Source organism: Pseudomonas sp. BB438 (assembly GCF_057180225.1).
The window spans coordinates 3,761,368-3,872,973 of record NZ_CM170001.1 but is presented as its reverse complement, the minus strand read 5'-3'; the positions used below and the strand labels follow the sequence as shown (position 1 = coordinate 3,872,973).

Annotated in this window: 99 protein-coding genes and 2 pseudogenes (2 of these 101 cut by a window edge); 48 read left to right on the top strand and 53 right to left on the bottom strand. The window is 65.7% G+C overall.

The features are described from left to right. The 6 genes from AC1ZV1_RS17705 to AC1ZV1_RS17680 all read right to left on the bottom strand — a co-directional run. Window positions 1–1,312, bottom strand: the 5' end (the start) of a protein-coding gene (locus AC1ZV1_RS17705; protein ID WP_484292863.1) for a response regulator. Its footprint begins 2,657 nt before the window's first position; the window shows 1,312 of its 3,969 coding nt (coding positions 1–1,312); it begins with the start codon at window positions 1,310–1,312; the stop codon falls past the left edge of the window. 44 nt (window positions 1,313–1,356) lie between these two features. Further along, window positions 1,357–2,499 carry an HD-GYP domain-containing protein gene (locus AC1ZV1_RS17700; RefSeq protein WP_484292862.1) on the bottom strand — a complete coding sequence of 381 codons (1,143 nt, stop codon included), beginning with the start codon at window positions 2,497–2,499 and terminating at the stop codon, window positions 1,357–1,359. A 116-nt stretch (window positions 2,500–2,615) separates the two neighbouring features. After that, entirely contained in the window at window positions 2,616–2,747 is a 132-nt protein-coding gene (locus tag AC1ZV1_RS17695) for a hypothetical protein (RefSeq protein ID WP_484292861.1), read from the bottom strand. 185 nt (window positions 2,748–2,932) lie between these two features. Continuing rightward, entirely contained in the window at window positions 2,933–3,697 is a 765-nt protein-coding gene (gene cobF / locus AC1ZV1_RS17690; protein ID WP_484292860.1) for a precorrin-6A synthase (deacetylating), read from the bottom strand. A 174-nt stretch (window positions 3,698–3,871) separates the two neighbouring features. Beyond that, a complete protein-coding gene (gene metE, locus AC1ZV1_RS17685) occupies window positions 3,872–6,169 on the bottom strand; it encodes a 5-methyltetrahydropteroyltriglutamate--homocysteine S-methyltransferase (RefSeq protein ID WP_484292859.1) in 2,298 nt (765 codons plus the stop codon). Between the two features lie 234 nt (window positions 6,170–6,403). Further along, the gene (locus AC1ZV1_RS17680) at window positions 6,404–7,201 is read right to left on the bottom strand and encodes an AraC family transcriptional regulator (protein ID WP_484292858.1); all 798 of its coding nucleotides are present in this window, start codon (window positions 7,199–7,201) and stop codon (window positions 6,404–6,406) included. Window positions 7,202–7,287: 86 nt separating this feature from the next. Here AC1ZV1_RS17680 and panB point away from each other — a divergent pair, with 86 nt between their 5' ends. After that, window positions 7,288–8,112, top strand: a complete 825-nt coding sequence (gene panB / locus AC1ZV1_RS17675; RefSeq protein WP_484292857.1) for a 3-methyl-2-oxobutanoate hydroxymethyltransferase — start codon at window positions 7,288–7,290, stop codon at window positions 8,110–8,112. 125 nt (window positions 8,113–8,237) lie between these two features. On the opposite strand, the gene AC1ZV1_RS17670 is transcribed toward panB, so the two are convergent. Then, on the bottom strand, window positions 8,238–8,906 hold the full coding sequence (locus tag AC1ZV1_RS17670; protein ID WP_484292856.1) for a TIGR04211 family SH3 domain-containing protein: 669 nt from the start codon (window positions 8,904–8,906) through the stop codon (window positions 8,238–8,240). Between the two features lie 317 nt (window positions 8,907–9,223). On the opposite strand from AC1ZV1_RS17670, the gene AC1ZV1_RS17665 reads away from it, so the two are divergent. Beyond that, the gene (locus AC1ZV1_RS17665; protein ID WP_484292855.1) at window positions 9,224–9,559 is read left to right on the top strand and encodes a DUF2790 domain-containing protein; all 336 of its coding nucleotides are present in this window, start codon (window positions 9,224–9,226) and stop codon (window positions 9,557–9,559) included. A gap of 1 nt (window position 9,560) precedes the next feature. On the opposite strand, the pseudogene AC1ZV1_RS17660 reads toward AC1ZV1_RS17665, so the two are convergent. Together AC1ZV1_RS17660 and AC1ZV1_RS17655 are read right to left on the bottom strand one after the other, a co-directional pair. Beyond that, window positions 9,561–10,950, bottom strand: a pseudogene (locus AC1ZV1_RS17660) (heavy metal sensor histidine kinase). Then, on the bottom strand, window positions 10,947–11,621 hold the full coding sequence (locus tag AC1ZV1_RS17655; protein ID WP_484292854.1) for a heavy metal response regulator transcription factor: 675 nt from the start codon (window positions 11,619–11,621) through the stop codon (window positions 10,947–10,949). Before AC1ZV1_RS17655 ends, AC1ZV1_RS17660 begins: the two are co-directional and overlap by 4 nt. A gap of 402 nt (window positions 11,622–12,023) precedes the next feature. Here AC1ZV1_RS17655 and AC1ZV1_RS17650 point away from each other — a divergent pair, with 402 nt between their 5' ends. The 3 genes from AC1ZV1_RS17650 to AC1ZV1_RS17640 all read left to right on the top strand — a co-directional run bounded on the left by AC1ZV1_RS17650 (window position 12,024) and on the right by AC1ZV1_RS17640 (window position 17,870). Next, complete coding sequence (locus AC1ZV1_RS17650; protein ID WP_484292853.1) at window positions 12,024–13,271, top strand: TolC family protein; 1,248 nt, start codon at window positions 12,024–12,026, stop codon at window positions 13,269–13,271. Window positions 13,272–13,442: 171 nt separating this feature from the next. Then, a complete protein-coding gene (locus AC1ZV1_RS17645; RefSeq protein WP_484292852.1) occupies window positions 13,443–14,693 on the top strand; it encodes an efflux RND transporter periplasmic adaptor subunit in 1,251 nt (416 codons plus the stop codon). A gap of 12 nt (window positions 14,694–14,705) precedes the next feature. Beyond that, window positions 14,706–17,870 (top strand): CusA/CzcA family heavy metal efflux RND transporter, encoded by a 3,165-nt coding sequence (locus AC1ZV1_RS17640; protein ID WP_484292851.1) that lies wholly within the window; start codon window positions 14,706–14,708, stop codon window positions 17,868–17,870. A gap of 69 nt (window positions 17,871–17,939) precedes the next feature. Here the strand turns inward: AC1ZV1_RS17640 and AC1ZV1_RS17635 are convergent, their stop codons facing one another. From AC1ZV1_RS17635 to AC1ZV1_RS17620, 4 genes are all read right to left on the bottom strand, one after another. Further along, window positions 17,940–20,366, bottom strand: a complete 2,427-nt coding sequence (locus tag AC1ZV1_RS17635) for a TonB-dependent siderophore receptor (protein ID WP_484292850.1) — start codon at window positions 20,364–20,366, stop codon at window positions 17,940–17,942. Between the two features lie 76 nt (window positions 20,367–20,442). Then, window positions 20,443–21,402, bottom strand: coding sequence for a FecR family protein (locus AC1ZV1_RS17630; protein ID WP_484292849.1), 960 nt, complete (start codon window positions 21,400–21,402; stop codon window positions 20,443–20,445). A 5-nt stretch (window positions 21,403–21,407) separates the two neighbouring features. Further along, a complete protein-coding gene (locus tag AC1ZV1_RS17625) occupies window positions 21,408–21,941 on the bottom strand; it encodes a sigma-70 family RNA polymerase sigma factor (protein ID WP_484292848.1) in 534 nt (177 codons plus the stop codon). Window positions 21,942–22,259: 318 nt separating this feature from the next. Continuing rightward, window positions 22,260–23,597 carry an OprD family porin gene (locus AC1ZV1_RS17620; protein WP_484292847.1) on the bottom strand — a complete coding sequence of 446 codons (1,338 nt, stop codon included), beginning with the start codon at window positions 23,595–23,597 and terminating at the stop codon, window positions 22,260–22,262. A 252-nt stretch (window positions 23,598–23,849) separates the two neighbouring features. On the opposite strand from AC1ZV1_RS17620, the pseudogene AC1ZV1_RS17615 reads away from it, so the two are divergent. Then, a pseudogene (locus tag AC1ZV1_RS17615) lies at window positions 23,850–24,194 on the top strand (cupin domain-containing protein). A gap of 54 nt (window positions 24,195–24,248) precedes the next feature. Here AC1ZV1_RS17615 and AC1ZV1_RS17610 read toward each other — a convergent pair. After that, window positions 24,249–24,941 (bottom strand): MgtC/SapB family protein, encoded by a 693-nt coding sequence (locus tag AC1ZV1_RS17610; protein WP_484292846.1) that lies wholly within the window; start codon window positions 24,939–24,941, stop codon window positions 24,249–24,251. Between the two features lie 294 nt (window positions 24,942–25,235). Between AC1ZV1_RS17610 and AC1ZV1_RS17605 the strand changes: the two genes are divergently transcribed. Beyond that, the gene (locus AC1ZV1_RS17605; protein WP_484292845.1) at window positions 25,236–25,544 is read left to right on the top strand and encodes an NIPSNAP family protein; all 309 of its coding nucleotides are present in this window, start codon (window positions 25,236–25,238) and stop codon (window positions 25,542–25,544) included. A gap of 143 nt (window positions 25,545–25,687) precedes the next feature. Here AC1ZV1_RS17605 and AC1ZV1_RS17600 read toward each other — a convergent pair whose 3' ends face one another. Genes AC1ZV1_RS17600 through AC1ZV1_RS17590 form a run of 3 tightly spaced genes read right to left on the bottom strand, consistent with a single transcriptional unit; the run spans window position 25,688 to window position 31,422 of the window. After that, window positions 25,688–27,106 (bottom strand): efflux transporter outer membrane subunit, encoded by a 1,419-nt coding sequence (locus AC1ZV1_RS17600; protein ID WP_484297583.1) that lies wholly within the window; start codon window positions 27,104–27,106, stop codon window positions 25,688–25,690. A 5-nt stretch (window positions 27,107–27,111) separates the two neighbouring features. After that, the gene (locus tag AC1ZV1_RS17595) at window positions 27,112–30,243 is read right to left on the bottom strand and encodes a multidrug efflux RND transporter permease subunit (RefSeq protein ID WP_484292844.1); all 3,132 of its coding nucleotides are present in this window, start codon (window positions 30,241–30,243) and stop codon (window positions 27,112–27,114) included. Between the two features lie 27 nt (window positions 30,244–30,270). Next, the gene (locus AC1ZV1_RS17590; RefSeq protein ID WP_484292843.1) at window positions 30,271–31,422 is read right to left on the bottom strand and encodes a MexC family multidrug efflux RND transporter periplasmic adaptor subunit; all 1,152 of its coding nucleotides are present in this window, start codon (window positions 31,420–31,422) and stop codon (window positions 30,271–30,273) included. 170 nt (window positions 31,423–31,592) lie between these two features. Between AC1ZV1_RS17590 and AC1ZV1_RS17585 the strand changes: the two genes are divergently transcribed. Both AC1ZV1_RS17585 and AC1ZV1_RS17580 read left to right on the top strand, forming a co-directional pair. Beyond that, window positions 31,593–32,153 carry a TetR/AcrR family transcriptional regulator gene (locus AC1ZV1_RS17585; protein WP_484292842.1) on the top strand — a complete coding sequence of 187 codons (561 nt, stop codon included), beginning with the start codon at window positions 31,593–31,595 and terminating at the stop codon, window positions 32,151–32,153. A 91-nt stretch (window positions 32,154–32,244) separates the two neighbouring features. Beyond that, window positions 32,245–33,690, top strand: coding sequence for a SulP family inorganic anion transporter (locus tag AC1ZV1_RS17580; protein WP_484292841.1), 1,446 nt, complete (start codon window positions 32,245–32,247; stop codon window positions 33,688–33,690). Between the two features lie 77 nt (window positions 33,691–33,767). Here AC1ZV1_RS17580 and AC1ZV1_RS17575 read toward each other — a convergent pair whose 3' ends face one another. From AC1ZV1_RS17575 to AC1ZV1_RS17540, 8 genes are all read right to left on the bottom strand, one after another. Beyond that, on the bottom strand, window positions 33,768–33,974 hold the full coding sequence (locus AC1ZV1_RS17575) for a hypothetical protein (RefSeq protein WP_484292840.1): 207 nt from the start codon (window positions 33,972–33,974) through the stop codon (window positions 33,768–33,770). A gap of 53 nt (window positions 33,975–34,027) precedes the next feature. Then, window positions 34,028–35,776, bottom strand: a complete 1,749-nt coding sequence (locus AC1ZV1_RS17570; RefSeq protein WP_484292839.1) for a ShlB/FhaC/HecB family hemolysin secretion/activation protein — start codon at window positions 35,774–35,776, stop codon at window positions 34,028–34,030. 2 nt (window positions 35,777–35,778) lie between these two features. Beyond that, window positions 35,779–41,640, bottom strand: a complete 5,862-nt coding sequence (locus AC1ZV1_RS17565; RefSeq protein WP_484292838.1) for an MBG domain-containing protein — start codon at window positions 41,638–41,640, stop codon at window positions 35,779–35,781. Between the two features lie 92 nt (window positions 41,641–41,732). Next, window positions 41,733–43,430 (bottom strand): response regulator, encoded by a 1,698-nt coding sequence (locus tag AC1ZV1_RS17560; RefSeq protein ID WP_484292837.1) that lies wholly within the window; start codon window positions 43,428–43,430, stop codon window positions 41,733–41,735. A gap of 42 nt (window positions 43,431–43,472) precedes the next feature. After that, entirely contained in the window at window positions 43,473–43,973 is a 501-nt protein-coding gene (locus AC1ZV1_RS17555) for a DUF2938 domain-containing protein (RefSeq protein ID WP_484292836.1), read from the bottom strand. Between the two features lie 58 nt (window positions 43,974–44,031). Then, the gene (locus AC1ZV1_RS17550) at window positions 44,032–45,228 is read right to left on the bottom strand and encodes an MFS transporter (protein WP_484292835.1); all 1,197 of its coding nucleotides are present in this window, start codon (window positions 45,226–45,228) and stop codon (window positions 44,032–44,034) included. A 108-nt stretch (window positions 45,229–45,336) separates the two neighbouring features. Next, window positions 45,337–45,552 carry a tautomerase family protein gene (locus tag AC1ZV1_RS17545; RefSeq protein WP_484292834.1) on the bottom strand — a complete coding sequence of 72 codons (216 nt, stop codon included), beginning with the start codon at window positions 45,550–45,552 and terminating at the stop codon, window positions 45,337–45,339. Between the two features lie 32 nt (window positions 45,553–45,584). Further along, window positions 45,585–46,319, bottom strand: coding sequence for an SDR family NAD(P)-dependent oxidoreductase (locus AC1ZV1_RS17540; protein WP_484292833.1), 735 nt, complete (start codon window positions 46,317–46,319; stop codon window positions 45,585–45,587). A 132-nt stretch (window positions 46,320–46,451) separates the two neighbouring features. Here AC1ZV1_RS17540 and AC1ZV1_RS17535 point away from each other — a divergent pair, with 132 nt between their 5' ends. Next, the gene (locus tag AC1ZV1_RS17535; RefSeq protein WP_484292832.1) at window positions 46,452–47,366 is read left to right on the top strand and encodes a LysR family transcriptional regulator; all 915 of its coding nucleotides are present in this window, start codon (window positions 46,452–46,454) and stop codon (window positions 47,364–47,366) included. 68 nt (window positions 47,367–47,434) lie between these two features. On the opposite strand, the gene AC1ZV1_RS17530 is transcribed toward AC1ZV1_RS17535, so the two are convergent. The 3 genes from AC1ZV1_RS17530 to AC1ZV1_RS17520 all read right to left on the bottom strand — a co-directional run bounded on the left by AC1ZV1_RS17530 (window position 47,435) and on the right by AC1ZV1_RS17520 (window position 49,060). Further along, window positions 47,435–47,947: a thioredoxin family protein gene (locus AC1ZV1_RS17530; protein WP_484292831.1), complete on the bottom strand. Its 513-nt coding sequence runs from the start codon at window positions 47,945–47,947 to the stop codon at window positions 47,435–47,437. A 57-nt stretch (window positions 47,948–48,004) separates the two neighbouring features. Then, on the bottom strand, window positions 48,005–48,448 hold the full coding sequence (locus AC1ZV1_RS17525) for a nuclear transport factor 2 family protein (RefSeq protein WP_484292830.1): 444 nt from the start codon (window positions 48,446–48,448) through the stop codon (window positions 48,005–48,007). Between the two features lie 108 nt (window positions 48,449–48,556). Then, entirely contained in the window at window positions 48,557–49,060 is a 504-nt protein-coding gene (locus AC1ZV1_RS17520; protein WP_484292829.1) for a GNAT family N-acetyltransferase, read from the bottom strand. 142 nt (window positions 49,061–49,202) lie between these two features. On the opposite strand from AC1ZV1_RS17520, the gene AC1ZV1_RS17515 reads away from it, so the two are divergent. The 4 genes from AC1ZV1_RS17515 (at window position 49,203) to AC1ZV1_RS17500 (ending at window position 51,379) form a co-directional block, all read left to right on the top strand. Further along, window positions 49,203–49,634, top strand: a complete 432-nt coding sequence (locus AC1ZV1_RS17515) for an Rrf2 family transcriptional regulator (RefSeq protein ID WP_484292828.1) — start codon at window positions 49,203–49,205, stop codon at window positions 49,632–49,634. 108 nt (window positions 49,635–49,742) lie between these two features. Further along, window positions 49,743–50,129 (top strand): DUF1360 domain-containing protein, encoded by a 387-nt coding sequence (locus AC1ZV1_RS17510; protein ID WP_484292827.1) that lies wholly within the window; start codon window positions 49,743–49,745, stop codon window positions 50,127–50,129. Window positions 50,130–50,146: 17 nt separating this feature from the next. After that, window positions 50,147–50,836, top strand: a complete 690-nt coding sequence (locus AC1ZV1_RS17505; protein ID WP_484292826.1) for a class I SAM-dependent methyltransferase — start codon at window positions 50,147–50,149, stop codon at window positions 50,834–50,836. 60 nt (window positions 50,837–50,896) lie between these two features. Next, complete coding sequence (locus AC1ZV1_RS17500; RefSeq protein ID WP_484292825.1) at window positions 50,897–51,379, top strand: HIT family protein; 483 nt, start codon at window positions 50,897–50,899, stop codon at window positions 51,377–51,379. Here AC1ZV1_RS17500 and AC1ZV1_RS17495 read toward each other — a convergent pair. After that, window positions 51,359–52,303: a LysR substrate-binding domain-containing protein gene (locus AC1ZV1_RS17495; RefSeq protein WP_484292824.1), complete on the bottom strand. Its 945-nt coding sequence runs from the start codon at window positions 52,301–52,303 to the stop codon at window positions 51,359–51,361. The two genes, AC1ZV1_RS17500 and AC1ZV1_RS17495, sit on opposite strands and share 21 nt — an antisense overlap. A gap of 108 nt (window positions 52,304–52,411) precedes the next feature. Here AC1ZV1_RS17495 and AC1ZV1_RS17490 point away from each other — a divergent pair, with 108 nt between their 5' ends. Next, window positions 52,412–53,362, top strand: a complete 951-nt coding sequence (locus AC1ZV1_RS17490) for a DMT family transporter (RefSeq protein WP_484292823.1) — start codon at window positions 52,412–52,414, stop codon at window positions 53,360–53,362. A 1-nt stretch (window position 53,363) separates the two neighbouring features. Here AC1ZV1_RS17490 and AC1ZV1_RS17485 read toward each other — a convergent pair whose 3' ends face one another. Next, window positions 53,364–54,062: an MOSC domain-containing protein gene (locus tag AC1ZV1_RS17485; RefSeq protein WP_484292822.1), complete on the bottom strand. Its 699-nt coding sequence runs from the start codon at window positions 54,060–54,062 to the stop codon at window positions 53,364–53,366. A 133-nt stretch (window positions 54,063–54,195) separates the two neighbouring features. On the opposite strand from AC1ZV1_RS17485, the gene AC1ZV1_RS17480 reads away from it, so the two are divergent. Further along, window positions 54,196–54,435 carry a cytoplasmic protein gene (locus tag AC1ZV1_RS17480; protein ID WP_484292821.1) on the top strand — a complete coding sequence of 80 codons (240 nt, stop codon included), beginning with the start codon at window positions 54,196–54,198 and terminating at the stop codon, window positions 54,433–54,435. Window positions 54,436–54,447: 12 nt separating this feature from the next. Here the strand turns inward: AC1ZV1_RS17480 and AC1ZV1_RS17475 are convergent, their stop codons facing one another. Further along, window positions 54,448–55,392, bottom strand: a complete 945-nt coding sequence (locus AC1ZV1_RS17475) for an IS110 family transposase (protein ID WP_484292820.1) — start codon at window positions 55,390–55,392, stop codon at window positions 54,448–54,450. 368 nt (window positions 55,393–55,760) lie between these two features. After that, window positions 55,761–56,687 (bottom strand): LysR substrate-binding domain-containing protein, encoded by a 927-nt coding sequence (locus tag AC1ZV1_RS17470; RefSeq protein ID WP_484292819.1) that lies wholly within the window; start codon window positions 56,685–56,687, stop codon window positions 55,761–55,763. Window positions 56,688–56,767: 80 nt separating this feature from the next. Here AC1ZV1_RS17470 and AC1ZV1_RS17465 point away from each other — a divergent pair, with 80 nt between their 5' ends. Next, complete coding sequence (locus AC1ZV1_RS17465; protein ID WP_484292818.1) at window positions 56,768–58,090, top strand: MFS transporter; 1,323 nt, start codon at window positions 56,768–56,770, stop codon at window positions 58,088–58,090. Window positions 58,091–58,117: 27 nt separating this feature from the next. Further along, entirely contained in the window at window positions 58,118–59,047 is a 930-nt protein-coding gene (locus AC1ZV1_RS17460) for a carbon-nitrogen hydrolase family protein (protein ID WP_484292817.1), read from the top strand. A gap of 42 nt (window positions 59,048–59,089) precedes the next feature. Here the strand turns inward: AC1ZV1_RS17460 and AC1ZV1_RS17455 are convergent, their stop codons facing one another. After that, window positions 59,090–60,073 carry an aldo/keto reductase gene (locus AC1ZV1_RS17455; RefSeq protein ID WP_484292816.1) on the bottom strand — a complete coding sequence of 328 codons (984 nt, stop codon included), beginning with the start codon at window positions 60,071–60,073 and terminating at the stop codon, window positions 59,090–59,092. 242 nt (window positions 60,074–60,315) lie between these two features. On the opposite strand from AC1ZV1_RS17455, the gene AC1ZV1_RS17450 reads away from it, so the two are divergent. From AC1ZV1_RS17450 to AC1ZV1_RS17440, 3 genes are read left to right on the top strand one after another with little or no spacing between them, the layout of a single operon-like run. Continuing rightward, window positions 60,316–60,645, top strand: a complete 330-nt coding sequence (locus AC1ZV1_RS17450; protein WP_484292815.1) for a carboxymuconolactone decarboxylase family protein — start codon at window positions 60,316–60,318, stop codon at window positions 60,643–60,645. 10 nt (window positions 60,646–60,655) lie between these two features. Further along, window positions 60,656–61,663, top strand: a complete 1,008-nt coding sequence (locus AC1ZV1_RS17445; protein ID WP_484292814.1) for an aldo/keto reductase — start codon at window positions 60,656–60,658, stop codon at window positions 61,661–61,663. A 34-nt stretch (window positions 61,664–61,697) separates the two neighbouring features. Then, window positions 61,698–62,741, top strand: a complete 1,044-nt coding sequence (locus tag AC1ZV1_RS17440) for an NAD(P)-dependent alcohol dehydrogenase (RefSeq protein WP_484292813.1) — start codon at window positions 61,698–61,700, stop codon at window positions 62,739–62,741. A 41-nt stretch (window positions 62,742–62,782) separates the two neighbouring features. Here AC1ZV1_RS17440 and AC1ZV1_RS17435 read toward each other — a convergent pair whose 3' ends face one another. Beyond that, the gene (locus AC1ZV1_RS17435) at window positions 62,783–63,676 is read right to left on the bottom strand and encodes a LysR family transcriptional regulator (protein ID WP_484292812.1); all 894 of its coding nucleotides are present in this window, start codon (window positions 63,674–63,676) and stop codon (window positions 62,783–62,785) included. 58 nt (window positions 63,677–63,734) lie between these two features. After that, the gene (locus tag AC1ZV1_RS17430; RefSeq protein WP_484292811.1) at window positions 63,735–64,736 is read right to left on the bottom strand and encodes a zinc-dependent alcohol dehydrogenase family protein; all 1,002 of its coding nucleotides are present in this window, start codon (window positions 64,734–64,736) and stop codon (window positions 63,735–63,737) included. Between the two features lie 105 nt (window positions 64,737–64,841). Here AC1ZV1_RS17430 and AC1ZV1_RS17425 point away from each other — a divergent pair, with 105 nt between their 5' ends. Beyond that, complete coding sequence (locus tag AC1ZV1_RS17425) at window positions 64,842–65,753, top strand: LysR family transcriptional regulator (RefSeq protein WP_484292810.1); 912 nt, start codon at window positions 64,842–64,844, stop codon at window positions 65,751–65,753. Between the two features lie 27 nt (window positions 65,754–65,780). Here AC1ZV1_RS17425 and AC1ZV1_RS17420 read toward each other — a convergent pair whose 3' ends face one another. Both AC1ZV1_RS17420 and AC1ZV1_RS17415 read right to left on the bottom strand, forming a co-directional pair. Continuing rightward, window positions 65,781–66,650, bottom strand: coding sequence for an SMP-30/gluconolactonase/LRE family protein (locus AC1ZV1_RS17420; protein ID WP_484292809.1), 870 nt, complete (start codon window positions 66,648–66,650; stop codon window positions 65,781–65,783). 399 nt (window positions 66,651–67,049) lie between these two features. Continuing rightward, the gene (locus tag AC1ZV1_RS17415; RefSeq protein WP_484292808.1) at window positions 67,050–68,276 is read right to left on the bottom strand and encodes an EAL domain-containing response regulator; all 1,227 of its coding nucleotides are present in this window, start codon (window positions 68,274–68,276) and stop codon (window positions 67,050–67,052) included. A 296-nt stretch (window positions 68,277–68,572) separates the two neighbouring features. On the opposite strand from AC1ZV1_RS17415, the gene AC1ZV1_RS17410 reads away from it, so the two are divergent. The 4 genes from AC1ZV1_RS17410 (at window position 68,573) to otsA (ending at window position 74,278) form a co-directional block, all read left to right on the top strand. Continuing rightward, on the top strand, window positions 68,573–70,024 hold the full coding sequence (locus AC1ZV1_RS17410; protein WP_484292807.1) for an amino acid permease: 1,452 nt from the start codon (window positions 68,573–68,575) through the stop codon (window positions 70,022–70,024). Between the two features lie 251 nt (window positions 70,025–70,275). Continuing rightward, window positions 70,276–71,088 (top strand): trehalose-phosphatase, encoded by an 813-nt coding sequence (gene otsB / locus AC1ZV1_RS17405; protein WP_484292806.1) that lies wholly within the window; start codon window positions 70,276–70,278, stop codon window positions 71,086–71,088. Further along, the gene (locus tag AC1ZV1_RS17400; RefSeq protein WP_484292805.1) at window positions 71,088–72,887 is read left to right on the top strand and encodes a glycoside hydrolase family 15 protein; all 1,800 of its coding nucleotides are present in this window, start codon (window positions 71,088–71,090) and stop codon (window positions 72,885–72,887) included. The genes otsB and AC1ZV1_RS17400 overlap by 1 nt, the downstream gene beginning before the upstream one ends. After that, on the top strand, window positions 72,869–74,278 hold the full coding sequence (gene otsA / locus AC1ZV1_RS17395; protein ID WP_484292804.1) for an alpha,alpha-trehalose-phosphate synthase (UDP-forming): 1,410 nt from the start codon (window positions 72,869–72,871) through the stop codon (window positions 74,276–74,278). The genes AC1ZV1_RS17400 and otsA overlap by 19 nt, the downstream gene beginning before the upstream one ends. A 46-nt stretch (window positions 74,279–74,324) precedes the next feature. Here otsA and AC1ZV1_RS17390 read toward each other — a convergent pair whose 3' ends face one another. After that, window positions 74,325–74,492 carry a hypothetical protein gene (locus AC1ZV1_RS17390; RefSeq protein ID WP_484292803.1) on the bottom strand — a complete coding sequence of 56 codons (168 nt, stop codon included), beginning with the start codon at window positions 74,490–74,492 and terminating at the stop codon, window positions 74,325–74,327. 290 nt (window positions 74,493–74,782) lie between these two features. On the opposite strand from AC1ZV1_RS17390, the gene AC1ZV1_RS17385 reads away from it, so the two are divergent. After that, a complete protein-coding gene (locus tag AC1ZV1_RS17385) occupies window positions 74,783–74,992 on the top strand; it encodes a cold-shock protein (protein ID WP_017518411.1) in 210 nt (69 codons plus the stop codon). Window positions 74,993–75,135: 143 nt separating this feature from the next. Here the strand turns inward: AC1ZV1_RS17385 and AC1ZV1_RS17380 are convergent, their stop codons facing one another. The 3 genes from AC1ZV1_RS17380 to AC1ZV1_RS17370 form a co-directional block, all read right to left on the bottom strand. Beyond that, window positions 75,136–76,413: an MFS transporter gene (locus AC1ZV1_RS17380; RefSeq protein WP_484292802.1), complete on the bottom strand. Its 1,278-nt coding sequence runs from the start codon at window positions 76,411–76,413 to the stop codon at window positions 75,136–75,138. Between the two features lie 116 nt (window positions 76,414–76,529). Next, window positions 76,530–77,684, bottom strand: coding sequence for an acyl-CoA dehydrogenase family protein (locus tag AC1ZV1_RS17375; protein ID WP_484292801.1), 1,155 nt, complete (start codon window positions 77,682–77,684; stop codon window positions 76,530–76,532). A gap of 58 nt (window positions 77,685–77,742) precedes the next feature. Further along, the gene (locus tag AC1ZV1_RS17370) at window positions 77,743–78,609 is read right to left on the bottom strand and encodes an IclR family transcriptional regulator (RefSeq protein ID WP_484292800.1); all 867 of its coding nucleotides are present in this window, start codon (window positions 78,607–78,609) and stop codon (window positions 77,743–77,745) included. 243 nt (window positions 78,610–78,852) lie between these two features. Here AC1ZV1_RS17370 and AC1ZV1_RS17365 point away from each other — a divergent pair, with 243 nt between their 5' ends. The 8 genes from AC1ZV1_RS17365 to AC1ZV1_RS17330 all read left to right on the top strand — a co-directional run bounded on the left by AC1ZV1_RS17365 (window position 78,853) and on the right by AC1ZV1_RS17330 (window position 87,521). After that, window positions 78,853–79,629: an enoyl-CoA hydratase gene (locus tag AC1ZV1_RS17365; RefSeq protein WP_484292799.1), complete on the top strand. Its 777-nt coding sequence runs from the start codon at window positions 78,853–78,855 to the stop codon at window positions 79,627–79,629. Next, window positions 79,626–81,176 carry a 3-hydroxyacyl-CoA dehydrogenase gene (locus AC1ZV1_RS17360; protein WP_484292798.1) on the top strand — a complete coding sequence of 517 codons (1,551 nt, stop codon included), beginning with the start codon at window positions 79,626–79,628 and terminating at the stop codon, window positions 81,174–81,176. Before AC1ZV1_RS17365 ends, AC1ZV1_RS17360 begins: the two co-directional genes overlap by 4 nt. A gap of 33 nt (window positions 81,177–81,209) precedes the next feature. Then, window positions 81,210–82,412, top strand: a complete 1,203-nt coding sequence (locus AC1ZV1_RS17355) for a 3-oxoadipyl-CoA thiolase (protein ID WP_484292797.1) — start codon at window positions 81,210–81,212, stop codon at window positions 82,410–82,412. A 22-nt stretch (window positions 82,413–82,434) separates the two neighbouring features. Next, window positions 82,435–83,673: a CaiB/BaiF CoA transferase family protein gene (locus tag AC1ZV1_RS17350; protein WP_484292796.1), complete on the top strand. Its 1,239-nt coding sequence runs from the start codon at window positions 82,435–82,437 to the stop codon at window positions 83,671–83,673. A 129-nt stretch (window positions 83,674–83,802) separates the two neighbouring features. Then, window positions 83,803–84,567, top strand: coding sequence for an electron transfer flavoprotein subunit beta/FixA family protein (locus AC1ZV1_RS17345; RefSeq protein WP_484292795.1), 765 nt, complete (start codon window positions 83,803–83,805; stop codon window positions 84,565–84,567). Then, window positions 84,567–85,496 carry an electron transfer flavoprotein subunit alpha/FixB family protein gene (locus AC1ZV1_RS17340; RefSeq protein WP_484292794.1) on the top strand — a complete coding sequence of 310 codons (930 nt, stop codon included), beginning with the start codon at window positions 84,567–84,569 and terminating at the stop codon, window positions 85,494–85,496. The genes AC1ZV1_RS17345 and AC1ZV1_RS17340 overlap by 1 nt, the downstream gene beginning before the upstream one ends. A 78-nt stretch (window positions 85,497–85,574) precedes the next feature. Further along, window positions 85,575–86,825, top strand: a complete 1,251-nt coding sequence (locus tag AC1ZV1_RS17335) for an OprD family porin (RefSeq protein WP_484292793.1) — start codon at window positions 85,575–85,577, stop codon at window positions 86,823–86,825. 276 nt (window positions 86,826–87,101) lie between these two features. Then, window positions 87,102–87,521 (top strand): hypothetical protein, encoded by a 420-nt coding sequence (locus tag AC1ZV1_RS17330; protein ID WP_484292792.1) that lies wholly within the window; start codon window positions 87,102–87,104, stop codon window positions 87,519–87,521. A gap of 124 nt (window positions 87,522–87,645) precedes the next feature. On the opposite strand, the gene AC1ZV1_RS17325 is transcribed toward AC1ZV1_RS17330, so the two are convergent. Together AC1ZV1_RS17325 and AC1ZV1_RS17320 are read right to left on the bottom strand one after the other, a co-directional pair. Then, entirely contained in the window at window positions 87,646–87,870 is a 225-nt protein-coding gene (locus AC1ZV1_RS17325; RefSeq protein WP_484292791.1) for a DUF2798 domain-containing protein, read from the bottom strand. Beyond that, window positions 87,867–88,457, bottom strand: coding sequence for a flavodoxin family protein (locus AC1ZV1_RS17320; RefSeq protein WP_484292790.1), 591 nt, complete (start codon window positions 88,455–88,457; stop codon window positions 87,867–87,869). The genes AC1ZV1_RS17325 and AC1ZV1_RS17320 overlap by 4 nt, the downstream gene beginning before the upstream one ends. Window positions 88,458–88,565: 108 nt before the next feature. Between AC1ZV1_RS17320 and AC1ZV1_RS17315 the strand changes: the two genes are divergently transcribed. Next, on the top strand, window positions 88,566–88,997 hold the full coding sequence (locus tag AC1ZV1_RS17315) for a helix-turn-helix domain-containing protein (protein ID WP_484292789.1): 432 nt from the start codon (window positions 88,566–88,568) through the stop codon (window positions 88,995–88,997). A gap of 124 nt (window positions 88,998–89,121) precedes the next feature. On the opposite strand, the gene AC1ZV1_RS17310 is transcribed toward AC1ZV1_RS17315, so the two are convergent. Further along, window positions 89,122–89,985: a LysR substrate-binding domain-containing protein gene (locus AC1ZV1_RS17310; protein WP_484292788.1), complete on the bottom strand. Its 864-nt coding sequence runs from the start codon at window positions 89,983–89,985 to the stop codon at window positions 89,122–89,124. A 133-nt stretch (window positions 89,986–90,118) separates the two neighbouring features. On the opposite strand from AC1ZV1_RS17310, the gene AC1ZV1_RS17305 reads away from it, so the two are divergent. From AC1ZV1_RS17305 to AC1ZV1_RS17290, 4 genes are read left to right on the top strand one after another with little or no spacing between them, the layout of a single operon-like run. Next, entirely contained in the window at window positions 90,119–91,174 is a 1,056-nt protein-coding gene (locus tag AC1ZV1_RS17305; protein WP_484292787.1) for an agmatine deiminase family protein, read from the top strand. Beyond that, on the top strand, window positions 91,174–92,076 hold the full coding sequence (gene aguB, locus AC1ZV1_RS17300; RefSeq protein ID WP_484292786.1) for an N-carbamoylputrescine amidase: 903 nt from the start codon (window positions 91,174–91,176) through the stop codon (window positions 92,074–92,076). Before AC1ZV1_RS17305 ends, aguB begins: the two co-directional genes overlap by 1 nt. A 2-nt stretch (window positions 92,077–92,078) precedes the next feature. Continuing rightward, complete coding sequence (locus tag AC1ZV1_RS17295) at window positions 92,079–93,176, top strand: extracellular solute-binding protein (protein ID WP_484292785.1); 1,098 nt, start codon at window positions 92,079–92,081, stop codon at window positions 93,174–93,176. A 10-nt stretch (window positions 93,177–93,186) separates the two neighbouring features. After that, window positions 93,187–94,290: an agmatine deiminase family protein gene (locus AC1ZV1_RS17290; RefSeq protein WP_484292784.1), complete on the top strand. Its 1,104-nt coding sequence runs from the start codon at window positions 93,187–93,189 to the stop codon at window positions 94,288–94,290. Window positions 94,291–94,452: 162 nt separating this feature from the next. Here the strand turns inward: AC1ZV1_RS17290 and AC1ZV1_RS17285 are convergent, their stop codons facing one another. The 3 genes from AC1ZV1_RS17285 to AC1ZV1_RS17275 all read right to left on the bottom strand — a co-directional run bounded on the left by AC1ZV1_RS17285 (window position 94,453) and on the right by AC1ZV1_RS17275 (window position 97,952). Continuing rightward, a complete protein-coding gene (locus AC1ZV1_RS17285) occupies window positions 94,453–95,217 on the bottom strand; it encodes an SIR2 family NAD-dependent protein deacylase (protein WP_484292783.1) in 765 nt (254 codons plus the stop codon). Next, window positions 95,214–96,737, bottom strand: a complete 1,524-nt coding sequence (locus AC1ZV1_RS17280; protein WP_484292782.1) for a sensor domain-containing diguanylate cyclase — start codon at window positions 96,735–96,737, stop codon at window positions 95,214–95,216. Before AC1ZV1_RS17280 ends, AC1ZV1_RS17285 begins: the two co-directional genes overlap by 4 nt. A gap of 108 nt (window positions 96,738–96,845) precedes the next feature. After that, window positions 96,846–97,952, bottom strand: a complete 1,107-nt coding sequence (locus AC1ZV1_RS17275; RefSeq protein WP_484292781.1) for a GGDEF domain-containing protein — start codon at window positions 97,950–97,952, stop codon at window positions 96,846–96,848. 305 nt (window positions 97,953–98,257) lie between these two features. Here AC1ZV1_RS17275 and AC1ZV1_RS17270 point away from each other — a divergent pair, with 305 nt between their 5' ends. After that, the gene (locus AC1ZV1_RS17270) at window positions 98,258–98,887 is read left to right on the top strand and encodes an FMN-binding negative transcriptional regulator (protein WP_484292780.1); all 630 of its coding nucleotides are present in this window, start codon (window positions 98,258–98,260) and stop codon (window positions 98,885–98,887) included. Between the two features lie 19 nt (window positions 98,888–98,906). On the opposite strand, the gene AC1ZV1_RS17265 is transcribed toward AC1ZV1_RS17270, so the two are convergent. Beyond that, window positions 98,907–99,308 (bottom strand): hypothetical protein, encoded by a 402-nt coding sequence (locus AC1ZV1_RS17265; RefSeq protein ID WP_484292779.1) that lies wholly within the window; start codon window positions 99,306–99,308, stop codon window positions 98,907–98,909. Between the two features lie 218 nt (window positions 99,309–99,526). Further along, entirely contained in the window at window positions 99,527–101,530 is a 2,004-nt protein-coding gene (locus tag AC1ZV1_RS17260) for a peptidase U32 family protein (protein ID WP_484292778.1), read from the bottom strand. A 925-nt stretch (window positions 101,531–102,455) separates the two neighbouring features. Between AC1ZV1_RS17260 and AC1ZV1_RS17255 the strand changes: the two genes are divergently transcribed. The 3 genes from AC1ZV1_RS17255 to AC1ZV1_RS17245 all read left to right on the top strand — a co-directional run bounded on the left by AC1ZV1_RS17255 (window position 102,456) and on the right by AC1ZV1_RS17245 (window position 105,957). Further along, window positions 102,456–103,472, top strand: a complete 1,017-nt coding sequence (locus AC1ZV1_RS17255) for an alpha/beta hydrolase (RefSeq protein ID WP_484292777.1) — start codon at window positions 102,456–102,458, stop codon at window positions 103,470–103,472. Between the two features lie 72 nt (window positions 103,473–103,544). Then, window positions 103,545–104,099, top strand: a complete 555-nt coding sequence (locus AC1ZV1_RS17250) for an antibiotic biosynthesis monooxygenase (RefSeq protein ID WP_484292776.1) — start codon at window positions 103,545–103,547, stop codon at window positions 104,097–104,099. Window positions 104,100–104,118: 19 nt separating this feature from the next. Then, window positions 104,119–105,957 carry an amidohydrolase gene (locus tag AC1ZV1_RS17245; RefSeq protein WP_484292775.1) on the top strand — a complete coding sequence of 613 codons (1,839 nt, stop codon included), beginning with the start codon at window positions 104,119–104,121 and terminating at the stop codon, window positions 105,955–105,957. 64 nt (window positions 105,958–106,021) lie between these two features. Here AC1ZV1_RS17245 and AC1ZV1_RS17240 read toward each other — a convergent pair whose 3' ends face one another. Next, the gene (locus AC1ZV1_RS17240; RefSeq protein WP_484292774.1) at window positions 106,022–106,780 is read right to left on the bottom strand and encodes an anti-sigma factor family protein; all 759 of its coding nucleotides are present in this window, start codon (window positions 106,778–106,780) and stop codon (window positions 106,022–106,024) included. Next, a complete protein-coding gene (locus tag AC1ZV1_RS17235) occupies window positions 106,777–107,286 on the bottom strand; it encodes a sigma-70 family RNA polymerase sigma factor (RefSeq protein ID WP_484292773.1) in 510 nt (169 codons plus the stop codon). The genes AC1ZV1_RS17240 and AC1ZV1_RS17235 overlap by 4 nt, the downstream gene beginning before the upstream one ends. Window positions 107,287–107,448: 162 nt before the next feature. Between AC1ZV1_RS17235 and AC1ZV1_RS17230 the strand changes: the two genes are divergently transcribed. From AC1ZV1_RS17230 to AC1ZV1_RS17215, 4 genes are all read left to right on the top strand, one after another. Then, the gene (locus AC1ZV1_RS17230) at window positions 107,449–108,486 is read left to right on the top strand and encodes a catalase family peroxidase (RefSeq protein WP_484292772.1); all 1,038 of its coding nucleotides are present in this window, start codon (window positions 107,449–107,451) and stop codon (window positions 108,484–108,486) included. After that, on the top strand, window positions 108,486–109,046 hold the full coding sequence (locus tag AC1ZV1_RS17225) for a cytochrome b (RefSeq protein ID WP_484292771.1): 561 nt from the start codon (window positions 108,486–108,488) through the stop codon (window positions 109,044–109,046). Before AC1ZV1_RS17230 ends, AC1ZV1_RS17225 begins: the two co-directional genes overlap by 1 nt. Continuing rightward, complete coding sequence (locus tag AC1ZV1_RS17220; protein WP_484292770.1) at window positions 109,043–109,285, top strand: DUF2790 domain-containing protein; 243 nt, start codon at window positions 109,043–109,045, stop codon at window positions 109,283–109,285. Before AC1ZV1_RS17225 ends, AC1ZV1_RS17220 begins: the two co-directional genes overlap by 4 nt. 109 nt (window positions 109,286–109,394) lie before the next feature. After that, complete coding sequence (locus tag AC1ZV1_RS17215) at window positions 109,395–110,324, top strand: ADP-ribosylglycohydrolase family protein (RefSeq protein WP_484292769.1); 930 nt, start codon at window positions 109,395–109,397, stop codon at window positions 110,322–110,324. A gap of 140 nt (window positions 110,325–110,464) precedes the next feature. On the opposite strand, the gene AC1ZV1_RS17210 is transcribed toward AC1ZV1_RS17215, so the two are convergent. Further along, window positions 110,465–110,836, bottom strand: coding sequence for a hypothetical protein (locus AC1ZV1_RS17210; RefSeq protein ID WP_484292768.1), 372 nt, complete (start codon window positions 110,834–110,836; stop codon window positions 110,465–110,467). 40 nt (window positions 110,837–110,876) lie between these two features. After that, a protein-coding gene (locus AC1ZV1_RS17205) for a sterol desaturase family protein (protein WP_484292767.1) crosses the window boundary here: on the bottom strand, window positions 110,877–111,606 show its 3' portion. The gene runs 305 nt beyond the window's last position; only the last 730 of its 1,035 coding nucleotides appear in the window; the start codon falls outside the window, past its right edge; its stop codon occupies window positions 110,877–110,879.

Sequence of the window (111,606 nt, the reverse complement as noted above, 5' to 3'; positions counted from 1 at the left end):
TCAGCAATTGCTCGGTGCGCGAGGTGCGTTCGAGGATTTCCAGGTTCATCGCCAGCAGCGGCGTGAATTCCTCCAGCAACGCTCGCTGGCTGGGGCTGGGCGGTTGCATCATCTCCAGTGCCATCACGCCGACCAGACGTTCACCGTGGATCAGGGGCAGCACTTCGAGGTACAGCGGGAGGGCATACTCGCCTTCCACGCTGCGTTCGGGCAGGGACAGGCGAATCGGCTCCCGCTGCCGGGCGCATTGGCCGATCAGCCCCTGGCCAATGGGGACGCGGTGGGGCAGGTCCGGTGGTGGGGCGTAGCTGCCCAGCAGGCGCAGCACGGTGCTTTGCTCCTCGTATACATGCAGTGACGCACGGCGCAGGGCCATGGGGACCGCCAGCGAGGACAGGGCGACATCGCCCAGCTGCACGGAGCCGGCGACGGCCTGCATCTGCCCGCTGAGCGCCGCCACCTGGGTCTTGATCCAGCGCTGGTCCGCCATCTGGCGGGCTTCGGACTGCAGGGCGGTAATTGCCCGCGCCATCTCGCCTATCTCGTTGGGGTACTCCTGGAACGGTACCTGCACATCCAGTTCGCCCTTGCTCAGGGCATCCACCGAGAACCGCAGCTGGTCGGCTGGCCGGCGAATCGACTGGCTGATCAGGATGCCGAACAACATGCCGCCGCCAAGGCCCAGCACCAGCAACCAGATGGTCAGCTGGACACTCCGGTAAAAGCGCTCCGTGGCCAGGTTCACTTCCAGATCGGCGCCCTGACGCTTGACCTGAGCCACTTCGGCCAGCGCCTGGTTGGCAACCTCGCCCGGCCGTTGCAGCGCGGTCGAGGAGAGCAGGGCAATGGCGCCCAGGTCGGTGGCCTGGCCGTGGCGGATCGGTTGATCGTTGAGCTCCAGTACGTGCTTGATCTGGTCCTGGTACTCCTCGTAGGCGGCTTCGAAGCGCACCAGCCCTTGCTGGGCGGAGGTCCGGTAGATGAGCGGACGCGCCAGTTCGATTTCCTCGCGGAGATTGCTGCGGACTTCGTTGAACTGCTTGACCGCCTGCGCCCGACCGTTCTCGTCGCCCGCCAGGACGAACTGACGGATGCTGCGCCCCATGCCCGCGAGGGCGACGCGGGCCGCTTCGATGTGCGAGAGACCGAGCATCTCCTTCTCGTAGATCACGTTGATCTGTTCGATCTGCTGGCGCTGTACGTGCAGACCGTACAGGCCAAGGAACAGGGCGAGCAGCAGAATACCGCCGAACCCCAGCACCAGCCGGGTGCGCAACCTGAGGCGCTGGAGAAAACCGAGCGGAGTCAACATCGGGCTGCCTCCTGGCAGGGTTGGTGCGCGTGGGGGGACGGACCTTATGGCTGTCGCGGCAGGTGTGCGGGCCCGGCTGGGGTGTCGTCACTGTCGTTGAAGCGCTCTGCGATGCGACGGAACTCGTCCTGCAGCGTGACGAAGGCATCGACGATGTCCGGATCGAAGTGCAGGCCGCGCTGGGACTGGATGTACTCTGCCGCCACTGCATGGGACATCGCGGGCTTGTAGATCCGTTTGCTGATCAGTGCATCGTAGACATCGGCCACCGCCATCAGCCGGGCTGATAGCGGGATCGCATCACCGGCCAGGCCTTGGGGATAGCCGGAACCGTCCCACTTCTCGTGGTGGCCGTAGGCGATCTGCTTGGCCAGGCGAAGGAAGGGTACGTCCATGCCCAGGCGCTCCTCGGCCTTCTCGAGGGCGTCGAGCCCCAGGGTGGTGTGCGTTTTCATCAGCTCGAACTCCTCGACGGTGAGCTTGCCGGGCTTGAGCAGGATGTGGTCGGGGATGCCGACCTTGCCGATATCGTGCAGAGGGGCAGATTTCAGCAGCAGTTGCCGGGTCTCCTCGTCCAGTTCGCCGACAAAGCGCGGGTGCTCCTTCAGGTGTTCGGCCAGGGCGCTGACGTAATGCTGGGTACGGCGGATGTGGTTGCCGGTCTCGTTGTCGCGGGTCTCGGCGAGGGAGGCCATGGCGATGATGGTGACGTCCTGAATGGCCGCCAGCTCACGGGTACGCCGCTGCACTTCCCGTTCAAGATACTCGTTCTGGTCGCGCAGGAAGTCGGCCGCAGCCTTGATCCGCAGCTGGTTGTCCACCCGCATCAGCACGGTGGGCGGGTTGATCGGCTTGGTCAAATAGTCCACCGCACCGAGTTCCAGGCCGCGAATCTCGTCCTCCGCCGCGCCCTGTGCGGTGATGAAGATCACCGGGATGCGCTGCGTACGGGCGTCTTCGCGCAGGCGCCGACAGACCTCGAAGCCATTCATGCCGGGCATCATCACGTCCAGCAGGATGAGGTCCGGCGGATCGTCGGACTGGGCGATCTGCAGGGCCTTCTCGCCGGTGCGCGCGGCCTTGACGCGGTACAGCAGCTTGAGCAGCTCCGAGAGGAGTGTGAGGTTCTCGGGAGCATCGTCCACGATCAGGATCGTCGGACGTACAACGGGACCAGGTGCATTCATTGACCATCCTCCGCCGAAAGGGGCGCGCCAGAGCAATTCCTTCTGCGCGCCGGATGAGTATAGACCGCGCCAGACGGGCCTCACGGACTGTCCGGAAGGCCTGCCCGGCGGGTACGTCAACCGTTGTGTTCCACCTCGACGAAATGCCGCGTGCCGGCCTCGACGTCATACAGGTGGTCGTTGTTCATTGCGCGCGTAGTGGAACGGTCGCTCTGAGTAGTGGCGCGCTTGGAGGACGTTACCGGCATGTGCCAGCAGCTCCATCATGAAGGGCGCCAGCGAGGCCACGCACCGGCAGGGTTCGGATTCCTGCCGGCTCAACTGGGTGGCGTGTTCGATGAAGCGGGCAACGGTGGCGTTGGACATGAGCGGTGCGCTCCGGCGAGCGTTGGCGACACGACGACCTCACTCTAGCCGCTTTTGCCGGCGCTGCTCAGCTGTCCTCTGACGTGCGCCGTAGCAGGTAGGTGTCCATGATCCAGCCGTTGGCCTCGCGGGCTGCCTGGCGGGTGCGCTGGATCTCCTCGCCGACCTCGACGAGTCGTCCGCTGTGCAGGATTTCGTCCGGTGTACCGACATAGGCGCCCCAGTAGATGTCCAGTGTCGGGTCGTCCAGCTGGCGGTAGGTGTCTTCGGCGTCGAGCATCACCACGACGCTCTCGGCATTGCTCGGGAAGCCCTCCGCCAGGCGTCGGCCGGTGGTGATCTGCACCGATTGGCCGATCGCGTTCAGCGGCACCTTGTGGCGCGCCGCCAGCGCCTGGACGCTGGTGATGCCGGGGATCACCTGGTGCTCGAAGCCTATCCGCCCCTCGCGCAGGATGGCGTTGAGGATGCGCAAGGTGCTGTCGTACAGCGACGGGTCGCCCCAGACGAGGAAGGCGCCGCACTGGCCGTCCTGCAGTTCCGATTCGATCAGACGCTCGAAAACCTGCTGCTTGGCCTGGTTGAGGCCGCGCACTTGTCCGGCGTATTCGCCGTCGCGCACGCGCTCGGGACTGTCGGCTTCGACAATCCGGTAGCCGGTGCGGGAGACGTAGCGTTCGAGGATGTCCCGGCGCAGCTGGATCAGCTTGTCCTTGCTCGCGCCCTTGTCCAGGAGGAAGAACACGTCCGCGCGGTTCATCGCGTTGATGGCCTGGACGGTGAGGTACTCGGGGTCGCCCGCGCCGATGCCGATGATGAGCAGCTGCTTCATGTCTGGTCCTGCGTGCCTGGGTTGGAAGGGCTCCAAGATTACGCCGGTCGGGCGCCATGCTCATCTGCCGGATCGACGCGGTATCTGGACCGTTCCCGGCTCGGCCCGGCGCTCCTACACGGGGGTACGCGGATGCCTGCGAGCTGATGAACACCCCCGTAGGATGGCGTCCTCTCAGCCCAGCAGCGCCACATCCTTGCGCAGCTCACGGGCGGCCGCGACCATGTTCACCAGCGCCGCTTCGGTCTCGGGCCAGCTTCGCGTCTTCAAGCCGCAGTCCGGGTTGACCCACAGGCGCTCGGCGGGAATGCGCTGTGCCGCCTTGCGCAGCAGCTTGACCATCTCCTCCTTGCCCGGCACGCGCGGCGAGTGGATGTCGTAGACGCCCGGGCCGATCTCGTTGGGGTACTCGAACTTCTCGAAAGCCTCCAGCAGCTCCATGTCCGACCGCGACGTCTCGATGGTGATCACGTCGGCATCCATGGCCGCGATGGATTCGATCACGTCGTTGAACTCGCTGTAGCACATGTGGGTGTGGATCTGGGTTTCGTCACGCACACCCGATGCGCACAGGCGGAAGGCTTCGGTCGCCCAGTCCAGGTAGCGAGCCCAGTCGCCGCGGCGCAGTGGCAGGCCCTCGCGGAAGGCGGCTTCGTCGATCTGCACGATCCGGATGCCCGCGTGCTCCAGGTCGACGACCTCGTCGCGGATGGCCAGGGCGAGCTGGCGCGCCTGCACCTCGCGGGAGACGTCCTCGCGCGGGAAGGACCACATCAGCATGGTCACCGGGCCGGTCAGCATGCCCTTCATGACCTTGCAGGTAAGGCTCTGGGCGTAGGTGATCCACTCCACGGTCATGGCTTTCGGACGGCTCAGGTCGCCGTAGATCACCGCCGGTTTCACGCAGCGCGAGCCGTAGCTCTGCACCCAGCCGAAACGGGTAAAGAGGTAGCCGTCGAGCTGCTCGGCGAAGTACTCGACCATGTCGTTGCGCTCGGCTTCGCCGTGCACCAGCACGTCCAGCCCCAGCTGTTCCTGGATCTCCACGGCATGGCGGATTTCGCTGTGCATGGCCTCGGTGTAGTCGGCGGCGCTGAGCTTGCCCTGCCTGAAGGCCTGGCGCGCGAGACGGATGGCCGAGGTCTGCGGGAAGGAGCCGATGGTCGTGGTGGGGAAGTCCGGCAGGTCCAGGCCGGCACGCTGCTGGAGGATGCGCTCGGCGAAGGGCGAACGGCGCTGGCTGTCGGTGGCTTTCACCGCGGCCAGACGCGCTTTCACCGTCGGCTTGTGGATGCGCGGCGACGCGGCGCGGCTGGCCTGTACGGCGCGGCTCTGCTGCAGTGCGGCCGTCACTTCCGGGGCGTCGGGCGCGTTGATGGCACGGGCGAGTACGGCCACCTCGGCACACTTCTGCACGGCGAACGCCAGCCAGCTCTTCAGCTCGGCATCCAGCTTGTCCTCGCGCTCCAGGTCCACCGGGCTGTGCAGCAGCGAGCAGGACGGTGCGACCCACAGGCGGTCGCCGACGCGGTCATGGGCGTGGCGCAGGACGTCCAGGGCCTTCTCGAGGTCGCAGCGCCAGACGTTGCGACCATTGACCACGCCGAGCGAGAGCACCTTGTAGGCCGGCAGGCGGTCGAGGATGGTCGGGAACTGCTCGGGGGCGCGGACCAGATCCAGGTGCAGGCCGTCCACCGGCAGGCCGGCGGCCAGTCCCAGGTTGTCATCCAGGCCGCCGAAGTAGGTGGCGACGAGCTTCTTCAGCGGCTCGCTCTGCAGCAGGTTGTAGGTGCGCTCGAAGGCATTCTTCCAGTCCTGCGGCAGGTCGAGGGCGAGGATCGGTTCGTCGATCTGCACCCACTCCACGCCCTGTGCGGCGAGGCGACGGAAGATCTGGCCGTAGAGTGGCAGCAGGCGCTCAACCAGGTCGAGCTTGTCGAAGTCGTCGCCCTTGGTCTTGCCCAGCCAGAGGTAGGTCAGCGGGCCGATCACCACCGGTTTGACGGTGTAACCGAGTGCTTTCGCCTCATCGACCTCTTCGAAGAGCTGTTCCCAGCTCAGCTCGAACTGCTGGTCGGCGCTGAACTCGGGGACGAGGTAGTGGTAGTTGGTGTCGAACCACTTGGTCATCTCCTGAGCGTGAGCCCCACAGCAGCCGGCACTGACGCCCCGTGCCATGGCGAACAGGGTCTGCAGGGTCGGCTTCGCGTCACCGTGAGCGCGGAAGCGCTCCGGGATCACGCCGAAGGTCAGCGAGTGGGTCAGCACCTGGTCGTACCAGGCGAAGTCGCCTACCGGCAGCAGCTCGATACCGGCGTTCTTCTGCACTTGCCAGTGGGCGGCGCGCAGTTCGCGGCCGACGGCGCGCAGGCCGGCTTCGTCCAGTTCGCCCTTCCAGAACGCTTCCTGGGCTTTCTTCAGCTCGCGGTCGCGGCCGATGCGGGGGAAGCCGAGGTTGTGTGCCAGCGCCATGTGAATCTCTCCAGTGAATCAACGATGGCGAAATTCTCCGGGTGTAGGCTTTATGAAACAAACTCAATGTTTTCGTGATGAACACAAGAAATTCTCATGTTGATCGAGCTCAGCAATGCAGGCGCGGGCCATGCCCGCGATCGCGGATAGGGTCCGCGCCAACCGCCACGCGCTCTGTCGCAGGCCTGGCCAGTTCCTGCAGGTGAGCTTCGGCGTCTTCCGGCGCGGGCGTGGCTAGCCGCCACCCGCCCGCATCTGCCGCGCCAACGCTCCAGGCGAGGTGTGGAGCTGGCGCTGGAACAGCTCGATGAAGGCCGAGGTGGATTCATAGCCCAGCTCGCCGGCGATCAGCGTCACCGATTCGCCGCGCTCCAGCCTCGGCAGCGCCGCGAGCAGGCGGACGCGTTCCCGCCATTCGCGGAAGGACAGCCCGGTCTCGTCGCGGAACAGCCGCGCCAGGGTACGTCGCGAGGCCCCGACGCGCTGCGCCCAGTCCTCTATTCCCAGGCGCTCGCCGGGGCACGCCTGCAGGTGATCGGTGACGCGCCGCAGCCGGGCGTCGCGTGGCAGCGGCAGGGCCAGGCCCGAGTCCGGGGCGTTGTGCAGTTCATCCACCAGCACCTGCAGGAGCCGGGCTTCCGGACCTTCATCGGGGTAGTCGCGGGGAAACTCGCTGGCGCGCTGGATGAGGCTGTCCAGCAGCGGCGAGATTTCCAGTACGCGACATCGGCCAAGGCCAACCGCCAGCGCCGGCGCCAGGTAGACGCTGCGGTGTACCACCAGCGTGCGCGCGCGGGCGCTGTGGCGAACGCCGGCGGGCAGCCACATGGCGCGGCGGGGCGGAATCACGCAGGCGTGCTCGTCGGTCGTTGCTTCGAGCACGCCGCCAGCGGCATACATCAGCTGGCCCCAGGGGTGGCAATGCGGCTCCACTTCATGGCCGGCGGGCATGTCGAAGGCCCGCAGCCACACGGGCCGGGGCAGGGAAGTAAAGCCAGGAAGCGCCAGTGCATCCTGTCCCGCAGGCGGCATAGCTTGTCTCACTGTCGGAAGTGGGTCATGGAGGGCCGATGGTAGCGTTTTCCCCGGCCAAATCCAGCCCGACGCAGGAGAGTCCGATGAGCATTCACCGCCCCCAACAACGCCTGTCCACCCTGGACATCCGCCGGCGCCGCGAGCCCGGCAGCCTGGTTGTGCTGACCGCCTATTCGGCGCCCATGGCACGACTGCTCGACCCGCACGTCGACGTGCTGCTGGTGGGGGATTCACTGGGCATGGTCCTCTACGGCATGCCCCACACGCTGGCGGTCAGCCTGGACACCATGATCGCCCACGGCGCCGCGGTGGTCCGCGGCTCGCAACGGGCGTGCGTGGTGGTGGACATGCCGTTCGGCAGTTACCAGGCCTCGCCGCAGCAGGCCTTCCTTGCCGCCTCACGGGTACTTGCCGAAAGCGGCGCGCAGGCGGTGAAGCTCGAAGGCGGGGCGGAGATGGCCGAGACCATCGCCTTCCTCGTCGAGCGCGGCATCCCGGTGCTCGCGCATGTCGGCCTGATGCCGCAGAAGGTCAACGCCCTGGGTGGCTTCAAGGTACAAGGCAAGGAAGAGGCCGGCGCCGCCCTGGTGCTGCGCGATGCCGAGGCTGTGGCTGCGGCTGGCGCCTTCAGCGTGGTGCTCGAGGGCGTGCTGGAGGCTGTGGCGCAGCAGGTGTGTGAGCGCCTGGATATCCCGGTGATCGGCATCGGCGCCTCACCGGCCTGTGCCGGGCAGGTACTGGTGACCGAGGACATGCTGGGGTTGTCAGGCGAGCAGATTCCTCGCTTTGCGCAGCAATACGTGCGGGTGGACGAGCTGATCGGCGCGGCGGCCGAGCGGTTCGCCAGCGAGGTGCGCGAGCGCCGGTTTCCGCAGGCGCGGCATTGTTTCGGGATGGCGAAGGCCTGAGGTCGGTGCGTGGGGCCTGATGCCGGCCCTGGCGACGGATCGCGGGCGAGGCCCCCGTGCAGGTCACCGCTGGAGACGCCCATGGGCGCCCCTGCAGGTTTCCGGAGTGATGCGGCGCGGTGGCGTCAGACCCACTCGGTGCTGCGTTTGCGGCGCACGCGCAGCATGGTTGGCAGGATCAGGCCGGCCAGCAGGCCGGCGCCGGCGATGCTGCCGCCGTAGGCCATGTAGCGCATCAGCACCTGCTTGTTCTCGTCGCCGAGTTGCGCCTGGGCGTCGCGCAGTTGGGAGCGTGCCTGGTTCAGCTCGGCGTCCAGTGCGCTGCGGGCTTCCTGCAGTTCATCGATGAGCTTCTTGCGTGCGTCGAGGGTTTCCTGCATGCCCTGAACGCGGTTTTTCCAGGAATCGTCGATGGTCTGCAACTGGGTGGTCAACTCGGTGACCTTCTGCTCCAACGCCGGCAGGCGCTCGGCCTGGCCGGGCTTTTCCTGCAGGTCCTTGCTGGCGATCCATACGGTGCTGCCGCTGTCGCTGCGCACCTGGCTGTAGTCACCGGAGGTGCTGACCAGTTGGACCTTCTGCCCGGAGGTCAGCGTGCCGACGATACGGTAACCATCGGTGGGGCCGCTGCGTACATAAGTGCTCAGGCTGTCGTTCACCCAGCGCGCGTTGCCAGCGGGCTCCTCGGCCTGGGCCGAGGTACCGGCTGCCAGCACGGCGGCAAACAGGCAGGCACCCAGGGCGCGAGTCTTGAGGGGAGAAACTTGAGCGGGGAAGCGACGCAATAGGGACATGGGCACTCTTCACATGACTTGGAACGAAACCCGCCTTGCGGGAGCGAATACGTCGGCCGGGCGAATTATTCAGAACTGGCAGGTTCAGGACTGTCCGGGTGGCCAGTGGCCAGAGGCGCCACCCGGGGGGCCGACAGCACACAGACAGTTGTGGGACGCCGAGAGTTCACCAGTGTGAATTTGTACGGATGAGTGGTGGAAAATCGCCGAATTGGGGAAGGCTCCGGATTACCGAATCGTCATCCATTTCTCAGCTTCCCGTTAGCGGCAGACTTTTAAGGTGGAGTCACTTCCAATCTGTCCCTGAGGTGACTGCGATGAAACGCTCCCGCATCTTCCTGTTTTCTGCCCTGCTGGGCATGTCCTCCCTGTCGCTGGCCGACGGCGGCGGCGACATCACCTTTGCTCGCATGGAGCAGGCACGTCAGCAAGCCATGCAGGCCCGGCAAAGCGACCCCACGCCAACGCAGCTGGCGGAGGTGAAGCAATACACCTATGGGATGAACCTGGATATCGCCGAAGTCGTCGCGGTGACACCGATGAGCACGGGCTGCGGCGTGGTACCGGTGCAACTGCGTTACAGGGACTCCTTCGGCGAGGAGCAGGCCATCGAGTATCGCGCCGAGCGCGTGGCCTGTCGCGCCACCCGCTGATTCAGTCGGGTGAGGAGGGAAATGTCAGGAGGAAGCGCGTCGGCCCTTCCTCCGAGCTCTGCACGCTGGCCGCGCCCAGGTGCAGCTCCATGATCGAGCGGACGATCGCCAACCCCAGGCCGGTCCCGCCCTGGGCCCGCGAGCGGCTCTTGTCTACCCGGTAGAAGCGCTCGAACAGATGCGGCAGGTGCTCGGCAGCGATACCTGCTCCCGGGTTCTGCACCTGCAGTGTCACGGCGTCGCCATCGTCCAGTACCTGCACGTCGATGCGACCACCTTCGGGTGTATGGCGAATGGCATTGGACAGCAGGTTGGAGATCGCACGCTGGATCATCAGGCGGTCGCCTGTTACTTGCCCGTGCCCTTCGACGCTGATGCACAGCGACTTCTCTTCGGCGCTGAAATCGAACAGTTCGGCGACCTTCGTCGCCTCCTTTTCCAGTTGCACCGGCTCCTGCGGCAACAGTGCACGCGGGTGGCTGACCTGGGCGAGGAACAGCATGTCGCTGACGATCCGCCCGACCCGCTCCAGCTCCTCGGTGCTTGCGACCAGCACCGCTTCGTACTCGTCCTTTGTCCTTGATCGCGTCAGCGTTACCTGGGCCTTGCCCAGCAGGTTGCCGATAGGCGAGCGCAGCTCGTGGGCGATGTCATCCGAGAACTGCGTCAGCTGCTGCACGCCGTTATCCAGCCTGTGCAGCATCAGATTCAGCGCCCGCGCGGCCTTGCCCAGTTCCCGCGGCAGATCCTGCAACGGTATGCGGTGGCTGAGGTCCTGGGTGGTGACCAGCGACGCCACCTGGCCGAATTGCCGCAACGGCAATAGGCCTCGCTTGGCCACCAGCCGCGCACCGAGGGCGATCAGGAGCAGCAATGGCGGTATGGCCAGCCACGCCGAGCGCAGGAAGGCACCGAGCAGGGCGTCGTCGTCGCGCCGGTCCAGTGTCAGGAAGATCCGCAGGCAGGGTATTGCCGTCGCGCAGGCGTACCAGACTGCGTTCGGTGAGCAGGCGGCGTCCGTCCGACGAGGTCCAGCCGAAGGCTCGGCCGTCACCGGCGATCCTGTCGAGAACTGCCAGGTCGCGGATCGGCCCGCTATTGAACTGCGCCGGCCGGCCAGGGCGCTCATCGAGTAGCGTGGCGCTCAGGTTATCGTGGCCCATCAACTGGTCCTGCAGGGAATGGCCGCGCAGAGGCAGGGCGGCCAGGCCGGGGTCGGCGTCGAGGGTGTGGCGCAGTTGCCCCAGCTTGTCGTTCAGTTCGCGGTGGGCGCGCAGGTCCAGTTGGTGGTCGAGCGCGAGGTAGGCGAGCGTGATCAGCAGGAACATCAGCACCGAACCCAGAATGCCGACCCATCGGCCGATGCGCAGCGACAGACTGGCCGGCTTCATGCGCGGGACTCCAGCACGTAGCCGACCCCGCGCAGGGTATGGATCAGCTTGTCGGCGAACGGGTCATCGATCTTGGCGCGCAGGCGGCGGATGGTGACTTCCACCACGTTGGTGTCACAGTCGAAGTTCATGTCCCATACCAGCGAGATGATCTGCGTCCGCGACAGCACTTCGCCGCTGCGGCTCATCAGCAGGTGCAGCAGCGCAAACTCCTTGCTGGTCAGGTCGATCCGTTTGCTGTCCCGGTAGGCGCGATGGCGCCCAGGGTCCAGCTCCAGCCCGCCGATCTCCAGCACCTGGGGCTGATCGATACGCTCGCTGCGGCGCAGCAGCGAACGTACCCGGGCCAGCAGTTCAGGGAATTCGAAAGGCTTGAGCAGGTAGTCGTCGGCGCCCAGGTCGAACCCTTTCACGCGCTCGGTGAGACGGCTTCGGGCGGTGAGCATCATCACGCGGATATCGCTGTGCTGGCGCAGGCTGGCGAGCACATCCCAGCCGTCCATCTGCGGCAGGTTCACATCGAGGATGATCAGGTCGTAGGTGCATTGCCGGGCCAGATGCAGCCCGTCGACGCCATTGTCGGCGCGGTCGACGACATAGCCGCTTTCGCTCAGCCCCTGTTGCAGGTAATCGGCCGTCTTGTGGTCGTCCTCGATGAGCAGGATTTTCATGGATAGTTACTCGGTAATGACGTGAATAACGGTGCAGCAGAGGCAGGAAACTTCATGCCCGCTGCAAAAGGCGGGCGCAGTCTAGAAGCTGTAGCAACTTCAGGGTCAATCGTGATGAGTTCACATTCCTGGTTCTGAAATGGATTCTGAAAGTGGTGCAGGTGTCTGATCTGTAAGGAATTGTGTGTAGAAGCGATTTGAGCTGGAGTGTTGTTGATTGTTTCCTGAAATGACCTTGAACAGGCGCTGGGCCTTTTTAAATACATACAACGGGAAGTCGGCCACTGGCCAATTACATGTTTGTAATTATCCAGTCACCTTGTCGCTAGAGAGGCACTTCTAGATTCGCCGGTGGAAATGACGGGAAACCGTCGAAGTTGACTCCACCGTGCGAGGTTCGCCGTGTTTTCAAAACGTTCTGGATTCGCTGCGCCGGCAACATTGCTCGCGCTGCTGCTTTGGCAGCTCCCGGCCTGGGCGCTGGCCCGAGAGATCGGTATCGACGATGCCCTGCAGGCCGCCGCCGGCAGCAACCCCGAGCTCGCTGCAAGCGCCCGGGACATCGGCATCGCCCAGGGGTTGCGTGAACAGGCAGGCCTTCTGCGCAACCCGACTCTGTCGTGGGGGCAGGAGGGCACCGAGTCGCGCAATCGCACCACCACCATCGCCATCAGTCAGCCGCTGGGACTGGGAGGCCAGCGCCGTGCGCGCGTGGCGCTGGCCGAGCGAGGTCAGGAGGCCGCGATACTGAGCGCGCAGGCCCGTCACAACCAGTTGCGCGGTGAGGTCATCAGCGCGTTCTACGCGGCCTTGCGTGCGCAGGAGCGGGAGCGCCTGGCGCTGCAGTCTGTCGAACTGGCGCAACGCGGTGTAGCGGCAGCGGAAGGTCGCGTGCGGGCCGGCAAGGCACCGCCGCTGGAGGCCAAGCGTGCGCAGGTGCAACTGGCCGAGGTGCGCCTGGAGCAGGATCGCGCCCGCAGGGAGCGAGCCGATGCCAATCAGGCGCTGGCGACGTTGATGGGGCGGGCTTCGCCTGACTTCACGGGGGTACGCGACGACAGCGGCCGCTCCCTGCCTGCAGTGCCCAATCCCGATGAGCTGATGCGCCGGTTGGGCGACAGCGCGGAGATGCGCCTGGCACAAACCCGCATCGACGAAGGTGAGGCTGCGGTACGTCTGGCGAAGACCCAGCGCATTCCCGATCTCGATGTCAGTCTCGGCACCCAGGAAGCCATCGACGCCGGCAACCGTGACCGTATCGCGGTCATCGGTCTGAGCCTGCCATTGCCGCTGTTCGACCGCAACCAGGGCAACATCCTCGCCGAGTCGCGCCGCGCCGACCAGGCCCGCGACCTGCGCAATGCCACCGAGTTGCGCCTGCGCCAGGAAACCCAGCAGGCGCTGCAGCAGTGGGGCACTGCCCAGAGCGAGGTGGATGCCTTCCGCCAGACCATCCTGCCGAACGCCCAGACCGCCGTGGAAAGCGCTACGCGTGGCTTCGAGATGGGCAAGTTCGGCTTTCTCGACGTGCTCGACGCCCAGCGCACACTGATCACCGCGCGTGACCAGTATCTGCGTGCGCTGGCCCAGGTCAGCGACGCCTGGGGGCGCATCGAGCGGGTTTACGGCGATGTCGACGCGGCGCTCTAAGGTGTGTCGCGCCTGGCTTGGTTTATTGCTCGCGACCCTGACGCCATCCGCCGCCGCGCCGACCGAGAGCCACCCCGTGCATTGGTGCGTCCACGACCTTTTCAGCACCCTTCATTACCTTGCAGTGCCCGCTTTACGGCGTGGCGCCGCCGGATTCTTCCCGGAGCTTCCATGATCAAGAAAACCCCTCTCGCCGCCGCCATGCTGCTGGCCACCGCGCTGGGCGTCAGCGCTTACGCCTGGATGGGCGGCGAACAGGCTGGTGGTGGCCACCTCGACGATGCGACCCACGCTGACGGCGAGCACCACAACAGCACCGCGGCAGTCCGTCATGCCGAAGCGGCAGGTCATGCCGACGGCGAGCACCATGCCGCGCAGGAGACCGAAGCCGAAGCGGAGGGCCTGCACGTGGGCCCAGAACAGATCAAGGCTGCCGGTATCCGGATGGCGACGGCCGGCCCGATGGCGCTGGACGAAGCGTTCAGCTTGCCGGGCGAAATCGGCTTCGACCAGGACCGCACCGCCCACGTCGTGCCGCGCACGCCAGGCGTGGTGGAGTCGGTGGCGGTGGAGCTTGGGCAGAGCGTAAAGAAAGGCGAGCTGCTGGCGGTGATCGCCAGTCAGCAGGTCTCCGAGCTGCGCAGCGAACTGGCCGCCGCGCAGCGCCGGGTGAGCCTGGCGAGCAAGACCTTCGAGCGCGAGCGGGAGCTGTGGCAGGAGAAGATCTCCGCCGAGCAGGATTACCTGCAGGCGCGCCAGGACCTGGAAGAAGCGCGCATCGCTCTGGTCAACGCACAACAGAAGACCAACGCGCTGAGCGGTGTGTCGGCCAGCGTCGGTGGCAATCGCTATGAACTGCGCGCGCCCTTCGACGGTGTGGTGGTGGAGAAGCACCTGGTGCCCGGCGAGGTGGTCAGCGAGACCACGGCCGCCTTCACGCTGTCCGACCTGTCGCGGGTCTGGGCCAGCTTCAGCGTGGCCCCGCAGGACCTCGCGCGGGTGCAGGTGGGCAAGTCGGCGCGGGTGGAGGCGGCGGACCTGGGTATGCAGGTCGAGGGGCGCGTGAGCTACGTCGGCAATCTGCTCGGCGAGCAGACCCGCAGCGCGGTCGCCCGGGTCACCCTGGCCAATCCCGATGGCGCGTGGCGCCCCGGCCTGTTCGTCAATGTGCGGGTGAGCAGCATTGCGCGTCGGGCCGACGTTGTGGTGCCCGAGCAGGCGATCCAGGAGGTCGAGGGCAAGACCAGCGTCTTCGTACGCAGCGCCGAAGGCTTCGATCCGCGCCCGGTCGATCTGGGCGTGCGCAGTGCCGGCCAGGTTGAAGTACTGGCCGGCCTGGCTGCCGGCGACCAGGTGGCGGCCGAAGGCAGCTTCATTCTCAAATCGGAGCTGGGCAAGAGCTCGGCGTCCCACGCGCACTGACGGGGCGAGAGCATGTTCGAACGCATCATTCGTTTCGCCATCGAGCAACGCTATCTCGTGCTGCTCGCCGTGCTGGGTGTGGCGGGCCTTGGCATCGCCAGCTACCAGAAACTGCCCATCGACGCGGTCCCCGACATCACCAATGTGCAGGTGCAGGTCAACACCTCGGCGCCGGGCTTTACCCCGCTGGAGACCGAGCAGCGCGTCACCTACCCGGTGGAGACCGCCATGGCGGGCCTGCCGGGATTGCAGCAGACGCGCTCGATCTCGCGCTCGGGCCTGTCCCAGGTGACGGTGATCTTCAGGGACGGTACGGACCTGTTCTTCGCCCGCCAGTTGGTCAATGAACGTCTGCAACAAGCGCGCGAGCAGTTGCCGGAGGGCGTCGAGTCGGCCATGGGGCCGATTTCCACGGGACTGGGAGAAATCTTCCTGTGGACCATCGAGACCCAGCCGGGCGCGCGCAAGGAGGACGGCAGCGCGTACACGCCGACCGACCTGCGGGTGATCCAGGACTGGGTCATCAAGCCGCAGTTGCGCAACGTGCCCGGTGTCGCCGAGGTGAACACCATCGGCGGCTTCGCCAAGCAATTCCAGGTCGCCCCCGATACCCGCCGGCTGGCGGCCTACGGGTTGACCCTGGCGGACGTGATCGCTGCGCTGGAGCGCAACAACGCCAACGTTGGCGCTGGCTACATCGAGCGCAATGGCGAGCAGTGGCTGGTGCGCGCGCCGGGTCAGGTGGGCAACCTCGACGACATCGCCAATATCGTCGTGGCCAACGTCGATGGCACGCCGATCCGCCTGCGCAACGTCGCCGAGGTCGATCTCGGCCGCGAGCTGCGCACCGGCGCCGCCACCGAGGATGGCCGCGAAGTGGTGCTCGGCACGGTGTTCATGCTGATCGGCGAGAACAGCCGCACGGTCGCCAAGGCCGCCGCCGCCAAGCTGGAAGAGATCAACCGCACGCTGCCGGCCGGGGTGAAGGCGGTGACCGTCTACGACCGCACGCAGCTGGTGGACAAGGCCATCGCCACGGTCAAGCGCAACCTCACCGAGGGCGCGATCCTGGTGATCGCGGTGCTCTTCCTGTTCCTGGGCAACATCCGCGCGGCGCTGATCACCGCCATGGTGATCCCGTTGGCGATGCTGTTCACCTTCACCGGCATGTTCAGCAACCGCATCAGCGCCAACCTGATGAGCCTCGGCGCGCTGGACTTCGGCATCATCGTCGACGGCGCCGTGGTCATCGTCGAGAACGCCATCCGCCGCCTGGCCCACGCGCAACAGCACCATGGCCGCATGCTGACCCGCAGCGAGCGCCTGCACGAAGTCTTCGCCGCGTCGAAGGAGGCGCGCCGCGCGCTGATCTACGGCCAGCTGATCATCATGGTGGTGTACCTGCCGATCTTCGCCCTCACCGGCGTCGAGGGGAAAATGTTCCACCCCATGGCCTTCACCGTGGTGCTGGCGTTGCTGGGCGCGATGATCCTCTCGGTGACCTTCGTCCCGGCGGCCATCGCGCTGTTCATCACCGGCAAGGTCAAGGAAGAGGAAAACCTGCTCATGCGCGGTGCGCGCCGCGCCTACGAGCCCGTGCTGGACTGGGTCATGGCGCGCCGCGCGCTGGTGTTCGCCGGCGCCGCCGTGCTGGTGGTGCTCTCGGGTCTGCTGGCCAGGGGCATGGGCAGCGAGTTCGTGCCCAGCCTGGGCGAGGGCGACTTCGCCCTGCAATCGCTGCGCACGCCGGGCACCAGCCTGTCGCAGTCGGTGGTCATGCAGGAAAAGCTCGAGCGCCAGGTGCTCGACAAGGTCCCCGAGGTGCAGCGCATGTTCAGCCGTACCGGCACTGCGGAAATCGCCTCCGACCCGATGCCGCCGAACATCTCCGACGCCTACGTGATGCTCAAGCCCAAGGACCAGTGGCCCGACCCGAAGAAGAGCCGCGCGCAGCTGGAGGCGGAAATCCAGGAGGCCGCCAATGGCGTGCCGGGCAGTGCCTACGAGCTGTCCCAGCCGATCCAGCTGCGTTTCAACGAGCTGATTTCCGGGGTGCGCAGCGACGTGGCGGTGAAGGTCTTCGGTGATGACATGGACGTCCTGAACCAGACCGCCGAACAGATCGCCGGCGTGCTGCGTCAGGTGCAGGGATCGTCCGAGGTGAAGGTCGAGCAGACCAGCGGCCTGCCGGTGCTCACCGTCAACATCGACCGCCAGCGCGCGGCGCGCTACGGGCTGAATGTCGGCGACATCCAGGACAACGTCGCCGTGGCCATCGGCGGCCGCGAGGCGGGTACGCTGTTCGACGGCGACCGCCGCTTCGACCTGATCGTGCGCCTGCCGGAAAACCTGCGCAGCGACATCGACGCCCTGTCGCGCATGCTCATCCCGGTGCCGGCCCCGGCCAACGCCACGGACTCGCGCATCGGCTTCATCACCCTGGGCGAGGTGGCCCGGCTGGAGCTGGTGCAGGGCCCCAACCAGGTCAGCCGCGAGAACGGCAAGCGCCTGGTGGTGGTCAGCGCCAACGTACGGGGACGCGATATCGGCTCCTTCGTCTCCGAGGCCAGTCGCAATATCGAACAGCAGGTGAAGCTGCAGGCCGGCTATTGGACGACCTGGGGCGGCCAGTTCGAACAGTTGCAGTCGGCGGCGCAACGCCTGCAGGTCGTGGTGCCGGTGGCGCTGCTGCTGGTGTTCACCTTGCTGCTGATGATGTTCAACAACGTCCGTGACGGCCTGGTGGTGTTCACCGGGATTCCCTTTGCTCTTACCGGCGGCGTGGTGGCGTTGTGGCTGCGGGACATCCCGCTGTCGATTTCCGCCGGCGTCGGCTTCATCGCACTGTCAGGTGTGGCCGTACTCAACGGTCTGGTGATGATCTCCTTCATCCGCAGTCTGCGCGAGGAAGGGCGAGGTCTGGACCAAGCGATCCGTGAGGGCGCGCTGACCCGCTTGCGCCCGGTGCTGATGACCGCGCTGGTGGCTTCGCTGGGCTTCGTGCCGATGGCCCTGGCGACCGGTACGGGCGCCGAGGTCCAGCGGCCGCTGGCGACCGTGGTGATTGGCGGCATCCTGTCCTCGACCACCCTGACGCTGCTGGTGCTGCCGGCGTTGTATCGGTGGATCCACCGGCGGGAGGAGGGTGCAGAGGAGGATGCGAACGGTCGTCGGTAAGTAACGCGAGAAGCCCGGGGCGGGGGATGGACATCACCCGCCTCGACTCTGGTTGTGCGTGTTGCTCTTTTACCAGTCGTAGGTCATTTCCAGCGAAGCCACGCGCTCCTGGCCGTAGTAGCAGCCGAAGGCGTAGTTGCAGTCGGAGACATAGTCGCGGTCGAAGAGGTTCTGCACGTTCAGGCGCGCCTGCAGCCCGTCCATGCTCGGCGCAAGCCGGCTGAAGTCGTAGCTGACGGTGGTGTCGTAGACGACGTAGGCGGGGGTGTGGAAGCTGTTTGCCGTATCACCCGGCTTGCGGCCGGTGTAACGCGCGCCGACTCCCCAGGTCAGCCCATCAACGGTCGCCTGGCTGAAGTGGTAGTCCACCCACGCCGTGGCCGAGACCGGCGCCTGGGCCTCGCTGCGGTTGTCCTGGTTGCCGTAGGTCTCCTTGGTATAGAACGAGTCGATGTAGGTCGCCGCGGCCAGTACGTCGAACTGCTCGATGCTTGACTTGAGCTCCAGTTCGACGCCGCGCGAACGTACCTCGCCGGACTGGCTCTCGTACTGCGGATAGTCGACGTCGCCGGTGAGCACGTTCTTCTGCTTGATCTGGAACACCGCCGCGGTCAGCAGGGTCTTGTCGAATGGCTGGTACTTCACACCCACTTCGTACTGCTCACCCTCGGTGGGCTTGAAGGCATCGCCGCCGCGTTCCGGCGCGGCAGTGCCCACCGTCGGCAGGAAGGACTCGGAGTAGCTGATGTAGGGCGCCAGGCCGAAGTCGGTGACGTAGGTCAGGCCGATGCGGCCGGTGAACTTGTTGTCGCGCTGCTCGGTGATGGTGCGCGCGAGCAGGTCCTTGTTCTCGACTTCGGCCCAGTCCTGGCGACCGCCGATGGTGAGGATCCATTGGTCCAGCTTGATCTGGTCCTGCAGGTAGAGGCCGGTCTGGCGAAGGGTGTTATCCCACTGGGTGGTCAGCTCCGGGCGCACGCCGCTGGTGTCGCCGTTGTTCTTCCCATAGAGATTCACCGGCTCGGCGTTGTAGGCGTTGTAGCCGTCGTACTTGCGATTGAAGTGCCGGTAGTCGACGCCCGCCAGCGTGGTGTGCTGCAAGGCGCCGGTCTGGAAGCGGTATTCCAGGTTGTTGTCGAGGGTGTAGGCGCTGTTGTGCTGGCGCCAGTCCACCTTGGTCCGGTTGGCGCGGGTGTAGTCGGTGACGCCGTTGGCGTCGGTGACGAAACTGCGCAGGTAGAAGCCCCGGTAACGGTCGTCCACGTCGGTGTAGCGCGCGGTGGAACGGTACTGCAGGTCTTCGTTGAAGCGGTGGCTGACGTCGTAGCCGAGGATGTACTGGTCGCGCTTGTAGTCGTTGTAGCGCGAGTCACCGGAGAAGAAATCGCGGTCGATGCGCTGGCCGGTCGGCCCGCGCACCAGGCTGCCGATGCGCGGCAGCGACTGGTAGTCCTCGGCCCCATCGTCACGCTGGACCTGGGCGAGCAGGGTCAGGGCGGTGTCTTCGGTTGGCGCCCAGGTCAGGCTGGGCGCCAGCAGCGTGCGCTCGCTGTGGGTGTGGTCGACCTGTTCGTTGCCTTTCTTGGCGACGCCCACGACACGGTAGGACAGGGTCTTCTGCTCATCCAGCGGGCCGCTGGTATCGATCGCGCCGTTGACCCGGTGGTAGCTGCCCAGGCCGAACCTGACCTGGCTGCGCTGCTCGGTGGTGGGGCGCTTGGAGACCATGTTGACCAGCCCGCCCGGCTGGTTCTGGCCGTACAGCACCGAAGATGGCCCCTTGAGCACCTCGACGCGCTCCAGCGTGTAGGGATCGATCTGCGGCGCACCGCCCAGGCTGCCGGCGTAGGGCAAATACGCGCCGTCCAGGTACAGCGGCGTCGGAGCAAAGCCACGGCTGGTGATTTCGTCGGCGATGGAATTGCGGTCGGTGTAGCCGTTGACGCCCAGGCCGGGGGTGTAGCGCAGCGCCTGGGTCAGGTTCTGCGCGCCCTGGGCCTGGATCTGGTCGGCGGTGATCACGTTGATGGTCTGCGGGACTTCGAGGATCGGCGTGTCGGTCTTGGTGGCGGTGCCGGTGCGGCTCGCCACATAGCCCTTGACCGGGCCCCAGGCCGACTCCGGGTTGGCGCCATTGATCGTGGTGGGCGACATCTCCAGCGCCTCATCGGCCGGAGCCAGCACGTATCCATCGGCGACTGCCTGGGCTTGCAGGCCGCTGCCGCGCAGCAGGCGAGCGAAGCCGTCCTCCAGCGCGTAACTGCCCTGCAGCGCTGGCGCCTGAAGGCCGCGAACCTGGCCGGCGTCGAAGGACAGCGCCACGCCCGCCTGGCTGGCGTAGCGATTCAGGGCGTTGCCCAGGGGGCCGGCGGGAATGTCGAAGCGGTGGCCATCGGCCTGGGCTGTCGGCGAGAGCGCGGGCAGGCCCAGGGAGGTGGCCAGGCCCAGCTGCAGGGCCAGTGCCAGCGGAGAGAGACGACGCGAAGAACGGTTCATGTGGGTTCCTGTCAGGTTGGCGTATGTCATTCAGGACGGGCCACTCAGCCAAACTGGAACCGACGATGAAAAATAATTACTCGCGACGATTTGCCCGGCTCACCTGCAGAAGCCACGGGCCATAGGACGTGACCTGCAGCGGGAAGCTGCGCGCCAGCAAACGCAGCGCGCGTTGCGGATCGTCCATCGGCAACACCGCGGAAACCCTGAGGTCTGCCAGCGTGCTGGCGTCGTATGCCAGGTGCCCGTTGAAATTGCGGTCCAGCTCCTTGAGCACGTCGTGCAGGGGGCGGTCCCACACCACCCACTGATGGTTGCGCCAGGATTGCTCGAAGGTGCTGCTGTCCACCCGCTCCGGCTTGCCGAGTCCCTGGTCGTCCAGGCGCAGGCGCTGGCCGGCTGCTACTTCCACCGTGGCGCCGGAGATACTGCGCACCTCGACGCGGGATTCGAGCATGGTCAGCCAGGTAGCGTCGTCACGGCGCTCGACGATGAAGCGCGTGCCCAGGGCGCGGATGCTGCCGTGGGTGGTCTCGACGATGAAGGGGCGAGTGCTGTCGTGGGCCACGTCCACCAGGATGTCGCCCTGGATCAGGCGGAGGGTGCGGCGCCGGGCGTTGAAGTCGAGGTCTGCCGCCGAGCGTCCGTCGAGGATGACCCGGCTGCCGTCGCCGAGACGGGTTTCCTGCCATTGGTTGTTACCGGTACGAAGATCGGCGAGCAGATAGGCCGGCGGATTGGCGCGCAGGAACATTCCCAGCGGCAGCAGCGCTGCCAGCGCCACGGCCAGCGCTACACGCCCCGCGCGACGATTGCGCCGCTGCTCATCGAGACCCTGCGCAGCCTCCAGCGCCGCATGGGCAGGTACTGCGCTGAGTCCCTTGAAGCGCTGCAGCATGCCGGTCAGGCTGCGCGCCGCTGCTGCATGACGCGGGTCACTGGCGCACCAGGCGTCGAATTCCGCCTGTCGCTGCGGCTCGTCGTCCAGGCGAACCAGCCATTCGGCCGCTTCGTTCAGCAGCGCTTCGTCACGCATGGCGGTCAAACCCCACCCAACTGACGGTGGCAATGCAGCAGCCCCTGGACCAGGTATTTCTGCACCATGCGGGTTGAGACGCCGAGCCGCTCCGCGATCCGCTCGTGAGGCAGGCCGTCAATATGACGTAGCAGGAACGCCATGCGCGCCTTGGTCGTGAGCCCGAGCAGCGCCTGGGCAATCTGTTCCAGAGCATCGATGGCGTCGGCAACCTGCTCGGCGGAAGGATAACCGCCGCCGTCGTCCGCCATGCGGGCCAGTTCGTCCAGGTAGGCCTGCTCGATGGCCTGGCGGCGGGCGCGATCGATAAGCAAACGCCGGGCGATGGTGCTGATGAAGGCGCGCGGCTCCTGCAGGCCCAGCAGGTCGCGGGACGCCAGTATGCGCACGAAGGTGTCATGCGCCAGGTCGGCGGCGTTCTGCGGACAACCCAGGCGCTTGCGCAACCAGCCCTTGAGCCAGCCGTTGTGCTCTCGATAAAGCTGGTCGACGGTGTCATGGGCAAGGAGTGACGGAGAGGGCGGTGGTGCGCTATTCATGATTATGATTGGCAATTGCGAACAGTTCGCAATATAGGCGCCGCTTCATGTCACGGCAAGCCCTGTTGGGCGTCGCGGACACGTTTGCGCCCTGCCGCCTGGCCAGTCCTGAAACAAAAAAAGGCGCCCGTACGGGCGCCGAGGGTTCCTCTTCCTCCAAAGGGGCACGTGGAGCGCCAGGAAGCGGAGCAGTCTTGCGGGGAAATCATCACCGTTTGCCTTGGGGGGCGGTGATGCCTTCCGTTATACGCAGGAGCGTCTAACGGGAGGCTGAGGCGAAGCTGACAATTCCGTCATCCGCTCACCAGGCGCTGACCATCAGAGAATCGCCAGCGGGTATTCGACGATCAGCCGAACCTCATCCAGGTCCGATTCGAAGGCGGTGGCGCGGGTCGTTGCCTGGCGCACGCGCAGGGACAGGTCCTTGAGCTGGCCCTCCTGGAACACGTACCTGGCCTCGATATCGCGCTCCCAGCGCTTCTGGTCCGTGAGTGGATCGCCGTTGCCATCCGTGCGCATGTAGACGGCGTTGGCGTTGGAGTAGTCGGCGTCGGTACCGCGGGCGTACCGGGTCATGAAAGTCAGTCCCGGAACGCCATAGGTCGCCAGGTCGAGGTCGTAGCGGACCATCCAGGAGCGCTCCTTCGGTGAGTTGAAGTCGCTGTACTGGATGGAGTTGTCCAGGTAGATCGAGTCGGCCTGGCGCAGGTAGTCGAAGTCGTTGTTGCCGTTGTTGCGCTGGTGGCTGACAGCGATGCGGTGGGCGCCGACGTGCACGCCGGCGCTGGCGCTCCAGATGTTGGTGTTGAACTCGCCGAGCAACTCGCGTCCCTCGTCCTGCGACTTGTAGTAGTTGAAGCCACCGAACAGTTCCACGGCTTCGGTGATCGGGACGTTCAATGCGGTGCCGACGTAGTACTGGTTCCACGCGTCCTTCAGGCGGCTGCTGTAGAGGCTGACGCTGGCGTTGTCGTTGATGGCGTAGTCACCGCCGCCATAGGCCAGCCAGGACGAGTCCACCGGGCCTGCGTAGAAGGTGGCGAAGCCGTCGTCCATCTGCCGCGACTGCGGCTGGCTCATGGCGTGCAAGCGTCCGCCTTGCAGTGTCAGGCCTTCGAGACTGGTGTTCTGCAGGGTGAAGCCACGGAAGGATTCGGGCAGCAGGCGCGAGTCGCCGTAATGCACCACGGGGGTTTCCGGGAAGACGTCGCCGGCTTTCAGCACGGTGTCCCACAGGCGCACCTTGGCCGCGCCGCCGGCCTTGGTGTAGTCGCTCTCGGCGCGGCCGTCGTTGTCGGTGGGCAGCACGTCCACCGAGCTGCCGGCGCCGTTGCGACCGTCGCCGGTGTCGAGCTGGAGTCCGACCATGGCAAAGGCGTCAACACCTGCGCCGACCGTGCCCTGGGTGAAGCCGGATTCGAACTTGCCGATGATTCCGTGAGCCCAGATTTCCGAGTAGCCGTTGCCGCGCGGCGGCACGGACTGGCCGTGGCGGGCGTCGCGGTTGAAGTAGAGGTTGCGGTTGAGGATTTCCAGGCTGGCGCCTTCGAGGAAGCCTTCGGCCGTCTCTTCGGGTTTCGCCTCGGCCTGGACGGTCGGCGAAGCGACCCCCAGCGCCAGCAGCGATGCCGCCAGCGGGAACTTGTGTCGGTACATGATGTGCTCCTAAGGGCAGGATGGTCGGTTACCGCCTGCTGTTGTTGTTTTCGCCCAGGCGTGGCGAGGGCCTCGGGCATCGTGTGGGAGCGCGGATAACGGCGGCGTGAGCGGGGGATGACAAATCTGTCAGGAGACGGGTGAGAGGTGGCCTGCAGCGCTGGCAGACATAGCGATGTCGAATCCAGGCAACTTGCTGCAGCGACTCGTGGCTATGGTGGCGGACCTTTACTGCAACGACCTGGAGCTGTCATGTCCGATTTCATCACCGTGCTGCGCGACACCTGCCCGACGCCCGTGCTGGACTCCACCAAGTGGAAGCGCATCGGCGGCGATCCGCACACCGTCAACCTCAATGCCTACCTGTCGGCGGACGGCAGCAAGATCATGGGCACCTGAATCTGCACTCCCGGCACGTTCGAGGTGAACTACGAGAAGTGGGAGTACTGCCATTTCCTCGACGGCTACTGCGTCATCACCCCGGAAGGTGAGCCGCCGGTCCACCTGCGCGCCGGCGATGTGTTCGTCATCGAGCCGGGCATGAAGGGCACCTGGGAAGTGGTCGAGACGGTGCGCAAGTACTTCGTCTTCGCCTGACCCCAGGCCGATGAAAAAGGGAGCCTCCAGGCTCCCTTTTTCACGCCGCAATGCCTACTGCGGCCCGTCGCTGACGGACCAGCTGGCCGCCGATACGTAAGGCGCCAGGGCCAGTTCGCCGACCAGGGACTCCAGCAGGCTGTCCTTGTCGCTGGGGGCCAGCACCAGGGCGGCCACTTCCACCTCGCCGCCGGTCTTGCGCGCGTGGCTTTCCAGACTCTGCAGGGCGAGGCCGTTGGCGCTGAGTCGGCGCAACAGGGTGGAGCGCACCAGGGCTTCCTGGTGGGCGTCGGTGACGGCCTCGACGGTGTAGTAGCGCTCGACGCTTGGCTCGATGGGCGCATGGCGCTGGATCCAGCGGGTCACCGAAGGCAGGGTGAGGTTGCACAGCACGATCAGCAGGGTGGCGACCAGCGCCGCGGCGAGGAAGCCGCTGCCCGCCAGGACGCCCACCGCGCCGGTACACCAGACCGTGGCGGCGGTGCTCAGGCCGCGCACGCTGAGGCCGTCGCGCATGATCACGCCGGCACCGAGGAAGCCGATGCCGGTGACCACCTGGGCGGACATCCGCACCACCTGGTCCTCTGCGCCCATGAGGAACGGCAGGGTGGCGAAGGTGGCCGCACCGAGCGCGACCAGGCCGTGGGTGGCGACGCCGGTGAAGCGCTGGCGCCACTGCCGCTCCATGCCGATCAATGCGCCAAAGCAGAGCGCTGCGAAGAGGTCGAGGACGATATCGAAGTACATGCCTTTGTGCTCCGCGCCGGTCTTGCGCCGGCGCTTGTGAAAAGGGGCTTCATGCCCCGTGGGGATGAGCGTGATGCGGCCAGTCTACCGGGCTGGCGGCCGATGCGGCTGATATACGGCAGAACGCTGTGTCCGCGCCGTTGCTCCAGCGCTGCCTGTAGAAGCGGGCCATGCTCAGAACTGCGCAGATGGCGCGCGCCTGCACGAGCGTCCGCACCAGGTCGAATCCCTGTACCGATGACCGGCTTTGCCCGGTACAGTGTTGGCCCCTTTCACCGGAAGAGAGATGGCGAGATGGTCACCTGTTACCTGCGCTACGTGCTGGACCCCTACAAGCTCAAGGAATTCGAACACTACGGTCGGTTGTGGATCCCGCTGGTGGAGCGCTTCGGCGGTCAGCACCATGGCTACTTCCTGCCTTCGGAAGGCGCCAGCAATATTGCCCTGGCGATGTTCACCTTTCCCAGCCTGGCCGACTACGAACGCTACCGGCAGCAGTCCATGGACGATCCCGAGTGCCAGGCTGCGTTCCGCTATGCCGAAGAAACCCGCTGCATCATCAGCTACGAGCGCAGCTTCTTCCGGCCGGTGTTTGGCGGCTGATCAGCCGCTGCAGCGAAGCTGTCCGTCACGCCGCGGCACTCCTGCAGGCGCGCGCCATGCGCGCGATCGCGGGTACGGGGTCAATCGGCAGGGCGTAGAGCGGATAACGCCTCTGGCGTTATCCGCCGTTGCAGAGTTTCGGATCAGCGACGCGCCGTGACGTCGCTGCTCCAGCCGCCGCCGAGGGCGCGGAACAGGTCCACCAGGGCGATCTGCCGCTGGGTGCTGGTCTCGATATAGGCCGACTCGTTGACGAAGTTGCTGCGCTGCGCGTCGAGGTAGCGCAGGTGGCTGTCCACGCCGCCCTCGTAGCGTGCCTTGGCCAGCTTCAGGGTTTCGTTGGTGGTGTTGGCCAGGGCCCGGCGAGCAGCTTCCTCACGGCGCAGGGTGTCGGTCGCTGCGAGCGCGTCGGCCACTTCCCGGAACGCCGTCTGGATGGTGCCTTCATAGGCGGCCACCGCCGAGTCCTTGCGCACCTTGGCCAGGTCCAGGTTGGCGCTGTTGCGGCCGGCATCGAAGATCGGCAGCGACAGCGTCGGCACGAAGCTCCACGAGCGTGAGCCGCCGTCGAACAGGCCGGACATTTCCGCGCTGGACGTGCCGAAGCTGCCGGTCAGGCTGATGCGCGGGAAGAACGCGGCGCGGGCCGCGCCGATGTCGGCGTTGCGCGCCTTGAGCAGGTGCTCGGCGGCGAGGATGTCCGGGCGCCGCTCGATCAGCTCGGACGGGGTGCCTGGCGCGATGTCCTGGATCAGCATGGGCTTGTCCTGCGGCACCTGCGGGATGCGCTTGGCCGCGTCGGCGGTGCCGAGCAGCAGCACCAGGGCGTTGAGTGCCTGCTGCTTCTGCCGGGCATTGCTTTCCAGTTCCGCGCGGGACTGTTCGACCAGCCCCAGGGCTTCCTGGTAGTCCAGCGCGGTAGCCGCGCCGGCGCTACGCCGCTGGCTGATCAGCCCCAGCGAATCCTCGCGGCTCGCCAGGGTCTGCTCGGTGAGCAGCAGGCGGCGCTGGGCGCCGTCGTAGGTGAGATAGGCCTGGCTGACCTCGGCGATCAGCGCGATGCGTGCGCTGCGGCCGGCTTCCTCGGTGGAGAGGTACTGCTCCAGCGCAGCGTCGGTCAGGCTCTTCACCCGGCCGAACAGGTCCAGCTCGTACTCGGGCAGCGCCAGGCCGACCTGGTAACTGCTGCTCACCGCCGAACGGCCGCTGCTGGACAGGTCCGCCGGCAGCCGCTGGCGATTGCCGTTGGCGCTGCCGCTCAGGCCGGGCACGCGGTCGGCGCGCTGGATGCGGTACTGCGCGCGAGCCTGTTCGATGTCCAGCAGGGTCTGGCGCAGCGAGCGGTTGTTGTCCAGCGCGACGTTCACCAGGTCGCGCAGTTCGCTGTCGACAATGAAGGTCTGCCAGTCCAGGTTGCTGGCCGCGGTATCGGGCTGGGCGGCGGGGCCGCTCCAGCTCTGCGCCACTGGCGCCTCGGGGCGCTCGTAGGTGGGGGCCATGGAGCATCCGGCCAGGACCATCGCCAGCAGCAGGCTGCTGACGGTAAAGGCGGGTGTGCGCAGGGTGGTCATTGCGCGGCCTCCGAGGGTTGATGCGCAGGTTTGGGCTGGCGACGCAGCAGCGACAGCAGCCAGACAAAGCAGATGGGCACGAAGATCACCCCGAGCAGCGTGGCGCTGAGCATCCCGCCGATCACTCCGGTGCCGATGGCGCGCTGGCTGGCGGCGCCGGCTCCGCTGGCGACCACCAGCGGCACCACGCCGAGGATGAAGGCCATGGAGGTCATGATGATCGGCCGGAAGCGCAGGCGCGCGGCCTGGATTGCAGCGTCACGCAGGCTGTGTCCCTGCTCCCAGAGCTCCTTGGCGAACTCGACGATGAGGATCGCGTTCTTCGCCGCCAGGCCGATGATGGTGATCAGGCCGACCTTGAAGTAGACGTCGTTGGGCAGCCCGGTGACCGTCACCGCCAGCACCGCGCCCAGCGCGCCGATGGGCACGATGAGCATCACCGACAGCGGGATCGCCCAGCTCTCGTAGAGCGCCACGAGCAGCAGGAACACCACCAGGATCGCCAGGGCGAACAACTGGGTGGCCTGGCCGCTGGCGACCTTTTCCTGGTAGGAGAGCCCGGTCCACTCGTAGCCGATGCCGGCCGGTAGCTCGCCTACCAGGCGCTGCATCTCGGCCATGGCTTCGCCGGTGCTGATGCCGGGGGCGGCGTCGCCGGAGATGCGGATCGACGGGTAGCCGTTGTAGCGAGCCAGCTGCACCGGGCCTTCTTCCCAGCGGGTGCTGACGAAGGCGGACAGTGGTACCAGTTCGCCGGCGCTGTTGGGCACATAGAGCTTGAGCACGGCTTCCGGCGTCATCCGGTCGCCCTGTTCGGCCTGCACCACCACGCGTTGCTGGCGACCGGCGTTGGCGAAGTCGTTGATCACCGAGGAGCCGAACGCGGTGGACAGCGCGCTGCTGATGGACTCGAAACCGACGCCCAGGGTGCGCGCCTTCTCGCGGTCGATCTCCAGGCGCAGCTGGGGTGCCTCGGCGAGGCCTTCCATCATGGCGTAGAGGATCTTCGGGTTGCCGTTGGCCTGGCCGAGCAACTGGTCGCGGGCCGCTAGCAGTGCCTTGCGGCCGAGTCCGGCGCGGTCCTGCAGGCGCAGCGAGAAGCCACCGGAGTTACCCAGGCCATCGATCGGCGGCGGGGTGACGGCCATGATCGCGCCGTCGCTGACGCCGGCGAAGCGTTCGTTGATCGCGGCGGTTTCCGCCTCGGCGGACTGCGATTTGTCGCGCACGGACCAGTCCTTCAGGGTTGGGAAGGCCAGCGCGGCGTTCTCGCCCATGCCGGAGAAGCTGAAGCCCATCACCAGGAAGGAGGAGGCCACCGCCTCGCGGGACTTCAGGAACTGCTCCAGCTCCTGGCCAGTGACGTCGGCGCGCGCACGGGTGGCGCCCGGTGGAAGCTGGATGTCGACGATCATGTAGCCCTGGTCTTCCACCGGCACGAAGGATTCCGGCAGGCGCAGGTAGCTGTAGCCGAGCAGGGCGACGATGCCGGCGTAGATCAGCATGTAGCGCCCGGCGCGTTTCACCAGCGCCGTGTTGAGCAGGGTGTAGCGCTCGGTCAGGCGGTTGAAGCCGCGGTTGAAGGCGCCGAAGAAACCGCGCTTCTCGTGGTGACCTTCCGGGATCGGCTTGAGCAGGGTTGCACACAGCGCCGGGGTGAAGGTCAGGGCGAGGAAGCCGGAGAATAGGATCGACACCGCCAGCGACAGGGAGAACTGCTGGTAGATCACACCCACGGAGCCGGCCATGAACGCCAGCGGCATGAACACCGCCGACAGCACCAGGGTGATGCCGATGATGGCGCCGGAGACCTGGCCCATCGCCTTGACCGTGGCCGCGGCGGGGGAGAGGCCTTCCTCGGCCATGATCCGTTCGACGTTCTCCACCACCACGATGGCATCGTCCACCAGGATGCCGATGGCGAGCACCATGCCGAACATGGTCATCATGTTCACCGAGAAGCCCAGCAGGTACATCATCGTCAGCGTGCCCAGCAGGCACACCGGCACCACGATGGCCGGGATCAGGGTGTAGCGCACGTTCTGCAGGAACAGGAACATCACCAGGAACACCAGCACCATGGCTTCGATCAGGGTGTGGATCACTTTCTCGATGGCCACGTCGACGAAGCGCGAGGTGTCGTACGGCACCGAGTACTCGACGTCGTCGGGGAAGTTCACCGACAGCTCCGCCAGGCGCTCTTTCACCAGCGCTGCGGTCTGCAGGGCGTTGGCGCCGGGGGAGAGCTGGATGGCGCCGGCCACGGTGGGCTTGCCGTCCAGGCGGGCGGTGAAGTTGTAGCTTTCGCTGCCCACTTCCAGGTGCGCGACGTCGGCCAGCTTGACGGTGGAACCGTCCGGGTTGGCGCGCAGGACGATACGGCCGAACTCCGCCGGGTCGTCCAGGGTGCCTTTCACGGCGAGGGTGGCGGTCAGCTCCTGCTCGGTGCTGCCGGGGGAGGCGCCGAAGCTGCCGGCCGGCACCTGCACGTTCTGCCCGCGAATGGCGTTGCCCACGTCATCGATGGACAGGCCGTAGCCGACCAGCTTCTGCGGGTCGATCCACACGCGCATGGCGGCTTCGGAGGAGAAGAACTGCAGCTTGCCGACGCCCTGTACGCGGCGCAGCTCGTTGTTGATGTTGCGCGCGGCGTAGTCGCCCAGGGCCGTGGTGTCGGTGCGCGCGGAGCCTTCCTTGTAGTTGAGCGCGTAGATCAGCAGGAAGCCGGCGCTGGTCTGCTCGACCTCCAGGCCCTGCGTCAGCACGGCCTGGGGCATGCGCGCCTCGGCCTTTTTCAGGCGGTTCTGCACGTCGACCTGGGCCAGCTCCGGGTTGGTGCCGGGCTGGAAGGTGACCACCACTTCGGCCATGCCGTTGGAGTTGCTGGTGGATTCGAAGTAGAGCAGGCCCTTGGCGCCATTGAGCTCCTCCTCGATCACGCTGGTGACCGAGTCCACCAGCACCTGCGCCGAGGCGCCGGGGTAGGTGGCGGTGACGGTGATCTGCGGCGGCGCCACGCTGGGGTACTGGGCCACCGGCAGCAGCGGGATGGCCAGCAGGCCAGCCAGGGAAATGAACAGCGCCACCACCCACGCGAAGTTGGGGCGCTTGATGAAGAACAGTGACATAAGAAATTCCTCGCGGCGATCCAAGCCTTACTGGCGCGATGCCTGCTGCTGCTCCTGGGCATGACGGGCTTCGACCTTGGCGCCCGGCTGCAGGCCGGTGAGGCCGCCGACGATGACCTGGTCACCGCTGGCCAGGCCCTGGCTGATCTGCCAGCGCGAACCCTGCATGGCGCCGGTCTGCACCTGGCGGGTTTCGACACGGCTGTCGGCGCCGATCACCAGCACGTGGGCGGTGCCGTCGGTGGCCCGTTGCACGGCGCGTTGCGGCACGAGGATGGCCTTGGCGTCGGTGCCTTGGGGGGCAGTGACGCGCACGTACATGCCCGGCAGCAGCAGGCCGTCGGCGTTGTCGAACTTGCCGCGCAGCGAGACCTGGCCGGTACCGCGATCCACCGAGATATCGGTGAACAGCAGCTCGCCCTGGCGCTCGTACTGGGTGCCTTCGACGCGCAGGCTCAGGGACTGGCTCTGGCCGGCTGGGAGGTTGCCGCTCTTGAGGGCTTCACGCAGGCGCAGGGCATCGGCCACGGGCTGGGTGAAGTCGGCATAGATCGGGTCGAGCTGCTGAATGCGCGCCATCAGCGTGGCGTCGCCCTGGCCGACCAGCGCGCCTTCGGTGACCAGCGCGCGACCGATACGGCCGGAAATCGGCGCCTTGACCGAGGCATAGCCCAGGTTCAATCGTGCGGTTTCCAGGTCCGCCTGGGCCGAGCGCACCGACGCCTGGGCGCTGCGCAGGTCGGCGGTGGCGGTGTCGAAGTCCTGCTGGCTGACCGCTTCGATCTTCACCAGCGGCTCGTAGCGCTTCACCCGTGCCTGGGCTTCCTGTTGCGCCGCCTGGGCACGAGCCAGTTCGCCTTCGGCACGCGACACGGCGGCCTTGAGCGGCGCTGGATCGATCTGGAACAGCAGGTCGCCGGCCTTCACGTCGGCGCCTTCCTCGAAGCGCTTCTGCACCACGATGCCCGCCACTCGCGCACGGACTTCGGCGACGCGCATCGGTTCGATGCGCCCCGGCAATTCCGAGGTCAGGGTGAGGGGTTCGGTCGCGACCGCCACCACGTCCACCGGGCGCGCCATTTCGGCGGCCGCCTGCGGCTCGCCGGATTGTCCGCAACCCGCCAGTGCCAGCGCTGTCACCAGCGCACTGATTATCCCTACTGCACGCAACCTGCCCATGTTCCACCCGGGTTTGACTATCTGGAAAGGTGCGTATGATCCTTTCAAATTCAAAATGAGTCAATAATGTCTCATTTGCTTCCTGAGGGTATAAAATGTGTCATGACCTTTCAAAAGAAAGGCCTTTTTCTGCACAATGAGACGATCCGCCACCTGACAAGAGGCCCCCAATGACACTTTCTGCCCATGATGAACGACTCCTCAAGGCGCTTGCCGCCGCCATCGTCGACCGCCCGCGGGCGACGCTGAAGGAGCTCGCAGAGTCGGCAGGGGTGAGCAAGGCGACGCTGCACCGCTTCTGCGGCACGCGCGACAACCTGGTGGAAATGCTCATGGGATACGGCGAGCGGGTGCTCAACCAGGTCGTCAGCAATTGCGAGCTGGAAACTGCCGAGCCGCTGACGGCACTGCGCAAGCTGATCCAGGAGCACCTGACGCACCGCGAAGTACTGGTCTTCCTGATGTTCCAGTACAGTCCCGACAGCCTCGATCCGTGCATGGACGGCCGCTGGCAGTCCTACAGCGACGCGCTGGATGCCTTCTTCCTCCGCGGCCAGCAATCCGGGGTGCTGCGCATCGACGTCACCGCGGCGGTGTTCACCGAACTCTTCCTCTCGATGATCTACGGCATGGTCGATGCGGAGCGGCGCGGACGTGCGGCCAGTTCCAGTTCGGCGACCGTGCTGGAGCAGCTGTTCCTCAACGGCGCCGCGGCGCCTGCCAAGGCCTGACGCGCTTCCATGCGGGATTAGCGGGTGGTGGCTGGGGGTGGTTTTCCGTACCATTGCCGGCCCTTCGTGTTCCCCGCTTCCGAGTAGAAAAATGAAACCCGCCCGCCTGCGTGCCGATGTCCTGGCCGGACTCACCACGTCCTTTGCGCTGGTGCCCGAGTGCATCGCCTTCGCCCTGGTCGCCCACCTCAACCCGCTGATGGGCCTGTATGGCGCCTTCATCCTCTGCACCCTGACCGCGCTGTTCGGCGGCCGCCCCGGCATGGTTTCCGGCGCCGCCGGGTCGATGGCGGTGGTGATCGTCGCGCTGGTGGTGCAGCACGGTGTGCAGTATCTGCTGGCCACGGTGCTGCTGGGTGGGGTGGTGATGGTCCTGTTCGGCCTGCTGCGCCTGGGCAAGCTGGTGCGCATGGTGCCGCACCCGGTGATGCTGGGCTTCGTCAACGGGCTGGCCATCGTCATCGCCATGGCCCAGCTGGAGCACTTCAAGGACGGCGAGCACTGGCTCAGCGGCAACCCGCTCTACGTGATGCTGGGGTTGGTCGCCGCAACCATGGCGGTGGTCTACCTGTTGCCGAAGCTGACCCGCGCGGTGCCGCCGGCGCTGGTGGCGATCCTCGGTGTCGGGCTGGCGGTCTACCTGCTCGGCCTGCCGACCCGCACCCTGGGCGACATGGCGCACATCGCCGGCGGCCTGCCGCAGTTCGCCTTGCCGGAGATCCCGTGGAACCTGGAAACCCTGCGGATCATCGCGCCCTATGCCTTCCTCATGGCCATGGTCGGCATCCTGGAAACCCTGCTGACGCTGAACCTGACCGACGAGATCACCGAGTCCCGCGGCTTTCCGGACCGCGAGTGCGTGGCGCTGGGCGCGGCCAACATGGTGTCCGGTGCCTTCGGTGGCATGGGTGGCTGCGCGATGATCGGGCAGACCGTGATCAACCTCAGCTCCGGCGGTCGTGGTCGGCTTTCCGGCGTAGTCGCCGGGGTGATGATCCTGCTCTTCGTGCTGTTCCTTTCGCCGCTCATCGAGCGCATCCCGCTGGCGGCGCTGGTGGGCGTGATGTTCGTGGTGTCGCAGCAGACCTTCGCCTGGGCATCGCTGCGGGTGCTGAACAAGGTGCCGCTCAGCGACGTGCTGGTGATCATCGCGGTGACGGCCATTACCGTCGCCACGGACCTGGCCACCGCGGTGTTCTGCGGCATCATCCTGGCGGCGCTGGATTTTGCCTGGAAGCACGCCCGCGAGCTGTATGCGGACATCCATGACGAGGCCGATGGCAGCAAGCTGTATCGCGTCCACGGCACGCTGTTCTTCGCCTCCACCACGCCCTTCCTCAATCAGTTCGACCCGGCGGGCGATCCGCAGCAGGTGACCCTGGACTGCGCGCACCTGAGCTTCGTCGACTACTCGGCCATCGCCGCGCTGATGACCCTGCGCGAGCGCTACAGCAAGGCCGGCAAGCAGCTGCGGGTGGTACACCTGTCCGAACGCTGCAAGCAGTTGCTCAAGCGGGCAGGCGCACAGCACGCCTGAGCGCAGAGCGTGTGAATCCAGAAAGCCCCGCAGAAGCGGGGCTTTTCAATCCGACAGGGGAACTGGGCGGGTTGGGCTCAATGCTGCGGCGAAGCCATCTGCTGGTAGGCATTCTCCAGTGCATCGGCGTCGCGCAGCAGCTGGCGGGTGGCGCAGCGCAGGCGGCGGTTGAGCTCGGCATTGGCGATGAAGGGCGCCAGTTCCCGCAACAGGTCTGCGGTCAGTTCGTTGTTGTAGGCGGTCGAGCGCACGCTGCGCAGCGCCAGGATATCCGGGTCTTGCATGGCGATAGCCTCCGGTTGGCGGCGGCCGGCGATGCCGGCCGCCCGGTTGCAGCTCAGAAGAGCTTGAGGAAGTTGAGGTAGAAGCGCGGCGCCTTGCCGTTGTCGTCGTCCAGTTCCTTGGCCGAGACCGAACGGGTCAGCGGGAAGGCGACTTCCGGCGAGACGTAGGTGTCCTTGAACACCTGCAGGTGGGCACCGAAACCGGTCGAGGACAGGCTCTCGCTGCTGATCCAGTTCGGGTCCTCGCTCCAGACCTTGCCGACGTCCCAGAACGCGTAGTACTGCGTCGGTACGGCATGGTCGCGGAAGGTGTGGATGCGGTTGTACTGCAGCTCGGTTTTCATCGCGAAGCCCTTGTCGCCGGTGATTTCCGACGGGTCGTAGCCACGGCCGAACTCGCTGCCGCCGACGCCGAACTGCTCGGGCGAGAGCAGCGCCTGGCCGAACGAGGTCTGCGCGGTGCCGGCAATGTACAGGTTCATGCCGTCGATGATCTTCGAAAGGTCCTGCAGCCGCTGGGCGTCCACCTGCAGCTTGGTGAAGTCCGTGCGGCCGCCCTCGCGGGACGGGTTGGCGCGGTCTTCCTGGCTGGCGCCCATGATCTTCAGGCCCTTGCTCAGCTCGGCCTTGACCAGGTTCTTGCCGCCGAAATCGTCGAAGAAGTCGTAGCTGGCGCCCAGGCGGACGGCACGGATACGGTCATCGCTGGACGGCGGGTTGTGTGGATCGTCCAGGTACTCGGACTTGCCGTTGTACCAGGTGAAGGCGGCCGAAGTCTTGAAGGTCTCGTCGCGCTGGCGGATCCACGGGCGGGTGATGCGCACCGCGAAGGTGTCGCCGGAGCTGTTCGCGTCGAGGAAGGAGTAGGTGTCGGCATGGCCGTCGTTGTGCTGGGCGAGGAAGCTCACCACATCGCCCTGGCCGCCCACCGGCAGGTCGTACTGTCCCTCGAAGAAGGTCATCTTGTTACCTTCCACTGACCGCCCGGCGCGGATGCCCAGGTGGTCGCCGTGGCCGGTGAGGTCGTTGACGCCGACCCCGCCATAGACCTGCCAGGGCCCGAAATAACGGCTGTCGCGGTTATCGAAACCGAAGAAGCCTTCGTACTTGCGGATCTGGTTGTCGACGATCAGGTCAGTGCCCTGTTCCATCGGCGAGGCGGCGAGGGTGGCGCGACTCTGCTGGCCGGACAGGTCGTTCATCAGCAACAGGTTGCGCTCGATGGTGGCGCTTTTCGGCGGCACTTCCTGGCGGATGTTGTTGGCATAACGCTTCACGGCCTTGTTGCTGTCGCCTTGCAGTTTCACTTCGTTGACCCGGCCCTCGAAGACCTGGATCAGCAGTTCGCCGTTTTCCAGGCGCTGCTCGGGCAGGTAGGCGCGGGCCAGCAGGAAGCCAGCCTGGCGGTAGCGCTGGGTGATCTGCGCGACCACTGCATTGACCTCGCCGAGGGTGACGCGGCGGCCTTCGATCTTCGCGGTCAGCGGCGCGAAGGCCTCGGGCGCGTAGAGCGTGGTGCCGCGGATGATCACCTTGTCGACCTGGAAGCGCGTGGTGTCGTTGGGGTTCACCACCATTTCGGCGGGCGGTTCCTCTTCGCCGGGGACCACGACGGTGTCCGGCAGTTGCAGGGTCGACGGCATCTGCGTCGAGTTTTCACGGCTGCCGTCGGGACGGGGAACTTCCACCCGACCGGGGTCGAGCTGAGCACGGGGCCCGGCGAAGGCCGGGGCCTGGGCCAGCAACAGGGCGGAGCACACGGCTGCCGCGAGGATATGCAGTTTCGAAGGAAAGGCTCTCATGGCTATTTCCCTCCATGGTTAACGGGTTTGAGATCGTGAGGAATCACGCTGCGGTTGGCCTCGGGGACGATGAAGTGACCGTCCTTGAACAGGCTATTGGCGTAGGTCAGGACGTCAGCGAGGTCGGGCGTGGTGCTGCTCTTGCCGTCATACGAACGCGGCTTGCACACCAGTTGCACGGCGTAGCTGCGCACCACGGCGGGGGAGACCGAGTAGTTGGCCGAGGCGGCCGACGGCGATTCCAGCGCGGTGCAGCGGGCGTTGCCGGGGGACTGCGCGGTCATCGGCAGCGGTGGCAGGCCGGGTTGCTCCGGCGGTACCGGGGCGAGCGGACCGGTGATGGTCAGCGCGCCGTCCCTGAAGGTGACGCTGTAGTTGTTGCCGGCGCTGAAGGCTTGGTTCTGACTGATCGCGTAGGCGCCCGCGTCTTCGCCAGGCGCGCGTTGCAGAGAGCCCTGGGCGATGGCGGCCTGGTCATTGCCCTTGAGGCCGCTGACGCTCCAGCTCAGGGCCGGATCGGCGGCGCCCTGCACCTTGCTCTGGTTGTCGGCGCTGACTACCAACGGGGCGGGCGTGACCTGCAGGTTGCCGTCCTTGAACACCATGCGGTAGTTGCCGCTGGTGAGGGTCACGTTGCCCTGGGTGATGGCGTAGCCCTCGGGCGTGACGTTCTCTCCGGAGATGCGTGCCAGGCTGCCACTGGTGACCGAGGCCTGCGTGTCGCCGTTCTTCAGGCCGCTGACGCTATAGGTGAGCGTCGGGTCGAGATCGCCGTAGACCTTGGTCTTGTGGTCGGCGGTGACGGTCAGCTCGGCCGGGGTGATCGCCAGCTTGCCTTCGTTGAAGGTCAGGATGTAGTTGCCGTTGGCGCCCAGCGAGCCTTGGCCAATGCCGTAACTACCCACGTTCTCGCCGGCTGCACGGCCTGCACTTCCGCTGATCACGGAAGCCGCACTGTCGCCATTCTTCAGCCCGCTCACGCGGTAGGTCAGGGACGGATCGATTTCGCCGTAGACCTTGGAGCGGTCGTCGAAATCGATCTGCAGGGTGGCGGGCGTGATGGTGAAGGTGCCGTCCACATACTGCAGCAGGTAGTTCTGGCTCGTGCTCCTCAGGTCGCCCTGGCCGATGGCGTAGCCGCCGGCCTTCACATCCTCGCCGGCCTGGCGGGCGATGTTCCCGCTGAGCACCGAGGACTGCTGGTCGCCACCCTTCAGCCCGCTGACCTGATAGCTGAGCGCAGGATCGATCTCGCCATAGACCTTGGTCTTGTCGTCCGCGCGCACCATGATGGTGGCGGGGGTAATGGTGAAGGTGCCGCCCTGGTAGGTGAGGATGTAGTTCTGTGAAGCGTTGCCAGTCAGCCCCAGATTTCCCTGGTTGATGGCATAGCCTCCATCTTTCACATCCTCACCGGCCTGGCGTGCCAGTTGGCCTGCCAGTGCCTGGGTTGCTGTGTCCGCTCCTTTAAGGCCACTGACCTGATAGCTCAACGATGGGTCGAGGTCGCCATAGACCTTGCCCGTGTTGTCCGCTGTTACCGTGAGGCTGGCGGGGGTGATGGTCAGCTTGCCGTCCTCGAACTCCAGAACGTAGTTCTTGCCCTGGGTATTGTTCAGGCCAAGCTCGCCCTGGTGGATGGTGTAGCCACCCGCACGGACGTCCTCGCCGGCTTCCCGACCGAGCGCGCCTTTCAGCACGTCGGCTGCTGTATCGCCGTTTTTCAGCCCTGTGACGATCTGAGTCAGCGCAGGGTCGGCATCGCCATAGACCTTGGATTTGTCCTCAGCCTTGACCTTCAAGGTGGCCGGGGTGATAGCGAGTTTTCCGTCAACGAAGGTCAGCACATAGTTGCTGTTTTCACTGAGCCCCAACTCTCCCTGGCGAATGGCGTAGTCACCCACGTTCTGGCCGAGGTCGCGGGTGAGCCCCTTGCCATTGAGCACGTCGCTCTGTTGGTCGCCATTCTTCAGGCCCGAGACCTTATAGCTCAGTTCAGGATCGAGTTCGCCATACACCTTGGTCTTGTCATCGGCGGACACTGTCAGTGTCGCGGGCGTGATTTTGAAATCGTTGCCCGTGAAGCTCAGGACATAGTTCTGGCCTTTTCCTGACGACAGATCGAGATCACCCTGGCGGATGCCATAGGTGCCGACGTTCTGACCCGGGTCGCGCACCAACCCGCCGCCGAGAACGTCGGCCTGGGTATCCCCATTCTTCAGACCGCTGACGATGTAGGTGAGGGCTGGGTCGAGATCGCCGTACACCTTGGTCTTTCCATCGGCCTGGACGGTCAGCGTGGCGGGGGTGATGTAGAAATCTCCATCCACGTAGCGCAGCACATAGTTCTGGCCGGCTGCTGCGTTCAGATCCAGCGTGCCTTGATGAATGCCGTAACGACCGACGTCAGTGCCGGCATCCCTTTGCAGGCCGCCGCCGTTAAGCACATTCGACTGGGTGTCGTCGCGCTTGAGCCCGGACACCTCGAAGGTGAGGGTCGGGTCAGAATCACCGTAGACCTTGGACTGGTTGTTGGCCGTGACGGTCAGCTCGGCGGGCGTGATGCTGAATATCCCGTCGTGGAATTGCAGGATGTAGTTGCTGCTGAGTAGTGCCAGGTCACCTTGGGTGATGCCGTAGGTACTCACGTTCTCGCCGGCATCGCGTTTGAGTCCACCACCGCCGACAACGTCAGTCTGTTTATCCCCGTTCTTCAGACCATTGACCTGGTAGGTGAGCGACGGATCGGCATCGCCATATACCTTGCTCTGGTTATCTGCCTGGACGTCCAGCGTCGCGGGGGTGATCTGCAGCTGCCCGTCGACGAACCGCAGCCTGTAGTTGCCGCCCAGGCCATTGTTCAGATCCAGCTGACCTTGGTCGATGCCGTAGCGGCCAACATTCTCGCCAGCCTGGCGGGAAAGGGCACCGCCGTTGAGCAGGTCGTCCGAGGTATGGCCGAGCTTGGCGCCGGAGAGTTCATAGTCCAGTTTCGGATCGGCATCGCCGTAGGTCTTGCTCTTGTCCTTGGCGGTCACAGTGAGTTCAGCAGGGGTCACCGTGATGGTGCCGGCGCTGATGGCTGCTTGGTGCCTGTCGGCCATGATGCCTTGGGGATTCAGCTTTCCGTCGACCGTATATGTACCGACGTTCGAATGCTCAGTTGCAGAGGTAGAAGGGGTTACCGAGAATCGATCTTGGCCCAGCTGATGATCGACGAATTGGTCTACTGCAAAGGCCTCAGAATTACCCGTCGGGCTAATTGCCGCGCTGAACTCGGGGTTCTTTTCGCCATACTCGCGTTGCGTGTCCTGAACCTTGCCCTGGATTGCGCTCGACTGTGTGCCTAACTGCACGCCACCGTTGTTGGTTGTGTCATTGCCGGCGAGGAAGCTGATTTTCCCGGCCTGGTAGTTGTTCCCTATGTTCCTGAACTCAGTCAGGTTGGCATCGACAGAGGACGTCGAGCTGCCAAGGTCAACGACCAGTTGATCGCTTTTGCCCGTAGTCCCGTTCAGGTTGATTGAGTTCGAGGCATTGGGGTTGTTCTGGTCTCCCGACCCACCTGTAACGCCGATGCCATTCTGCGAAGTACTCACGGATCCCTGGTTGGTGCCAAAACTGAATCCAGGGGGCAGGTCCGTCGTGACGACGCCGTTGCGAGTGACCACTATCTGGCCGTTCGAATTGTTCGTTCCAATCTTCCAGACGTCACCGGTACTGGGGTTTCTGAAGGTGAGGTCACTGACCCAGTAATCGTTGCTTCTGGTATCTCCAGGAATCGGTTGGTAATTCTTGTGATCGACATAGCCCAGCGCTTCGAATACCAGGTACTGGAACTGCGTGCTGTCATCGATTGTCAGGTGGTGGGTAACCCGGCCGTTACGCTCCCAGATCCATTTCTCGCCAACTTTGGAAAGCGTCTCTGAGGACACCCCGTCCATACTCTGGGTCACGCCGTCCTGGGTGATCTGCACCTTGCCGGTATTCACCGGGCCATTGGAGGTCTGGTTGTAAATGAATTTGCCGTTCGAGGCCTTGCCAGCAAGTGTGCCGGCGTAGTTGAGGTAGCTGTCCAGCAGCACACTGGAGCCCTGGACGGCCACGTCCTTACCAATCAGTGCAGTTCCTTCCTGCTGGATCACCGACGCGCTATTGGAAGTCTTGATCCAGATCGTTCCATCGCTGACATCGATGATTGCACGTCCCATGTAGCCGGCTTCGCCGGATACGCCGGGGGTGGTGTTGTTGAGCATCACATCGCCGGTAGCGAGGATGAACAGGTGACCATCCTTGAGCAGGATCGGTGCGTTGATATAGATCGAGCCGCTATCGTTGCGCTTGGCAGCGTTGAAGGGGCTCTGGGAATCGTCATAGACACTGATCGGTTCAGCAGTGCCGTTGGTCATGAGCTTGAGTACGTGATAGCCAGCGTCCTGGGCCACGATGGCTTCGTTCACATTGATGCGGTTGGTCGCGCTGACCTCAACGTCGTTGTTCTTCAGGGCAGACACGATTGTGGAAGCTGATACGGTGTCGGGGTTGCCGGTACTGTCGACGGTCACTGTTTCTGGGTCGAGCAGCCATTTGCCAGATTGCTGACCGCCCGCCGCATTGACCTGCGCATCCGCAGTAACGGTCAGTTGTTTGCCGGAGGTTTCAACCTCACCGCCTTTCTGCCCCCCTTGTGCGCTGATGTTGCCGGCGAAGTGGGTCTTGCCATCGCTCCAGACGACCACCTGGCCGCCATCGGTTCTCCCGTCCGCTTTGAGCTGAGCGCCTTTGGCAACGGTTGTGTTCCTGGCCGCTTGCTCGGGCCCTTTGCCCTGGAAGCTTCCGCCTACCAGCACCTTGCCGCCTGCGCCCTGGGTGCCGCTGGCATCGATCTTCGCGCTGCCGGCGACGTTCACTTCGTCACCCAGCACCTTGATCTGCCCGCCGTTGACCCCGGTGGCGCTGATATTGCCGGTGACGTTGGTCTTCGCCGAATTGCCCAGAACCACGGTTCCGCCATCGGTGGTGACGGAGTCGGCCATGACCTTGCCGCCGAGGTTGATCACCGAGTCCAGGTGTTTGGCGGCGCGGTCCGCGCTCATGGCGACAGTCCCGTTGCCGACGTCGATCTCGCCGCTGTTGTGCACGCCACCGGTTACATCCGCGTTGACGCTGTCTTTCTCGCCGGGCTCACCGCTCACGGCGATGTTGAGCAGGCCGTCACCGTGGAAGTCCAGGGTGGCCTGCGGCCCGGTCGCCAGCTGCACCAGGCCTTTGCGTGCTTGGATAACCCCTGCGTTATTCACCTGGGCTCCCAACAGGGCGACCATGCCGTTGTCGTGCACGGTGATGCGGCCCTGGTTGGTCACGTTGCCGGTCAGCCGGATGTCCAGCTTGCCGGTCTCGGCGAACTGTCTGGCCTGCTCTTCGGTGAGGAAACCGGCGCTGGCGACCAGGGCGCTGGAGCTGATGTGCGCTTTCGGGCCGATCCACACGCCGTTGGGGTTCACCAGGATCAGTTGGCCGTTGGAAGTCACCGCGCCATAGATCTTCGAGGGATCACTGCCGATGACGCGGTTCAGGGTGACCGACTTGCCGTCGGGCTGGTTGAAGGTGATCTTGTTGTCGGCGCCGACGTTGAAGCGCTGCCAGTTGATGGCGGTGCGCGGCGTGGTGGTATTGACCGTCATTTCCGGGCCGCTCTGGCTGATGCTGCCGCTGCCGGAAACCACCGATCCGCCTTGCGGCAGGTTGCTGTCGGCGCTGGCATAGAGTGGCAAGCCGCTGCTCGCCAACGTAATGGCAATGCAAAGGACGTGGAGGGAACTGGGGCAGGTGTGGCGCGAAGGCGCCGGCTCGGGATGCTTCATGATGCTTCTCCATAGCGTGGCTATGGCGCAAGCATCGATTCAGGGACGCGCAGGCCCCATCGTGGGAGCCCGAAACTGCTGTAGTGGGCGCACTAGAAACGCGGGCTTCCCTTGGGAAGCTTGAGATGGATCAATGCGGCGACCTCGGGGTGAGCCGGGCTGCCCACCTCCAGGCTGCCGCCCAGCAACCGGCACAGGCGCTGGGCGAGCTGGAGCCGCGCCTGACTGCCCAGGCCACCCAGTTGCGCCTGGATATCCGCGGCGCCACTGGCGCGAAACGTCAGTTGCCAGTCCACCTCGCCATGCAGCAGGGGCGCCGTCGCCGCCGACAGCTCCAGGTCGCCGATGCCGGCCTTGTCGAAGCAACGCAACAGAACATCGATCAGGCGCTGGTAGCGGTTGGGATCGATCCAGCCCCAGCAGTCCTCTGCGCTGGGCAGGTAGCCCTGCGGCGGGTAGTTCGCCTCGATGGCGCGACGGGTCAGGCGATTGAGCTCTTCGGACTGCGGGATCGCCAACACCGTGCCGCGTTCCAGCTCGGTCAGCTCCCGCAGGACTTCGATCTTGTCGCGCAGCCTGGCCAGGAGCGGATCGGCCCCGGCCAGTGCCTGGACTTCCGGATGTCGGGCCTGCGCATCGGCCAGCAGCTCGCCCAGTCGCGCGATCTCAACCAGCAGGTCCTGCCCGGAGCTGAGGAGGATTTCGCTACGACTGGCGAACAGCGAGTCCAGGTAAGCCTTGGATTCCTGCAGCCGTTCGACGTAACGTTCGTGCTCGGTGATGTCGACATAGGACGTCAGCACGCCGATCGCTTCGCCGTTCGCCTCTTTCAGTGGTACGCCGATGACGCGGATAATTCGCCGATCTCCGAGGCCGTGGGCGCCGAGAATCATCGAGAAAGGCCGGTCGCCGGTCGCGCAGCGGAGGTATTCCTGCTGCGCCGGGAGCACATATCCGGGGTCCGCCTTGCCCAGCTCGAAGATGCGCGCTCCCAGCAGTTGCCCGGGTTCGCTTGCATAGACGTCGGCGAAAGCCTGATTGCAGGCCAGCAGCAGGCCATCGGTACTCCACAGGCTCACCGGGTTGGGGAGGATTTCCAGCAGTTGCTTCAGGTCCTCGGTCTTGTTCTGACTCGCCGCGGGCGGCAGGGCCAGGCGGCTGATCACGCTGTCGCTGATGAGGCCACGCACCTTGGCGGCGTCCACCAGGTCGATCAGCGAGTCGGTCTGGGTCTTCTCCAGCAGGCGGGTCTTGTAGGTGCTGACCGTGCGATCGCTGATGGCCAGCTCTTCGGCGATATCCTTCACCCGGTAGCCCTGGGCCAGGTACTGCAGCACGGTGAGTTCGCGGGGGGTGATGTGCTCGCCCAGGTTGCCCCGTTCCGGCGTATCACCCAACCCTTGCGGGGGACGCGCGGGAAACACCGTGCGACCGCTGAGCACCAGTTTCACCGCCGCGTCGAGTTCCTCGGGCCGGTCGCCCTTGTGCACGAAGCCCCTGGCGCCGGCGCGCAGGGCAAGCTCCTGGTAGTGCGCTCCGGACAACTGGGTGAAGGCCAGGGCCTTCTGCCTGGGCAGTTCCTGGTGCAGCCGTTGGAGCACTTCCAGGCCGCCCATGCGGGGCAGGTCGAGGTCGAGTATCAGCAGGTCGGGATGCAGGCGGCGCACCAGTTCCAGGGCACGGCGGCCGTCTTCGGCCGTGCCGCTGACCTCGTGTCCGGCCGCTTCCAGGTGCTGGCGCAGCGCGGCGAGCATGAAGGGTTGCGGGTCGGCAATGACGATGCGGCTCATCCTGGGGCTTCCTGCGCTCGGGTGTGCAGCAAGGTTAGCCCATCACCTCGCGCCTATCAGCGGGGCAAGCGTGGTCGCACCGAGGTACAGCCCGAGGCCGAAGATCCCGTGGGTGAGCAGGCTGTGCAGGCGGGCCTTGGCCGGGTTCGCGGTCCTGCGCGCGGCGATGCCCAGGCCCAGTGCCGGCTGCATCAGCAGAAAGGGCATCGCCACGGTGACCACGCCGAACAGCAGGGCGGGCGGCAAGGTCGGCCGGCACAGCCAGTCGGCGCCGGTCAGTGCGACGAGGGCAAGGGCGAAGCCGATGCCGGTAAGGTAGTGGATCGCCCAGCCCAGCGGGCGTTCGCCGGCCACTGGCGGGGCCTTGCCAATGGCCACGTGGCGGAAGCGGCCACGTGGCATGTGACCGACCCAGCGGCCGACCAGGGCATAGTCCAGCGAGGGCACGCCAAGCAGGCGCCGGCGCAGGACGGTCCAGCCATCCATCAGCAGGGTGGCGCCAACGCCGATGGCGAGTGTGGAGAGCAGGGAAGAGAGCGACATGGCAGGTTCCTTCGAATGAGCCGATGGAACCAGCATCCCGGTTCAAGTGGACTTGAGGTCAAGCCTCGCTGGCGATGCGTCGACTCAGGTTGGAACCCAGCACATAGAACACCCCGCCACCGACGATGAAGGCGGCGAGCATGACGAATACCCAATGCGGTGCGAACAGCGTGAGGAAGTAGCCCACCAGGATCGGCCCGAAGGCGCCGCCGAGGTTGGCCAGGTTCTGCGTGCCGTAGTACACGCCGCGCAGGTGCAGCGGGGCGATGCGGTCGATGAACATGTACTCGGCAGGGATCACGATGATCTCGCCAAGGGTGAACACCACCATCGCCAGGCCCCAGTGCACGAGACTGTGGGAGAGGCCGAAACCGAGGATGCCCAGCACGAACATCGCCAGGCCGACGATCAGCCAGCGTTGCAGGTGCTCGTTGCCGATGCGCTTGCCCAGCAGGTACTGCAGGGCGATCACCGTCACCGCGTTGACGCCCAGCAGTGTCTGGATCACCTGGTAGGCGTACTCCGCCGTGCCGGTGGCCACCAGGTACTGGGAGAGATAGGCGGAGAACTGGCCAAACACCACGGCGGTGAGCACGCCGCCAATGGTGAAGTACATCAGCCGGTGGTCCCTGGCCAGGACGCCCATCACCGCGATGAACGACGGCGGCGCCACGCCTTCGGCCGGGCGCATGCCACGGTCGCCGTAGCGCGCGAAGGCCAGCAGAAAGAGCGCGCCGAGGCTCGCCGAGAGCACGAAGGGCAAGTGCTGGCTCCAGTGCGCCAGGGCGGCGCCAATGAAGGGGCCGATGGCGTACGCCAGGTTGATCAGGGTGTAGCGGATGGAGAAGGCGCGGCCCTGCTCACCGGCGGGCAGGAGGCGGCCGAAGATGGTCTTCACCACCACGTCGGTGACCGAGTAGGCGAAGTTGAAGCCCAGCAGGAACAGGAAGAACAGCCACAGCTGGGTGCTCAGCAACATCCCGGCGAAGGCGGCGACGAAGCAGGTGCCGAAGCCGAGGATCAGGCGGAAGCCCGGCAGGCGGTCGATCAGGAAGCCTCCGTAAAGGCTGAGCAGCGAACCACCGAACAGGGCGCCGCCCATGATCAGGCCGATGCGGTTGACCGGCAGGCCGAACTGGGTCGAGAGGTAGATGACCAGGTAGGGCAGGGTGATGGCGCGCCCCAGGGTAAGGAGGAAAGTGCCACTGAGCAGCAGGTTGACCTGTAGCGGATAACGCTTGAGCGCGGCGAGCATTCCATGCCTCGGCTGTCGAAGGAGCGAGTGGGCACCTGATCCTAGCAGCACCAGCTTGGTGCAGGGCAAGCGCCGGAGGCTCTGGGGAGCCCCGGCGTGCCCGCGCGGTCAGCTGCTGCCGTGCCTGCCCTTCGCCTTCAGCTCGGCGACGGTCTTGCCGCCCACGCCCCAGGCGTCGGTGGCGATTTCCTGGATCACCACGTAGGTGGTGGATGGCGGCTTGCGCAGCACGCGCTCCAGCAGTTCGGTGACGCCTTCGATGAGCTGGCGGCGCTCGTCGGCGGTCACACCTTCGTCGGTGACCTGGATGTTCACGTAGGGCATGGCGGTTCTCCGTTGTTGGTCGAAAGGTTCGCTTACCAGACGCCAGTGGTGGAACCACCGTCGACGTTGAGGATGGTTCCGCTGACAAAGGTCGAGTCGGTCAGGTAGAGCACCGCGTCGACGATATCCTGCGGGCTGCCGATCTTGCCACTGGGCGAGAGGCTACGGAGGAAGGCGCGGGTACCTTCGTCGTCGGCGTGCAGCGGGGTTTCGATGATCCCGGGCGCCACCGCGTTGACCTGCACGTGGGAGGCCGCCAGCTCCAGGGCGAGGCCGCGCACCGCGCTGTTCAGGCCGCCCTTGATCAGCACCGGCAGCAGTGCCGGGACTTTCGTGTTGGGCTGCATGGCGATGGAAGCGGTGATACTGACGATGTGCCCCGAGCCGTTGCCGGCCATGTGCTTTGCCGCGGCCTGGGACGGGTAGAAGAAGCCCTTGAGGTTGGTGTCGACGATGGCCTCGAGTTCTTCCACGGTGTAATCACCCACCGGCTTGGCGATGAAGATGCCGGCGTTATTGATCAGGATGTCTACCTGGCCGAAGGCTTCGATGGCCTGGGCGAACAGGCGCTTTGCCGTGTCGGGCCTGGCGATGTCGCCGGCCACGGCGAGAAAGTTGTGCGGGTTGCCCAGCCTGGCCGCGGCTTCTTCAAGGCGGGCCTGGGTGCGGGCATTGCCGACCACGTTGTAGCCGCGTGCCAGGTAGGCGTGGGCGATGGCGAAACCGAGGCCGCTGGAGGCGCCGGTGACGATGACGGTCTTGCTCATGGTGTTGTCTCCGAGAGTGAGGCGGGGCGGTGTGCTCGCGTCGTGGAAGCCACTCTAGGGGGCTGCCGCCACTTGAAAAATGAGGCGGATGGCATTTGAATTGATACTCCATGTAATCAATCGAGCCACGTCATGCCCCGCCATTTCGACGACCTGCAACTGGGCAGCATCGAGCTGTTCTGCCTGGCGGCGGAAACCGGCAGCTTCACCGCCGCCGCCAACGAGGCCGGGATCACGCCGGCGGCGGTGAGCCGCACGGTGGCGCGCCTGGAGGAACGCCTGGGCGTGCGCCTGTTCGTCCGCACGACGCGACAGATGCGCCTGACCGAGGACGGTCGCGCTTACTTCGAGCAATGCCGGCAGGCGCTGACCCAACTGGTGGATGCCGAGCGTGCGGTCACCGGCGGGCAGAGCATCGTCTCCGGGCGCCTGCGGATCAGCGTGCCGACGCCCTATGCGCATTACCGGCTGTTCCCGCGGCTGCCGGAGTTTCGCCGGCGCTATCCGCAGGTGCAGGTGGAGGTGCACGTCAGCAACCGCAACATCGACTTCGCCAATGAAGGGTATGACCTGGCGATCCGTGGCCGCGACCCGGCGGACTCCAGCCTGGTGGCGCGTCGCCTGGAGAACGCGGAGAACGTGGTGGTCGCCACGCCCGAGTACCTGGCGCGTGCCGGCGTGCCGCAGACGCCGGACGATCTCGTCGGGCACGAGTGCATCCAGTTCGAGCTGCCCAGCACCGGCCGGCGCGTTCCCTGGTCCTTCCGGGTCAATGGCAAGCCGGTGGAAATCGAGACGGCCGGCAGCCTCACGGTGCTGGAGGATTACCTGGCTACCGCGACCCTGGCCAAGTGCGGCGGCGGGTTGATGCAGGCGTATCGCTTTACCGTGCAGGAGGAGCTGGAGCGGGGCGAGCTGGTGGAAGTGCTGAAGGACTACGGGCAGACCAGCCGGCCGTTCCTGCTGATCTACCCACACGCACGCCATGTACCGTCGCGCGTGCGGGCGTTCATCGAGTTCATGCTGGAGCTGCAGTCAGGACCGTAGGGCGCAAGACGCGCCCTGCGGTCCTACAAATGACGGACCATACCCGCGAACGCGCCGGCCGGGCGCAATTACGCCCGGCCTTCAGCCGTCTCGAACAATTCCAGCAGGTCCGTCAGTGTGCTCTCCAGGTACTCGCCCGCACGGTACGCTGGCTTGAGCGCGTCACCACCGGCCACCACGTCCTGCGGCCGCTCGATGAAGCGGCCGACCGGCTGGAAGTCGCCATCGAGCACCAGCACTACCGGAATCAGGATGCGCTCCAGTGCCATGCGCTCGCGCAGGTCATCCTCGGCGCGGCCCTTGGTGATCACCGCCAGCTCTACGCGGGGTTGCAGGCGCTGCAGGTGGTCCATCACGGTGACGTTGATCTGGCAGTCCGGGCACCACATCTCGCCGGCGATCAGCAGGCGATAGCGGCCTTCGATGGCCTGGATGCGGCGCAGGGTCTCGGTACCGATCGTGCCGGGCTCGGCCAGTTGCCGCTGGACCTTGCGCACGCCGGCGATCTCGTCGGGCAGGCCGTGGGCGACGAAGGCGTCGAAGCCTTCGCCGATGGAGAAGAGTTCCTCGAAGGAGGCCATGGGGATTTCCTTGAACGGGTAATGGCCCATACCAGCAGAAATCCCCCGGGCGAGCAATCAGCTCTTGGCGGTCTGTGCCTTGGCGGCGGCCAGGTAGGGGGCCAGGCGCCGACCCATTTCCTCGCCCAGCGCCTGCAGGCCGCTCAGTGGGCGAACCATTACCTCGAACTCGACGATCTTGCCGCTCTCGTCGAAGCGGATCATGTCGATGCCCTTGAGGTCCTTGCCGTTCACCGTCGCACTGAACTCCAGCACCACGTTCAGGCCGTCACCGGTGGCCAGCTCGCGGTGGTAGGTGAAGTTCTCGAAGACTTGCAGGACGGTGTTGAGGATGGTCGAGACCACCGGCGCGCCAGGGTAGGGACTGTGGGCCATGGGCGAGCGGAACACCGCATTGGGCGCCAGCAGCTGCGGCAGGTTGGACAGGTTCTTGGCGGCCACCATCTGGTGCCAGCTGGCCAGGGAAGCGGCGGCGTGGGGTTGCAGGTTGAGTGCGGTCACGGGGATACCTCCAGAGCGTTCTTGTTGTTCGCTCAGGACGATACGGCCGGGCCGGCGGGTCGCTCAATGATCGGAAATGACAGAAGACTGATCCTGAAGAACAGGGGGTCAGTGAGCGACCGGGCTGACCAGGTAGCTCACCAACTGCGGATCGTCGCCCGGCTCGATGGCCTGTACCGAGCGTGGCAGCTCGGCGAACACGGCTTTCCAGAAGGCCGCCGCCACGTCGTCCTGGGCATAGAAACGCACCAGCCAGGGGCCGGGATTGCCCAGCAGCACCTGGTTCGCCAGGGCGCGGCCGATGCCGAGTCGGCGGTACTTCTTCAGCACGAAGAGGTCGGATAGCTCCAGCGCGTCGATGCCCGGCAGCTCGCTGCCTTCCACCAGCAGGAAGCCGGCGATGAAGCCATCGGCGAGGATCAGGTTGGCGCTCCATTCCGGCTCGCTCCAGTAGCGCGCCAGGTGCTCTTCGTGGATGTAAAACCGGCCGTCGACCTCCACGTCCTCGTCTTCCCAGTCCGACGACTCGTAGGCGTAGTACTGGTAGAGGTTGCGGATCAGTTCCTGGTGCTCAGGGCCGGCCTGCACCAACTGGATGGAAAGGTCGTTCATGGTCGGGACTCGCGGAGAGGCGGAAGTGGGCGCGTGACCGCCATTGTCGCCCATTCCCGTGGCAATGCCAGTGGCAGACGGGTTTGAACGGCGCGGTGGCGGGGTGCGATGATGCAGGCGCATTTCCTTTCGAGACCCCGCCGTGCGAACCGACAGCCGCCTCTCGCGCATGCTCCATGTGCTGCTGCATATGGCCCGCGACGACCAGCCCGTGACCTCCGAGCGCATCGCCCAGATGCTCGGCACCAACCCGGCCGTGGTGCGGCGAACCATGGGCGGCCTGCGCGAAGCTGGCTACGTGCGTTCGGAAAAGGGCCACGGCGGTGGCTGGACACTGGATTGCGACCTGGCCCGGGTGACGTTGCTCGACGTCTACCGAGCGGTTGGCAGCGAGCGCCTGTTCGCCATGGGGTTCGACCACGTGCACCCGGACTGCCTGGTGGAAAAGGTGGTCAACGCGGCACTGCAGGACGCCATGGAACAGGCCACCGCCATCCTCCTCGAGCGCCTGGGCGCCGTATCCCTGGCCGATCTTGCCGAGCGCTTCACTGCGCTGTACCCGAAAGACCGCTGATTGCCGTTTGCGCTGAATGCCGCTCGATGACCGGCGTTGACCCTGCGTGCTCAGTCAAGTTACTTTAAAAGTAACGAAAGATTCGACACCCACCAGGAAGCCCCTCCCATGATCGATCTCTTGAACTCGCCGCTGGCCGGCGCGCTGTGGACCTGCATCGCCCTCGCCATCGCGGCTTCTGCGCTGTCCATGACGGTCACCCAGACCGAACTCTTCGCCCCCTTGCGCAAGCTGGCCTGGAAGGTCCACCCCCAGGTCGGCCATCTGTTCCAATGCTTCTACTGCTTCAGCCACTGGGTGGTGATCGCCGGCACCCTGGTCTACCGTCCGGTAGTGATCGCCAGCGGCTGGGCGCCAGTCGACTGGCTGGTGGCGACCTTCTTCACCGTCGCCCTGACGGCCCTGTTCTGCGGCCTGCTGTTCAAGGTATTCCTCACCGCCATGGCCAAGGCCGTCAGCGAGCGGGAACTGAAGAAGCTGTTCGCCAGCGAGTGACTCTGAAAGGACTCGGCATGAACCACTCCGAACTGATGGCCCCGTTCCACGATCCCGATGCCGCCGCGCGCTACGCGGAAAACCCGCCACGTTTCGTTCCCGGCCTGTTCGACCTGCACCACATGGCGGCCATCCTTCTGGCCGAGCAGGCGCCGCAGGACGGACACCTGCTGGTGCTTGGGGCGGGTGGCGGCATGGAGCTGCGGGCCTTCGCCCATGCCCAGCCGCAATGGCGCTTCACCGGCGTCGACCCGTCTGCCGAAATGCTTGCGGTCGCCGCGCAGATGCTGGGGCCGGATGCCCAGCGTGCCGACCTGCTGCAGGGCTATATCGACGATGCGCCAGCGGGGCCGTTCGATGGCGGTGCCTGCCTGCTGACCCTGCACTTTCTGCCCGAGCCCGAGCGGCTTCGCGTGCTGCGGGAGCTCCACGCGCGCCTGAAGCCGGGCGCTGCCTTCGTCATGGCGCACCTCTGCGTGCCGCAAGGCGCAGGCGAGCGGGCGCGCTGGCTGTCGCGCTATGCGGACTTCGCCGTTAGCGCGGGAATGGAGCCGGCCAATGCGCAACAAGCCCGCACAGCGGTGGATGCGCACCTGAACATCCTCACGCCCGAGCAGGACGAGGCGCTGCTCTGGGAGGCTGGTTTCAGTCGCATCGAAGCCTTTTACGTCGGCTTCGCCTTCCGCGGTTGGGTCGCGCTCGCCTGAGCGCTTTTCGAGGACTCTGTCTGCTAGGCTGGCGTGCCGTTTTGCGCTGGACGCCCGTCGATGCAGATACCGTCCACCCACGTCATCCACCAGACGGAGCACTGGCTGCTCAACCACCACCTGGCGTCCGCCTTGCCGGGCTACCTGATGCTCGGTTCGAAACAGCCGGTGGAGTCCCTGGCCGACCTGCCGGATGCCGCGCTGGCAGAACTGGGTGTGCTGATGGCGAAGGTGCAGCGCATCCTCGAAGCGACGCTGCAACCCAAGTGGCTGTATATGGGCCGCTTCGGCCACTCGCCGGGCTTGCCGATCCACTTCCATTTCATCCCGGTATACGCCTGGGTGGAGGAGGCGTTCTGGGCCGACGCGCGTTATCGCTCGCTGGGCCAGTTCGCCCATGTCGAGGATGCCGCGACCCAGACCGACGGCGCCGAGCTGACCCTGTTCGTCTGGCGCGAGTTCGGCGACGCGCCGGTGCCGCCCGCGGTGCTGGGGCCGTCGATCGAACAGGTGATCGAGTCCTTACGCGCGCGCTTCGACTGAACCGACCGAGTCCAGCAGCCAGTCATGGAAGAGCTGCGCAGCCGGCGACAGCTGGCGGTGGCGCAGGGACACCAGGTACTCGCCGCGCTCAGTGACCATGGCGAGGTCGGTCACCCGTTGCATCTCGCCGCTGGCCACCGCGTCGTCCGCCATGAAGCCCCACGCCAGGCCGATGCCCATGCCTTGCTGTACGGCACGGTAGGCGAGGGTGAGCTGGTTGAACACCGGGTCGCTTTCCGCCGGCTGGTAGTCCTTGCCGAAGTGGCCGAACCAGTCGTGCCAGTCCAGGCAGCTCCAGGCCGAGGTATCCAGCTGCACCAGGGGCGCGGCGGCGAGCTGTTCGAGGGTGGTGATGCTCGCGGCGTCGAAGTCCGGCCGGGCCACGGGGTAGACCACCTCCGGCAGCACGAAGCGGCTGTTCAGCGTGGTCCAGTCGCCGGCGCCATAGAGAATGCCCAGGTCGAAATCCACCAGGCTGGCTTCGTCGATCTCGTTGATCGCGTGCACGTGCACGGCGATGCCGGGATGGGCCTTGTTGAATTCGATCAGCTTGGGGAACAGCCAGAACTGCGCCAGCGCATGGGTTGCCAGCACCGACACGGCGTTGCTCTGGTGCACGTTGCGGATGCGCCGCACGCTGTGTTGCAGGCGATCCAGCAGCATGTCCACGGTGGTCAGCAACTCCGCGCCGGCGGCAGTGAGTGTGACGCCGCGCGGTTTGCGCTCGAACAAGGGCACCTTGAGGCTCTCTTCCAGCGCGCGCATCTGCTTGCTCACTGCGCTCTGGGTAAGGAACAGCTCGGTGGCGGCCTGGGTGAAACTGCCGTAGCGGCCCACGGCCTCGAAGGTGATGAGGGTTTCCAGGGGCGGCAGGGTACGCAGGTAGCGGCTGATGGCAGTTCTCCGGTGAATACCTTCAGACATTCCTCGCGGGAATGTCTCGGTGCGGATTTATCCTTGGTCAGAAACTACCACAACGGCTACCGTGGCGGCTCTTTATGGGCATTCACTGAAGTATCGAGGGTGTTGGAGATGAAACGCGGGGTGGTCTATGCAGGCATGGCAGGCGCAATCTGGGGTGGGGTGATCCTCGCGCCGTCGCTGGTGCCGGAATTCAACCCGCTGCTGATCAGTTCCGTGCGCTTCGCGCTGTATGGTGCCATCTCGCTGCTGATCGCCTTGCCGGTGGCCCTCGGCCTGCTTCGGCGGGTCAGCCGCGAAGACCTGTCGATGCTGATTCGGCTGTCCCTGGCCGGCAACCTGCTGTACTTCGCGCTGCTCTCGGCGGCGGTGCAGTTCGCCGGGGTGGCGGCGGCCTCGCTGATCAACGGCATCATGCCGCTGGCGATCAGCTACCGCAGCCGTTCGGAAGCGGATTCGCTGCCGTTGTCGCGGATGAAGCTGCCACTGGCACTGGTCGCGCTGGGCATTCTCTGCATCAACCTCGACCCGACGGCTCTCCTGGCGGCCGGCAGCACGCCGGGTGAACGCGTCCTCGGTATCGTCTGCGGTTTTTCGGCGGTGGTCTGCTGGTCCTGGTACGCCACGGCCAACGCGCGCTACCTGAAGGCCAGCCACTTCACCAGCCACGACTGGTCGACGCTGATCGGCATGGTCACCGGCGTCATGGCCGTGGTGCTGGCCGGCGTGGGTGTGCTGATCGCGCCGCAGGCGGTGCCGACGGGGATTTCCCCGGAGCGCTGGATGGTGTTCCTCTGGGTGTCGCTGTTCCTCGCCGTGTTCGGCTCATGGGTCGCCAACGGCCTGTGGAATGCTGCCACGCGCCGCCTGCCGATGAGTCTGGGTGGCCAGCTGATCGTTTTCGAAACGCTGTTCGCCTGCGCCTACGCCTATATCAACGAGCAGCGGCTGCCCGGCCCGGTGGAAGCGCTGGCGATTGTCCTGCTCACCGTCGGCGTGCTCTGGGCCATCGGTCTGCACCGCGCTCCGGCAGAGCTTCCGGCGCGCGCCGTGGAGTCCTGAGTCAGGCCTTCGGGCTGCCCTCCAGACGCGGACTCCAGTCTTCCACCGCGCCGTTCTCCAGGCGCCGCGAGAGCGTGCGGCGCCAGTTGGGCGGCAATGGCAGTTCCAGGCATTCGCGCAGCACGTCGATGTCCACACGCTTGTCGAACAGCACGGCGGAGAGCCTCTGCAGTGACCAGTCGGCATAGGGCCGCTCGAGCAGTTCCAGTGTTGCGCCGGCGGTCACTTCGCCTTCCTCCAGCACCCGGTAGTACCAGCCGGTGCGCCCCGATTCCTGCACCCGCAGGGCCATCTGAGCCACGTCGAAGCGGTCATTGAGCTTCCAGCAGGGCATGCGCCCCTGGGATACCTCCAGCAAGGCGGTGCCGGCGCGGATGCGGTCGCCCAGGCAGAGGTCGGCTTCCGTCCAGCCGGTGGTGCTGAAGTTCTCGCCGAATGCGCCGGGCCGGCCCAGCAGCGGATGCTCGCCCAGTTCGCTGGCCCAGGCGGCGTAATGCTCGCGGGGGTAGTGGTGGATGGCCTTTTCCACCCCGCCGTGCACGCGCAGGTCGCCTTGTTCGTCGCTCTCCAGCCCCACTGTCGTCACCGCCAGGCGGGTCTGGCGCGGCTGCTTGGCGATGGCGCTGCGCGAGCCGGGTCGGGTGAAGGGCACGGCGCGGCCGGTGAGGACGGCATCGAGGGAAATGGCGGGCAGGCTCATGGCATGGCTCTCAGGTGTGAAAGTGGTATCGATCAAAAACTACCTGGACAAAATCTGCCAGGACGGTAGGCTCTGTCAATGTTTCGATTCGACACCAGTAACGCCGCCCATTCGATTTCCGCGAGAGCCCGTCATGCAGAAGTACCGCCTGATCATCCAGCGCCACGGCCAGTTGCTCGGCCATTTCGACTCCGACCTGCCCTGGGCCCGCGATGCCGTGCGGGCCATCGCAGAGACCCTGGGTGGGCAGGCGTTCGATCTCGAGTTGCAGGTGGCCGATAGCGAGCGCCGACTACTGGAAAGCTCGCCAGCCGGCATCGAGGTGCTGGCCAGCGAACTGCTGTTCCGCCCGATACCGATCGCGAGCCTGTAGGAGATTCTATGTCTACCCCACCGTATCGGCGGCAGGCCGATACGGCTGTTGAGTCTTCATCAGTGCAAAGGCAATCCGGGCTAATTTGCGGGCGAGGATGGTCAGCGCTTCAATCCTTTTCAGCCCGCGCTGCAGGTAGCTTTGATAGAGAGCTTGCCAGCGCTGCGTGCGGGCTGCGGCCATGGCGGCGTTGTGCAGTAGCCGACGGACTTCCGGATCACCCTGCTTGGTCAGTTTGCGCCGACCGCTGTAGCGGCCCGATTCTTTCAGGCGAACGTCCAGGCCGACAAAGGCGATGAATGCATCGCTGTTGCGGAACTCTCCGCGCAGGAAGGCCATGTTCAAGGCCGCTGCGGTCAGCGGTCCGATACCCTCCACTGTCTGGCAGCGCTTGCTCTGGGCTGTCAGGCCAGCTTCCTCCAGCACGCACTGGATAGCCTCTTCCAGCTTCTTCTCCAGGGCGGACAGACGCTTGAGGACTGGCTTCAGCGCACTTGCCAGTTGCCGGTCCTGGGAGAAGCTCTGGCGCAGGGATGTCGCACTGCGAACGACGACGGCCCGGCGATGCAACATAGCCTGCAGGCGGCTGTATACCTTGCTCGGCGGCTGCCAGGGATCCAGGTGCGTCTGTTCGTGGGCCAGGTAGCGAGCCAGCAGTTGGGCATCGCGGCGATCATCTTTGTTTCGCCCACCGATTCCCTTGCGGTAATTGCTCAGGCGATAGCCGTTGATGACGTAGATCCGGTGACCACGGGCATGGGCCAACGTGGCGACCAGGACGTGGTAGATCCCCGTCGCTTCGATAGCGATCGAACAGCCAGAGGGCAGAGTCTTGAGCCAGTCTTTGATCGGGCGGGACTCATTGCTCAGCTCGAGTACTTCGCCCGTCCGGGCATCGCAGATACTCAGCGAGTCCTTGGCGACATCAATTCCGATAACCGCAACCTGACTTGTCATGGGGCCCTCCGACGCTGAAGATGGGAACTGCCTGTCGGGGGCTCACAGTGGCGCAGGCTTGCCGGTATCGTCGGTTCGAGCGGCGAACTCAACCGATGGATTCCTTATCGGCGCTTGTCGTGAGCGCGTGGGTGGGGGAAGTCTCCTACCGTCTGGCTTGCAGAAGCGGGTCTTGTCCCTCCACCCCCGACAGGTTCCTACCCTAACGCCATACAAGCGGGTCATGCCCGCGATTGCGCCCATGGGGCGCTCCTACAGGCAGAGCCCGGTGTCAGGCCGTAGGAAAGCGCTGCGCTCCACCCATCCTGCAAAGGCGTGGCCGGCGTCAGGCGCGCAGGTGGTTTTTCATCCGGCACGGGGCTGGGAGTTCAACCCAGCTTCTGCCCCAGCTCGCCGATGAACTGCCGCAGCCACTCGTGGTGCGGTTTGTTGTGGCGGGCGATGTCCCAGACCATGAAGCAGCGGAAGGACGGCACCGGGAAGGGCACCGGGCTGACCACCAGGTCGGTCATCGCCGCATAGCTTTCGGCGGCGAAGGTCGGGATGGTGGCGATCACCTCGCTGCTCATCAGCGTCGTCAGCGCGCCGCTGAAGTGCGTGAAGGAGGCGGTGACCCGGCGCGCGTAGCCGGCGGCCTCGAACATGTCGTCAATGAACCCGCGCCGGCCATCGTAGGAGACGCGCACGTGGTTCGCCGCGAAGTATTCCTCCAGGGCGATCGGCTCCTCCGCGGCGCGGCCACGCGGGCGGAACAGGCAGGAGTAGGACGAGGAGAACAGCACCTGGGACGAGTAGCTGGTGCCGAAATCCTTTGGTTCGCTGCAGATCACCAGGTCCATGTCCGGGTCCTGCAGGGACTGTTTCCACAGCGAGCTGTTGCTCTGGTGGAAGGCGAAGCTCACGCCCAGGCCCTCCGCCGCGGCGGCATTGACGATGCGCGGTGCGAGGCAGGCCTCAATGTCGTCGGACAGGCCGATGTTGAACACGTAGCTGGAGTCGCGCGCGGAGAAATCCGGTTCGCTGCCGAGCACGCCGGAGATCGAGGTGAGCGCCTCGGCGATCTTCGGCGCCAGCTCCATGGCCTTGCGCGTCGGCTGCATGCCTGACGCGGTGCGAATGAACAGTTCGTCCGCGAAATGCTCGCGCAGCCGGCGCAGGGCCGCGCTCACCGCACCCTGGGTCACGTGCAGCACGGCCGAGGCGCGGGTGGCGCTGCGCTCGGTCATCAGGCAGTGGAAGGTGAGCAGAAGGTTCAGGTCGATCCGCGAGATATTACGTACGTTAATCCGGCTCATATTTCCTAATCGTTTGCCCTGCGCCCGCGGGGATTCCTAGTCTGGCGTCCACACAACCATAACAAGGGATGGAGAATCCTGTGGACGCGATTTCGCAAAGCGTGGGTGCAAGCAGCATCCGTACCAGGGGCGGGCGGTCGGACATTCGCAAGCGGGCCATCGCGGTCGGCATCGGCAACTTCATGGAGTGGTTCGACTTCGCCATCTACGGCTATTTCGCCGCCGTGATCGGCATGCTGTTCTTCCCGTCCAGCGCGCCGGGAGTCTCGCTGCTCTCGTCGCTGGCGGTGTTTGCCGTCGGCTTCCTCTCGCGGCCGTTCGGCGCACTGATCCTCGGCCCCATCGGCGACCGTTTCGGCCGTCGCGCGGTGCTGATCATCACCGTGTTCGGCATGGGCGTCTGCACCACCATCATCGGCTTGTTGCCCTCCTATGAGGCAATCGGCATCGCTGCACCGATCCTGCTGATCGCCATGCGCTTCATCCAGGGCATGATGGTCGGTGGCGAGTGGTCCAGCGCCGGCATCTACATCGTCGAGAGCGCGCCGTCGAACCGCCGGGCCACTGCCGCCAGCGTGATCACCGGCACCGCCGGGCTGGCGTTCCTGTTCGGCACCTTCACTGCCGCGAGCATCTCTTCGGCGCTGGACGATGCGCAATTGGCGGCCTGGGGGTGGCGGCTGCCGTTCGTGGCGTCGATCGTGATGACCGGTATCGCGGTGTTCATCCGCCGCAAGCTGGGCGACACACCGGTGTACGAGGAAATGGTCCGCCAACGCGATGCGCTCAAGGCCCTGGCGCCGAGCAAGGCCGTGCGCCGCCGCGCTTTCATTACGACCTTTGCCTTCTCCGCATTGTTCGGCGTGTCGCTCTACTACTTCATCACCTACGCCAACAACCACCTGGTCAGTACCGTCGGCCTGCCGCGCAGCAGCGCGCTGTGGCTGTGCAGCATCGCGCTGGTGGTCTACGTCATCGTCAACCCGCTGATCGGCCGCCTGAGCGACAGCATCGGCCGGCGTCAGCTGCTGCTGGGCGCGGCGGCGGCATTGACGCTGCTGGCCTACCCGATCTTCCTGCTGCTCAACACCGGCAACCCGGTGGCGATCCTCGTCGGACTGACCGTCATGGGCGTGCTGGTGGCCATCACCGCGGTGATGGACGTGGTGTTGCTGGTGGAAGTGTTCCCGGCGTCGATCCGCTCCACCGGCGCCGCCCTGGGGCACAACCTGGCACTGGCGATCCTCGCCGGCCCCGGCCCCTTCATCGCCGCCGCGCTGATCCGCCAGACCGGTGACGCGAACCTGCCGGCGGCCTATCTGGCGGCAGTCTCCCTGGTGTGCCTGGTGGTGCTGTGGAAGACCCTGCCGGAAACCCGCGACAACGACATCAGCCGCTTCTAATCCATTTCACAGCAGTCAGGAGTCCCCATGACCCGTGTAGCAATCATCCAGGCCGCTTCCGTTCCCTACGAGCCCATGGCCAGCGTCAAGAAGGCCGCCGGCATCCTGCGTCGCGTGGCGGAGCAGGGCGCAAAGCTGGCGGTGTTCCCCGAGGCCTACATCGGCGGCTATCCCAAGGGGGCGGCCTTCGGCAGCGTGGTGGGCAATCGCAGTGCCGCCGGGCGCGACCTCTACCAGCGCTATGTCGAAGCTGCCGTGGCGCTGGAGGGGCCGGAACTGGCGGCACTCGCCGAAAGCGTTGAGCAGACGGGCGTGACCACGGTGGTCGGCATCATCGAGCGCTACGGTCGTACCCTCTACTGCACCGCCGTGACCCTGGTGCCCGGGCGCGGAATCGCCGGCTACCACCGCAAGCTGATGCCCACCGGCCAGGAACGCCTGATCTGGGGCTTCGGCGACGGCTCGACCATCGCACCGGTAGAGACCGAGTTCGGCGTAGTCGGCAGTGTGATCTGCTGGGAGAACTACATGCCGGCGCTGCGCCAGGCCATGTACGCGCAGGGGGTGCAACTGTACTGCGCGCCGACCGCGGATGATCGCCCGTCCTGGGCCAGCTCGATGGTGCACATCGCGCTGGAAGGGCGGGTGTTCGTGCTCTCGGCCTGCCAGGCGATTCGCCTGGGCGACTACCCGCAGCAGCACCGCGAAGCCTTTGGGCTGACGCACAAGGAGGACGACTACGTCATGCGTGGCGGCAGCATGATCGTCAGCCCACTGGGCGAAGTACTGGCGGGGCCGGTATTCGATTGCGAGACCGAACTCTATGCCGATCTCGACATGGGCCAGCTCAACCAGGGCAATCTCGACTTCGACGTGGTCGGCCACTATGCGCGGCCGGACGTCTTCGAGCTCAAGGTCAACACTGCGCCGCTGCGCCCGGTGACCTTCGAGGGTTGATGGCAAGCGCCCAGCGCCGATCGGCGCCGGGCTTTGCCTCGATCAGCGTCCTACGCGCTGCTGCAGATGCGCCGGATAGCGCTCGCCGACGATCTCGATCTCGCGCAGCGCTGCTTCGATGGCGGCGAGATCGGCAGCCTCCAGCACCAGCGAAGCCGCGCCGAGGTTTTCTTCCAGCCGGTGCAGCTTGGTGGTGCCGGGGATCGGCACGATCCAGGGCTGCTGGGCCAGCAACCAGGCGATGGCGATCTGCGCGCGGGTGGCGCCCTTGCTCTCGGCGAGACGGCCGAGCACGTCGATCAGCCCGGCATTGGCCTTGCGGTTCTCCTCGGAGAAGCGCGGCACGACGTTGCGGAAATCACTGGCGGAGAACTGCGTGCGCTCATCGATGGCGCCCGTGAGGAAGCCCTTGCCCAGCGGGCTGAAGGGCACGAAACCGATGCCCAGCTCGGCCAGCAGCGGAAGGATCTCCTTCTCCGGCTCGCGCCACCACAGCGAGTATTCGCTCTGCAACGCCGCCACCGGCTGCACCGCGTGGGCGCGGCGGATGGATTGCACGCCGGCTTCGGAGAGGCCGAAGTGTTTCACCTTGCCCTCGCGGATCAGCTCGGCGACGGTGCCGGCCACGTCTTCCATCGGCACGTCCGGGTCGACACGGTGCTGGTAGAGCAGATCGATGCGATCGGTTTTCAGGCGCTTGAGCGAGGCTTCGGCTACGGCGCGGATGTTCTCCGGGCGGCTGTCCAGGCCCTGGGCGACGTCTCCATTCCTGAAGCCGAACTTGGTGGCGATCACCACCTGGTCGCGCACCGGCGCCAGGGCTTCGCCCAGCAGTTCCTCGTTGGCGAAGGGACCGTAGGCTTCGGCGCTGTCGAAGAAGGTCACGCCGCTGTCGAAGGCGGTGCGTAACAAACGGATGCCATCGTAGCGGTCGACCGCCGGGCCGTAACCATAGCTCAGGCCCATGCAACCCAGGCCCAGTGCCGATACCTGCAGGCCGTTGCGGCCCAGTGTGCGCGTGTCCATCGATCTCTCTCCTGAAGCGGGGAGGGCAGGATTGCCCGGCGAAACGTCTGGAATGGACTTTACTCAAGGGTTTTCGCCGTGATTAGACGGCTGAAACCGCATTCGCCTATGAGCATGGTTCATGGGTTATGCCCCGGCATTCATGAACTCGCCTCATAGGTCCAAACGCGTTTCGGCTCTTAATCAGCGGCTCGACGCGGCCTAGCATGGTCCACCAGTTCATCAGCGAAGCGGAGAACACCATGAGCGAACCAGCCTCCACCGCCCACAAGGCATTCGGCGACATTGCCCCGGCATTGGCCGACTACACCGACCAGGTGCTGTTCGGCGATGTCTGGGAGCGCCCCGGCCTTTCGCCGCGTGACCGCAGTCTGATCACCGTCTCCAGCCTGGTGGCGCGCTACCAGGCCAACGAGCTCTACTTCCACCTGGGCAAGGCGCTGGACAACGGCCTGACCCGAGAGGAGCTGATCGAGGCCATCACTCACCTGGCTTTCTATTCCGGCTGGCCCACGGCTTCCACTGCGCTGGGCGTTGCCCGCCGCGTGTTCGCCGAGCGCGATGCCGCCTGAGGAGCATTCCATGGAATACCGTTACCTGGGCCGTAGTGCCCTGAAAGTCTCGCCCTTGTGCCTGGGCGCCATGATGTTCGGTGGCGAGACCGACGAGCCGACTTCGCGCCGCATCATCGATAAGGCCTTCGACCAAGGCGTCAATTTCATCGACACCGCCGACGTGTACCACAAGGGCCGCTCCGAGGAGATCGTAGGGCGGGCCGTCGCCGCCCGCCGCGATGACTGGGTGATCGCCAGCAAGTTCGGCAATGCTTTGGGCGACGGCCCGAACCACCGAGGCCAGTCGCGCAAGTGGATCTACCAGGCCGTGGACGACAGCCTGCGCCGCCTGGGAACCGATTACCTGGACATCCTCTACTTCCACCGCACCGACGTCGATGCGCCGCTGGAGGAAGGCCTGCGCGCGGTGGGCGAGCTGATCCGCCAGGGCAAGGTGCGCTACTACGGCCTGTCCAACTTCCGCGGCTGGCGCATCGCCGAGGTGGTGCGCCTGGCCGACCAGCTTGGCATCGACCGGCCGATCTGCAGCGAGCCGCTGTACAACCTGGTGGACCGCACCGCCGAGGTCGAGCAACTGCCGGTCGCCGGTCACTTCGGCATCGGCGTGGTGCCCTACAGCCCCCTGGCTCGTGGCGTGCTCACCGGCAAGTACCGGCCCGGCGCCGAACCGCCAGCGGATTCCCGCGTCGGCCGTGGCGACAAGCGCATCCAGCAGACCGAATGGCGGCCTGAATCCCTGCAGATCGCCCAGCGCATCGCCGAACATGCCGCCGCCCGTGGCACCACGCCGGCTGCGTTCGCCCTGGCCTGGGTGCTGAACAATCCGCTGGTCAGCTCGCTGATTGCCGGCCCGCGCACCGAGGAGCACTGGAACGGCTACCTGCCGGCGCTGGACCTCACACTGACCGCCGAGGACGAAGCTTTCGTCGACAGCCTGGTGCCGCCCGGTCATGCCTCCACACCCGGCTACAGCGATCCGGCCTATCCCGTCGAAGGCCGCCCGGCCCGCCGTTGAAACCCATCCACTCGAAGCGTCAGGAGCCATACCGATGAAGACCCTTGGATACGCCGCGCAGAATCCGCAGGACCCGCTGGGGCCCTTCACCTTCGAGCGCCGTTCGTTGCGCGACAACGATGTGGCGATGGACGTCCTCTACTGCGGCGTCTGCCATTCCGACCTGCACCAGGCCCGCAACGATTGGGGTTTCAGCCGCTACCCAATGGTGCCGGGCCACGAGATCGTCGGCCGGGTTACCGCCATCGGACCGAAAGTGACGCGCTACAAGGTCGGCGACGCCGTGGCGGTGGGCTGCATGGTGGACTCCTGCCAGGCGTGCGACCAGTGCCGCAAGGGCGAGGAACAACTGTGCCGGCAGGGCAATACCCAGACCTACAACGGCGTTGATCGGTTGACCCGCGAAGCGACCCAGGGCGGGTACTCGAAGCAACTGGTCGTGCGCGAGGAGTTCGTCCTGCGCGTGCCGGACGGCCTGGACCTGAGCAAGGCCGCACCGCTGTTGTGCGCGGGTATCACCACCTACTCGCCGCTGCGCACCTGGAACGTCGGGCCGGGCAGCCGCGTCGGCGTGGTCGGCCTCGGTGGGCTGGGGCACATGGCGGTGAAGCTGGCGGTTGGCCTGGGCGCTACGGTGACCGTGCTCAGCCGCACGGCGGACAAGCGCGCGGATGCCAGGGAGCTGGGCGCCGATGCGCTGCTGGTGTCGTCCGATGCGCAAGCGATGAGGGCGGCGGCCAACAGCTTCGACCTGATCATCGATACCGTGCCGGTGAGGCATGACCTGAAGCCCTACATGCCGCTGCTGGATATCGACGGCACCCTGGTGATGGTCGGGCAGGTCGGTCCCATCGACGACATCAGCAGCATTCCGCTGCTGCTGGGGCGCAGGCGCATCGCCGGCTCACCCATTGGCGGGATCGCCGAGACTCAGGAGATGCTCGATTTCTGTGGCAAGAAGAACATCCTGCCGGAGTGCGAGATGATCCGCATGGACGAGATCAACCATGCCTTCGAGCGCATGGAGCGTTCCGACGTGCGCTACCGCTTCGTCATCGACCTGGCCACCCTGGCTTGATCCGCTCCTGAGGCAGCACGCCGGGCGCATGCGCCCGGCCTTCATTCCTGGTGGCGCAGTGCATCCACCAGCACCGAGAAGGCACGGGATTTCTGTCGTCGGCTCGGGTAGTAGAGGTGGTAGCCGGGGAAGGTCGGGCACCAGTCCTCCAGCACCTTCGCCAGGCGTCCGGCGGCGACGTGCTCGGTGACCATGTCCTCGGGCAGGTAGGCCAGGCCGAAACCGTCCAGCGTGGCACGCAGGATGTGCGGGCTGCTGTTGAAGGTCAGCTGGCCTTCCACCCGTGCCTTCACTTCATGGCCATCCTTGACGAACTCCCAGGCCATCAGCCCGCCGTAGGTGGGCAGGCGCAGGTTCAGGCAGTCATGTGCAGCGAGTGCCTGCACATCCTGCGGGCTGCCCTTGCGCGCCAGGTAGGCGGGGCTTGCGACGACCGCCATGCGCAGGTCCGGCGCAATGCGCACGGCGATCATGTCCTTGGCCACCTGGTCGCCCAGTCGCACACCCGCGTCGAAGCGCTCGGCGGCGATGTCGGTCAGGCCGTAGTCGATGCTGACCTCGACCCGGATGTCCGGGTAGTGCGGCAGCACCGTCGCCAGCTTCGGCCAGAGCACGGTGCTCGCGGCGTGCTCGGCGGCGGTGATGCGCAGGGTGCCGACCGGCTTGTCGCGGAAGTCGCTGAGCGCTGCCAGCTCCGCTTCGATCTCCTCGAAACGCGGCGCCAGGGTCTGCATCAGGCGTTCGCCAGCCTCGGTGGGGGAGACGCTGCGGGTGGTCCGGCTGAGCAGGCGCAGCCCCAGCCGGGTCTCCAGCGCGCGGATGGTGTGGCTCAGCGCCGACTGAGAAACCCCCAGCTGCGCCGCCGCCTTGGTGAAGCTGCCTTCACGCGCCACGGTGACGAACGCGATCAGGTCGTTGAAGTTTTCCCTTGGCATCTCGGCTCCGCTGCCTCATGCGCGGCGGGGAGCCGCGCTGGGGCAGTGTATCCGATGGCTAGAGCGTGACCACGACTTTGCCGAACTGCTGGTTGGATTCCAGGTAGCGGTAAGCCTCGACTATCTCATCGAAGGCGAAGCGGCGGGCAATCACCGGGCGCAACGAGCCGTCGGCCAGGCCGGTGAAGATGAAATGCCTGGCGTCCTGCAAGCGGGCCGGGTCCTCCAGCACTTCATAGACGCGATAGCCGCGCAGGATCAGTGAGCGGCTCAGCACTTCGAACAGCGGGAAGGTCGTGGGCTCGGGGCTCAGGCCGCCGTACTCGATGAGCATGCCGCCGTCGGCCATGGCGGCGGTCAGCGCTTCGAAGATCGGGCCACCTACCGGGTCGAACACGACCCGTGCGCCGATCTCGCCAATGACCTCGAGCAGGCGGCTGCGCAGGTTTTCCTCTTCGCTGGCAATCACTTCGGCAGCGCCCGCTTTCAGCAGGGCTTCGCGCTTGGCTGAGGTACGGGTAACGGCGATGGGCACCGCGCCCACGCGGCGGGCTATCTGGATAGCGGCGAGACCGACGCTGCTCGACGCTGCAGTGATGACGACGACGTCTCCTTCGTGCAGCCCGGCCACCTGGACCAGCGCGCCATAGGCGGTGAGGTACTGCATCCAGGTGGCGGCAGCTTCGCTCCAGGCTTGTCCCGGCGGGTTCTTCACCAGGCGCCCCTGCGGCACTACCAGGTGCTCGGCGTGAGTCGGCTCCTCCTTCATCGAGGTTGGCGGCAGGATGCTCACTGCATCCCCCGGGGCGAATTCGCGTACCGCGCTTCCCACCGCCTCGACCACGCCTGTGGCTTCGAGCCCCAGGCCGGAGGGTAGCTGCGGGCTCTCGATGTAGCGATCAGTACGGAGCAGGGACTCGGCGCGGTTCAGCCCCAGGGCCTTGACCCGGATGGTCACTTCATCCGCGCCGGGTTGGCGCATTTCGACCGGCTCGATGCGCAGGACTTCCGGGCCGCCGAACTGGTGGAAACGAACGGTGCGGGTCTTGATGTTTTCCATGTGGTACTCCCATACGAAATTGGTTTGACGTAAAACCACTATCAGCGATGGGATTGACCCAATAAATGGCGTATAGAAGCGGTTAGTCGAAATCAGGAGTTTCGAATGGATCGTCTGACCAGCATGGAAGTGTTCGTCCGCGCGGTGGACCTCGGGTCCTTCGCGGCGGCGGCGGATGCCCTGGAGATGTCCGCGCCAATGGTGGGCAAGCATGTGCGCTTTCTCGAAGAACGGCTGGGCGCCCAGTTGCTGCTGCGCAGTACGCGCCGGCAGAGCCTGACGGAGGCGGGGCGGATCTACTACGAGCGTTGTCGGGCGTTGCTGGCCGATGCCGAGGCCGCGGATATCCTGGCGGCTGGAGAGGTGTCCGAACCGCGGGGCAAGCTGCGGGTGGCCATGCCCGTGCATTTCGGCCGTCGCTGCGTGGCGCCGGTCCTGTTGGCGCTCGCGCAGCGCTATCCGCTACTGGAGCTGGACCTGCGCTTCAGCGATCGCCTGACGGACCTGGCGGAAGAGCAGATCGACCTGGCCATCCGCACCGGCGACCCGCAGCCTAGGGATGGCATCATCGCCCGCCGTATCGCCCGGCAGCGCATGGTGGTCTGCGCCGCGCCGGTGTACTTGGCGAAATACGGGCGGCCGGAGAGTATCGAGGAACTGGCCGGACACCACGTGCTGGTCTATCACCGCTCGGGGCGGATCAAACCCTGGCTGTTCCCCTGCGAGGGACAGCCGCCGGTCGAGTTCGCGCCAGGCTCACGGCTGCGTTTCGACGACCTGGCCGCCATCGCCGACGCGGCGCTTCGTGGCTTCGGGCTGGCCTGGCTGCCCTACTGGCTGGTGCGCGATGCCATTCTGGCGGGCGAGCTGGAGGAGTTGCTGGCGGAGCAGTCGGGCTTTCCCTACGACGTGTACGCGACCTGGCTGCAGACCAGCCAGTTGCCGCGCAAGGTGCGCCTGGCGATTGATGCACTGGTCGAGGTGATACCCGGTCTGGTGACGCCGGTGCAGGAGTAGGGCGGGCAGGTCGCCCGCCCGCAGGCGTCACTTGGCTGGAGTAAGTTGCAGCACGCGGTTGCGGCCACCCTCAGCGAGCAGGTAACCGCCCTTGCCGTCGGCGACGATGGACTGCGGCGCCTTGAGGAAGGACAGGATGGTGCGTGGTTCGCCCTTGCCGTCCCACAGCAGCAGGCGGGCGCGGTGGGTGGAGTCTTCGCTGATCCACAGGCCGCGCTCGTCGCACATCAGGAAGGTGGGCTTGTTCAGCCCGGAGAGCAGCACCGGGTCCTTGCCGTCTTCGCTGAAACGGTGCACCAGGCCCTTTTCCTTCTCGGAGTAGAGCAGGTTGCCATCGGTACAGCGGGTGATGGACTCGGTCTCCTGCAGCTGTTCGCGCAGCACGGTCAGCTGACCATCGCTCCAGCGATAGCGCATCAGGCGGCCGTTGTCGTGGCTGTCCTCGATGGCGTAGAGATGGTCGCCGTCGTTCCAGAGCCCCTGGACCGAGTTGCCCATGAACAGGTCGCTGACCTTGCCGTCCTTGAGCCATTGCACCGGCTTGCCGTCCTTTTCCTGGCTGAACACCCAGCCACCTTGCGCAGCAACCATGCCATCGGGCTTGGACAGGCCGTCGATCATCACCTGGCGTGTGCCGTCGGCGGCGATGTGCAGGATGTTGCCCTGGTTGTCCTTCAGTTCCTGGCTCACCAGCAGTCCGCCGTCGGGCAGCGGCACCAGTGACGCGGCCTTCTTCACGTCCTCATGGAGAACGTCGTAGGACCAGCCCTTGGCGCTCTGCACCGGATAGAAGTCCTGCCAGATGAAGAAGCCGACAGCCGAGGCGACAACCAGGCTGGTGACGGAGAGGGCTACACGGAACACGGAGCGGGGCGGGCGTGTGGCGGTCAGGGACATGCAGCGGTGGCCAAGGCTGTGGGTGAGTCGGCGCTGTTACCTGTGTCTGGCGGGTGGCTTGCCTTCCTGGCGTCCAGCGTGCGGCCGGGCATGTTAACCAGACAGTTCAGTGTCGGGCTATAGCACCGAGGTACGTACTGTTTCACGTGATGTCCGGGACGCGACGTGCCGAATAGTCGTGTAGTGGACAGTACTGGGACGAATGTGCCGCTAAATCGCCGGATCGGAGCGATAAATTGCCGCTGTCTGCAGTTTTTGTATCAATTTCCCATGTATGCGGGAGAACTGGGAAGAAAGTCTGATGGCCATTGGCCTACAATCGCTGTGTCCTTTGCTGAGGACAATCCAGACGGCTGTTGCGAACAGGAAGTCCGCAACAGCCGTTTTCTTTTCCGCGCCTTATTGCACCGCGCGCGTCGTCCGAATCGCTTCCAGCCTTTGCAACTGGGCCGGCGCATTGCGCAGGAAGGTATCGACCTGGCTGGCATCCGTCGGCTTGCCGAACAGAAAACCCTGCGCACAATCGCATCCCAGTTGCTGCAGGTAACGAAGCTGAGCCGTGTTCTCCACGCCTTCCGCGATCACCCGCAAGCCCAGTTCACGACCTAGCACCAAGGTGTGCTGCAGCACGATCAGGCGACGTGGATCGCCATGATTCATATCGGCGAGCAGGTGGCGATCGAGCTTCAGCTCGGTGAAGGGCAACTGCATCAGACGCTGCAGTGTCGAGTGACCACAGCCAAAGTCGTCGATGGCCAGGCCGCAGCCCAGCAGCCGGAGGCGCAGCACGTTTTCCAGGCTGAGGGCGGGCGAGTGCAGCGGCGAGGACTCGGTCAGTTCGAAGGTGATGCGCCTGGGGTCGATATCCAGCGCGCGCAGGTGGCGCTCCACGGCGGCAGCGAAGCCGAGCCGTGCGATCTGTTCGGTTTCCAGGTTGAAGGACAGCTTCAGTTCAGGGTCACCGTGGATGCGCAGAGACTCGATGGCCTGGCGCATCAGCTCGAACAGCATGCCGTCCAGTTGGCCCGCTCGACGCAGGGCCGGGATGAAGTCGCCGGGAGCACGAATCACACCATCGTCCTGCTGCCAACGTGCCAGCACCTCGAATCCGTAGACCTGCTGGGTGGTGACGTTGACCTTGGGCTGCAGGTAGGCACGCAACCTGCCGTGCGCAGGCAAGCGGGCGTTTGCGTCGACGTTGCTCGCGTCCGCGCCAACCAGGGAGGGCCCACTCGGGTCACTCGAAGGCTGGACTTCGCTGAGCAGCCGGCGAAGGCGCTCCAGGGTTGCTGCCTCGTTGCCCAGCCAGAACATCTTCATACCCTGCAACTGCAGCAGACGGGAGAGGGCGCTTCGCGTGTCCGGTGCCATTTCCCCACTGACGATCACATCGTGGGCCAGGCGCTCGCGGGCTACGGTCTGGATAAATTCCAGGCGATCCATGGGATCGACGCGCATGTCGCAGATCAGCAGGTGGACGCTGCCCTGGCTGCGCAGTCGGTCCAGCGCGGCGGCGCTGCTGGATGTCTCCGACAGGAAGCTGTAGCCCAGATGATGCAATGCGATGACTGTGGTCGACCGGCGCAGGCCGGAGGCCTGGAGCACGAGCGCGGAGAGCTGAGGCATGATGGTTTCTCACGGAAGACAGGCTCGCTTCATTCTCGAAAACGGCGTCTCGTCTGTGAGGCGGAGCATTCCAGTTTCTATGTCAGGTAAATCCGACTCCTGGGAACTGTCCTCATTCCTGCCCATCGGTCACGCGCGCTGTGTGTATTGCGGCGCGTCAACAGGCCTGCAGAAGATCTCGAAGAAGTTCGAGCGCTGGACAGGTTCAAGCCTGCCTCAGGTCAGTTTCACGTCGACGTTCCGGGACTACAACGGAAGCACCGACCCGCCAGGGCCATCTCGGAAGGAGTCGAATCATGAAGCATCTACGTCACGTGGAGGGCGGGGCAGGCGACGGCAAGGTCGGTCTGTTCGGCCTCACCTCACTCATCGTCGGCAGCGCGATTGGCTCGGGCATCTTCGCCCTGCCCGCCACGCTCACCGGCGGCGCCGGCGCCCTCGGGATCCTCTGCGGCTGGGCCATCGTGGCCTTCGGCATGCTCTCGCTGGTGTCGGTGTACCGGAACCTCACCCTGCGCCAACCCGACATCGACGACGGCATCTACGGTTGGTCCAAGGCCGGCTTCGGCCACATCGGCGGCTTCATCGGCGCATACGGCCACGGCGCCGGCGATGCGATCGGCAACGCTTCCTACCTGGTGGTGATCTTCAGCGCACTGGGCGCCTTCGGGATCTTCTCCTGGTTCGGTGACGGCACCACCTGGCCCGCCATCTTCGCGGCCTCGGCACTGCTCTGGGTGATCAACGCGCTGGTGCTGCGCGGAGTGAAAACCAGCACCACGGTGAACAACGTCGCCACCGTCGCCAAGGTGGTGCCCATCGTGCTGTTCCTGGGACTGGCGATCTATCACTTCGACAGCCGCGTGTTCCTCACCGACTTCCGTGGCCAGAGCCACGGCACATCGATCTTCGAACAGAGCAAGACAGTGCTGCTGGCGGCCATGTGGACGCTGATCGGCCTGGAGTCCGGCACCATCTACGCCACTCGCGCGCGCAAGCTGTCGGACGTGGCCAAGGCCTCCACTCTGGGGGCCATCATCGTTTCGCTGCTGCTGGTCGGTACCTCGGTACTGGCACTGGGTATCCTGCCTGCCGCGCAGATCACCCAACTGCACCAGCCATCCATGGCCGGGCTGATGGCCGCGATGGTCGGCCCGTGGGGCGGCATGCTGATCAATATCTGCCTGATCGTTTCCGTGGTCGGTGCACTGATCGCCTGGGTCGCCCTGAGCGCCGAGGAAGTGATGCTGTCCGGGCGGGGCCATAGCGCCACCGGGTGGCTCGGTCGGCTCAATGCCAACGGTGCGCCGCGCAACGCCATGTGGCTCACCACCGGGATTGCCCAGGCCATGATGCTGGTGGCCGGTTTCAGCCATGCCGGCTACCTCGCGCTGCTGTCGTTCTCCACGTCGCTGGCGCTGATTCCCTATCTGCTGTCCTCGATGTACGCCTTCAAGAGCGCCTGCAACGGGCGCGGCTATGAAGGCGCCAACGCGCACGGCCGTCATGGGGAAATGGCTCTGTCGGCCTTCGCCGTGTGCTTCGTGCTGTTCATGCTCTACGGCGCAGGCCTGAAATACGTGCTGCTGGCCGCCGTGGTCTGGGCTGTCGGCCTGCCGCTGTTCATCCTCGGCAAACGCGAGCAGCGGGCGAAACTCAGCGCCGTGGAGTGGATCGTCTGCCTCGCCGTGATCGCCATGGCCCTGGCCGGCCTGCTCGGTCTGTGGTCGGGCCATCTGGTCCTGTAAGCCTTCGCTCTGGACTCCGCCCACCTGAACCCGGCGGGCGGAGTCGTTTCGACTCCAGTCGATTTTTCTGGCTGCCCGGTCCCCAGTTTCAGCCCCCGCACACTCTGGTCTGCGCCTTCTCGGTGGCACAAGCCGGTGAAACCCGAGGTCGACCCTCGTGGTCCCACATGTTAGGGTCCTTGGGCTCCCTTTCACGTCCGCGCCGGCTCCCCACGGCCGCGCGGCACGCCCTGAACATGGAGAAATGGCTCATGTCACGTCCTGTACCACGGGGACCTGTCGACACGGCCATGGTCCCGCATAGCGAGGCCTCAGCCACTGCGCTGCTGAACCTCTGGCTCAGCCGACCTCAGCAGATTGCACTGTTCCTGGATGTCGACGGAACCCTTCTGGACATCGCCGAATCACCCGACGCGGTCGCCGTACCGCACGGGCTGCTCGATGCGCTCACACACCTGCATCGCGGACTCGACGGTGCCCTGGCCCTGATCAGCGGCCGCCCGATCGAAGAACTCGACCGGCTCTTCCAACCCTTGCGCCTCGCCGCCAGCGGCGGCCATGGCGCCCACTGGCGCGAGAGCGGCGACAGCCCGCTGCGCCACACCACCAAGGACCTGCCCGCCTGTGTGCGAGTGCGGTTGAACGCCCTGGCGAACCGACATATCGGCGTCCATGCCGAGGACAAGGGCAGCAGCTACGCGCTGCACTACCGCTCTGCCCACTCGTTGGCTGCGGACCTGCGCGGCGAGCTGCAGGCGTTGCTGCGCGCGCCCGAAGGCGCCGGGCTGCGACTGCTCAATGGCAAGCACGTCTACGAAGTCGTTCCCGAGGGGATCGACAAGGCCCGGGCGATCCAGCGGCTGCTGGGTACGCCGGGCTTCTCCGGACGCCTGCCGCTGTATATCGGCGACGACGTCACCGACGAACCCGCTATCGCGCTGATGCCCGCCCTGGGCGGTCTCGGCCTGTCCGTCGGGCGAGCCTTGCCCGGCGCCAGCGCGGTGTTCAGCGACGCGGCGCAAGTCCGTGAAGCACTCATGCAAGCAGCAAGAGGAAGCCACTGATGACGAACCGGCACGACGGTGCTCTGGAACTGGGCCTGATCGGCAATTGTCGGGTGGCCGCCCTGGTCAACCCGCAGGCGCGACTGGTCTGGTGGTGCTACCCGAACTTTGACAGCGATCCCGCGTTCTCCCGGCTGCTGGCCGGCGATGACGAGAAAGGCTTTGCCGATGTGGTGCTGGAGAACCAGGTCAGCAGTACATCCGACTACCAGCGCAACACGGCAATCATCACCACCGTGTTGCGCGACGACAGCGGCGGGGCGGTGCGCATCACCGACTTCGCCCCGCGGTTCCTGCAGCACGGCCACCTCTATCGCCCAGCGCAACTGTGCCGGCTGATCGAGCCCATCGAAGGCGTACCCAAGATCGTCCTGCGTGTGCGGCCGACCCATGGCTACGGCAAGCCCAGCCGGGGCACCGCCGGTTCCAGCCATATTCGCTATCTGGAGGGCGAGGAGCCGCTGCGCCTGACCACCGATGCGCCGCTGGCCTACATCCAGCACGAAACTCCGTTTGCCCTGCGTCACCCGGTGAGCCTGGTGATCGGACTCGACGAACCGCTGGGCAATGCGCCGGGCGAAGTCGTGCTCGATTACCTCAAGCGCACCCAGAACCACTGGCACGACTGGGTGCGCGGGCTGGCCATCTGCTTCGAATGGCAGTCAGTGGTGATCCGCTCGGCCATCACGCTGAAATTGTGCAATTTCGAGGACACCGGGGCGATCATCGCCGCCGCCACCACCTCCGTGCCGGAGGCGCCGGACTCCCAGCGCAACTGGGACTACCGCTACTGCTGGCTGCGTGACGCCTATTTCGTGATCCTCGCGCTCAATCGCCTGGGGGCCACGCGGACCATGGAGGGCTACATCGACTTCATTACCACGGTGGCCAGCGGTGATGCCGCACTCAAGCCGCTGTACGGGATCATTCCGAACCAGGACCTCACCGAGCGTGTCGAACCGGACCTCGCCGGTTTCCTCAACCATGCACCGGTGCGTGTCGGCAACCAGGCGGTGGACCAGAACCAGCACGACGTCTTCGGCTCGGTGGCCCTGGCGGTGTTGCAGAGCTTCGTCGACGAGCGCCTGCCCAATCCCAGCCGCGAGGGCATGCTGCAGTTGCTGGAGAGCCTCGCGGCGAAGGCCGTACACGCGGCCTTCGAGCCGGATGCCGGTATCTGGGAATACCGTGGCCGCCAGCGCATCCATACCCACTCCGCGCTGCTTTGTTGGGTTGCCTGCGATCGCGTAGCACGCATCGCCAAGCGCCTGGGGCGCAGCGAGGACGCCGGAGTCTGGATGGATAAGGCAGCCAACCTGCGCGAGCGCATCCTGGCCGAGGCCTGGAGCGAGACGAAGCAGTGCTTCACCGGCGCCTTCGGTCATGACGATCTCGATGCCAGCGTGCTGCTGATGAACGAGTTGGGCCTCATCGAGGCGGACGATCCGCGCTTCATTGCGACGGTCGAGTGCATCGGCCGTGAGCTCAACGTCAACGGACAGATGCTGCGCTACGCCGCGGCAGATGACTTCGGCGTGCCGGAGACGGCCTTCCTGGTGGTGAAGTTCTGGTACCTCGATGCGCTGGCGGCTATCGGCCGCGTCGACGAGGCGCGGCAGCTGTTCGAGCAACTGATCGCCGCGCGCAACCGTTACGGGCTGCTCTCGGAGGACCTGCACCCGGACACCGGCGAGCTCTGGGGGAACATTCCGCAGACCTACTCCATGGCCGGGCTGATCAACTCCGCCATGCGTCTTTCCATTGGCTGGGAGGACGGTCTATGCCGCGCCTCGTGGTGATATCCAACCGGGTCGCGATCCCCGATGAAAACGGCCCGGCGCCTGGCGGGCTGGCGGTGGCGGTAGACGCTGCCATGCGCAACCGCGAGGGCATCTGGTTCGGCTGGAGCGGCGAGAAGGCCGAGGAGCCGGGCCCGCCGACCATGGTGCAGCGCGACAATCTGCAGTACGTCCTCACCGACCTGCATCCGCAGGACTTCGACGAGTACTACAACGGTTTTGCCAACCGCGTGCTCTGGCCGATCCTGCATTACCGGGTGGACCTGGCCGAGTTCAACGAAGCCGAGTTTGGCGGCTACCAGCGGGTCAACGAGTTCTTCGCCGAGCGCCTCAGCCCGCTGCTGGAAGACGATGATGTCCTCTGGGTCCACGACTACCACCTGATTCCGCTGGCCCTGGCCTTGAGGCAGCGCGGGCACGCCAATCGCATCGGCTTCTTCCTGCACATTCCGATGCCGCCGGCCGACCTCATCACCGCGCTGCCGCACCACGACGAATTGATCCGCGCGCTCACCGAGTACAACCTGATCGGCTTCCAGACCGAGAATGACGCCAGCAACTTCGCCCGCTACCTCACGCGGGTGGTCGGGGCGGCGACGCCCGATGGCCGCCGATACCACCTGGAGGACCAGCATTTTCGCGTCGGCGTGTTCCCGGTGGGCGTGGACGCCGCTGGTTTTCGTCAGCTCGCCGAGGAGGCCTCGCAGAGCCAGGCCGCCGAGGACTTGCGCGAAAGCCTGGGTGGCCGGGCGCTGATGGTGGGTGTAGACCGGCTCGACTATTCGAAGGGCATCGTCAATCGGTTGGACGGCTACGAGCGCTTCCTGGAGCGCAACCCCGCCTGGCATAACCGCGTGACCTGCCTGCAGATCTCGCCGGGGAGCCGCCAGGATATCCCCGAGTACGCCGACATCGACGCCGCCGTGAGCGCGCGGGTAGGGCACATCAATGGCCGCTTCGGCGCCGTGTCCTGGGTGCCGCTGCGTTATGTGGCGCGCAATCACCAGCGCGCGGACATCGCCATGGTCATGCGCCGTGCGCGGATCGGCCTGGTGACGCCACTACGGGACGGGATGAACCTGGTGGCCAAGGAATTCGTCGCCGCCCAGGACCCGGACGACCCCGGCGTGCTGATCCTCTCCCAGTTCGCCGGCGCCGCGGCCGAACTGGGCGGCGCGCTGATCATCAACCCCCATGACCGCGACGCCCTGGCCGATGCCATGCAACAGGCCCTGCGCATGCCGCTCAAGGAGCGCCAGGCACGCCACCGGGATATGTATGCGGTGCTGGAGGCCAACGACATCCGCTTCTGGGGGCCGAGTTTCATCGACGCGCTGACGCGGCCGGGCAGGGCGTTGAATTGGCTGTCGAACCACTACCTCGGCCACTGAAACGCAAAACCCCGCCTTGGCGGGGTTTTCTTCATGCATGCAACGACTAGGGCGTGGGTTTCTTGCCCTCGGACTTGGCCCATTGCGACTTCCGCTCGACCTTCACTGCCAGTTGGCCAACGGGGATTTCCTGGATTTCGCCACCTTGGGAGAGGAAAGCGGCAATCTTTTCATCAAGCTCCGAACGTTCGCGAATCAGCTGTGAATCAGTCATGAAGTCACCTTTGCGTTGGGCGCCAAACCGGCCCGGCCAGCCTACACGTCTTTCGCCAATTTCGCCGAGATAGCTCGACCATTTGTCAAAATCACCGCCCGTCGTGAAAAAAAGCTATGAATCGGCGCCAAACCTTGTATTCTGCATGGGCTGCCTGCCCAGTAACGAGTTCCGCGACTTGATGTTCTTCTACAAGATGCTCCATCTCCTCGGCACCTCTTCACTACGCATTCAGCTCATCGCCGGTCGGCATTCGGCCGGCCTTTAGCATTTCTTTAGGAGACAACATCATGTCCGATCGTCAAAACGGCATCGTCAAGTGGTTCAACGCTGAGAAGGGCTTCGGCTTCATCACCCCGGAAAGCGGCCCGGACGTATTCGTTCACTTCCGTCAGATCGAAGGCAACGGCTACAAGTCCCTCGACGAAGGCCAGAAGGTCAGCTTCGTTGTGACTGCTGGCCAGAAAGGCCCGCAAGCTGAACAAGTTCGCGCTGTCTAATCGACATCGCTGACGAAAGAGCCCCGCTTCGGCGGGGCTTTTTTTTGCCTGCGATTTGCTCCGCTTTCCTTTGCGGCGCCCAAAGAAAAACGCCCGGTGCAGTGCACCGGGCGTTTTTCGTGGCTGGGGGCTGGGCGCTCAGGTCATTCCTGCTGCGGGTCGAACTGCTTGTCGCGGATCAGCAGGGCGGGGATCACGCCGCAGATGAAGTACGCCGCGCCCATCACCAGGAAGCCCACGCCAATGGACATCTGGGTAGCGAGGAAGCCGATCACCGCCGGGGCGATGGCTGCGCCGATGCGACCGATATTGTACGCACCGCCCACTGCCGTGCCGCGGAAGGCGGCGGCGAAGCTTTCGGTCATGTAAGTCGCATTCACGCCGTACGGGATGCCGTAGAGGAAGCCGAACACTACCAGCATCCAGAGAATGTTCTCGGGGCTGTGGAACAGCACGATCACCGGCAGGAACACGGCGGTACCCAGGGCGCCGAAGGAGAACACGGTGCGGCGGCCGAACCAGTCGGCGGCGACGCCGGCCAGTACCTTGCCGAGGATCATCGCGGCGTAGGTGCCCACCAGGTAGGCGGTCATGGCCTTGAAGTTCATGCCCATCTCGGTTTCCAGGTACGACGGCATCCAGTTGTTCACGCCGTAGTAGCCGAACTGCAGGAATCCGGCGGTGAGCGCCCAGAACAGGAACATGCGGCTGGCTCGCGGGTCAGCGAAGATCTGGCGGAAGGCATTCTGACGCGGAGCGGCGGTGGTTCCGACAGGAGCGCCGGCCTTGCGCTGCTGGCGTTCGGCCTGTGCCTGGACCCAGGCTGCGGGTTCCGGGATCAGCTTGCGCATGGCGATGGCCAGCACCACCGGGATGATGGCGATGTAGAACAGGTAGCGCCAGCCGTGGTCCGGCAGGATCCAGCCGGCCAGCAGGGTAGCGACGATGTAGCCGACCGACCAGCCGGCCTGCAGGGTGCCCAGCACGGTGGTGCGGTACTTGGTGGGCACGTACTCGGCCATCAGTGTGTTGCAGGCCACGTACAGTGCGCCGAGGCCCAGCGAGGCGACGAAGCGCGCCGCGGCGAACTGCCAGTAATTGTGGGTGAGACCGAGGACCGCGGTGCCGACGGAGAACAGCACGATGGTCCAGACCACCGTCCTGACCCGGCCGAAGCGATCACATGCCCAGCCGCCGTAGATGCCGCCGAAGGCCATGCCGGCCAGGGTGACGCTGCCCAGGCTGCCGGCCTGGAGGTTGCTCAGGCCGAACTCGGCCTTGAGGCTGGTGAGGCTGTAGGACAGCAGCATCAGGTCCGCGCCATCGATCAGCAGACCGAGGAAGCAGAAGGCGAAGACCAGGATCCAGGTCTTGCTCTGGGTGGCGGCGCTCGCAGCCGGTGCGGAAGCAGTGTTTTCCATGAACGAATTACCTGTTGTAGTTGTTGGCGGACCGGCGTGCCGATCCTCGGTAAGCGTGTGGCAGGTGCTTTGGGGTGGCGGCGCGAGGTGCGTGGCCCCGTGCCGCTCTGGTGGGATCAGCCCTGAGCTTCGCGGATCATGTTGCGGGCGATGATCACCTGCTGGATCTGCGTGGTGCCCTCGTAGAGTCGGAACAGGCGGACGTCGCGGTAGAAGCGCTCGATGGCGTACTCGCTGACGTAGCCGGCACCGCCGTGGATCTGGACGCAGCGATCAGCAACGCGGCCGCACATCTCGGTGGCGAACATCTTCGCGCAGGAGGCTTCGGTGCTGACGTTGCGGCCCTCATCGCGCTTGCGCGCTGCGTCCAGCACCATGCAGCGGGCGGCGTAGATCTCGGCCTTGCTGTCGGCGAGCATCGCCTGGATCAGCTGGAACTCGGCGATCGGCTGGCCGAACTGCTTGCGCTCCAGGGCGTACTTCAATGCGTCGTCGAGCATGCGCTCGGCGGCGCCGACGCTCAGCGCGGCGATGTGCAGGCGGCCCTTGTCGAGCACCTTCATGGCAGTCTTGAAGCCCACGCCTTCCACGCCGCCGATCAACTGGCCGGCGGGGATGCGCACGTTGTCGAAGATCACGTCGCTGGTGTGCGCGCCTTTCTGGCCCATCTTGTGGTCCGGCTTGCCCAGGGAGATGCCCGGGGTGCCGCGTTCGACGATGAACGCGCTGATACCGCCGGATCCCTTGATTGCCGGATTGGTGCGCGCCATCACGGTATAGATGCCGGCGTGCGGGGCGTTGGTGATGAAGCGCTTGGTGCCGTTGAGCACATAGCAGTCGCCATCGCGCACGGCGGTGGTCTTCAGCGAGGCGGCGTCGGAGCCCGAGTCCGGCTCGGTCAGGCAGAAGGCGCTGAGCAGTTCGCCGCTGGCGAGCCTGGGAAGGTAGTGGGCTTTCTGCTCCGGCGTGCCGTCGATGAGGATGCCGATGGAACCGATGCCGTTGTTGGTGCCGATATAGGAGCGGAAGGCGGGGGAGGTGCGGCCGAGTTCAAAGGTGATGTTCACCTCTTCTTCCATGGTCACGCCCAGGCCGCCGAATTCTTCGGGGATGGTCAGGCCGAACAGGCCCATCTCGCGCATCTGCTGGACGATGTCCTGCGGGATCGCGTCGGTCTCGGCGACCTCGTTCTCCCGCGGGATCAGCACTTCGCCGACGAACTGGTGGATGGAGTCCAGAAGTATCTGCAGCGTTTCTGGGTCTCGGATCATGTGCACTCCTCAAAGGCCCGCGAGCGGGCCTGTCTTCCGAGGCACCGTCACCCGAGATTCAGCGAGCGGCGGCACCTATGTTGTTGACCATGTTGATCAGGCGGGGCCCGATGTCGTCCTCGAGCTTCTCGCGTGTCAGCTGGAAGCTCGGGCCGCCGCAGTTGAAGGCCAGGAGCCCGTACTGCGGATGTACCAAGGGCACGGCGACGGAGTTGACGTCGCGGTGCCATTCGCCGATCGACAGGCAATAGCCATAATCGGTGAAGTCCCTGAAGGCGCGGTCCAGACCCTTGCGGATGGCCGGCCAGTTTTCCGGTTCGCGTTCGCGAATGTGCTCGAGCAGGAATTCCCGCTCGTTCTCCGGCATCGCCGCGAGGCACGCGCGGCCCACCGAACTCGCCGCCAGCGGCAGGTAACTGCCGATCTGCCGGCGCATCGTCATGTTTCCCTGTCCCTGGACCACGTCCAGGTACACCATCTGCAGACGGTCGCGGGCAGCCATGGCCACCGCCGCCTGGGCGTGGTTGGCCAGTTCCTCCATCAGCGGATGGGCCACCGCCCGGATCGACAGGTTCGACAGCATCGCGTAGCCGAAGCCCAGCACGCCGACGTCCAGCTGGTACTTGCCCGAATGCACCTCACGCTTGAGACAACCCAGGCGCATCAGGGTGTTGGTCAGGCGTGTCACGGTCGGCTTGGGCAGGTCGGTCTTGCGGGCCAGGTCCTGGTTGCTCAGCACGTTTTCCCGTGGCGTGAAGCAGCGCAGGATCTCCAGGCCGCGAGCCAGGGCCGTCACGAACTGGCCGCTGTTTTCCTCGTCGCTCAGTGCCGTGGCGGGGTCATACAGTCCCCGTTCCAGCAGGCCGATCTCACCTTCGTTTTTCGTCGGCGCAGCCGAGTCCATCTCCGTCTTGTTGCGGCGCATGGTAGAACCCCTATTCACGGAAAATCAATAAAATAAAATACAGTTTCGTCAAGCGAAATTGTAATGGCTCTGAACCAGTTAGTACAGGAGTGGCCGTAAAAATATTCAAGGCCTTGGTTTTAAAGGCTTTCAGAGGGTGCGTTGATCATCCCCGTTTACAGGCTGGATTCGGTGTCACTATGATGAAATCGAAATACGGAATGTAGTTTCGTCAGGCGAAACAATTGTGAGGTCAAAGCTCCAATGAATACCAGCGTGGTTCATCTCGATATCCAGGCCGATGGCGTGGCGGTTGTCCGCATCGATCGTCCGGAAGCCAGGAACGCCCTCAATGCCGCCGTGCGCCAGCAACTGGCCGAGCACTTTCGCGCCCTGAGCGACAACGCGACGGTTCGCGCCGTCGTGCTCACCGGGGGAGAGGAGTGCTTCGTCGCCGGGGCCGACATCCGCGAATTCGCCCAGGCCAGCCCCATCGAGATGTACCGCCGCCATACCGAGCTGTTGTGGGAAGCCATTTCGCGCTGCCCCAAACCGATTATCGCCGCGGTCAACGGCTTTGCCCTGGGCGGCGGCTGCGAGCTGGCGATGCACTGCGACATCATCGTTGCCGGTGAGTCGGCACGCTTCGGCCAGCCGGAAGTGAAGCTCGGCCTGATGCCCGGTGCCGGCGGCACCCAGCGGCTGATCCGCGCGGTGGGCAAGTTCCAGGCGATGCGCATTGCGCTGACCGGCTGCCTGATCAAGGCGCCGGAGGCCCTGGCCATCGGCATGCTCAGCGAAGTGGTGGAAGACGCGCGCACGCTGCCGCGCGCGCTGGAGCTGGCCGCCGAAATCGCCGCGCTGCCGCCGCTGGCCGTGGCGCAGATCAAGGAAGTGATGCTTGCCGGCGCGGACCTGCCGCTGGACAGCGCCCTGACCCTGGAGCGCAAGGCCTTCCAGCTGCTGTTCGATTCGAAAGACCAGAAGGAGGGGGCCGCTGCCTTCCTGGAAAAACGCCAAGCCAGCTTCCTGGGGGAATGAGCATGACCCTTTCGTTAGGTATCGAGCGCATTGAGCGCATGGCCATCGTCGGCACCGGCGTCATGGGCAGCGGCATCGCCCAGATCGCCGCCCAGGCCGGCATCCAGGTGAAACTCTTCGACGCCCGCGACGGCGCTGCGCAAGCGGCCCGCGATAACCTCGGCCGGACCCTCGCCAAGCTGGCGGAGAAGGGCAAGATCACTGCCGCGGAGGTGGACGCCACCCTCGCGCGCCTGCTGGTCGCCGGCTCCCTGGACGAGCTGGCCGATTCCGACCTGGTGGTCGAGGCGATCATCGAGCGGCTGGACGCCAAGCAGGCGCTGCTGGCCGAGCTGGAAGCGGTGGTCGGCGCCGAGTGCATCCTCGCCACCAACACCTCGTCGCTATCGGTCACCAGCATCGCCCGTGGCTGCCAGCATCCGCAGCGTGTGGCGGGCTTCCACTTCTTCAACCCGGTGCCGCTGATGAAGGTGGTCGAGGTGATCGACGGCCTGGCCAGCGACCCGCAGGTCGGCGACAGCCTGGTCGCGCTCGCCGCGCGCATGGGCCATCGCGGCATCCGCGCCAAGGACACTCCCGGCTTCATCATCAACCACGCCGGCCGCGCCTACAGCACCGAAGCGCTGCAGATGCTCAAGGAGGCTGTCGCCGAGCCGGCTGATATCGACCGCATCCTGCGCGAGGGGCTGGGCTTCCGCATGGGGCCGCTGGAGCTGTTCGACCTCACTGCGCTGGATGTCTCGCACCCGGTGATCGAGTCCATCTACAACCAGTTCTACCAGGAACCGCGCTATCGCCCGGCGGCGCTGACCCGGCAGATGCTCGAGGCCGGCTTCGTCGGTCGCAAGGTCGGGCGTGGTTTCTATCGCTATGCCGACGGCAAGATGATCGACCCGCCTGCGCCGCAACCGGTGCCGAACGTCGCCGTGCTCCCGCCGGTATGGATCGGCGCGGAGAACGATCAGGATCGCGAAGCGCTCGGCGAACTGCTGAAGACGCTGGGCGCAAACCTGGAGCAGGGCGCCCAACCGAGCAGCGACGCGCTGTGTCTGCTCGCTCCCTATGGCGTCGACGCCACCACGGCCTGCCAGACCTTCGGCACCGACCCGGCGCGAACGGTCTGCATCGACCTGCTGCTGGACCTGCAGCGCCACCGCTGCCTGATGCAGAACCCGGCGACTTCCACCGCCATGCGTGACGCCGCCCATGCGCTGCTCGCGGCTGACGGCGTGGGTGTCACGCTGATCAATGACAGCGTCGGCTTCGTTGCCCAGCGCGTACTGGCGCTGATCGTCAACCTGGGCGGCGACATCGTCCAGCAGCGCATCGCCAGCGTCGATGACCTCGATGAAGGCGTGCGCCGCGGCCTGGGCTATCCGCAAGGCCCGCTGGCCTGGGGCGACAGCGTCGGCCCGGCGCGCCTGCTGACCATTCTCGAACGCATGACCGGCCTGACCGGCGATGCCCGCTACCGCCCCGGCCCCTGGCTGCGTCGCCGCGCCGCGCTGGGCTTGTCGCTGCGCCATGCCGAGCCCGCGCTGGGCTGAAGCCCGGCGTCCACCTCTTTCCAGGAGACCTCCATGCTCAATGCCTTTATCTATGCCGGCCTGCGTACCCCCTTCGGCCGCCACGGCGGCGCTCTCGCTCCAGTGCGCCCGGACGACCTGATCGCCCAGGTGATCCGCGAGCTGCTGGCCCGCACCAACGTACCGGGCGAGGTCATCGAGGACGTGATCCTCGGCAACACCAACCAGGCCGGTGAAGACAGCCGCAACATCGCCCGCCATGCCGCGCTGCTCGCCGGCCTGCCGGTGACCGTGGCGGGCCAGACGGTGAACCGCCTGTGCGCCAGCGGGCTGGCTGCCGTCATCGACGCGGCGCGCGCTGTGACCTGTGGCGAAGGCGAACTGTTCGTCGCTGGCGGTGTGGAAAGCATGTCCCGCGCGCCCTTCGTCATGGCCAAGGCCGAAGCCGCCTACAGCCGCGACCTGACGGTATTCGATAGCACCATCGGCGCGCGCTTCCCCAACCCGAAGATCATCGCCGGGTTTGGCAACGACACGATGCCGGAGACCGGCGACAACGTAGCCCGCGAGTTCGGCATCAGCCGCGAACAGGCCGACCGTTTCGCCGCCCGTTCCCAGGCCAACTTTGAAGCCGCCCGTCAGGCCGGTTTCTTCGCTGGGGAAATCCTGCCGGTCAGCGTCCCCACCGGACGCAAGACGCCGCCGAACATCGTCGAGCAGGACGAACATCCGCGTCCGTCTTCCGACGAAGCCGCGCTGGCGCGCCTGAAGCCGCTGTCCGAAGGCGGCGTGGTCACCGCCGGCAACGCATCCGGCGTCAACGACGGCGCGGCTGCGCTGCTGATCGGCTCCGCTGCGGCGGGTGAGCGCCACGGCCTCAAGCCACTGGCGCGGATTCTCTCGGCCGCAGCGGTCGGCGTGGAGCCGCGCATCATGGGCGTCGGCCCGGTAGAGGCGATCAACAAGGCGCTTGCCCGCGCCGAACTGACCCTGGCCGACATGGACATCATCGAGATCAACGAAGCCTTCGCCTCCCAGGTGCTCGGTTGCCTGCACGGCCTGGGCGTGGACTTCGACGATCCGCGGGTCAACCCCAATGGTGGCGCCATCGCCGTCGGCCACCCGCTGGGCGCTTCCGGCGCGCGGCTGGCGCTGAGTGTCGCGCGACAGCTGCAGCGCAGTGGTCAACGCTATGCGGTGATCAGCCTGTGTATCGGCGTGGGCCAGGGGCTCGCCATGGTTATCGAGCGCGCCTGAGCGCGCCAGCGAGGAATTGAAGATGGGTGCTTTGAGCGGATACCGCGTACTCGACCTCAGCCGCGTGCTGGCCGGCCCCTGGTGCGGCCAGGTGCTGGCCGACCTGGGCGCGGAAGTGATCAAGATCGAACGCCCTGGCGTGGGTGACGACACTCGCGGCTGGGGCCCGCCCTACATGAAGGCCGCCGACGGCTCGGACAGCAGCGAGGCGGCGTACTACCAGTCCACCAACCGCAACAAGCTGTCGGTGGCGCTGAACCTGGCGACGCCCGAAGGCCAGGCGCTGGTGCGTGCGCTGGCCTGCGAGTGCGACGTGCTGATCGAGAACTACAAGGCCGGTTCGCTGGCCAAGTACGGGCTGGATTACGAGAGCCTGTCGAAGGTCAATCCGCGCCTGGTCTACTGCTCCATCACCGGCTTTGGCCAGACCGGCCCGCGGGCCGAGGAGCCCGGCTACGACTTCATCATCCAGGGCATGGGTGGGTTGATGAGCATCACCGGCGAGAAGGACGGCGTGCCCGGTGCCGGTCCGCAGAAGGTCGGTGTCGCCGTGTCCGACGTCATGACCGGCCTGTACTCGGTGGTCGCCATCCAGGCCGCGCTGCTGGCGCGGGAGAAGACCGGTCGCGGCCAGCATTGCGACATGGCGCTGCTCGACGTGCAGGTCGCCATGCTCGGCAACCAGAGCCAGAACTTCCTCGCCACCGGCCGCTCGCCCGGCCGCCAGGGCAATGCCCACGTCAACATCGTGCCGTACCAGGTGTTCAGCGCGAGGGACATGGATTTCATCATCGCCTGCGGCAACGACAGCCAGTTCGTCTCGCTGTGCGACGCCATCGGCCTGCCCGAACTGCCGAAGGATCCGCGTTTCACCCGCAACGCCGACCGCGTGCGTAACCGCGACGTGATCGTCGGCAAGCTGGCCGAGCACTTCCAGGGCGACACCGCAGACAACTGGGTGCGCCGCATCCACGCGATGAAGGTGCCGGTCGGGGTGATCAACGATATCGGCCGCGCGCTGGACGAGCCGCAGGTGGTCGCCCGGGACATGCTGGTGGAGATTCCCCACGCGCAGAACCCTGCGTTCCGCATGGTCGGCAGCCCGCTGAAACTGTCCGAGACGCCGGTGGAATACCAGCGCCCGGCGCCCATGCTCGGCGAACACACCGACGAGGTGCTCAAGCGCCGCCTGGGGCTCGACGACGCGCGCCTGGCCGCGCTCAAGGCCGAGGGTGTGATCGAGCAACTCGGCAAGGCCTGAGTCCGTTCGCGAGCAGGCTCACTCCTGAGGGGCGTTCCCCCCATTGCTCTTCGCAGGCGTGGGCCTGCTCGCGAACCCATCCCAACCGCAGCGCCGTTGCAGTACGGCGCCAGGCAAGGAAACAACCGAATGAAAGTGCTGGTCGCGGTAAAACGCGTGGTCGATTACAACGTCAAGGTCCGCGTCAAGGCGGACAACTCCGGCGTCGATCTCGCCAACGTCAAGATGTCCATGAACCCCTTCTGCGAAATCGCCGTGGAAGAGGCAGTACGCCTGAAAGAGAAAGGCGTCGCCACCGAGATCGTGGCGGTCTCCGTCGGCCCGACCGCTGCCCAGGAGCAACTGCGTACCGCGCTGGCTCTGGGTGCCGATCGCGCCATCCTCGTTGAGGCCGTCAAGGGTGAGGGCAACGAAGAACTGAGCTCCCTGGCCATTGCCAAGGCGCTGAAAGCCATTGTCGACAAAGAGCAGCCGCAGCTGGTGATCCTCGGCAAGCAGGCCATCGACAGCGACAACAACCAGACCGGCCAGATGCTGGCTGCGCTGACCGGCTACGCCCAGGGCACCTTCGCCTCCAAGGTCGAAGTCGCTGGTGACAAGGTCAACGTCACCCGTGAAATCGACGGCGGCCTGCAGACCGTTGCCCTGAACCTGCCGGCAATTGTCACCACCGACCTGCGCCTGAACGAGCCGCGCTACGCGTCGCTGCCGAACATCATGAAGGCGAAGAAGAAGCCGCTGGACGTCCTCACTCCCGATGCGTTGGGCATCTCCACGGCCTCGACCGTGAGGACGCTCAAGGTGGAGGCGCCCGCTGCGCGCAGCGCCGGTATCAAGGTGAAGTCGGTGGCCGAACTGGTCGAGAAACTGAAGAACGAGGCGAAAGTAATCTGATGGCTATCCTGGTAATCGCTGAGCACAACAACGGCGCACTGGGCGCTGCCACCCTGAACACCGTCGCTGCCGCGCAGAAGATCGGTGGTGATGTCGTTGTTCTGGTCGCTGGCCAGAATGTCGGTGGCGTGGCCGAAGCCGCTGCCAAGATCGCTGGTGTTTCCAAGGTGCTGGTCGCCGACAACGCTGCCTACGCTCATCAGCTGCCGGAGAATGTGGCTCCGCTGATCGCTGAGCTGGGAAAGGGTTACAGCCACGTGCTGGCTGCCGCCACCACCAACGGCAAGAACTTCCTGCCGCGCGTTGCCGCCCTGCTGGACGTCGACCAGATTTCCGAGATCACCGACGTGGTTAGCGCCGATACCTTCAAGCGCCCGATCTACGCCGGTAACGCCATCGCGACCGTGCAGTCCTCGGCTGCCGTCAAGGTCATCACCGTGCGTGGCACCGGCTTCGACGCCGTCGCTGCCGAAGGTGGTTCCGCCGCTGTTGAAGCCGTTTCCGGCCCGGCTGACGCCGGCAAGTCTGCCTTCGTCGGCGAAGAGCTGGCCAAGTCCGACCGTCCGGAACTGACCGCTGCCAAGATCGTCGTTTCCGGCGGGCGCGGTATGGGCAATGGCGACAACTTCAAGATCCTCTACGCCCTGGCCGACAAACTGGGCGCTGCCGTCGGTGCTTCCCGTGCTGCCGTGGATGCTGGCTTCGTGCCGAACGACATGCAGGTCGGCCAGACCGGCAAGATCGTCGCTCCGCAGCTGTACGTAGCCGTCGGCATCTCCGGCGCCATCCAGCACCTGGCGGGCATGAAGGACTCGAAAGTGATCGTTGCGATCAACAAGGACGAAGAGGCGCCGATTTTCCAGGTCGCCGACTACGGCCTGGTTGCCGATCTGTTCGAAGCTGTACCGGAGCTGGAAAAGGCCGTCTGATTCAGCCCATCCCCTTGCCGGGCCAGCCAACACCGGCCCGGCGTTTTGCCAACACCTCAGTAGAAAGAAACAAGAACAATGCATACTCGTCGACTCCCTGTGCTGGTCTCCGGACTGGCGTTGCTGCCCCCGTTCGTCCACGCCGACTTCCTGGCCGACAGCAAGGCCAGCATCGAAACGCGTAACTTCTACTTCAACCGCGACTACCGCCAGAGTGGTGCTGCACAGTCGAAATCCGAGGAATGGGCGCAAGGCTTCCTGCTGCGCTACGAGTCCGGCTACACCGATGGCACCGTGGGTGTCGGCGTCGATGCGCTCGGCCTGCTGGGCCTGAAGCTGGACTCCAGCCCGGACCGTTCAGGCTCCGGCCTGCTGCCGTATTCCGCCAGCGACAAGCGCGCTGCCGATGACTACAGCGACCTCGGCCTGACCGCCAAGCTGCGCGTCTCCAAGAGCACTTTGAAGGTCGGCACGCTGCTGCCCAAGTTGCCGGTGGTGCAGTACAACGACACCCGCCTGCTGCCGCAGACCTTCCAGGGCGCGCTGGTGGAGTCGAAGGAGCTCGACGATCTCGACCTGCAGATCGGCCAGCTGCGCGAGGTGAAGCAGCGTGATTCGTCCAATGACGAAGACCTGTCGATGACCCGCGGCAACAAGCGCAACATCGTGGCCGGCAGCCACCTCACCAGCGACCGCTTCAACCTCGCTGGTGGCACCTACCGCTGGAGCGACCAGCTCAGCACCAGTTACCACTACGCCAACCTCGAAGACCTCTATCGCCAGCACTACGTGAGCCTGGTGCACACGCTGCCGATCGCCGAGGGCCAATCGCTGAAGTCCGACATCCGCTGGGCACGCTCCACCGACGACGGCGGCAGCAACGTCGACAACCGCGCGCTCAACGCCATGTTCACCTACAAGCTGGGCAACCAGGCGTTCGGCCTGGGCCTGCAGCGCATGTCCGGCGACACCGGCTTCGCCTACCTGTCCGGCACCGACCCGTACCTGGTCAACTACGTGCAGATCGGCGACTTCGCCAACAAGGACGAGCGCTCCTGGCAGCTGCGCTACGACTTCAACTTCGCCTCCTACGGGCTGCCCGGTCTGAGCCTGATGACCCGCTACCTGCGCGGTGACAACATCGACCTGCTGAACGGACAGGGCAACGGCAAGGAGTGGGAGCGCGACACCGACGTCGGCTACGTGGTGCAGAGCGGCCCGCTGAAGAACGTCGGCGTCAAGCTGCGCAACAGCACCTTCCGCAGCAGCTTCGGCAACGACATGGACGAAACCCGCTTCATCGTCAGCTACACCTTGCCGATCTGGTAAGTGCAGCCAGAAGCCTCCCGGTCCGCAGTGACCGGAGAGGCTTCGCTTCACGGGTATCCGGGCTCGGCGCGTGCCGGCCCGGAATACACCCGGGCGATCCTCCGGGACGAACGGCGTGAAATCCCGCGCTTGAGCGAGTGAAGGGATATTTCCGACGTGCTGGCTGTCTCACTGGCCGAGGAAAAGTCTGGTCAGGGCCTGTGCCCTCGGCTTATAAAGCCTTTTCGCCGCTGCAGACCCGCAAGGATGGCGGCCCCACGAGATCAAGGAACGATGATGCGACGAGTCACGATGATTCTGCTCGCTGCCGCCCTGTTGCAGGGCTGTGCGCACCGTAATACCGGCAATCAGTGCGAAGACAACTTCAGCACCTCGGGTGGTTTCATTGCCGGCAAGACCTACAACTCCAGCGTCGTATTCGACCACCTGGCTCCCGATAAGGCCTTCCACAACGCGCAGAAATCGCTGCTCAAGGAAGGCTTCTCCATCGATAGCGCAGACGACGAGCGCGGCATCATCTCCGCCCACCAGGGCGTCATCCTGAGCAGCCGCACGGCGCCGATGAGCATCGTGGTGGAGGAGGCCGGGAAGGGCAGCAAGGTCAGCTACATCTTCACCACCGCAGGTGGCATGTACACCACCGACGGCGTGGTGCGTGAAGGCTTCTGCCGCCTGGCGGACGGTATGCGCGAGTAGCGCTGACCGGGCAGCCACAGAAGTGGCGCCCGGTTCGCCATGATCTCCTCGTAGGATGGCTGGAACCCATGAGGTCCCCTGGGATTTCGCTTTGGTTTGACGCCATCGCGGACGGAGTTCGCTCCTACGCGCGGATCAGCGTTTCCACGAGGCGGCGCGTCAAGGGGGCGATGACCAGCACCAGCGGGAAGGCGACGCTCCAGCTGGTGATCCACGCGCCCAGCCAGAGCTGAGTGAATGCCGGGGCCAGGCCGACGGCACGCCAGGTGGAGAGCCCGGAGACCAGCAGAGTCATCACGCAGGACAGGATCAGCGCAAACAGCAGTGGGCCGTAGCGGCGGGCGATCATGCGTGGGCCTCCTGCGCGTGCTCGACCTGTGGCTGGTGCAGGCTGCCGAGGGTTTCGGCGATGTGCTGGCCGAACATCCGCGCGGTCTTCAGGTCGCCGGGACAGAAGTCCGCGGCGGTCTTGTCGGCCTGGGCCATCAGCCCGGACCAGGAGCCGAGGCGGTTGGCGGCGTCCTCGAGGGGCACGCCCAGGTGCTGCTCGGGAAGGATCGGATTGCCGGCCCAGAGCATGCCGTGCTGCATGCAGAAGGTGAACAGCGAAATCAGCGTGGACTGCTTGTCTCCCGCCGGCAGCGCCGAGACGGTAAAGCCGGCGGCAAGGCGGCCGCGCAACTTCTGCTGGCGCCACAAAGGCCCGGTGGCGTCCATCAGGGCTTTCAGCGGCGCCGAGACGCCGCCCAGGTAGGTGGGCGAGCCGAAGATCAGGCCGTGGTAGGCGAGCAGCGCTTGCGGCTGCTCGATCAATTCCTGCGCGTTGAGCAGGCGCACCTCGCACCCAGGCACCTGGCGGGCTCCGCTGGCGATGGTCTGGGCGATGCGCTCGGTACGGCCGCTGGCGCTGTGGTAGACGATGGCGATGGTTTTCATGGTGTCTCCGCAGGTTGTACACAAGGGGAAAGCCACGTGCGAATTGACCTCGACGGGCTTTGGCGTGAACCTACAAGTTCAAGCGAACTTGAAGTCAAGAGGTGCTCCATGGATATCGCTGACGTGGCCAGGCGTTCAGGCGTGCCGGCATCGACCCTGCGTTTCTACGAGGAAAAGGGGCTGATCGTCTCGCTCGCCAGGCCCGGCGCTCGCCGCCAGTTCGCAGCGCAGATTCTCGACCAGCTGGCGCTCATCAGTCTGGGGCAGTCGGCCGGGTTCAGCCTGGAGGAAATCCGCTCTATGTTTTCCGTCGACGGCGGGATGAGCATCGACCGGCAGATGCTGGCAGCCAAGGCGGACGAGCTGGATGCCACGATCCGGCGACTGCGGGCAATGAGCCGTGGGCTGCGCCATGCAGCGGCGTGCCCGGCGCCCAGCCATGCCGAATGCCCGACGTTCCAGGGATTGGTGAGGGCGGCGGCAGAGAGTGCGCTGGAGGGAAAGAAGGAGCGGGGGAGGTTGAGGAAGGGCAAGGGCTGAGGGGAGGAGCGGTTGGCAGGATGCTTTGCAACGGCGAACGGATGTCTGGTTCAGGCCCACGACCACAGCCAGACGCCGGCCTTGCCGAAGGTTCGGGGGCATGAGCCAGGCGGCCCCGCCCGTCCTACAGGGGAAGCCCCAGCGCTGTCTCCAGCCATTCACAAAACCCCACCGCCTGTGCATTGCGCTCGCTCTGCTGGTGCACCAGCAGCGACCAGTTGGGCCCGCGCACGGTCTGCTCGCTGAGCGGCGTCAGCAGGTCATTGCTGCGCGCGTCCCCGGCCAGCAGCTGGCTCACCAGAGCGATGCCCAGCCCCTGGCTGGCGGCGTCCAGCAGCAGGCCGGGATCGGAGAAGTTCAGCCCCTCGCTGCGCTGGCCGACGTCGGCGCCGCCTTGAAGTTGCCAGTGCGCCCAGTCCATTTCCCGTTCGCCGTGCAGGGTGGTGCGCGCAGGTTTCGGCTGCGCCAGCTGTGAAGGGTGGCAGGCGGGGTAGAGGCGATCCTCGAGCAGTACGCGGAAGCGGCACTCGGCCTGCGCGGTGAGGTCGTCGCGCACGGCGATATCGATGGTCTGGGTCGCCATGTCCGGGGTTTCGTCGGTGGTCAGCAGCCAGAGGTCGATCTGCGGGTGGCGGGCGTGGAAGTCGCCCAGGCGCGGCACCAGCCAGTGGCGCGCAAAGGCCGGGGTGGTGTTCACCACCAGCTGGTTGGGCTTGCGGTACTGGTCCAGGCGGCGGATGCCCACGGCCAGTTGCTGCAGCATGGACTGCGTGGTGCTGAGCAGGTCGGCGCCGGCATCGGTCAGCGCCACCTTGCGTCCGGAGCGATAGAACAGCGGTTGCTCGACGAAGCTTTCCAGGCTGCGGATCTGCTGGCTGATGGCCGACTGGGTGAGGTGCAACTCCTCGGCAGCCTTGTGGAAGCTGCCCAGTCGCGCGGCGGCTTCGAAGCCGCGCAGGGCGTTCAGGGGAGGCCAGTGTTTGAGCATGATCGATAAGTTCGCCTAATCAGATTTGCGCAAAATCTATCGTTTGTTGTTGCGTTTTTACAGGCCTAGCATGGTTGTCAGGCGCCGCTTCACCCTTTTCCTCCGATAAAAATTCCTTACCGAAGGTTCGAATATGCATCGCAATGACGATAGGCAGAACGGCTGGCGTATGCCTGCCGAATGGGTCAACCACGCGGCGACCTGGATGGCATTCCCGCACAACCGTCCGCTCTGGGAGGGCGGCTGGCGCGTGACCCTGGAGCAGGTGCAGGAAGACTTTGCCCGCGTCGCCAACGCCGTCGCCCGCTTCGAGCCGGTGAAGCTGGTAGTGGACCCGTCCGCCCTGGCCCGCGCCGCCGAACTGTGCGGGGCCAACGTCGAACTGGTGCCGCTGCCCATCGATGACAGCTGGTGCCGCGATTCCGGGCCGACCTTCGTCTGTCATCCGCAGCGCGGCGTGGCTGGCGTGAGCTGGCGTTTCAACGCCTGGGGTGGCAAGTCCGAGCACACCCTGGACGAAGGCCTGGGCCGACGCATCCTCAACCACCTCGGGCTCGACTGCTTCGGCACGCCGCTGTCCAACGAAGGTGGGGCGATCCACGTGGACGGCGAGGGCACGCTGATCACCACCGAATCGGTGCTGCTCAATCCCAACCGCAACCCTGGCGTCAGCAAGCGCGAGATGGAGGAGATCTTCAGCCGCCTGCTGGGCGTGACCAAGACCATCTGGCTGCCGGGCGATCCGCAGTACGTCACCGGCGACATGACCGATGGCCACGTCGACGGCGTGTGCGCCTTTGCGCGCCCCGGCGTGTTGCTGGTGGATGCGACCCATGACGCGTCCAGCACCTACGCCGAAGTGGCGCGCGAGAACCGTCGCGCGCTGGAACTGGCAACCGATGCGAAGGGCCGCTCCTTCGAGCTGATCGAATTGTTCGAAGCCAGCGCGGCGGTGGACCCGGAGGCGGACGTTTTCTGCGCGTCCTACACCAACTTCTACCTCGCCAATGGCGCGGTGATCATGCCGGCCTACGGTATTGCCGCCGACGACGAGGCTGCCGCCGTGCTGGCCCGCGCCTTCCCTGGCCGCGAAGTGGTGCCGGTGCGCATCAACAACCTGGCCCATGGCGGTGGTGGCGTGCATTGCATCACCCAGCAGCAGCCGGCCTGGCCGCTGGGAGGCCTGTGATGGGCAAGCTGACTGTCGCGGTCGTGCAGTTCTCCTGCAACTGGGACCTGCCGCGCAACCTCGCCGAAGCCGAGCGCCATGTGCGCGCGGCGGCGGCCGCAGGAGCGAAGCTGATCCTCCTGCCCGAACTGTTCGCCACGCCGTACTTCTGCATCGAGCAGGACCACATCCACCTCGCCCTGGCCCAGCCGTATGACGACAGCCCGCTGCTGCAGCGCTTCGCCCGGCTGGCGGCGGAGCTGAACGTGGTGCTGCCGATCAGCTGGTTCGAGCGCGCCGGCAACGCCTACTTCAATTCGCTGACCGTGGCCGACGCCGACGGCCGCCTGCTCGGGGTATACCGCAAGACGCACATCCCCAACGCCATCGGCTACCAGGAGAAGGAATACTTCAGCCCCGGCGATACCGGCTTCCGCGTCTGGGACACCGCTGTCGGCCGCCTCGGCGTGGGCATCTGCTGGGACCAGTGGTTCCCCGAGACCGCCCGCTGCCTGGCGTTGCAGGGCGCGGAGATGCTGCTGTTCCCCACCGCCATCGGCTCCGAGCCGGGCGCCGAGCTGCTGGACTCCCGTGACCACTGGCAGACCGCGCAACGCGGCCACGCCGCCGCCAACCTGTTGCCGGTGCTGGCGGCCAACCGTATCGGCGAGGAAGTGGCGCCCAGCGATGACGCACTGCGCATGCGTTTCTACGGCTCGTCGTTCATCACCGATCACAAGGGCGCGCTGCTGGCCGAAGCCGGGCGCAACGAGGCCGCCGTGCTGGTGCAGGAGCTCGACTTGCACCTGGCCCGCGAAGAGCGCCTGACCTGGGGCGTCTACCGCGACCGCCGTCCGGACATGTACGGCCCGCTGCTCGGCCTCGACGGCCGCCACCTGCACCCGCGCTGGCAAGGAGTCTGACCATGCACAAGTACCTGCTGATCGGCGCGCTGGGATTGTCCCTGGCGTGCACCCTGCAACCGGCCTCGGCTGAGGAAAAGGTCCTGCGCCTGTTCAACTGGGCGGACTACTTCGCTCCCGATACCCTGGCGAATTTCACCAGGGAGACCGGCATCCGCGTCATCTACGACGTGATGGACAGCAGCGAGACGCTGGAGGCCAAGATGATGGCCGGGCACAGCGGCTACGACCTGATCTTCCCCGGTGATACCGTTGCCGAGCGGCTGATGCGCGCCGGCGCCTTGCAGAAGCTCGACGACAGCAAGCTGGAGCACCTGGACGATATCGAGCCAGGCCTGCGCGACCTGCAGACCAAATACCCGTACTCGCGTCACGCCGTGGTGCCCTACACCTGGGGCAGCATCGGCCTGACCTACAACCAGGCGAAGATCGATCAGCGCATGCCCGGCGCCCCGGTGAACAGCCTCGACCTGATGTTCAAGCCCGAGCTGGCCCAGCGTTTTGCCGACTGCGGCATCTCGATGATCGATTCGCCGGACGAAGTACTGGCCGTGGTGCTCAACTACCTAGGCCGCGACCCGCGCAGCGGTAAACCGCAGGATTTGGCCGAGGCGCTGGCGGTGCTCAACGGCATCCGCCCGTACATCCGCAAGTTCCAGTCGCAGCCCGTGACCCAACTGGTCAATGGCGATCTGTGCCTGTCGCTGGGCTACAGCGGCGACGTGATCCAGTCGCAACGCGCCGCCGACGAGGCGAAGAAGCCCGAGCGCTTCGAGTACCGCGTGCCGCGCGAAGGCACGTCGGTATGGATGGACACCATGGCCATCCCCGCCGACGCGCCGCATCCCGAGTACGCCTACGCGCTGATCAACTACCTGATGCGCCCGGATGTCATGGCGGCCATCAGCAACGCCACCGGCTACCCGACGTCCAACGCCAAGGCGCGGCCGATGGTCGAGGCGAGCATGCGCGACAACCCGGACATCTATCTTGATGAGAAGGCCTACGCGCGGCTGTTCCCCGGCAAGGACATCCCGCAGCGCGACATGCGTTCGCGGATGCGCACCTGGACCAGCTTCAAGACCGGCACCGGTGGTTGAGGAGACGAGGATGATGACACGCAGGAACCTGCTCGGCGCCGGCATGACGCTGGCGACGGGCCTCGGGCTGGGCCTGGGCCGCGTTGCCCTTGCGGCGAAGTCCTGGTACATGCCCGACGAACACCGTCGGCAGGAGCGGGTGTTCGTTGCCTATGCGGCGAGCGCTGACATCTGGGAAGACAGTGCCCCGGACGTCAACGCCACGGTGGCGCGGCTGGCCCGTGCCATTGCCGAATTCCAGCCGGTGACGGTGCTCTGCCGGCCGGAGCAGCAGCACGAAGCCAAACGCGCGTGCGGCGGCCAGAACGTCGACTTCCTGCCGGTGCCGGTGGATGACATCTGGGTACGCGATTATGGCGGCTGCTTCCTGGTCAACGATGCGCCGGGCGGCCTGGCGCTGGCCGACTTCAACTTCAACGGCTGGGGCGGCAAGCAGCACGCCGAGCACGACCGCGCAGTGTCGGCGGCGCTGGCCGAGGACCTGGAAGCGAAAGCCATCGTCAGCGAGCTGTGCGGAGAGGGCGGCGGCATCGAGGTGGACGGCCACGGCACGGCAATCTTCACCGAGAGCTGCTGGCTCAACGACAACCGCAACCCGGGCTGGACGCGCCCGCACATCGAGGCGGAGCTCAAGCGCATCCTGGGGCTGCGCAAGGTGATCTGGCTGCCGGGCATTCGCGGCAAGGACATCACCGATGCGCACGTGGACTTCTATGCGCGTTTCGTCGAGCCGGGCGTGGTGGTGGTCAACCTGGACAACGACGAGCGTTCCTACGACTACGGCGTCACGCGTCGGCACCTGGAAATTCTCAGGCACGCCACTGACGCCGACGGGCGACCGCTGAAACTGCACTTGCTGCCGCCACCGATGAAGCCCAAGCCGAGCGCGTACAACCGCGACAACCCGGATTTCGCTGCCGGTTACATCAATTACCTGCCGGTGAATGACGGGGTCATCGCGCCGCGCTTTGGCGATCCAGCGGCCGATGAGCATTGCCATGCGCTGCTCAGCGAGTTGTATCCGGACCGGGAGATCGTGCAGTTGAACATCGACCCGATTGCAGCGGGCGGGGGTGGCATTCACTGCGTGACGCTGCAGATGCCGGCGGTGTAGCTGAGGCTCTTCGTAGGAGCGAGCGTGCTCGCGAACAGGATGTTCCGGCGGCGCGGAGCTGGGCGGGTTCGCGAGCAAGCTCGCATCCCGCAAGGATGCCATCGCCGGGAGCACCACGGGATACCAACGCAGGGCGTACAACGCCCAAGCGCTATCCGCCGTTCATGGCGCCGGGAACGCCGCGGCGATCAGCGCGGGAAGGGCAATGCCGGCTGCACTGGCAAGGGCGAAGTCCCGCTCGCCGTGCAGCGGGCCAGGAGCAGGGTTGATGTGCAGGATGGTCGCTCCGGCGCGCCGGGCGACCTGCGGGACTTCCGCCGCCGGGTAGACCACGCCGGAAGTCCCCACGGAGATCAGCAGGTCGCACTGTTCGGCGGCCCGGAAGGCGTGGGCGATGGCGTCCATCGGCAGGCTTTCGCCGAACCACACCACGCCAGGGCGCAGTGGGCCGCCGCAATGGCTGCAGGCGGGCGGTTGCACGCGGCGGCCGGCCTCGGGTTCATCCGGTATGGGCAGCGGCGCATCCGGTTCGCGCTGGCAGGTGAAGCAGCGCGGGCGTTCCAGTTGGCCGTGCAGGTGGGTGACGGCATGGCTGCCGGCGCGCTCGTGGAGGTCGTCGACGTTCTGGGTGATCAGCGTGAACGCCGGCACGTTGCCGGCCAGCGCCGCGATGGCCAGGTGCGCGGGATTGGGCCGTGCGCGATGGACGACGCTGCGCCGCCACTCGTACCAGCCCCAGACCAGCGCCGGGTCGGCGCGAAAAGCCTCGGCAGTGGCGAGGGAGGCCGCGTCGAAACGCTCCCACAGTCCGGTAAGGCGGTCGCGGAAGGTGGGGATGCCGCTTTCCGCGGAAACCCCTGCGCCAGTGAAGAGTACGACGTGACGGGCACTACGCAGCGCATCGAGGAGCGCGGAATCGAGAGTCACTTCGGGGCTTCCTGTGGCGTCGGTGCGCTTTCCAGGCGATTGCGCCCGGCGGCCTTGGCCCGGTACAGCGCGCGGTCGGCGGCCTCGATGAGGGCCTGTGGGCTGCAGTCGCTGCCGCCGGGCAGGGTGGCGATACCGATGCTTGCGGTGATCCTTCCCTGCGGGCTGCCGGCGTGGGTGAGGTTGGCTCGCTGCAGGCGCTGCATGAACTGCTCGGCCACAGCCTGGGCGCCGTCGATGCTGGTGTTGGGCAGGATCACCGCCAGTTCCTCGCCGCCGTAGCGCGCGGCGAGGTCGCCGGGGCGGCGCACACTGTCGGCGAGGACGCGGCCGATGCGTCGCAGGCAGTCGTCACCGGCCGGGTGGCCGTAGGTGTCGTTGAAGCGCTTGAAGTGGTCCACGTCGATCAGCAGCAGTCCCAGCGGTGTTCGGTCACGATGGGCGCGGCGCAGTTCGGAGATCAGGTGATCGTCGAAGCTGCGGCGATTATCCAGGCCTGTGAGTGGGTCGCGGGAGGCGAGTACCTCCAGTTGGCGGTTGGCCTTGAGCAGATCCTCGCGGGCATCGCGCAGCAGGCGCTCGGTGCCGATACGGCGCTGGATGGCGAGGATCAGCAGGCTGCCGATCACCACGATGACCATCAGCAGGCCGAAGGCGATGGCCACCGTGCGCAGGGCGTCGGCGCGCCAGGCGGCCAGAGCTTCGTCCTTGCCCAGGGCAACCGAGGTCACCAACGGGTAGCGCTCGTTCTTGCGGAAGGCGTAGATGCGTTCGACGCCATCCAGCGACGACGCGAAGGTCGCGCTGCCGACTGTGGCTTCATCCAGGTACTGGGTGAAGATCGGCGAGCGCGAGAGCACGCGGCCCATGTCGCTCTCGCGGAAGGGATAGCGCACCAGCACCTGGCCGTTGCTGGTGGCCACGCCAATGGCGCCGCTCCTGCCGATGTCGATCTTGCCGAACAGGCTGAGAAAGTCCTGCACGCCCAGGGCGGCGACGATCACGCCAGCGAAGTTGCCCTGGGCATCGTTGTAGCGGCGGCTGACAGTGATCACCCACACACCCGTGGAGCGGCTGTGGATCGGCCCGTCGATGTACGCCTCCAGCGAGGGGTTGTCACGATGGTGGATGAAGTACGAGCGGTCCGCGCTGTTGGAGCCGGGCGGGAAGGGGCCGGTGGAGGTCATCAGCCAGTTGCCCTGGGCGTCGTAGATGCCGACCCCGTTGAGCTGAACGAGCAGGTGTTGCTGGCGCTGCACCAGTTCGTTGAGGCGTCGCAACTGGGGCGCGTCGCGTCCCTCATGCTCAAGGCGCTCGGCGAGGTCGAGCAGGAGCATCGAGCTCTGGGTGACGATCCCTTCGACGTAGGTGTCCAGGGCCTGGGTGAGGTTGAGGTTGTGCGTGGTGGTTTCCGCCAGTGTGCGCTCGCGCGCTGTCCACAGCTCCCAGGCCGTGGCGCCGGCTACGGTGAGGCTGATGATCGACAGCAGGAGGATGGCAAGGCGGATATCGCGTTTCACTCTGGCCTCGTTGGATCGGTCCCTGTGGCGGGTGCCACGCGCAGTGGGTGTCGCCCGGTGCACGTGCAGGGAGACGCAGGCCGCGAGCGCCGGGTTACGTGTCGTTCGTCAGACGCCCTGTCTCTCGCTGAGTTGCACACGGTTGCGACCGTTCTGCTTGGCGACGTACAGGTGCTGGTCGCAACGGGCGAGCAGTTCGCGCGGTTCCCGCAGGCCGCTTTCATTGGCCATGGCCGCGCCGAGACTGATGGTCAGGTGGCGCAGGCTGTCGGGCCGGTAGACGTGTTCGATGCCCAGGCTGGCCACCTGCTCGCGCAGCCTTTCGGCGACGCAGCGCAACTCTTCGGCGCTGGTGGCCTCCAGCAGGATAGCGAACTCCTCGCCGCCATAACGATAGACGTTGGCGCGCCCACCGCGAAGGGTGCCGACCAGGCTCTCGGCGACCTGGCACAGGCAGCGGTCGCCGGCCTGGTGCCCATAGTGGTCGTTGTAGGGCTTGAAGTAGTCGATGTCGGCCATCAGCAGGGCGAACGGCCGGCCGTGTGCGCGCATGCCGTGCCAGCTCTCGTTGAGCTGCAGGTCCAGCGAGCGGCGGTTGCCCACGCTGGTAAGGCCATCGGTGGCAGCCAGCTCCTGCAGGCGCAGGTTGAGCGCGGCCAGCTCCGAGCGTTGGCGGCGTTCCTCAAGGTCGGCGAGGAAGGCCTGGCGCACGCCCTTGATGTTGGTCCAGCTGATGAACAGGCTGAACAGCGCGATGGGCAGGTAGACCAGGGTGAAGATCAACAGTGGCTTGGCTGCACCGCCATGGATCAGCCAGACATTGTAGAGAATGATCGCCGAGATGATGGCCGAGACCAGCGCGATGCCCTTGAAGGAGTAGCGCACGCCAAGGTTGCCCAGCAGGACGAAGACCACCGAGGCGTAGAGGAAGAAGGGCACGTCCGGCGAGGTGCTGAGCTTGAGCAGTTCGAACCAGGCGATGGTGGAGATGATGTCGTGCACGGGCATCAGCATGTCCATCACCAGCACGCTGCGACTGAAGCGGAAGACCAGGAAGATATTGATAAGCCCGATCAGGCTCAGGCTGGTGCGCAGGAACAGCGATTCCTTCGCCATGTCCGGGATCAGTAGTGCGTCGGCCAGTACGTAGGAATCGTAGGCGGCCATGGCGATGAAGTTGATCGCCAGCAGGAAGCGCCGGTAATGCTGGAGCACGTACGCCTTGTAAGCATCCTGCAGGCGCGGAGGAAATCTCCCCTGATAGTGCTGCGGGGGAGGAGCGGCGGGGAACTCGGGTGCGGTCATCGAAAGTGGGAGCCTGTGTCTGCCATCCGGGGCGAATGCTGGCCAAGGGCTAGAGTAGGGTGGCGGCACCATCGCCGTCCAGCGGGGCGATGCAGGCGTGGCACCCAATCTTCGGTTGCTGGAGATTGGCTCTTTCACTGTGGCTGGTAATGGATCTTTATAGGGTGCCAATACGGCGGCATGATGACCGCCATCACCTGCTGTCGAGGCTTTTCATGTACGTACCCGCGCATTTCGAAGAAACCCGCCCGGACGAGCTGCACCGGCTCATCCGCGAGCATCCCCTGGGCATCCTGGTCACCGGACATGACGGCCTGCTCGATGCCAACCACTTGCCGTTCGAGCTGGATCTGTCCGGCGAGAAGCCGCTGTTGCGTGCTCACGTCGCCCGCAACAACCCGGTGTGGCGGGAGGCTGACGGCGAGGACGTGCTGGTGATCTTCCGTGGCGAGCACGCCTATGTCTCGCCCAACTGGTACCCGAGCAAGCATGAGGTGCACCGCCAGGTGCCGACCTGGAACTACCAGGTCGTGCACGTGCGCGGTCGCCTGACGGTGATGGATAACGAGCGCTTCGTGCGTGGCGTCGTGGGCCGGTTGACCCGCACCCACGAGGCTGGCGAGGACAAACCGTGGAAGATGAGTGACTCCACGCCGGAGTTCATCAGCGGCATGCTGGCCAACATCGTCGGCATCGAGGTGGAGATCGCCGAAATAATTGGCAAGTCGAAGCTCAGCCAGAACAAGGACGACCGCGACCGCCTGGGAGCCGCCGGCGAATTGGCCAGGCGCGGGAGCAAGGCGTTGGCCGGCGCGATGGTCACGTCCAAAGACGGGCAGGGTTGATGTCAGGCGCGCCGCAGGCCTAGAGCCCGCCGAGCAGGTCGTGGGCGTCGAGCAGGCGCCAGGCGATTTCAGGGTTCCTCTCCAGGCCCCGGCGGATTGCGGCGGGAATTGCCTGGCGGGTCTTGCGGCAGAGGCCGGGCTGCTCATCGAAGTTGAACTCGATACCGCGCATCGTGCGCACCTCGTTGAAGCCGGGGGCGATGTGCAGGCGGATGCCAAGCTGCTCGTAGAGCTTGTGCTGCATGCGCTGCAGGTCGGCCAGGTCCTTGAGGTTCTCCAGCCGCTCCAGCAGGCGCTGCTCCTCGTGCCGGGTGAGCAGCAGGATGCGCAGGTCGGCGTTGGGGGTTTCCAGCAGGCGCTCCCGGTCGCAGTTGCAGGCGCCGGGCGGGCATTGCTGGCGGAGCGGGGGAGTGGCGGTCATGTCCCGATCATAGCGGGGGATCGGGGAATTGCGCAGGGGGTTCTTGCTCTTCGTAGGAGCGAGCTTGCTCGCGAACGAGTTTCCCGGCGGCTCTGACGCAGGCCTTGCTTTAACGCCTGCCGGCTGAATGCATGGCCGGATGTTCTGCCCAACTGTCCCCTCTCCCTGAAGGGAGAGGGAGTTGACAGAGCACGCCGGCAAGGCGCCCTCGCGGGGCCTCAATGCGCCGGCTTGCGAATGGTCTTGAGCAGATCTTCCGGGCTGATCTGCCCGACGATGGTGTTCACGCCTTCGCTGCCCGGCTGCGGCAGGCCGAGGATGTGGCCCTTGATCTTGCCGATCACGTGCATCTCGCACGGTTTGCAGTCGAACTTCAGGGTCAGCACTTCGTCGCCGTGGATCAGTTGCATCGGCTGCACCTTGGTGCGCACGCCGGTGACGCCCTTGGCCTGTTTCGGGCACAGGTTGAAGGAGAAGCGCAGGCAGTGCTTGGTGATCATCACCGGCACTTCGCCTGTTTCCTCGTGGGCCTCGTAGGCCGCGTCGATCAGTTGCACACCATGGCGGTGGTAGAACGCGCGGGCCTTCTCGTTGTACACGTTGTACAGGAAGGACAGGTGCGACTCCGGGTACACCGGTGGCGGGCTGGTCTCGGCCTTGCGCCCGCCGCGGGGATGGGCCTGCACACGGGCTTCGGTGAGTGCCTCGATGGCCTCGCGGCGCAGCGACTTGAGCTGCGAGTTGGGGATGAAGAACGCCTGCGGCGCGTCCAGCTCGATCTGGTCGGCGTGGTACTGGGTGGTGCCCAGCTGGCCGAGCAGGTCGTGCAACTGGTCCAGGGCCTGTTCCGGCTTGTTGGCAGCGCCGAACGGGCCGTCCAGGGCGACGCTGGCGGAGACGCCTTCCTCGCTGGTGGCGGTCAGCTCCAGGCGCTCTTCACGCAGCCTGGCGACCCAGGACAGGCCGACACGGCGCTCGGCGGACGTCTTCTGCAGCGCCTGCTGCCAGTTGTGGTCAAGGTTGCGCGACAGCGGATGGTGCGGACGCAGGCGGTAGAGGCCTTCGGGCATCTCGTTGGGCTCGACACGGTAGCGGTAGCGCTTCTCGCCGTCTTCCTCGAACTCACCTTTCGGCTCGGCGATGTTGGCGCGGAAGCCCACCACCTCGCGCTTCACCAGTACATTGAGACCATCGCCGTTGGACAGCGGGTCCTTGGTGACCACCAGCAGATCGCGCTTGCCGACTTTCTCGACAGTGCCCACCGGCAGGCCGGTGAAGGTTGGCGAGTCGAAGGCGCCGATGTCGATCTTGCGGTCGCTGACGAAGTAGTCGGTACTGCCGCGGTGGAAGGTCTTGTCCGGGTCCGGCACGAAGAAATGGTCGGTGCGGCCGCTGGAGGCGCGGGCCAGGTCCGGGCGCTCGGCGAGAATGCCGTCCAGGCGCTGGCGGTAATAGGCCGTGATGTTCTTCACATAGCCCATGTCCTTGTAGCGCCCTTCGATCTTGAAGGAACGCACGCCGGCGTCGACCAGGGCGCTCAGGTTCGCGCTCTGGTTGTTGTCCTTCATCGACAGCAGGTGCTTCTCGAACGCCACCACGCGGCCCTGGTCATCCTTCAGGGTGTAGGGCAGGCGGCAGGCCTGGGAGCAGTCGCCGCGGTTGGCGCTGCGGCCGGTCTGGGCGTGGGAGATGTTGCATTGGCCGGAGAAGGCCACGCACAGCGCGCCGTGGATGAAGAATTCGATGGCGGCATCGGTCTCGTCAGCGATCGCACGGATTTCCTTGAGATTCAGCTCGCGGGCCAGCACCAGCTGGGAGAAACCGGCCTGATCGAGGAACTTCGCCCGCTCCAGGGTGCGGATGTCGGTCTGTGTACTGGCATGCAGCTCGATCGGCGGGATGTCCAGTTCCATGATGCCCAGGTCCTGTACGATCAGCGCATCCACGCCGGCGTCGTAGAGCTGGTGGATCAGCGCGCGCGCCGGCTCCAGCTCGTTGTCGTGGAGGATGGTGTTGATCGTGGTGAACACCCGCGCGTGGTAGCGGTGGGCAAACTCCACCAGCTGGGCGATATCGCTCACCTCGTTGCAGGCATTGTGCCGCGCGCCGAAGCTCGGACCGCCGATGTAGACGGCGTCGGCGCCATGCAGGATGGCCTCGCGGGCGATGGACACATCGCGGGCAGGGCTGAGCAGTTCCAGATGGTGTTTGGGCAAGGACATGGTTTCTTCTTCGTCAGGCGTGCTTATCAGGTGCGGAACGGGCAATCGCGCATTGTACCGGCCAAACGCCGCGTCGGCACCCGTGGCGTGCCGGGCGGCGTAACCCCCGGTCGCCAGCCAGCTCTGCTCGACTGCAGGAGCGAGCTTGCTCGCGAACCGCTCGACACTGAACGCCCCCTTGTAGCAGCGGACTTCGTCCGCCATCGCATATATGGCACGCTCCTGCAGGTTGGTTGCGGTTCGTGCAGGAACGGGCCATGCCCGCGAACCGTCGGCAGGGCCGGCGGTGGCTTTCGCGGCGATCTTCAGGGCTGCTGCGTCGGTTAAGGTGTTTATGCGCCGCTTCGGCGTGCGCGCGGACTTCCTGTTTCGCCCCCTCGGGCGAGTCACTTTCTCAAACGCCAGAAAGTAACCAAAGGTCTTGCCCCGGACATTCGGTTTTTCGCTTAGGGCGAAAAATGCCCTCGCTCCCTCGCAGTTCCAGGGGCACGCCGCGACGGGCCATCCCTGGCCTATCGCGGCTCTCGCGGCATCCATGCCGCTCAACCCCTGGAACTCCGATTCCACTCGGCCTCCTGAACGGGGCGTTCGGTGCGTGCGGGTATTTCTCTGGAAGTCTTCTGGGAGAGCCAGAGGCCGGCGCGTATGTCGGGCTCTTCGTAGGAGCGAAGGGGACGCCTAGTGCTTGCTCGCGAACCGCCTGACACCGTACTCCCCTTGTAGCAGCGGACTTCGTCCGCCATCGCGCCCGTGGGGCGCTCCTGCGCCGCGCGACCCCACCCCGGCAGCTCTGCAACGCCACTGCCGAGGCCCTTGCAAAACTGCAAAGCGACCCTGCAACCCTGTCTATTCCGCGCTTTGCGGGCATGAATCAAGATTCGTTCGTCCTTTCGGAATACCTCCCCCACTTTCAAGGAACCGAATCATGAATGCCAAGCAATCCCTGCTCGCCGCGTCCCTCGCACTGGCCATCGGCAACGCCTTCGCCGCTGGCAACCCCACCGTCGAACACAACACCCAGGCTTTTCTCGACGCGCTGGAAGCCGGCAAGGGCCAGCCGCTGGAGTCGCTCTCGCCAAAAGACGCCCGTGCCGTCCTGACCGGCGCCCAGGCGTCGGTGGAGGTCGACCTCTCCGGCACCCAGGTCAGCGAGAAGACCGTGCAGACCGACGTCGGCCCGGTGAAGCTGACCATCGTCCGCCCGGCCGGCGTGAAGGGCACGCTGCCGGTGTTCATGTTCTTCCACGGCGGCGGCTGGGTGCTGGGTGACTACCCGACCCACGCCCGACTGATCCACGACCTGGTGGTGAACTCCGGCGCGGTCGCTGTCTACGTTGACTACACCCCGTCCCCCGAGGCGCATTATCCGGTGGCGATCAACCAGGCCTATGCCGCGACGAAGTGGGTCGCCGAACACGGCAAGGAGCTCAACGTCGACGGCAAGCGTCTGGCCGTGGCCGGTAACAGCGTCGGCGGCAACATGGCCGCGGTGGTCGCCCTGATGGCGAAGGACAAGGGCACGCCCAAGCTGCGCTTCCAGGCCCTGCTGTGGCCGGTGACCGACGCCAGCTTCGAAACCGGCTCGTACAACCAGTTCGCCCAGGGGCACTTCCTTACCAAGCCGATGATGCAGTGGTTCTGGGACAGCTACACCACCGACCCGAAACAGCGTGCCGACATCTATGCCTCGCCGCTGCGCGCCACCACCGACCAGCTCAAGGGCCTTCCGCCGACCCTGATCCAGACTGCCGAATCCGACGTGCTGCGTGACGAAGGCGAAGCCTACGGTCGCAAACTCGACGCCGCCGGTGTGCCTGTCACCTCCGTGCGCTACAACGGAATGATCCACGACTATGGCCTGCTCAACGTGGTCAGCCAGGTGCCGGCGGTACAGGCCGCCATGCGTCAGGCCGGTGAAGAGCTGAAGGTTCACCTCAAGTAAGCCGCGCCCCTCCCTCGCCGCAGGGCGAGGGAGGCCACGTTTCCGGAGGCCTCTTTCCTGGAGAGAACCCGCATGAACCAACACGTCCAGCAAGAATCCGTCACCCTGATCATCCGTCATCGCGCTCGCCCCGACAGCGTCGCCGCCTACGAAGCCATCCTGCGCGAACTGACCCGGGCCGCCAGCGAGTTCCCTGGCCACCTGGGCGTGGATGTGATGCGCCAGGGTGATCATTTCACCTCGGTCCTGCGCTTCGCCACCGCCAATGAACTGCAGGCCTGGCTCGACTCGCCGCAGCGCCACGCGCTGATCGAGCGCGCCAACCCGCACCTGCTCGACGTCGAGCAGAAGGAGCTGCACACCGCCCACGAGTTCTGGTTCACCACCCCGGACACTCCCCAGAAGCAGCCGCCGCGCTGGAAACAGGCGGCCATCTCCTACCTGGTGATCCTGCCGCTGGTCATGCTGGTGCCGCAGCTCTGGCGCCCGCTGTTCACCCAAGTCCCGCTGCTGGGCGGTTTCGTGCCGGCCAACATGCTCATCGTCGCGACCATCGTCCTGCTGGTGGTCTACGTTTTCATGCCACGGGCCACGCGCCTGTTCTCCGCCTGGCTCAACGCCCGCTGACCGAAAGAGGAAAAACGCCATGTACGCCGACCTGATCCTGACCAACGGCCGCTTCCATACCGTCGACCGCGAGAAACCCGAGGCCACCGCCGTGGCGATCGCCGATGGCAAGTTCATCGCCGTGGGCACCGAGGCGGAGGCCATGGCCTTCCGCGCCGGCGCCACCCGCGTCATCGACCTCAAGGGGCGCACCGCGATCCCCGGTCTCAACGACTCGCACCTGCACCTGATCCGCGGCGGGCTGAACTACAACCTCGAACTGCGCTGGGAGGGTGTGCCGTCCCTGGCCGACGCCCTGCGCCTACTCAAGGAGCAGGCACTGCGCACACCGTCGCCGCAATGGGTGCGCGTGGTCGGTGGCTGGAACGAATTCCAGTTCGCCGAAAAGCGCATGCCGACTATTGAGGAGCTGAACCAGGCGGCGCCGGACACACCGGTGTTCGTCCTGCACCTGTATGACCGCGCGCTGCTCAACCGAGCCGCACTGCGCGTCGTCGGCTACACCAAGGACACCCCGAACCCGCCCGGTGGCGAGATCGTCCGCGACAGCAACGGCGAACCCACTGGCATGCTGGTGGCACGGCCCAACGCGATGATCCTCTATGCGACTCTGGCGAAAGGGCCGAAGCTGCCGTTCGAGTACCAGGTCAATTCCACCCGCCAGTTCATGCGTGAACTGAACCGCCTGGGCGTGACCAGCGCCATCGATGCCGGCGGCGGCTTCCAGAACTACCCGGACGATTACCAGGTGATCGAGCAGTTGGAGAAAGACAACCAGCTGACCGTGCGCATCGCCTACAACCTGTTCACCCAGAAACCCAAGGAAGAACTGGCCGACTTCAAGAACTGGACCAGTAGCGTCAAGTACGGCCAGGGCAGCGACTTCCTGCGGCACAACGGTGCGGGCGAGATGCTGGTGTTCTCCGCGGCCGACTTCGAGGATTTCCTCGAGCCACGCCCGGACCTGCCCGGCAGCATGGAGGCCGAGCTGGAACCGGTGGTGCGCCACCTGGTCGAGCAGCGTTGGCCGTTCCGTCTGCACGCGACCTATGACGAGTCCATCTCGCGGATGCTCGATGTATTCGAGAAGGTCAACCTGGACATTCCGTTCAACGGCCTGCACTGGTTCTTCGACCACTGCGAAACCATCTCGCCGAAGAACATCGAGCGGGTGAGGGCGCTGGGCGGCGGCATCGCCATCCAGGACCGCATGGCCTTCCAGGGGGAGTACTTCGTGGACCGCTACGGCAAGCAGGCCGCCGAGGCGACCCCGCCGATCAAGCGCATGCTGGCCGAGGGCGTGCCCGTGGGCGCTGGCACCGACGCCACCCGCGTCTCCAGCTACAACCCCTGGACCTCGCTGTACTGGATGGCCAGCGGCAAGACCGTCGGCGGACTGGAGCTGTACCCCGAAGGCCTGTCCCGTGCCACCGCGCTGGAGCTGTACACCCATGGCAGCGCCTGGTTCTCCAACGAACAGGGCAAGAAAGGAATGATCAAGGTCGGGCAGATGGCCGACGTCGCCGTGCTGTCGGCGGATTATTTCAATGTGCCGGAGGAAGAGATCAAGGCCATCGAGTCGGTGCTGACCGTGGTGGACGGCCGCGTGGTGTTTGGCAGCGGCGACTTCGAGCGCCAGGCGCCGACGGCGATTCCGGTATTGCCGGACTGGTCGCCAGTGGCCAAGGTCCCCGGCCACTGGCGACCGCAAGCACCGCTGCAGAATGCCGTGCACCATTGCGTCGGTTCCTGCGGCGTGCACGGCCACAGCCACGAGCGCGCCCGTCAGTCGAGCGTGCCGGTGAGTGACTTCCAGGGCTTCTGGGGTGCTTTCGGCTGTTCCTGCTTCGCCTTCTGACCTGACCCATGGCCCGCTCCCTGTAGGAGCGGGCCATGTCCGCGAACCGCGGACAACGTCCGTGCTAGAAGCCCACCAACTGCCCCACGGCCTGCGCCTGTGGGTCGTCGCTTCGGCTCACCAGCGCGTAGTTGTAGCCACCTCGGCTCCAGTAGCGCGCCAGCAGGTCGCCATCGGTGCGTTGCCCTTGCGGCAACATCTCGTGGCGCGGGCCCGGTGGGCGGATGAAGAAGGTCAACCGTCGACCCTGGCCATCCTCGTAGATCACCAGTGCCGCCGCTCCTTGCTCGGTCGCCAGCAGTCGGGCGCCGACCGTCTTCAATCCCACCTGCTCCAGCGCCGGTGGCGGTGGAGCGTCTTTCAGGTAACGCGCCAGCCAGCCGTGCAAGTCACCGCCGTCGCGCAGGTCCAGACCGTTCTGGCTGGCATCGGCAAACAGCCGATAGGCCTGCACCGCGTCCTGCATCGGCAGCATGCCCCGCATCATCGCGTCGCCGCGCATCTGCCAGCCGCCCATCCCGCCGACGCCCAGCGCAATCAGCAGGGCCGCCGCCGTGGCCAGCCGGGAGCGCCGCTGTTGCCGGATCTGTCGACGAATCCGTGCCGGATCGAGTTGCTCCGGAATCGCCCCTCGTACCTGCCCGGCAAACGCCGCGCGCAACTGCTGCGCATCCTGCCGCCAGCCCTCCATGCGGCGGGCGTCGTCCGGATGCGCGGCGAGCCAGGCTTCCACCCACTGGCGGCGCGCCGGCTCCAACTGGTCGTCGAGGTAGGCGTGCAGATCCTGTTCCTGGGGAGTGCCGTCGGGGATGCGTTCGTTCATTTCAGTACCCGCAAAGAAGGAGTCGCCGCCTGTCCTTCGCTCAGCGCGCGCAGCGCCGTGCGGGCGCGCGACAGGCGGGACATGACGGTGCCCATGGGAATATCCAGCGCCTCGGCCACCTCGCGGTAGCTCAGACCCTCGACGCTGACCAGCGTCAGCAGCGCGCGTTGCTCGGCGGGCAGACGCTCGAAGGCCTCCAGTGTCGAGCGTGCGCTGACGATGTCTTCCGGCGACGCGCTCACCGGGCTGTCCGCGCCGAACAGGCTGAGCAGGCGCGCGTAGCGTTTCGCCCGGCGCTGCCCGTCGATGAAGTGCCGGTAGAGGATCGAGAACAGCCAGGCGCGCAGGTCGCCGTCGTCGCGGCGGCCGGTCCAGGCCGACAGCGCCTTCTCCAGGGTGGCCTGGACCAGGTCGTCGGCGCTGCTCGCGCTGCGGGTCAGCGACAGGGCGAAGCGCCGCAGCCGGGGGAGCAGTTCGCGCAGTGAATGGTCGTCCAGTGAGTGCATCGGGGCGCCAGGAATGGGTGGGTTCAAGCGTGAAAGACGAATGTCGCGGCGATCTATTCCCTCCAGGCGAAAAAATAAATTTCTCGCGGTGGGCAGGAATAACCCGTCGCACGGTGCGTCGTACCGGCTCAACGCATTCAGCCTAAGCCTGAGGAGCTGGAAATGACAGAAACCCCACCCAACGTGCCGCTGCGCCTGGCCGCCATCGGCGCCGTGGTGCTCGGCGTGGCCGCCGTCTTTGCCTATGTTGCCGGCTGGCTGGACCCGCAGCGGCTCACACCGGCCGGTGTGATCAACACCCTGGAGCACAACAGCGGCGTCTACCCCGGCTACCGGCGCAACCACGCCAAGGGCCTGTGCGTGATCGGCCACTTCGACAGCAACGGCGGCGCAGCCAATCTGTCCCGCGCCAGCCTGTTCTCGGTCGGCCGCGTGCCGGTAGTGGGGCGCCTGGCCATACCCGGCGGCAACCCCAAGGCCAGCGATGGCGCCGCACCGATCCGCAGTCTGGCCCTGCGCTTCCAGCCGGCCGACGGCCAGGAATGGCGCACCGGCATGAACGCCATGCCGGTCTTCGTCGTCCGCGACGTCGCCAGCTTCTACGCGCTGCAGCAGGCCACCGCGCCGCAGCCGGGCACCGGCAAGCCCGACCCGGAAAAGGCCGGTGCCTTCTTCAAGTCGCACCCCGAGACCCAGGCCTTCCTCAAGTGGGCCAAGTCCTCGACGCCGTCTTCCAGCTACGCCAATAGCGCCTACTACAGCCTCAACGCCTTCTATCTGGTGAACAAGGAAGGCAAGGAACAGCCGGTGCGCTGGTCCGTGCAGCCCGAAGCGCCGGTAGAACCACTGGCCGCCGAAAAGCGCGGTGACGCCGACTTCCTCGCCGCCGAACTGACCCAGCGCATCGCCGCCGGCCCGTTGCGCTGGCGCCTGCAGTTCACTCTCGGCGAACCCGGCGACAGCACCGTCGACCCCACCCAGGCGTGGCCCGACAGCCGCCGCACCGTGGATGCCGGTGAGCTGGTGATCGAACGCCTGCAGCCGGAAATCGGCGGCGACTGCCGCGACGTCAACTATGACCCGCTGATCCTCCCCGACGGTATCCGCGCCTCCGACGACCCGCTGCTCAGCGCGCGCTCGGCCGCCTACTCGGAATCCTTCAACCGCCGCACCCGTGAGCAGGCCCAGGAGACCCACTGATGAAACCGACCTACTTCCCGCTGTCCTTGCGCGTGCTGCACTGGCTCATGGCCGTGCTGGTCCTTGCCATGCTGCTGATCGGCCTCGGCATGGTCGCCAGCGTCTCGCCGCGCCACGCTGCCCTGGTCGCCATCCACAAACCCCTGGGCGCTGCGCTGCTGGTGCTGGTGCTGCTGCGCATCGTTGTGCGCCTGACCCAGCGCATCCCCGCGCTGCCCAGTGACATGCCCGGCTGGCAACGCGGCGCCGCACACCTCTCGCACCTGGCGCTCTACGGCCTGCTGCTGGCCCAGCCGCTGGTGGGCTGGACCATGCAATCGGCCGGCGGCTACCCCGTCGTGCTCTGGGGCGGCTTCGAACTGCCCGCGCTGGTTTCACCGTCGGTGGAGCTACATACCCTCCTGCGCAGCGCCCACACGGTCATCGCCTACGCCCTGCTGGCAACCATCCTCCTGCACCTCGCCGCCGCGCTGTTCCACGGGCTCATCCGCCGCGACGACGTCCTCGCCAGCATGACCGGCGCGCCCATGCCGGGTACCTCCCGTGGAGAACGGCCATGAAGCGCTTTCTCGCCGTGGCTTGCCTGTTCACCCCCTGCGCGGCCTTCGCCGTGCAGGACGCACCACCCGCCGAGGACTCTCATTTCGGCCAGAAACTCGACATCCAGCGCGTGGTGCAACAGCCGGACCTGGACTTCTGCGGGATTCGTGCGGTGGAGATGATCTACGAGGACAGCGCCGGGCAGCGGCATACGTTGCGTTATCCAGTATGGGGGCAGGGGTGTGGGAATGAGAACTGAGAGCGCTGCGAAGAGTGGCATGAAGCGCGGCAGGTAATGAATGGTGCAGCACGCCTAGCCCACCTTATGATGGCTGCCTCAGGACAACACTCTGCATCGGAGGCAGCTTTTGAACGCTCATCCCGAACTATCGGACCGCTACGCCGGCTGCCTGCTCGGCCTGGCCTGTGGCGATGCCGTCGGCACCACCCTCGAATTCACCCACCGCGCGAGCCTCACGCCGATCAGCGACATGGTCGGCGGCGGGCCGTTCGACCTCAAGCCGGGGCAGTGGACCGACGACACTTCCATGGCCCTGTGCCTGGGGGAAAGCCTGCTCACCTGTAACGGCTTCGACGCCAGGGACCAGATGGCGCGCTACCTCAACTGGTGGCAGTGGGGTTACTGGAGTGCAACCGGGGAGTGCTTCGATATCGGCATGACTGTCCGCGAGGCGCTGGACCGCTTCCAGGAGACCGGCGAGCCCTTCGCCGGCTCCACCGATCCCGCAACGGCCGGGAATGGCTCGATCATGCGCCTGGCGCCGGTCGTGCTGTATTACTACCCGGACCTGCGCGAGGTCGCAGCGGCCGCCGCGCAGAGTTCACGCACCACCCATGGCGCGGCGGAGGCAGTCGAGTCCTGCCAGTTGCTGGCGCAGGTGCTGGCCAACGCGCTGGCCGGCCAATCCAAGGATGAACTGCTGACCCTCGTGCCGGAGCAATACGGCGAGCCCGCCATTCGCGAACTCGCCGCCGGCAGCTTCCGCCACAAGCGCCGGGAAGACGTGCGCGGCACCGGCTACTGCATCGCCTCGCTGGAAGCGTCGCTGTGGTGCTTCTGGTCCACCGACAGCTACGCCGCCGCGGTGCTGGCAGCTTCCAACCTCGGCGACGATGCCGATACCACAGCGGCTATCACCGGCCAGATTGCCGGCGCCTTTTACGGCAGGCAGGGCATTCCCGCCCACTGGCTGGAGCGGCTGCATCAGCGAGCCGATATCGAGGAGATGGCCCTGGCCTTGCTCAGGGCAGCACAGGCTAACGCAGCGCGTGATTAAGCGGGCTGCCTTGAGCGTGAAGCTGGGGCTTCCTCAGGCGTTATAGCGACATACCGGAACCGTAGTGAGTGACCGCGAGCACCAGAGAATGGGGGCTTTCTGGGCTGCGGGAACAGATTCTATTCAAGAAATCTTGGGAGTCAGAGGCAGAGCTCTGTGCGAGGGCGCTGGTAGTAACAGTACAGATCAGCATCACCCCAATCATCCTCATAGGCGCTCAGGTATGCACCGGATCGAGGATCGGTGCTCATGTCGAAGTGTGCTAGCGCAAAGTCCTTTATCTCTCGCCACCGCAACTCGTGCATGCAGAAAGCGACGCATTCCTGGGGTACGGAGCTGGAAGACAGAATCGTCTTGAAGCGTTCTGAGAAAAACACTCGGTGTTCAGGATGAGTACTGATGAAGCGAAGCATCTGAACCAGAACCGATTCGTAGGAGTAATCCAGCGTTTCGTCAAAGGCTTGCGTTGAGCGAGAGACAATTTCATCGAATGCTTTGGCGATGCTATTCACGTGGCGTTACTCATCCCTGTCTATCACCGATTCTTCACGATTAGGGCGCTTTCGGCTCAATCGCTGAAACACAGCGCGCACGCCTCGCTATCTGAAACTTCCGCACCGTCTCCACGAACGGCGTAACGATCAGGCTCCATAGCGACGAATACTTCTCGTCATCTTGTTCCCCGGCGCCGAACCGGATCGGCTCCGGCGCGCGCCGGGTGACGTAGAGCGTGCCGAACATCCAGTCCCACAGCGACAGGTTGATGCCGAAGTTCCTGTTGAAGTGACGGGGCGCGTCGCTGTGGTGGATCTGGTGCTGGGCGGGGCTGTTCACCACGTGCTCGATCACCGGCCCGAACGACAGCCACACATGGCTGTGCCGCAGGTTGGTCCCCAGCACATTGAACAGCAGGATCAGGTAGGTCACGCCGAACAGCGTATAGGCGCTGATCTCTCCGCCGCAGAGGTACCAGAAGGCGCCAGCATAGGCGCCCAGGGCGAGAGTGCCGGCCAGTTGCGCTGCGAGCTTCTCGACGAAGTGCACGCGGCTCGCGGTGATGGGCGTCAGCACCGCCGCCGAGTGATGCACCTTGTGGAAGGCCCACAGCGAGCGCGAGTGGAAGGCGCGGTGCACCCAGTAGTTCTTGAAGTCGCTGACCAGGAACACCCCCAGCCCGTAGAGCAGCGACAGGCCGAGGTTCGTCCCCACCTGCGGCCGCGCGCCCCAGAGGCGGGTGAAGAAGGTGATGTAGTCGCCCGAGCGCAGGAGGTACGGATCGAGC

Excerpts from the sequence above, each read along its gene's own strand:
- AC1ZV1_RS17700 (WP_484292862.1), bottom strand. The coding sequence starts at position 2,499 with ATGAATGCACCTGGTCCCGTTGTACGTCCGACGATCCTGATCGTGGAC.
- AC1ZV1_RS17695 (WP_484292861.1), bottom strand. The coding sequence starts at position 2,747 with ATGCCGGTAACGTCCTCCAAGCGCGCCACTACTCAGAGCGACCGTTCC.
- cobF (WP_484292860.1), bottom strand. The coding sequence starts at position 3,697 with ATGAAGCAGCTGCTCATCATCGGCATCGGCGCGGGCGACCCCGAGTAC.
- metE (WP_484292859.1), bottom strand. The coding sequence starts at position 6,169 with ATGGCGCTGGCACACAACCTCGGCTTCCCCCGCATCGGCCGCGACCGC.
- AC1ZV1_RS17680 (WP_484292858.1), bottom strand. The coding sequence starts at position 7,201 with ATGCCGCCTGCGGGACAGGATGCACTGGCGCTTCCTGGCTTTACTTCC.
- panB (WP_484292857.1), top strand. The coding sequence starts at position 7,288 with ATGAGCATTCACCGCCCCCAACAACGCCTGTCCACCCTGGACATCCGC.
- AC1ZV1_RS17670 (WP_484292856.1), bottom strand. The coding sequence starts at position 8,906 with ATGTCCCTATTGCGTCGCTTCCCCGCTCAAGTTTCTCCCCTCAAGACT.
- AC1ZV1_RS17665 (WP_484292855.1), top strand. The coding sequence starts at position 9,224 with ATGAAACGCTCCCGCATCTTCCTGTTTTCTGCCCTGCTGGGCATGTCC.
- AC1ZV1_RS17655 (WP_484292854.1), bottom strand. The coding sequence starts at position 11,621 with ATGAAAATCCTGCTCATCGAGGACGACCACAAGACGGCCGATTACCTG.
- AC1ZV1_RS17645 (WP_484292852.1), top strand. The coding sequence starts at position 13,443 with ATGATCAAGAAAACCCCTCTCGCCGCCGCCATGCTGCTGGCCACCGCG.
- AC1ZV1_RS17640 (WP_484292851.1), top strand. The coding sequence starts at position 14,706 with ATGTTCGAACGCATCATTCGTTTCGCCATCGAGCAACGCTATCTCGTG.
- AC1ZV1_RS17635 (WP_484292850.1), bottom strand. The coding sequence starts at position 20,366 with ATGAACCGTTCTTCGCGTCGTCTCTCTCCGCTGGCACTGGCCCTGCAG.
- AC1ZV1_RS17630 (WP_484292849.1), bottom strand. The coding sequence starts at position 21,402 with ATGCGTGACGAAGCGCTGCTGAACGAAGCGGCCGAATGGCTGGTTCGC.
- AC1ZV1_RS17625 (WP_484292848.1), bottom strand. The coding sequence starts at position 21,941 with ATGAATAGCGCACCACCGCCCTCTCCGTCACTCCTTGCCCATGACACC.
- AC1ZV1_RS17620 (WP_484292847.1), bottom strand. The coding sequence starts at position 23,597 with ATGTACCGACACAAGTTCCCGCTGGCGGCATCGCTGCTGGCGCTGGGG.
- AC1ZV1_RS17610 (WP_484292846.1), bottom strand. The coding sequence starts at position 24,941 with ATGTACTTCGATATCGTCCTCGACCTCTTCGCAGCGCTCTGCTTTGGC.
- AC1ZV1_RS17605 (WP_484292845.1), top strand. The coding sequence starts at position 25,236 with ATGGTCACCTGTTACCTGCGCTACGTGCTGGACCCCTACAAGCTCAAG.
- AC1ZV1_RS17595 (WP_484292844.1), bottom strand. The coding sequence starts at position 30,243 with ATGTCACTGTTCTTCATCAAGCGCCCCAACTTCGCGTGGGTGGTGGCG.
- AC1ZV1_RS17590 (WP_484292843.1), bottom strand. The coding sequence starts at position 31,422 with ATGGGCAGGTTGCGTGCAGTAGGGATAATCAGTGCGCTGGTGACAGCG.
- AC1ZV1_RS17585 (WP_484292842.1), top strand. The coding sequence starts at position 31,593 with ATGACACTTTCTGCCCATGATGAACGACTCCTCAAGGCGCTTGCCGCC.
- AC1ZV1_RS17580 (WP_484292841.1), top strand. The coding sequence starts at position 32,245 with ATGAAACCCGCCCGCCTGCGTGCCGATGTCCTGGCCGGACTCACCACG.
- AC1ZV1_RS17575 (WP_484292840.1), bottom strand. The coding sequence starts at position 33,974 with ATGCAAGACCCGGATATCCTGGCGCTGCGCAGCGTGCGCTCGACCGCC.
- AC1ZV1_RS17570 (WP_484292839.1), bottom strand. The coding sequence starts at position 35,776 with ATGAGAGCCTTTCCTTCGAAACTGCATATCCTCGCGGCAGCCGTGTGC.
- AC1ZV1_RS17565 (WP_484292838.1), bottom strand. The coding sequence starts at position 41,640 with ATGAAGCATCCCGAGCCGGCGCCTTCGCGCCACACCTGCCCCAGTTCC.
- AC1ZV1_RS17560 (WP_484292837.1), bottom strand. The coding sequence starts at position 43,430 with ATGAGCCGCATCGTCATTGCCGACCCGCAACCCTTCATGCTCGCCGCG.
- AC1ZV1_RS17555 (WP_484292836.1), bottom strand. The coding sequence starts at position 43,973 with ATGTCGCTCTCTTCCCTGCTCTCCACACTCGCCATCGGCGTTGGCGCC.
- AC1ZV1_RS17550 (WP_484292835.1), bottom strand. The coding sequence starts at position 45,228 with ATGCTCGCCGCGCTCAAGCGTTATCCGCTACAGGTCAACCTGCTGCTC.
- AC1ZV1_RS17545 (WP_484292834.1), bottom strand. The coding sequence starts at position 45,552 with ATGCCCTACGTGAACATCCAGGTCACCGACGAAGGTGTGACCGCCGAC.
- AC1ZV1_RS17540 (WP_484292833.1), bottom strand. The coding sequence starts at position 46,319 with ATGAGCAAGACCGTCATCGTCACCGGCGCCTCCAGCGGCCTCGGTTTC.
- AC1ZV1_RS17535 (WP_484292832.1), top strand. The coding sequence starts at position 46,452 with ATGCCCCGCCATTTCGACGACCTGCAACTGGGCAGCATCGAGCTGTTC.
- AC1ZV1_RS17530 (WP_484292831.1), bottom strand. The coding sequence starts at position 47,947 with ATGGCCTCCTTCGAGGAACTCTTCTCCATCGGCGAAGGCTTCGACGCC.
- AC1ZV1_RS17520 (WP_484292829.1), bottom strand. The coding sequence starts at position 49,060 with ATGAACGACCTTTCCATCCAGTTGGTGCAGGCCGGCCCTGAGCACCAG.
- AC1ZV1_RS17510 (WP_484292827.1), top strand. The coding sequence starts at position 49,743 with ATGATCGATCTCTTGAACTCGCCGCTGGCCGGCGCGCTGTGGACCTGC.
- AC1ZV1_RS17505 (WP_484292826.1), top strand. The coding sequence starts at position 50,147 with ATGAACCACTCCGAACTGATGGCCCCGTTCCACGATCCCGATGCCGCC.
- AC1ZV1_RS17500 (WP_484292825.1), top strand. The coding sequence starts at position 50,897 with ATGCAGATACCGTCCACCCACGTCATCCACCAGACGGAGCACTGGCTG.
- AC1ZV1_RS17495 (WP_484292824.1), bottom strand. The coding sequence starts at position 52,303 with ATGTCTGAAGGTATTCACCGGAGAACTGCCATCAGCCGCTACCTGCGT.
- AC1ZV1_RS17490 (WP_484292823.1), top strand. The coding sequence starts at position 52,412 with ATGAAACGCGGGGTGGTCTATGCAGGCATGGCAGGCGCAATCTGGGGT.
- AC1ZV1_RS17485 (WP_484292822.1), bottom strand. The coding sequence starts at position 54,062 with ATGAGCCTGCCCGCCATTTCCCTCGATGCCGTCCTCACCGGCCGCGCC.
- AC1ZV1_RS17480 (WP_484292821.1), top strand. The coding sequence starts at position 54,196 with ATGCAGAAGTACCGCCTGATCATCCAGCGCCACGGCCAGTTGCTCGGC.
- AC1ZV1_RS17475 (WP_484292820.1), bottom strand. The coding sequence starts at position 55,392 with ATGACAAGTCAGGTTGCGGTTATCGGAATTGATGTCGCCAAGGACTCG.
- AC1ZV1_RS17470 (WP_484292819.1), bottom strand. The coding sequence starts at position 56,687 with ATGAGCCGGATTAACGTACGTAATATCTCGCGGATCGACCTGAACCTT.
- AC1ZV1_RS17460 (WP_484292817.1), top strand. The coding sequence starts at position 58,118 with ATGACCCGTGTAGCAATCATCCAGGCCGCTTCCGTTCCCTACGAGCCC.
- AC1ZV1_RS17455 (WP_484292816.1), bottom strand. The coding sequence starts at position 60,073 with ATGGACACGCGCACACTGGGCCGCAACGGCCTGCAGGTATCGGCACTG.
- AC1ZV1_RS17450 (WP_484292815.1), top strand. The coding sequence starts at position 60,316 with ATGAGCGAACCAGCCTCCACCGCCCACAAGGCATTCGGCGACATTGCC.
- AC1ZV1_RS17445 (WP_484292814.1), top strand. The coding sequence starts at position 60,656 with ATGGAATACCGTTACCTGGGCCGTAGTGCCCTGAAAGTCTCGCCCTTG.
- AC1ZV1_RS17440 (WP_484292813.1), top strand. The coding sequence starts at position 61,698 with ATGAAGACCCTTGGATACGCCGCGCAGAATCCGCAGGACCCGCTGGGG.
- AC1ZV1_RS17435 (WP_484292812.1), bottom strand. The coding sequence starts at position 63,676 with ATGCCAAGGGAAAACTTCAACGACCTGATCGCGTTCGTCACCGTGGCG.
- AC1ZV1_RS17430 (WP_484292811.1), bottom strand. The coding sequence starts at position 64,736 with ATGGAAAACATCAAGACCCGCACCGTTCGTTTCCACCAGTTCGGCGGC.
- AC1ZV1_RS17425 (WP_484292810.1), top strand. The coding sequence starts at position 64,842 with ATGGATCGTCTGACCAGCATGGAAGTGTTCGTCCGCGCGGTGGACCTC.
- AC1ZV1_RS17420 (WP_484292809.1), bottom strand. The coding sequence starts at position 66,650 with ATGTCCCTGACCGCCACACGCCCGCCCCGCTCCGTGTTCCGTGTAGCC.
- AC1ZV1_RS17415 (WP_484292808.1), bottom strand. The coding sequence starts at position 68,276 with ATGCCTCAGCTCTCCGCGCTCGTGCTCCAGGCCTCCGGCCTGCGCCGG.
- AC1ZV1_RS17410 (WP_484292807.1), top strand. The coding sequence starts at position 68,573 with ATGAAGCATCTACGTCACGTGGAGGGCGGGGCAGGCGACGGCAAGGTC.
- otsB (WP_484292806.1), top strand. The coding sequence starts at position 70,276 with ATGTCACGTCCTGTACCACGGGGACCTGTCGACACGGCCATGGTCCCG.
- AC1ZV1_RS17400 (WP_484292805.1), top strand. The coding sequence starts at position 71,088 with ATGACGAACCGGCACGACGGTGCTCTGGAACTGGGCCTGATCGGCAAT.
- otsA (WP_484292804.1), top strand. The coding sequence starts at position 72,869 with ATGCCGCGCCTCGTGGTGATATCCAACCGGGTCGCGATCCCCGATGAA.
- AC1ZV1_RS17390 (WP_484292803.1), bottom strand. The coding sequence starts at position 74,492 with ATGACTGATTCACAGCTGATTCGCGAACGTTCGGAGCTTGATGAAAAG.
- AC1ZV1_RS17385 (WP_017518411.1), top strand. The coding sequence starts at position 74,783 with ATGTCCGATCGTCAAAACGGCATCGTCAAGTGGTTCAACGCTGAGAAG.
- AC1ZV1_RS17380 (WP_484292802.1), bottom strand. The coding sequence starts at position 76,413 with ATGGAAAACACTGCTTCCGCACCGGCTGCGAGCGCCGCCACCCAGAGC.
- AC1ZV1_RS17375 (WP_484292801.1), bottom strand. The coding sequence starts at position 77,684 with ATGATCCGAGACCCAGAAACGCTGCAGATACTTCTGGACTCCATCCAC.
- AC1ZV1_RS17370 (WP_484292800.1), bottom strand. The coding sequence starts at position 78,609 with ATGCGCCGCAACAAGACGGAGATGGACTCGGCTGCGCCGACGAAAAAC.
- AC1ZV1_RS17365 (WP_484292799.1), top strand. The coding sequence starts at position 78,853 with ATGAATACCAGCGTGGTTCATCTCGATATCCAGGCCGATGGCGTGGCG.
- AC1ZV1_RS17360 (WP_484292798.1), top strand. The coding sequence starts at position 79,626 with ATGAGCATGACCCTTTCGTTAGGTATCGAGCGCATTGAGCGCATGGCC.
- AC1ZV1_RS17355 (WP_484292797.1), top strand. The coding sequence starts at position 81,210 with ATGCTCAATGCCTTTATCTATGCCGGCCTGCGTACCCCCTTCGGCCGC.
- AC1ZV1_RS17350 (WP_484292796.1), top strand. The coding sequence starts at position 82,435 with ATGGGTGCTTTGAGCGGATACCGCGTACTCGACCTCAGCCGCGTGCTG.
- AC1ZV1_RS17345 (WP_484292795.1), top strand. The coding sequence starts at position 83,803 with ATGAAAGTGCTGGTCGCGGTAAAACGCGTGGTCGATTACAACGTCAAG.
- AC1ZV1_RS17340 (WP_484292794.1), top strand. The coding sequence starts at position 84,567 with ATGGCTATCCTGGTAATCGCTGAGCACAACAACGGCGCACTGGGCGCT.
- AC1ZV1_RS17335 (WP_484292793.1), top strand. The coding sequence starts at position 85,575 with ATGCATACTCGTCGACTCCCTGTGCTGGTCTCCGGACTGGCGTTGCTG.
- AC1ZV1_RS17330 (WP_484292792.1), top strand. The coding sequence starts at position 87,102 with ATGCGACGAGTCACGATGATTCTGCTCGCTGCCGCCCTGTTGCAGGGC.
- AC1ZV1_RS17325 (WP_484292791.1), bottom strand. The coding sequence starts at position 87,870 with ATGATCGCCCGCCGCTACGGCCCACTGCTGTTTGCGCTGATCCTGTCC.
- AC1ZV1_RS17320 (WP_484292790.1), bottom strand. The coding sequence starts at position 88,457 with ATGAAAACCATCGCCATCGTCTACCACAGCGCCAGCGGCCGTACCGAG.
- AC1ZV1_RS17315 (WP_484292789.1), top strand. The coding sequence starts at position 88,566 with ATGGATATCGCTGACGTGGCCAGGCGTTCAGGCGTGCCGGCATCGACC.
- AC1ZV1_RS17310 (WP_484292788.1), bottom strand. The coding sequence starts at position 89,985 with ATGCTCAAACACTGGCCTCCCCTGAACGCCCTGCGCGGCTTCGAAGCC.
- AC1ZV1_RS17305 (WP_484292787.1), top strand. The coding sequence starts at position 90,119 with ATGCATCGCAATGACGATAGGCAGAACGGCTGGCGTATGCCTGCCGAA.
- aguB (WP_484292786.1), top strand. The coding sequence starts at position 91,174 with ATGGGCAAGCTGACTGTCGCGGTCGTGCAGTTCTCCTGCAACTGGGAC.
- AC1ZV1_RS17295 (WP_484292785.1), top strand. The coding sequence starts at position 92,079 with ATGCACAAGTACCTGCTGATCGGCGCGCTGGGATTGTCCCTGGCGTGC.
- AC1ZV1_RS17290 (WP_484292784.1), top strand. The coding sequence starts at position 93,187 with ATGATGACACGCAGGAACCTGCTCGGCGCCGGCATGACGCTGGCGACG.
- AC1ZV1_RS17270 (WP_484292780.1), top strand. The coding sequence starts at position 98,258 with ATGTACGTACCCGCGCATTTCGAAGAAACCCGCCCGGACGAGCTGCAC.
- AC1ZV1_RS17265 (WP_484292779.1), bottom strand. The coding sequence starts at position 99,308 with ATGACCGCCACTCCCCCGCTCCGCCAGCAATGCCCGCCCGGCGCCTGC.
- AC1ZV1_RS17260 (WP_484292778.1), bottom strand. The coding sequence starts at position 101,530 with ATGTCCTTGCCCAAACACCATCTGGAACTGCTCAGCCCTGCCCGCGAT.
- AC1ZV1_RS17255 (WP_484292777.1), top strand. The coding sequence starts at position 102,456 with ATGAATGCCAAGCAATCCCTGCTCGCCGCGTCCCTCGCACTGGCCATC.
- AC1ZV1_RS17250 (WP_484292776.1), top strand. The coding sequence starts at position 103,545 with ATGAACCAACACGTCCAGCAAGAATCCGTCACCCTGATCATCCGTCAT.
- AC1ZV1_RS17245 (WP_484292775.1), top strand. The coding sequence starts at position 104,119 with ATGTACGCCGACCTGATCCTGACCAACGGCCGCTTCCATACCGTCGAC.
- AC1ZV1_RS17240 (WP_484292774.1), bottom strand. The coding sequence starts at position 106,780 with ATGAACGAACGCATCCCCGACGGCACTCCCCAGGAACAGGATCTGCAC.
- AC1ZV1_RS17235 (WP_484292773.1), bottom strand. The coding sequence starts at position 107,286 with ATGCACTCACTGGACGACCATTCACTGCGCGAACTGCTCCCCCGGCTG.
- AC1ZV1_RS17230 (WP_484292772.1), top strand. The coding sequence starts at position 107,449 with ATGACAGAAACCCCACCCAACGTGCCGCTGCGCCTGGCCGCCATCGGC.
- AC1ZV1_RS17225 (WP_484292771.1), top strand. The coding sequence starts at position 108,486 with ATGAAACCGACCTACTTCCCGCTGTCCTTGCGCGTGCTGCACTGGCTC.
- AC1ZV1_RS17220 (WP_484292770.1), top strand. The coding sequence starts at position 109,043 with ATGAAGCGCTTTCTCGCCGTGGCTTGCCTGTTCACCCCCTGCGCGGCC.